This is a genomic window from Ornithinibacillus caprae (genome assembly GCF_009728145.1).
In the GTDB taxonomy this organism is placed as follows: domain Bacteria; phylum Bacillota; class Bacilli; order Bacillales; family Amphibacillaceae; genus Ornithinibacillus; species Ornithinibacillus caprae.
Window position 1 is genome coordinate 1 of the sequence record NZ_WOCA01000017.1, and the last position, 87,204, is coordinate 87,204.

The 87,204-nt window shown below is 35.5% G+C and carries 92 protein-coding genes; 59 read left to right on the forward strand and 33 right to left on the reverse strand.

Annotated features, from left to right (window positions below; all coding sequences use genetic code 11):
- The coding region (locus GMD78_RS17025; RefSeq protein WP_155670492.1) for an IS3 family transposase at window positions 1-250 on the forward strand (250 nt) is incomplete at its 5' end.
- Between the two features lie 86 nt (window positions 251-336).
- Here the strand turns inward: GMD78_RS17025 and GMD78_RS17030 are convergent.
- On the reverse strand, window positions 337-1,356 hold the full coding sequence (locus GMD78_RS17030) for a potassium channel family protein (RefSeq protein ID WP_155670494.1): 1,020 nt from the start codon (window positions 1,354-1,356) through the stop codon (window positions 337-339).
- A 145-nt stretch (window positions 1,357-1,501) separates the two neighbouring features.
- Window positions 1,502-2,410, reverse strand: coding sequence for a zinc dependent phospholipase C family protein (locus tag GMD78_RS17035; protein WP_155670496.1), 909 nt, complete (start codon window positions 2,408-2,410; stop codon window positions 1,502-1,504).
- A gap of 269 nt (window positions 2,411-2,679) precedes the next feature.
- Between GMD78_RS17035 and fumC the strand changes: the two genes are divergently transcribed.
- Complete coding sequence (gene fumC / locus GMD78_RS17040) at window positions 2,680-4,065, forward strand: class II fumarate hydratase (protein ID WP_155670499.1); 1,386 nt, start codon at window positions 2,680-2,682, stop codon at window positions 4,063-4,065.
- Window positions 4,066-4,223: 158 nt separating this feature from the next.
- Window positions 4,224-4,427 (forward strand): alpha/beta-type small acid-soluble spore protein, encoded by a 204-nt coding sequence (locus tag GMD78_RS17045; RefSeq protein ID WP_155670501.1) that lies wholly within the window; start codon window positions 4,224-4,226, stop codon window positions 4,425-4,427.
- A gap of 267 nt (window positions 4,428-4,694) precedes the next feature.
- On the opposite strand, the gene GMD78_RS17050 is transcribed toward GMD78_RS17045, so the two are convergent.
- Entirely contained in the window at window positions 4,695-5,792 is a 1,098-nt protein-coding gene (locus tag GMD78_RS17050) for an ABC transporter ATP-binding protein (protein WP_155670503.1), read from the reverse strand.
- A gap of 193 nt (window positions 5,793-5,985) precedes the next feature.
- Window positions 5,986-6,870, reverse strand: coding sequence for a PucR family transcriptional regulator (locus GMD78_RS17055; protein ID WP_155670505.1), 885 nt, complete (start codon window positions 6,868-6,870; stop codon window positions 5,986-5,988).
- 218 nt (window positions 6,871-7,088) lie between these two features.
- Between GMD78_RS17055 and GMD78_RS17060 the strand changes: the two genes are divergently transcribed.
- The gene (locus tag GMD78_RS17060; RefSeq protein WP_155670507.1) at window positions 7,089-7,448 is read left to right on the forward strand and encodes a YlbF/YmcA family competence regulator; all 360 of its coding nucleotides are present in this window, start codon (window positions 7,089-7,091) and stop codon (window positions 7,446-7,448) included.
- Window positions 7,449-7,589: 141 nt separating this feature from the next.
- Window positions 7,590-8,360, forward strand: coding sequence for an enoyl-CoA hydratase (locus GMD78_RS17065; protein WP_155670509.1), 771 nt, complete (start codon window positions 7,590-7,592; stop codon window positions 8,358-8,360).
- Window positions 8,361-8,407: 47 nt separating this feature from the next.
- Here GMD78_RS17065 and GMD78_RS17070 read toward each other — a convergent pair whose 3' ends face one another.
- Window positions 8,408-8,593, reverse strand: coding sequence for a YhzD family protein (locus GMD78_RS17070; RefSeq protein ID WP_155670511.1), 186 nt, complete (start codon window positions 8,591-8,593; stop codon window positions 8,408-8,410).
- Between the two features lie 166 nt (window positions 8,594-8,759).
- On the opposite strand from GMD78_RS17070, the gene GMD78_RS17075 reads away from it, so the two are divergent.
- The 9 genes from GMD78_RS17075 (at window position 8,760) to GMD78_RS17115 (ending at window position 17,695) form a co-directional block, all read left to right on the forward strand.
- Window positions 8,760-8,969, forward strand: coding sequence for a helix-turn-helix transcriptional regulator (locus GMD78_RS17075; RefSeq protein WP_155670513.1), 210 nt, complete (start codon window positions 8,760-8,762; stop codon window positions 8,967-8,969).
- Complete coding sequence (locus GMD78_RS17080; protein WP_196493853.1) at window positions 8,959-9,276, forward strand: DUF2178 domain-containing protein; 318 nt, start codon at window positions 8,959-8,961, stop codon at window positions 9,274-9,276. The genes GMD78_RS17075 and GMD78_RS17080 overlap by 11 nt, the downstream gene beginning before the upstream one ends.
- A 14-nt stretch (window positions 9,277-9,290) precedes the next feature.
- Complete coding sequence (locus tag GMD78_RS17085) at window positions 9,291-10,190, forward strand: ABC transporter ATP-binding protein (RefSeq protein WP_155670518.1); 900 nt, start codon at window positions 9,291-9,293, stop codon at window positions 10,188-10,190.
- Window positions 10,183-11,433: an ABC transporter permease gene (locus tag GMD78_RS17090; protein WP_155670520.1), complete on the forward strand. Its 1,251-nt coding sequence runs from the start codon at window positions 10,183-10,185 to the stop codon at window positions 11,431-11,433. The genes GMD78_RS17085 and GMD78_RS17090 overlap by 8 nt, the downstream gene beginning before the upstream one ends.
- Before the next feature lie 115 nt (window positions 11,434-11,548).
- Window positions 11,549-12,775 (forward strand): metallophosphoesterase family protein, encoded by a 1,227-nt coding sequence (locus GMD78_RS17095; RefSeq protein WP_343042415.1) that lies wholly within the window; start codon window positions 11,549-11,551, stop codon window positions 12,773-12,775.
- 10 nt (window positions 12,776-12,785) lie between these two features.
- Window positions 12,786-15,758, forward strand: a complete 2,973-nt coding sequence (locus tag GMD78_RS17100; RefSeq protein WP_196493854.1) for an AAA family ATPase — start codon at window positions 12,786-12,788, stop codon at window positions 15,756-15,758.
- A gap of 65 nt (window positions 15,759-15,823) precedes the next feature.
- On the forward strand, window positions 15,824-16,375 hold the full coding sequence (locus tag GMD78_RS17105) for a GbsR/MarR family transcriptional regulator (RefSeq protein ID WP_155670526.1): 552 nt from the start codon (window positions 15,824-15,826) through the stop codon (window positions 16,373-16,375).
- 96 nt (window positions 16,376-16,471) lie between these two features.
- A complete protein-coding gene (gene yhaM / locus GMD78_RS17110; RefSeq protein ID WP_155670528.1) occupies window positions 16,472-17,422 on the forward strand; it encodes a 3'-5' exoribonuclease YhaM in 951 nt (316 codons plus the stop codon).
- A 69-nt stretch (window positions 17,423-17,491) separates the two neighbouring features.
- Window positions 17,492-17,695 (forward strand): sporulation YhaL family protein, encoded by a 204-nt coding sequence (locus GMD78_RS17115; protein WP_343042416.1) that lies wholly within the window; start codon window positions 17,492-17,494, stop codon window positions 17,693-17,695.
- A gap of 61 nt (window positions 17,696-17,756) precedes the next feature.
- Here GMD78_RS17115 and GMD78_RS17120 read toward each other — a convergent pair whose 3' ends face one another.
- Window positions 17,757-18,629: a peptidylprolyl isomerase gene (locus GMD78_RS17120; protein WP_155670532.1), complete on the reverse strand. Its 873-nt coding sequence runs from the start codon at window positions 18,627-18,629 to the stop codon at window positions 17,757-17,759.
- A gap of 471 nt (window positions 18,630-19,100) precedes the next feature.
- On the reverse strand, window positions 19,101-19,643 hold the full coding sequence (locus GMD78_RS17125; RefSeq protein WP_155670533.1) for a DUF3267 domain-containing protein: 543 nt from the start codon (window positions 19,641-19,643) through the stop codon (window positions 19,101-19,103).
- Between the two features lie 200 nt (window positions 19,644-19,843).
- On the opposite strand from GMD78_RS17125, the gene GMD78_RS17130 reads away from it, so the two are divergent.
- Entirely contained in the window at window positions 19,844-20,185 is a 342-nt protein-coding gene (locus GMD78_RS17130) for a DUF1878 family protein (protein WP_246187688.1), read from the forward strand.
- A gap of 61 nt (window positions 20,186-20,246) precedes the next feature.
- On the opposite strand, the gene GMD78_RS17135 is transcribed toward GMD78_RS17130, so the two are convergent.
- Entirely contained in the window at window positions 20,247-20,732 is a 486-nt protein-coding gene (locus GMD78_RS17135; protein ID WP_155670538.1) for a GbsR/MarR family transcriptional regulator, read from the reverse strand.
- A 302-nt stretch (window positions 20,733-21,034) separates the two neighbouring features.
- On the opposite strand from GMD78_RS17135, the gene GMD78_RS17140 reads away from it, so the two are divergent.
- The 4 genes from GMD78_RS17140 (at window position 21,035) to GMD78_RS17155 (ending at window position 24,348) form a co-directional block, all read left to right on the forward strand.
- Window positions 21,035-22,234 (forward strand): quaternary amine ABC transporter ATP-binding protein, encoded by a 1,200-nt coding sequence (locus GMD78_RS17140; protein WP_343042417.1) that lies wholly within the window; start codon window positions 21,035-21,037, stop codon window positions 22,232-22,234.
- Window positions 22,227-23,093, forward strand: coding sequence for an ABC transporter permease (locus GMD78_RS17145; RefSeq protein WP_155670542.1), 867 nt, complete (start codon window positions 22,227-22,229; stop codon window positions 23,091-23,093). The genes GMD78_RS17140 and GMD78_RS17145 overlap by 8 nt, the downstream gene beginning before the upstream one ends.
- A 73-nt stretch (window positions 23,094-23,166) precedes the next feature.
- Entirely contained in the window at window positions 23,167-24,054 is an 888-nt protein-coding gene (locus GMD78_RS17150; RefSeq protein WP_155670544.1) for a glycine betaine ABC transporter substrate-binding protein, read from the forward strand.
- Between the two features lie 39 nt (window positions 24,055-24,093).
- The gene (locus GMD78_RS17155; protein ID WP_155670546.1) at window positions 24,094-24,348 is read left to right on the forward strand and encodes a hypothetical protein; all 255 of its coding nucleotides are present in this window, start codon (window positions 24,094-24,096) and stop codon (window positions 24,346-24,348) included.
- Window positions 24,349-24,479: 131 nt separating this feature from the next.
- Here the strand turns inward: GMD78_RS17155 and GMD78_RS17160 are convergent, their stop codons facing one another.
- From GMD78_RS17160 to GMD78_RS17170, 3 genes are all read right to left on the reverse strand, one after another.
- Window positions 24,480-24,839, reverse strand: coding sequence for a YtxH domain-containing protein (locus GMD78_RS17160; RefSeq protein WP_155670548.1), 360 nt, complete (start codon window positions 24,837-24,839; stop codon window positions 24,480-24,482).
- Window positions 24,840-24,986: 147 nt separating this feature from the next.
- The gene (locus tag GMD78_RS17165; protein WP_155670550.1) at window positions 24,987-25,505 is read right to left on the reverse strand and encodes a tryptophan transporter; all 519 of its coding nucleotides are present in this window, start codon (window positions 25,503-25,505) and stop codon (window positions 24,987-24,989) included.
- Between the two features lie 146 nt (window positions 25,506-25,651).
- Window positions 25,652-26,080: an HIT family protein gene (locus GMD78_RS17170; protein ID WP_155670552.1), complete on the reverse strand. Its 429-nt coding sequence runs from the start codon at window positions 26,078-26,080 to the stop codon at window positions 25,652-25,654.
- 951 nt (window positions 26,081-27,031) lie between these two features.
- Between GMD78_RS17170 and GMD78_RS17175 the strand changes: the two genes are divergently transcribed.
- On the forward strand, window positions 27,032-27,775 hold the full coding sequence (locus tag GMD78_RS17175; protein WP_343042418.1) for an ABC transporter ATP-binding protein: 744 nt from the start codon (window positions 27,032-27,034) through the stop codon (window positions 27,773-27,775).
- The gene (locus tag GMD78_RS17180) at window positions 27,768-28,982 is read left to right on the forward strand and encodes an ABC transporter permease (RefSeq protein ID WP_155670554.1); all 1,215 of its coding nucleotides are present in this window, start codon (window positions 27,768-27,770) and stop codon (window positions 28,980-28,982) included. The genes GMD78_RS17175 and GMD78_RS17180 overlap by 8 nt, the downstream gene beginning before the upstream one ends.
- 146 nt (window positions 28,983-29,128) lie before the next feature.
- Here GMD78_RS17180 and GMD78_RS17185 read toward each other — a convergent pair whose 3' ends face one another.
- Complete coding sequence (locus GMD78_RS17185; RefSeq protein ID WP_281349723.1) at window positions 29,129-30,298, reverse strand: M20 metallopeptidase family protein; 1,170 nt, start codon at window positions 30,296-30,298, stop codon at window positions 29,129-29,131.
- Between the two features lie 364 nt (window positions 30,299-30,662).
- Here GMD78_RS17185 and GMD78_RS17190 point away from each other — a divergent pair, with 364 nt between their 5' ends.
- From GMD78_RS17190 to GMD78_RS17225, 8 genes are all read left to right on the forward strand, one after another.
- The gene (locus GMD78_RS17190; protein ID WP_155670559.1) at window positions 30,663-31,889 is read left to right on the forward strand and encodes an SGNH/GDSL hydrolase family protein; all 1,227 of its coding nucleotides are present in this window, start codon (window positions 30,663-30,665) and stop codon (window positions 31,887-31,889) included.
- Window positions 31,890-32,427: 538 nt separating this feature from the next.
- Window positions 32,428-33,072, forward strand: coding sequence for a phosphatase PAP2 family protein (locus tag GMD78_RS17195; RefSeq protein ID WP_155670561.1), 645 nt, complete (start codon window positions 32,428-32,430; stop codon window positions 33,070-33,072).
- An 86-nt stretch (window positions 33,073-33,158) separates the two neighbouring features.
- Entirely contained in the window at window positions 33,159-34,394 is a 1,236-nt protein-coding gene (locus GMD78_RS17200) for an MFS transporter (RefSeq protein ID WP_155670563.1), read from the forward strand.
- An 11-nt stretch (window positions 34,395-34,405) separates the two neighbouring features.
- Window positions 34,406-35,152 (forward strand): cell wall-active antibiotics response protein LiaF, encoded by a 747-nt coding sequence (liaF, locus tag GMD78_RS17205; protein WP_155670565.1) that lies wholly within the window; start codon window positions 34,406-34,408, stop codon window positions 35,150-35,152.
- Between the two features lie 13 nt (window positions 35,153-35,165).
- Entirely contained in the window at window positions 35,166-36,203 is a 1,038-nt protein-coding gene (locus GMD78_RS17210) for a sensor histidine kinase (RefSeq protein WP_155670567.1), read from the forward strand.
- A gap of 14 nt (window positions 36,204-36,217) precedes the next feature.
- Window positions 36,218-36,859 (forward strand): response regulator, encoded by a 642-nt coding sequence (locus GMD78_RS17215; protein WP_343042419.1) that lies wholly within the window; start codon window positions 36,218-36,220, stop codon window positions 36,857-36,859.
- Between the two features lie 82 nt (window positions 36,860-36,941).
- Entirely contained in the window at window positions 36,942-37,364 is a 423-nt protein-coding gene (locus GMD78_RS17220) for a disulfide oxidoreductase (RefSeq protein ID WP_155670570.1), read from the forward strand.
- 1 nt (window position 37,365) lies between these two features.
- Entirely contained in the window at window positions 37,366-37,845 is a 480-nt protein-coding gene (locus GMD78_RS17225) for a thioredoxin family protein (protein WP_155670571.1), read from the forward strand.
- A 71-nt stretch (window positions 37,846-37,916) separates the two neighbouring features.
- On the opposite strand, the gene GMD78_RS17230 is transcribed toward GMD78_RS17225, so the two are convergent.
- A complete protein-coding gene (locus GMD78_RS17230; protein WP_155670572.1) occupies window positions 37,917-38,414 on the reverse strand; it encodes an antibiotic biosynthesis monooxygenase family protein in 498 nt (165 codons plus the stop codon).
- Between the two features lie 182 nt (window positions 38,415-38,596).
- Here GMD78_RS17230 and GMD78_RS17235 point away from each other — a divergent pair, with 182 nt between their 5' ends.
- The 4 genes from GMD78_RS17235 (at window position 38,597) to hemY (ending at window position 44,385) form a co-directional block, all read left to right on the forward strand.
- The gene (locus GMD78_RS17235) at window positions 38,597-40,786 is read left to right on the forward strand and encodes a transglycosylase domain-containing protein (protein ID WP_155670574.1); all 2,190 of its coding nucleotides are present in this window, start codon (window positions 38,597-38,599) and stop codon (window positions 40,784-40,786) included.
- 187 nt (window positions 40,787-40,973) lie between these two features.
- The gene (gene hemE, locus GMD78_RS17240) at window positions 40,974-42,008 is read left to right on the forward strand and encodes a uroporphyrinogen decarboxylase (protein WP_155670660.1); all 1,035 of its coding nucleotides are present in this window, start codon (window positions 40,974-40,976) and stop codon (window positions 42,006-42,008) included.
- Between the two features lie 38 nt (window positions 42,009-42,046).
- On the forward strand, window positions 42,047-42,982 hold the full coding sequence (gene hemH, locus GMD78_RS17245) for a ferrochelatase (RefSeq protein ID WP_343042420.1): 936 nt from the start codon (window positions 42,047-42,049) through the stop codon (window positions 42,980-42,982).
- A complete protein-coding gene (gene hemY / locus GMD78_RS17250) occupies window positions 42,982-44,385 on the forward strand; it encodes a protoporphyrinogen oxidase (protein ID WP_155670576.1) in 1,404 nt (467 codons plus the stop codon). The genes hemH and hemY overlap by 1 nt, the downstream gene beginning before the upstream one ends.
- A gap of 53 nt (window positions 44,386-44,438) precedes the next feature.
- Here hemY and GMD78_RS17255 read toward each other — a convergent pair whose 3' ends face one another.
- The 3 genes from GMD78_RS17255 to yhfH all read right to left on the reverse strand — a co-directional run bounded on the left by GMD78_RS17255 (window position 44,439) and on the right by yhfH (window position 47,016).
- Window positions 44,439-44,780 carry a hypothetical protein gene (locus GMD78_RS17255; RefSeq protein ID WP_155670578.1) on the reverse strand — a complete coding sequence of 114 codons (342 nt, stop codon included), beginning with the start codon at window positions 44,778-44,780 and terminating at the stop codon, window positions 44,439-44,441.
- Between the two features lie 86 nt (window positions 44,781-44,866).
- Complete coding sequence (gene pepF / locus GMD78_RS17260; protein ID WP_155670580.1) at window positions 44,867-46,681, reverse strand: oligoendopeptidase F; 1,815 nt, start codon at window positions 46,679-46,681, stop codon at window positions 44,867-44,869.
- A 206-nt stretch (window positions 46,682-46,887) separates the two neighbouring features.
- On the reverse strand, window positions 46,888-47,016 hold the full coding sequence (yhfH, locus tag GMD78_RS17265; RefSeq protein WP_155670582.1) for a protein YhfH: 129 nt from the start codon (window positions 47,014-47,016) through the stop codon (window positions 46,888-46,890).
- Between the two features lie 96 nt (window positions 47,017-47,112).
- Between yhfH and GMD78_RS17270 the strand changes: the two genes are divergently transcribed.
- From GMD78_RS17270 to GMD78_RS17290, 5 genes are all read left to right on the forward strand, one after another.
- Window positions 47,113-47,844, forward strand: coding sequence for an MBL fold metallo-hydrolase (locus GMD78_RS17270; protein ID WP_155670584.1), 732 nt, complete (start codon window positions 47,113-47,115; stop codon window positions 47,842-47,844).
- Between the two features lie 73 nt (window positions 47,845-47,917).
- Window positions 47,918-48,913, forward strand: a complete 996-nt coding sequence (lplA, locus tag GMD78_RS17275; protein ID WP_155670586.1) for a lipoate--protein ligase — start codon at window positions 47,918-47,920, stop codon at window positions 48,911-48,913.
- Between the two features lie 218 nt (window positions 48,914-49,131).
- A complete protein-coding gene (locus GMD78_RS17280; protein WP_155670588.1) occupies window positions 49,132-50,676 on the forward strand; it encodes a fatty acid--CoA ligase family protein in 1,545 nt (514 codons plus the stop codon).
- A gap of 635 nt (window positions 50,677-51,311) precedes the next feature.
- Window positions 51,312-51,452: a hypothetical protein gene (locus GMD78_RS17285; protein ID WP_196493855.1), complete on the forward strand. Its 141-nt coding sequence runs from the start codon at window positions 51,312-51,314 to the stop codon at window positions 51,450-51,452.
- A gap of 112 nt (window positions 51,453-51,564) precedes the next feature.
- Window positions 51,565-52,086 carry a competence protein ComK gene (locus GMD78_RS17290; protein WP_246187689.1) on the forward strand — a complete coding sequence of 174 codons (522 nt, stop codon included), beginning with the start codon at window positions 51,565-51,567 and terminating at the stop codon, window positions 52,084-52,086.
- Here GMD78_RS17290 and GMD78_RS17295 read toward each other — a convergent pair.
- The gene (locus GMD78_RS17295) at window positions 52,034-52,423 is read right to left on the reverse strand and encodes a YhjD family protein (protein WP_155670592.1); all 390 of its coding nucleotides are present in this window, start codon (window positions 52,421-52,423) and stop codon (window positions 52,034-52,036) included. The genes GMD78_RS17290 and GMD78_RS17295 overlap by 53 nt on opposite strands.
- A 249-nt stretch (window positions 52,424-52,672) precedes the next feature.
- Between GMD78_RS17295 and GMD78_RS17300 the strand changes: the two genes are divergently transcribed.
- From GMD78_RS17300 to GMD78_RS17355, 12 genes are all read left to right on the forward strand, one after another.
- Complete coding sequence (locus GMD78_RS17300) at window positions 52,673-53,326, forward strand: TVP38/TMEM64 family protein (RefSeq protein WP_155670594.1); 654 nt, start codon at window positions 52,673-52,675, stop codon at window positions 53,324-53,326.
- A 166-nt stretch (window positions 53,327-53,492) separates the two neighbouring features.
- A complete protein-coding gene (addB, locus tag GMD78_RS17305) occupies window positions 53,493-56,996 on the forward strand; it encodes a helicase-exonuclease AddAB subunit AddB (protein ID WP_155670596.1) in 3,504 nt (1,167 codons plus the stop codon).
- On the forward strand, window positions 56,989-60,723 hold the full coding sequence (addA, locus tag GMD78_RS17310) for a helicase-exonuclease AddAB subunit AddA (RefSeq protein ID WP_155670598.1): 3,735 nt from the start codon (window positions 56,989-56,991) through the stop codon (window positions 60,721-60,723). Before addB ends, addA begins: the two co-directional genes overlap by 8 nt.
- A gap of 899 nt (window positions 60,724-61,622) precedes the next feature.
- Window positions 61,623-62,834, forward strand: coding sequence for a hypothetical protein (locus GMD78_RS17315; RefSeq protein ID WP_155670600.1), 1,212 nt, complete (start codon window positions 61,623-61,625; stop codon window positions 62,832-62,834).
- Between the two features lie 35 nt (window positions 62,835-62,869).
- The gene (locus tag GMD78_RS17320; RefSeq protein WP_196493856.1) at window positions 62,870-64,015 is read left to right on the forward strand and encodes a hypothetical protein; all 1,146 of its coding nucleotides are present in this window, start codon (window positions 62,870-62,872) and stop codon (window positions 64,013-64,015) included.
- Entirely contained in the window at window positions 64,015-64,908 is an 894-nt protein-coding gene (locus tag GMD78_RS17325; protein WP_155670666.1) for an ATP-binding cassette domain-containing protein, read from the forward strand. Before GMD78_RS17320 ends, GMD78_RS17325 begins: the two co-directional genes overlap by 1 nt.
- On the forward strand, window positions 64,880-65,584 hold the full coding sequence (locus GMD78_RS17330) for a hypothetical protein (protein WP_196493857.1): 705 nt from the start codon (window positions 64,880-64,882) through the stop codon (window positions 65,582-65,584). Before GMD78_RS17325 ends, GMD78_RS17330 begins: the two co-directional genes overlap by 29 nt.
- Before the next feature lie 186 nt (window positions 65,585-65,770).
- Complete coding sequence (locus GMD78_RS17335; protein WP_155670606.1) at window positions 65,771-65,944, forward strand: hypothetical protein; 174 nt, start codon at window positions 65,771-65,773, stop codon at window positions 65,942-65,944.
- A 14-nt stretch (window positions 65,945-65,958) separates the two neighbouring features.
- The gene (locus GMD78_RS17340) at window positions 65,959-66,420 is read left to right on the forward strand and encodes a cytochrome c oxidase subunit II (RefSeq protein WP_155670607.1); all 462 of its coding nucleotides are present in this window, start codon (window positions 65,959-65,961) and stop codon (window positions 66,418-66,420) included.
- 14 nt (window positions 66,421-66,434) lie between these two features.
- The gene (locus GMD78_RS17345) at window positions 66,435-68,102 is read left to right on the forward strand and encodes a cbb3-type cytochrome c oxidase subunit I (protein WP_155670609.1); all 1,668 of its coding nucleotides are present in this window, start codon (window positions 66,435-66,437) and stop codon (window positions 68,100-68,102) included.
- Between the two features lie 98 nt (window positions 68,103-68,200).
- Entirely contained in the window at window positions 68,201-68,830 is a 630-nt protein-coding gene (locus tag GMD78_RS17350; protein WP_343042421.1) for an SCO family protein, read from the forward strand.
- 2 nt (window positions 68,831-68,832) lie between these two features.
- On the forward strand, window positions 68,833-69,390 hold the full coding sequence (locus tag GMD78_RS17355; RefSeq protein ID WP_155670611.1) for a hypothetical protein: 558 nt from the start codon (window positions 68,833-68,835) through the stop codon (window positions 69,388-69,390).
- A 133-nt stretch (window positions 69,391-69,523) separates the two neighbouring features.
- Here GMD78_RS17355 and GMD78_RS17360 read toward each other — a convergent pair whose 3' ends face one another.
- The 7 genes from GMD78_RS17360 to GMD78_RS17390 form a co-directional block, all read right to left on the reverse strand.
- Window positions 69,524-69,745 carry a spore germination protein gene (locus GMD78_RS17360; protein ID WP_155670613.1) on the reverse strand — a complete coding sequence of 74 codons (222 nt, stop codon included), beginning with the start codon at window positions 69,743-69,745 and terminating at the stop codon, window positions 69,524-69,526.
- 132 nt (window positions 69,746-69,877) lie between these two features.
- Window positions 69,878-70,099, reverse strand: a complete 222-nt coding sequence (locus tag GMD78_RS17365) for a spore germination protein (RefSeq protein WP_155670615.1) — start codon at window positions 70,097-70,099, stop codon at window positions 69,878-69,880.
- Window positions 70,100-70,177: 78 nt separating this feature from the next.
- Complete coding sequence (locus tag GMD78_RS17370; RefSeq protein ID WP_155670617.1) at window positions 70,178-70,558, reverse strand: spore germination protein GerPE; 381 nt, start codon at window positions 70,556-70,558, stop codon at window positions 70,178-70,180.
- Between the two features lie 12 nt (window positions 70,559-70,570).
- Entirely contained in the window at window positions 70,571-70,753 is a 183-nt protein-coding gene (locus GMD78_RS17375; protein WP_155670619.1) for a spore gernimation protein GerPD, read from the reverse strand.
- Window positions 70,750-71,346: a spore germination protein GerPC gene (gene gerPC / locus GMD78_RS17380; protein ID WP_155670621.1), complete on the reverse strand. Its 597-nt coding sequence runs from the start codon at window positions 71,344-71,346 to the stop codon at window positions 70,750-70,752. Before gerPC ends, GMD78_RS17375 begins: the two co-directional genes overlap by 4 nt.
- A gap of 57 nt (window positions 71,347-71,403) precedes the next feature.
- The gene (locus GMD78_RS17385; RefSeq protein ID WP_155670623.1) at window positions 71,404-71,622 is read right to left on the reverse strand and encodes a spore germination protein GerPB; all 219 of its coding nucleotides are present in this window, start codon (window positions 71,620-71,622) and stop codon (window positions 71,404-71,406) included.
- Window positions 71,623-71,638: 16 nt separating this feature from the next.
- Window positions 71,639-71,851 carry a spore germination protein gene (locus tag GMD78_RS17390; RefSeq protein WP_155670625.1) on the reverse strand — a complete coding sequence of 71 codons (213 nt, stop codon included), beginning with the start codon at window positions 71,849-71,851 and terminating at the stop codon, window positions 71,639-71,641.
- 101 nt (window positions 71,852-71,952) lie between these two features.
- Here GMD78_RS17390 and GMD78_RS21495 point away from each other — a divergent pair, with 101 nt between their 5' ends.
- Window positions 71,953-72,051 (forward strand): DUF2157 domain-containing protein, encoded by a 99-nt coding sequence (locus GMD78_RS21495; protein ID WP_215907226.1) that lies wholly within the window; start codon window positions 71,953-71,955, stop codon window positions 72,049-72,051.
- Between the two features lie 90 nt (window positions 72,052-72,141).
- Here GMD78_RS21495 and GMD78_RS17395 read toward each other — a convergent pair whose 3' ends face one another.
- On the reverse strand, window positions 72,142-73,338 hold the full coding sequence (locus GMD78_RS17395) for an ornithine--oxo-acid transaminase (protein ID WP_155670627.1): 1,197 nt from the start codon (window positions 73,336-73,338) through the stop codon (window positions 72,142-72,144).
- A 174-nt stretch (window positions 73,339-73,512) separates the two neighbouring features.
- Here GMD78_RS17395 and GMD78_RS17400 point away from each other — a divergent pair, with 174 nt between their 5' ends.
- From GMD78_RS17400 to GMD78_RS17415, 4 genes are all read left to right on the forward strand, one after another.
- The gene (locus tag GMD78_RS17400) at window positions 73,513-73,878 is read left to right on the forward strand and encodes a YisL family protein (protein ID WP_155670629.1); all 366 of its coding nucleotides are present in this window, start codon (window positions 73,513-73,515) and stop codon (window positions 73,876-73,878) included.
- Between the two features lie 147 nt (window positions 73,879-74,025).
- Window positions 74,026-75,501, forward strand: coding sequence for an alpha-amylase family glycosyl hydrolase (locus tag GMD78_RS17405; protein WP_155670631.1), 1,476 nt, complete (start codon window positions 74,026-74,028; stop codon window positions 75,499-75,501).
- Window positions 75,502-75,620: 119 nt separating this feature from the next.
- Complete coding sequence (locus GMD78_RS17410) at window positions 75,621-75,986, forward strand: DUF4181 domain-containing protein (protein WP_196493858.1); 366 nt, start codon at window positions 75,621-75,623, stop codon at window positions 75,984-75,986.
- A gap of 16 nt (window positions 75,987-76,002) precedes the next feature.
- A complete protein-coding gene (locus GMD78_RS17415) occupies window positions 76,003-77,238 on the forward strand; it encodes a substrate-binding domain-containing protein (protein WP_155670635.1) in 1,236 nt (411 codons plus the stop codon).
- A gap of 5 nt (window positions 77,239-77,243) precedes the next feature.
- Here GMD78_RS17415 and GMD78_RS17420 read toward each other — a convergent pair whose 3' ends face one another.
- Complete coding sequence (locus tag GMD78_RS17420; protein ID WP_155670636.1) at window positions 77,244-77,471, reverse strand: DUF3953 domain-containing protein; 228 nt, start codon at window positions 77,469-77,471, stop codon at window positions 77,244-77,246.
- Window positions 77,472-77,559: 88 nt separating this feature from the next.
- On the opposite strand from GMD78_RS17420, the gene GMD78_RS17425 reads away from it, so the two are divergent.
- The gene (locus GMD78_RS17425; RefSeq protein ID WP_155670638.1) at window positions 77,560-77,985 is read left to right on the forward strand and encodes a DUF1801 domain-containing protein; all 426 of its coding nucleotides are present in this window, start codon (window positions 77,560-77,562) and stop codon (window positions 77,983-77,985) included.
- A 444-nt stretch (window positions 77,986-78,429) separates the two neighbouring features.
- The gene (locus tag GMD78_RS17430; RefSeq protein ID WP_155670640.1) at window positions 78,430-78,771 is read left to right on the forward strand and encodes a hypothetical protein; all 342 of its coding nucleotides are present in this window, start codon (window positions 78,430-78,432) and stop codon (window positions 78,769-78,771) included.
- A 152-nt stretch (window positions 78,772-78,923) separates the two neighbouring features.
- On the opposite strand, the gene GMD78_RS17435 is transcribed toward GMD78_RS17430, so the two are convergent.
- From GMD78_RS17435 to GMD78_RS17460, 6 genes are all read right to left on the reverse strand, one after another.
- Window positions 78,924-79,790, reverse strand: coding sequence for an SDR family oxidoreductase (locus GMD78_RS17435; RefSeq protein ID WP_155670642.1), 867 nt, complete (start codon window positions 79,788-79,790; stop codon window positions 78,924-78,926).
- A 103-nt stretch (window positions 79,791-79,893) separates the two neighbouring features.
- Window positions 79,894-80,079, reverse strand: coding sequence for a YppF family protein (gene yppF / locus GMD78_RS17440; RefSeq protein ID WP_155670644.1), 186 nt, complete (start codon window positions 80,077-80,079; stop codon window positions 79,894-79,896).
- 130 nt (window positions 80,080-80,209) lie between these two features.
- Entirely contained in the window at window positions 80,210-80,932 is a 723-nt protein-coding gene (locus GMD78_RS17445; protein WP_155670646.1) for a hypothetical protein, read from the reverse strand.
- Window positions 80,898-81,434 carry a hypothetical protein gene (locus GMD78_RS17450; protein ID WP_155670648.1) on the reverse strand — a complete coding sequence of 179 codons (537 nt, stop codon included), beginning with the start codon at window positions 81,432-81,434 and terminating at the stop codon, window positions 80,898-80,900. The genes GMD78_RS17445 and GMD78_RS17450 overlap by 35 nt, the downstream gene beginning before the upstream one ends.
- 470 nt (window positions 81,435-81,904) lie before the next feature.
- The gene (locus GMD78_RS17455) at window positions 81,905-84,148 is read right to left on the reverse strand and encodes a beta-propeller domain-containing protein (RefSeq protein ID WP_155670650.1); all 2,244 of its coding nucleotides are present in this window, start codon (window positions 84,146-84,148) and stop codon (window positions 81,905-81,907) included.
- 120 nt (window positions 84,149-84,268) lie between these two features.
- A complete protein-coding gene (locus tag GMD78_RS17460; protein WP_155670652.1) occupies window positions 84,269-85,126 on the reverse strand; it encodes a DegV family protein in 858 nt (285 codons plus the stop codon).
- Window positions 85,127-85,343: 217 nt separating this feature from the next.
- Here GMD78_RS17460 and GMD78_RS17465 point away from each other — a divergent pair, with 217 nt between their 5' ends.
- Both GMD78_RS17465 and GMD78_RS17470 read left to right on the forward strand, forming a co-directional pair.
- Entirely contained in the window at window positions 85,344-86,186 is an 843-nt protein-coding gene (locus GMD78_RS17465; RefSeq protein ID WP_155670654.1) for a YitT family protein, read from the forward strand.
- 14 nt (window positions 86,187-86,200) lie between these two features.
- Entirely contained in the window at window positions 86,201-86,629 is a 429-nt protein-coding gene (locus GMD78_RS17470) for a hypothetical protein (RefSeq protein WP_155670656.1), read from the forward strand.
- 57 nt (window positions 86,630-86,686) lie between these two features.
- On the opposite strand, the gene GMD78_RS17475 is transcribed toward GMD78_RS17470, so the two are convergent.
- Window positions 86,687-86,950, reverse strand: coding sequence for a NifU N-terminal domain-containing protein (locus tag GMD78_RS17475; protein WP_155670657.1), 264 nt, complete (start codon window positions 86,948-86,950; stop codon window positions 86,687-86,689).
- Window positions 86,951-87,204: the final 254 nt, after the last annotated feature.

Here is an 87,204-nt window from a genome sequence, read left to right on the forward strand (position 1 = left end):
AAGGATGGTTAAGAAATATGATTTAGGCCAATCCATGTCAAGACGAGGAAACTGTTGGGATAACGCCCCACAAGAATCATTTTTTGGGCATTTTAAAGATGAAGCATATATTAAACCTTGTGAAACCTTAGATGAGTTAAAGCGAGAAATTAAGAGTTATATGACTTATTACAACAACTACAGATATCAATGGAATCTAAAAAAGATGACCCCTGTACAATACAGGAATCACCTTTCCAGTGTAGCATAGTCTTTTTTTAAATAGTCCTTTACAAAGGGTACATTTTAAGATAGAAACGTGCTTTTTAATGGTATAAAAATTACAGCATCTAACCACTACCAAGCTTGTTGTATCAAATGGTATGTTTCTTTATTGCAAATGATATATAAACTAGTATCCACAGGGATCTCTTCGTCTAAACGTCTAATGATACTTAGGTCATTATTGGCAGATATTAAGTTTGCTCCTCTATCTCTTAATCCATTAAAAGCATCTCGAAAGGTTTTCCATGTTGGGTCCGGTTTTACCATCCAGAGGTCATCTCCAAATCTTTTACTCAGTAATTGCATAAATAACTGACTAGATCCATGGTGTTGCATTGATTTAGCCATGAGGAAGGAGAACGCATCATTTGAAGGTATAAATTCATCTATTTTTACATGATTAAACATTCTCACGTCATCGTCACGAATCATTTCAACAATCGTATAGATATCTTTATCATGTTCCATTCCATAACTCTCTATCGAAGAAGCAATTAAAAGAGACTTTCCGTCAGCAGAAACTTCATCTTCTTCTTCTGGTGAAAAAATAACAACTGAATTGGAGCGCAGTACATTTGCCTTATCCAAAATTTCATAGCTTGTAGGATCACCTTGTATGAAATAAAAATTATTATGTTCGAAAGGTGTTTTATCTAATTGATCTATTAAAACAACATCTCTATCAGCAGCATTATTTTGTAAAATTTCATCGAGCGTTTTTCTCGCTTTTGTAGACCACCCGATGATGACATAATGATCGTTACCGTTATAACTCAATTTTCCTTCCTCCTTAAGTCTTCTGTACAGTGTAAATGAATCAACAATTTTACCAAGTATGATACCAATTAACCCTATACCTGTTAGATAAAGAAATATCCCAAAAATTTTTCCAACATAGGTAACAGGGGAATAATCACCATATCCCACGGTAGTTACAGTTGTCATTACCCACCACAAACCGATAAAGGGATTTTTAAAATTATCTGGTTCAATAAAATAAATAATAAATGCACATGAAATATAAAATACAAATGCTATCGTAATTAGTTTTAATGTGTTGATCTTTATTGCTTTTTTTATTAACTCAAACATGTAAACTCCTCCGAGCTAATTAGTTATAAATACTCTATATTAAATATTCCCAACTAACAGCTTAAAATATGCTAGGTTCACAACTTTAGCATATTAAAAAAGAAAAAGGAGCTTGGAATATGATCCAAACTCCTTACTACCCATATTAAACAATTGGGTCACAATATTTATTTTCGAGATTTAAATTTAAAGGTTTTCCTGTGTCATAGGAAATATCACCAATTAATTCTCTCAAATGTGTTTCCGTAACGTTTTCATCTTTCCAGTATTTTAAGATGGTGGAGCCGATTTCTATAGCTTCGATTCGCCCTTGTTCATATAAGTCGATAAAACTTTTGGTGCATGGTTGATTTGTTGCTGGGTGATACCATGTTGTTCTATCCTTATTCAAGTAATCCACATTATCTTTAATTGGGCGATGAGAATATGATGAAATGAGAGAAGCTAATAGAGCATTCTTCCACCCAAACGGGTCGGATAATATTCTTAAAGCGAGCTTCATGTCACGATAAGATTTTTCAATATAATAAGTTGTTTCTTCCTCAACCATTGGGTAATGTTTTTTGATCGTTTCATGTAGAAGTTCTATAATATCCTCATGTAATGAAGGTCCCACATTTATTTCTTTATAAACAGGAACTTTCCAGGTTTTTATATTTTTATCTTTTTCCATCATTAAGGTATCGATACAAACCTCAAGCTTTTGGTGTTTATTTCCTTCATAGCCCGCTCGGTAATGGATATATGGATGTGTGTTTCTATCTAATATGTGATGGGTAACGAAACCAAAGACATAGGCCTGTACCTCGGGAATAGAGCTTTTTGCAGATGTTATTAAATCCATTAAAAATGCTCCGCAATGCCTCTGATGAAGCAGCAATCCAATATCTTGGATATGATCTTCCTTGATCCATGGCCAAAAGTTGTAATAAAAAAATGGATCCGGACCTTGAGCCCCTAAGTTCATATAATGTTCATAGGTTGGGAACGGATTTTTTCCGATGGAATCTACTACATCTTCGCAAAAAAGCATATGTGTCCAAATATTAGGCATACGAAAATCCTCCTTATAAGACTAAAAAAAGCATAACGACATATGCTTCAATGAATGTGCCATCCATATAAATTATTGACTATATATAGTATAAATCAAAATAGTACAAAGATGGTGTGAAAAGTAAAGACAATTTTGTGACCATATTGGACTTTTTAACAACAATTAATATTTTTTCTTCTGATAAACAGAAATATATTAACTATTATTAAAAATTTGGTACAATAGGGGAGGGTTTAAAAAAGTAAAGACATTGGGAGGAATACACAATGGATTATCGCATTGAACGAGATACATTAGGAGAAGTAAAAGTTCCCGCTGATAAATCTTGGGGGGCACAAACACAGCGTAGTAAGCAGAACTTTCCAATCGGCGATGAAAAAATGCCTACCGAAATAATAAAAGCGTTTGCAATCTTGAAGAAGAGTGCAGCTAAAGCAAATAGTGATTTAGGGTTAATGGATGCCAAAAAAGCTGAGGCAATTGAATATGCTGCAACTCAAGTAATTAATGGTGAGTTAAATGATCATTTTCCATTAGTTGTTTGGCAAACTGGAAGTGGTACACAATCTAATATGAACGTAAACGAAGTGATCGCTTTTGTAGGTAATGTATGGTTAAAAGAACAAGGTAGTGACCTTACCCTACATCCAAACGATGATGTTAATAAATCACAAAGTTCAAATGATACGTATCCAACAGCTATGCATATTGCTTCTGTATTAAAATTAGAGGATGTTGTATTACCAGCATTACGAACATTAAAAGATACATTAAAAGGAAAAATGGATGCATTCCAGGATATCGTTAAAATTGGTCGCACGCATTTGCAGGATGCAACACCATTAACACTTGGACAAGAAATAAGCGGATGGCATCGTATGCTTGAAAAATCGGAAAATATGATTACACAAAGTGTAGAATATTTAAAAGAACTAGCAATTGGTGGAACTGCTGTTGGAACTGGATTGAATGCTCATCCAGAATTCTCGGAACGTGTTTGTGACGCAATTAATGAATATACTGGTAAGGATTTCGTTTCTGCGCCAAATAAATTCCATGCATTAACAAGTCATGATGAAACGGTATATGCACATGGTGCATTAAAAGCACTAGCGGCTGACTTAATGAAAATTGCTAATGATGTTCGTTGGTTGGCAAGTGGTCCGCGCTGTGGTATTGGTGAAATTACTATTCCAGCTAACGAGCCAGGAAGTTCGATTATGCCTGGAAAGGTTAACCCTACACAAAGTGAAGCAGTTACGATGGTAGCAGCTCAGGTTATGGGAAATGATGCAACAATAGGATTTGCAGCAAGTCAAGGTAATTTTGAACTAAATGTATTTAAACCAGTTATTGCTTATAACTTCTTACAGTCTAGCCAATTACTTGCTGACAGTATGCTTTCATTTGATGAACGCTGTGCACAAGGGATTGAACCAAATCACGAACAAATTGAAAAATATCTGAATGATTCATTAATGCTTGTAACGGCATTGAATCCACACATCGGCTATGAAAATGCAGCAAAGATTGCAAAGAAGGCATTTGCAGATAACTCAACATTAAAAGAAACGGCAGTAGATCTCGGACTTTTAACAGAAGAAGAGTTTGATAAGTATGTTAATCCAAAAGAAATGACACATCCAAAATAAAATATAAGTTTAGCCCGTATTGTCAAACAGTTGATAATACGGGCTTTTTATATGTTCTTAAAAATTGTAGAAAAACATGAACAAATTACCAACTATTATTTGTGATAAGAATTGGGTTTCCTGCTCACAATAGTTAGTACAGAAGGAGGTGATATCACATGGCAAATAACAATAATAACAACCAATTACTTGTACCTGGTGTACAACAAGCTCTTGATCAAATGAAGTATGAAATTGCTACTGAATTTGGTGTTAACTTAGGAGCTGATACTACTTCTCGTGCTAATGGTTCTGTTGGTGGAGAAATCACTAAACGTCTAGTTCAAACAGCTCAACAACAATTAAACGGACAATCTCAATAAATATGGCCTCTGGGGGAAAACCCCTTACAGATAAGGGAAAGTCAATAATGACTTTCCCTTTTATGATGACTTTTTAATAACAAATAAGTAAAGTAATAGACGATCAATACTCCCGGTGCAACTATGAAATATTTGGTTAGAATGAAGTTTATAATTAGTGGTAGTATTTACTAAAGTATAGAAATTAATTCCATTATTTATAAAAAATATGTATAAAAATAAAAGGTGTTCCAGCTAGAACACCTTTTATAAACACATGCTGTTAAACTAGCGAATACGTAATTCAGTTTCTGCATCAAAGAAATGACATTTATTCATATCAAAGGCTAGATCAATGCTGTCTCCACCTTGAACGTCTGAACGAGAATCAACACGAGCAATAAAATCTTGATCATTTATTTTTGAGTAAAGGAATGACTCTGCACCCATTAACTCAGCTACATCGATATGAGCTGTAATTTTTGTTTCTGGTGTTGATTCGATAAATACAGGCTCATCATGGATATCTTCTGGACGGATTCCTAGAATAACATCTTTATTTACATAGCCTTGTTCACGAAGTACTTTCATTTTACCTTCAGGAACTTTAACTTTTACATTTTCCATTTCAAAATGAGTTTCCGTTAACTTACCGTTTAAGAAGTTCATAGAAGGTGATCCGATAAATCCACCTACGAAAACATTCTCAGGACTGTCATATACATCTTTTGGTGCACCAACTTGTTGAATTATACCATCTTTCATAACAACTAAACGTGTTGCCATCGTCATTGCTTCTGTTTGGTCATGGGTAACGTAGATGGTAGTTGTTTGTAAGCGTTGGTGTAACTTTTGGATTTCAGCACGCATTTGTACACGTAATTTTGCATCCAAGTTTGATAAAGGCTCATCCATTAAGAATACCTTTGCATCACGTACAATCGCACGACCTAAAGCAACACGTTGACGTTGACCACCAGAAAGAGCTTTTGGTTTACGATCTAAATATGCTTCTAATCCTAGGATTTTTGCAGCATTTTGAACACGTTTATCAATTTCATCTTTCTTAAATTTACGGAGTTTTAATCCGAAAGCCATGTTATCGTATACATTCATATGCGGGTAAAGTGCATAGTTTTGGAATACCATTGCGATATCACGATCTTTTGGTGCTACATCATTCATCTTTTTATCATCAATGAATAAGCCACCATCAGTGATTTCTTCAAGACCTGCAATCATACGTAATGTAGTTGATTTACCACAACCAGATGGTCCAACGAATACGATAAATTCTTTATCTTGAATATGAAGATTAAAATCATCTACTGCAATAACTTCCTTGTCATACTTTTTCTGGATATGTTCTAAGCGTAACTCTGCCATTTTTTATTCCCCCAATTTGTAAGCGTTTTACTATATTAAGTATAGCCTAGTAGAAAATAGTCCGTAAATAGTAAAGATGCACAAAGAAGTTTGTCCTCTTTGTGCATCTTTACTAGGTGGGTAGAAAGTGCTAGTAGATAACAAAGGTTTTCACTGTGAGTGCTTATCGGAAACCTTCGTTATCTAAGCGTATTTAATTATTAGCTAATAATGCTAAGTAGACGGTTAAAGCCTGATGAAAGTCCCTTACATCGATCCCAGTGGCTTCATAAAACTTGTCTAATCGATATTGAAGACTGTTTCTATGCATGTATAGCTTTTTAGCAGCAACTGATATATTTAAATTACTTTCAAGAAATACTTCAATCGTTTGTAATAACTCCTGATCCGTTGCAAAATCTTTTAATATGGTCTTAGAGATTTCTTTTTTATAAGAGGCTTCTATCTGGTCAATGAGTATATATGGTATAACTTCTACATAAGACAACACATTTTTATCTGTATACGAAAAAGACATTTTCGCACTACGCAATAGATTCTCATAATGTTCTTTTACAAGATGCAAGTCTTCACGAAATGGCCCAACTAGGAAGTTGATTTTGACATATAAATCACTCATCAAAATATCAATTATTTTTTCATAGGAGATATCTTCCTCGGCATGTTTTTTTTGCTCTTCAATAATAATACCTTCTTGTTGATTTTCCCAAAGAATAGTAATGTCCATAGCAAATAATTCATTCAGTGCTTCTTTAAATGATATTGGATCGATTTGATTATTGGAAATGGAAAAATACACAAATCTATAAGTTATATTAGCATCTAGTTGCATGTTAGAATGGTTAGTAATTCTATTTTCCCAGAGTTTTTCTTTTTGAGTCGGAAGTGGAAAGGTATGGGTATATGGCTCTAAAAAAGTAGCAAGTAAACCCTTATCCTTAGATGTCAGTTCACTTTTATGTATGCCGATTAACTCATTTGTATCATGAAGGTACCATTCAAAGTTAGAGTCTAGATTTTGGTCAATATCGGTAAGGATAATTAAAGAAGGAAAAATTTTTTTTAGTTGTGTAATCATATGTGAAAATCCTCTTTTCTTCTAAGCCTTTAATTTAATTATAGCAGTATAAAGGAAAGTGAAAAAACAATATATCGTCCTATTTGATTTTTCGAATCGCTATACATGAACCTATTCGTTTGTTACACTTTATAAAGTGAAAAAATTAAAGTATATGAAAAACAAATACTGAAGGTTTTTCAATAGATGCTTTAGTAATAATTAAAAGGAGGCTAACCATGCCAAATATTTATGATAGTGCATATGATATGGAAAAAGCGATACGTGAGAGTGAGGAATTTCAAGGATTAAAATCAGCTTTTGAAGCTGTAATGAATGATCCTTCTGCAAAGCAAATGTTTGATAACTTCCGTAATACACAGATGGAGCTACAACAAAAACAAATGCAAGGTGAAGAAATTACAGAAGAAGAAGTTGAAAAAGCACGTCAAGTGGTAGAATTAGTTCAACAACATGAAGATATTTCAAAACTAATGGAACAAGAACAGCGTTTAAACATGATGATTAATGAAGTGAGCCAAATCATTACAAAACCGTTAGAAGAACTATATGGTGCACATGAGGAACAAGCTGAATAATTTTTACGTAAAACTGCAGATTTGTATCTGCAGTTTTTTATATGGTAAATTTCTTATCCTGTATAAGTACATTTCTAATATTCATGCAGGAAAATGATGAAAAAAGGGAGAATGTATATTATAGAAAAGGGGGAGATCGTAATGTCGATTGTTAAGTATGAAAGTAAAGACAATATTTCATATATTCATTTAAATCGTCCAGAGCGGTTTAATGCTTTGAATAAGGAAATGTTAGAGGAATTTTTATATGTGTTAGAAACAGTAGAAAAGAATGATGATAAGGTTATCGTACTAGCTGGAAATGGTAATGCTTTTTGTGCTGGTGGAGATATCAACATGATGAAGGATTTTGCTAATAAAGAATTTTTCGATGGGGTTATGGATACAATCAGTGCAGTTGTAACGAAGCTGTACATGATGCCTAAAATCGTTATTTCCGCTGTACAAGGCTCTGCTGCAGGTCTAGGGCTAAGCATAGCATTAACTGCTGATTATGTGGTCGCGCAAAATGAATCTAGATTTGGGATGCTGTTTATTGGAGTAGGTTTAGCCCCCGATGGTGGTGGACATTTTTGGTTAGAGCAACGACTGGGAGCCCATCAAGCAAAACAATTTACTTGGGGAATGCAACAGGTTCAAGGGCAGGAAGCCAAACGTATGGGACTCGTTGATGTATTAACAAATGAAAGTGTAGTAGAGACAGCAACAAAAATCGGACAAAAAATATTAACAACTCCGACTGTAGCTATGCTAAAAACGAAAATGATGTATCATACGAAAAACCAAGCAACACTGGCATATTATTTGAAGGAAGAAAAGAAATCTCAATGGGAATTACGTAATACAAAAGACCACCAGGAAGGGGTACAGGCGTTTTTGGAGAAAAGAAACCCTGTATTTAAAGGAGAATAATTAATTGAAAACGACTTCAGTGATTGAAGTCGTTTTTTGCACCAAAATTATCGATGAAATAAGACTAATTTCGCATCTGGTGAAACACATCGATGTGTATGTTCACTGTATCCTTTTTCAGCTAGCTTTGAAGAACCGACTTCTTTTGCTTCTTGATCATTTTTTGCCTCAAAGGATTCATCTAATAATTTTTCTCCAGATTTATCAAATACCGTTAATACGTACGTACGCATGACGTTGCCTCCTTGACGTTTTTCATATATACAATATTCGATAACCACAAGAATAATCCTTCTTTTACAAACACTTTCCTTTAAATTGTAAAGTAAACTTGACAGGGAAATGAATGTAATGTAAACTTTACGTAAAGTTAACTTTACTAAAAAGTAGGAGATAATCATGAGAACGCTTATTCGTGAAAAACGTAATGAAATGAACATGACGCAGGAGGAGTTATCAAAGGCATTGAAGGTTTCTAGACAGACTATTATTTCACTTGAAAAAGGAAAATATAAACCTTCATTAGTACTAGCGCATAAACTCTCGCAAATATTTAACTGTTCAATTGAGGAATTATTTATTTTTGAGGGGGATGAAAATGTTGAGTGAAGAATTCTTACAAACTCCGTGGGTAATATTGATTATGCTTGGAAATTATGCTTTTTTAATAGCATTATTTTTCCTGCAACGTCATTTAGGAAAGAAAAAACACCGTTATGATGAGCGTTATTACCAAGTAAATAATCAAGCAAAGGGGAGAACTTGGGATATAATGCTTGTTGTCATGCTTATTGCTTGGCCGCTGGTTGTTATGTTTGATGGCATTTCCTTTAGTTTTTTCTTATTGTCCATACTCTATGTGCTGCATTGTCTCATTTATGGTGTAGCTTCTGCTTATTATAATGGAAGAGAATAAGGGAGGGAAATATAATGACATTATTACTGAACAATGTAACCAAACGATTTGGAGAAAATATCGCTGTAAATAATCTATCTTTAGAAATCCCAGAAAGTGAAATGTTTGGTTTTCTTGGAGGAAATGGTGCAGGTAAGACAACTACCTTTCGGATGATTCTCGGTTTGTTGGATCGTACCAATGGTGATATTTCTTGGAATGGTGAAACAATTAATTATGATAAAAGTCATTTAATTGGTTACTTGCCAGAAGAAAGAGGGCTTTATCCAAAATTAAAAGTAAGGGATCAATTGATTTATCTCGGAAAATTACGAGGTATGAGTAAACACGAAGTAGATTCAGAACTAAATAATTGGTTAGAGCGGTTTAAAGTTCCGGAATATATAGACAAAAGAGTTGAAGAATTATCGAAAGGGAATCAGCAAAAAATCCAGTTTATCTCCGCTGTTATTCATAAGCCAAAGCTACTTATTCTGGATGAGCCTTTTTCTGGACTGGACCCAATTAATGTCGAAATGTTAAAGGAAGCTGTATTAGAGTTAAAAAATCAAGGGACGTCTATTGTTTTTTCATCACATCGAATGGAACATGTTGAAGAATTGTGTGAGCATTTATGTATTCTACATAATGGAGATCAAGTAGTTCAAGGTTCTTTGCGTGATATAAAACGTTCCTTTGGGAAGAAGAACTTAATGGTTCATGGGGATTTTTCAGTGGACTTTTTACAGGATATCCCTGGAGTATTGAGATATAAGAAGGTAGCTGATGGCTGTGAACTACAAATTGAGCATGAGGATGTATCACAAAAAGTGTTTGCTTCTTTACAAGGGAAAGGATTTGTACGTAAATTTGATTTAGAAGAACCTTCTTTAAATGATATTTTCATTGAGAAAGTAGGTGCAGCATATGAATAAGTTTTGGATTATTTTATCACATACCTATATGACTAGATTGAAGACTAAATCATTTTATATTAGTACAGCAATCATTCTGTTATTTATTATAGGTATGGCAAACTTTCAGACGATTGTTGATATATTTTCAAGTGATGACAAAGACACAATAGCAGTTATTGATAAATCAGATGTACTTTTCGATTCATTACAGGAAAGTGTTTCAAATTCTAATGAAGATGTTGAGATAGTATCAGTAGATGAGAGCGAAGGAGTTATTAAAGAATCGGTTAGAGAAGGGATTTATAAAGCGCTTGTTGTGTTGGAGTTAAATGAGGATCAAGTACCGGAAGCAACTTACTACTCCAATACCATTACAGAAACAGCTGTTCAAATGGTATTAGAACAGCAATTACAACAATTGAAAATTGCAATGGCTACACAAGCTGCTGGGATTGATCAAGCAACTATTACGGAAATATATGAGCCGATCACTTTTCAACGAATAGCACTTAATGAAAGTGCGAAAACTGATGAAGAGTTAAATCAAGCACGTGGAATCGTGTATATTATGTTATTCTTGCTTTATATAGCTGTACTGATGTATGGAACAATAATTGCTACAGATGTGGCTACAGAAAAATCGTCAAGAGTGATGGAAATTCTAGTCTCCAGTGCATCCCCTGTGACACATATGTTTGCTAAAATTACAGGAATAGCTCTTTTAGGTTTAACACAAATCTCTCTATTTGTAATAGTAGGTTATACACTTATTCAGTCTAAACAAGAGGAGTTAACAGGGGGAATCTTTGAATACTTTGGGATTCAAGATACTTCACCTACTGTTTATATTTACGGGATTATTTTCTTTTTATTGGGGTATCTACTGTATGCAACCTTGGCAGCAATGTTAGGGTCATTAGTAAGTAGAGTAGAGGATGTTCAACAATTAATTACCCCGATGACGTTATTAGTGGTAGCTGCCTTTTTAATTGCGATGTTTGGGTTAAGTATGCCGGAATCAACACTAGTTACCGTTACATCTTTTATACCTTTTTTTGCACCTATGCTAATGTTTTTGCGGATTGGAATGTTAGAAGTACCGTTTTGGGAAGTTGCAATTTCAATTAGTCTACTAATAGGTACAATTATTCTTTTAGCACTTATTGGTTCAAGAGTTTATAAAGGTGGAGTGTTAATGTATGGTCGTTCAAGTTCATTAAAGGATATGAAAAAAGCAATCGAATTAACCAAGAAAGAGTAAAGATAAGGTCGCGAAGTTTAAGCGACCTTTTCTATTGTTAAGATAACGAACGTGCATTCGCTTTCTTGTTTTGTTAAAATAAATTTAAAAAGGAAATAAGCTGGAGGTGAGCTTAGTGTCAACGGAAGTTTCATTTATTCATGCAGCGGATTTACATTTAGATAGTCCTTTTAAGGGATTGGCACATGTTCCAGATCAACTGTTTAAAGAAATACGAGAAAGTACATTTAAGGCTCTTGAAAATTTAGTATCGACTGCAATTGTAAAGCAAGTGGATTTTGTAATACTTGTCGGTGATTTATTTGATAATGAACGCCAAAGCTTGAAAGCACAAGTGAAATTGAAGAAGGCTTTTGAGGAGTTGGGACGACATCACATTAATGTATACTTATCTTATGGAAATCACGACTTTATTAAAGGGAATATTCATCCCATTACATATCCCTCAAATGTATTTGTATTTTCACGTGAAGAAGTAGACCACTTTACTTATATCAAAGGTGGCCAACCTCTAGCAAATATCTATGGTTTTAGCTATGAAAATAGAGCCGTAAAACAAAAAAAGGTTTCTGAGTATAAAATAAAGGATCCAAACGTCCCTTATCATATCGCTATGTTGCACGGAAGTATAGCGAGTAATACGGAGCATGATTTGTATGCACCATTTCAATTAGGAGATTTAATGCAAGAGCATTTTAGCTACTGGGCATTAGGACATATTCATAAGCGAGAAGTACTTAAATTTAAGCCACCTGTCGTCTATCCTGGTAATATACAAGGGCGAAGTCGAAAAGAATCAGCGGAGAAAGGCTGCTATCATGTTAGATTAACAGAAACGAATATGCAAACAGACTTTATTCCTCTACAAGCAATACAGTTTAATTCCATTTCAGTTGATTTGTCTCATTGTAAGGAAATACATGAGGCCGAAGCCTATATACGATCGGAAATAGCAGAAAACGATCAACTAGATGTACCACAGCTTCTTGATTTAACAATACAAGGAAATACAGAAAAACTGAAGCAGTGGAAAAATGAACAGTTACTAGAAGATGTCATAGAAATTATCAACGAAAGCTTTATAGAAACAAAAATTTGGTCTTATGTATACCGGTATCAGATAAGCATATCCGAACAGGATGCTTTTCGATCATATGAAGGAGAGCACTTTATCGGGGAACTTACTAGACAATTAAAAAATGCATCCATAGCAACTTATATAAGCGAATTATATCAGCATAAGGATGCAAGAAAATATATGGAAAAACTTTCGACTGAAGACATAGAAGAAATAAAAAGGGAAGCTTATGACCTATTAATACATGAGCTTCTTGAGAAATGAGGTGAGAAATATGAAACTATTACGCGCGACCATATTTGGGTTTGCTAAATGGGTAGATTTTGACATCGATTTTCGGAATGAAAATCTAACCATTATTTATGGAGAAAATGAATCAGGAAAGTCATCTTTACATAAATTTATTCTATTTATGTTATTTGGTTTACCGCCTAAACAACGGACATTTTATCGACCGAAAACAAGTAGCAAAATGGGAGGAAGACTAACTGTACAAGATCCTGATTATGGAGAATTCATCATTGAACGAATGGATGATACTCGAAATGGTGCAGCGATCTGCTACACTCCAGACGGCTTGGAACATAATGAAAAATGGCTCCAAGAATGCCTAGGGGGAATGAATCAAGAAGCATATCATAATATATTTTCGTTCTCTGCAAATGATTTATCCTCCATACGTAAGATGAAGGAAAATGATATGGGAGAAGTATTATTAGGAATTGGTTTAACAGGTTCTGTACATATTCATTCAATTGAAAAAAAGTTAGATACCAAAATAGCAGAAATGTTTAAACCATATGGTAAGAAACCTGTCATTAATCAGCAAATTCAAGCATTGCAAGGGCATCAAATGACCTTGACAGAAATGCAGCAGGAAGAGGCAACTTATCGACAAAAGCAAATTAAATTAATTGAATTGACAACGGAGATGGACCGGTTAACGAATAACGTACGAACTGAAAGAGAGCATGTACTGTTATTGGAAAAAAAACTACAGGCTTTACCAGCAGTACATGAATACCATAAATATTCTAACCAATTAAAAGAGATACCTAGTTACATTCCTTTTCCAGAAGAAGGGATTAACCGCCTCCAATCCTTGAAAGAAAAAGTAGTACCATTACAAAGTGAGATGTCTGTTCTAAAGGCAAATGAGCAAAGACAGAAGAATCAGCAACTTCAGTTAGAACAGTCCCTTTCATCTAAGAAATCATCAGAAAAATTAGTAATCCTTTTAGATAAACAAGAGAAGTTTAAAGAGCAAAAAAACGAATTATTCAAGATAAACGATTCCATGCAAAAATTAAATCTTCGTATTCAAACTGAGTTAGAGGATATGAACCTAGGTATAACTCGTAAGGATTTAAAAGAAATTCGTTTACCTTTCCACATTGAGAAAACTTGGAATGAACTAAAGAGTAATCAAGAGCAGCTAGAACTAGAACAAAAGCTATTGAACGAGGATATCCATTTAGTTGAGCAAACACAAACATTTATTGAAGAACAATTACATGAACTAGAAGCAGAGCTACTAACAAATGAACAGAAAAATCAACTACACGAAAAGCTTGAGCATTATAGTAAAAGTAAATTAGTTGAGAAGTTGCAGCAAGAAGAAAAGATCAAAGCAGAAAAGTGGAGAAAAAATAAAAAAGTAACGGAAAAGAGATCAACTACTATTTTGTTAGCATCTATTGCTCTAGCTGTCATTTTAGGGATAACAGGAATTTTCACTGACTGGGATATCCTAGTAACTGTAGCAGTGATTAGTTTCATTATAGGTATCGGACAATGGGGCTGGAGTAGGCGCTCCTTACTAAACATGGAAAAATTATTTGAGCAATCAATGTACATACCATCTGAAGGCAATTTGACCGACCGTGAAAAAGAAGATGCTGAACGTCTGTTAGAGCGTGACCATGAGAATAAAAATGAACAAAAACTATTATTAGAACAATTAAAGTCTACAGATATTCAACGTATACAGCTACAAGAAAAGCAATCTGTTAAAAAGGGTAGCAAAGAACAATTACAAAAGAAAATTCAAGAACAGCAGCAAATATACCCCTTTTTACGGAATGTAGACGTTCCGTATTGGACAGAAGTTTTCCATACACTAAAATCTATTCTTCGAATGCAGAGCGAGAAAGAAGAATTAGAAGCGGAATATCAAGTAATTCAACGTAACGTTTCTTTGTTTGAAAAAGAGGTAGAAAAAGCTCTCCAAGAGGAAGGAGTCGATACATCGAATACTACCGAAGAGCAACTAAAGTGGATAGAGGAAGAGTGGAATGATTTCATCAAAGCGAAGGAATCCCTTTCTCAAGTAAAGAAATTAATTAGCGAAAATAATCAACATCAACAAAATGTAAAACAAAAAATAGAAGTATATCAAAATGAAATAGATTTATTGTTTAAGTCTGCAGAGGTAAGTAATGAGGATGAGTTTTACCAACAGGCTAGTGTATTAGAAGAGAGAGAAAAATGGTTGGAATTACGGAGTAAAATTATCCAGCAATATAAGCAACTATTTTCTAATGATCAATGGCAAAAGCTTGTCGAACAAAGACCTCAGCAAAGTAGTGTTGAATTGGAGATTCAACAGGCTAAAGAAATGATTTCTAACATGGAAGCTACTATACAAGAACTTCAGCAACAGATCGCAGATATAAAAATAGATTTAAGCAAAATGGAATCATCAGAGAGCTATTCTAAAATGTTGCATCAATTTCACATGAATAAGGAGCAATTAAATGTTATAGCGAAAGAATGGGCAACGTATAAAACGGCAAAAGAGCTTTTAACCGAGACAAAACGAAATTACAGGAAAAAATACCAATCCAAAGTAATTGAACAAACATCATACTATTTTCAGAAGATTACAGGAGGTGCATATATACATGTATTTGCACCAACGGAGGAAAAATTATTTTTAGTAGAAAGTAAGGACAATATTAGATATACTGTGGAGGAGCTTTCTCAAGGTACAATTGACCAACTATATGTATCCTTAAGATTAGCAATCGGAGAAATTATGACAAAGGAAAACCATCTTCCTTTTATTATTGATGATGCTTTTGTTCATTTCGACGCTATACGGACGGAGAAAGTTCTTCGTATTTTGGATGAAATAGCAGAAAAACAACAAGTATTATTATTTTCCTGTAGAAAGGAAATACTGGAATCAACTACATCAAATGTTATTAAATTAACAAATCAGGTTCCATTAATGGAAAATAAATGATAAACTGTTTTCAGATTATGGTGTAGTTAACATAAAAGGAAATGTGTAAACGGAGGGACTCTTCCATGCCCGAAGAAAATCAAGGCAAAGATTGGGAACAATATGAAGAAACAATAGAAAAATTTATACAGGTAATAGCCAAGAATATGAATCTATATGGGATTACATCTTCTGTAGGTAGATTATATGGTACATTATATTTTGCTGATCAACCGATGACATTAGATGATATGCGGGATGCACTAGAAATGAGCAAAACAAGTATGTCTACTGGTGTTCGAGCGTTGTCTGATATGAAGATGGTTGAACCTACATATAAGAAGGGAATTCGTAAAGATCTGTATCAATCGGAAGAAGATTGGTACAAGTCCTTTACATCATTGTTTGCCAACCGTTGGCGTAAACAAACAGAATCGAATATTGAAGAGGCTAATGAAGCAATTGAAGAGCTAGAGATAATTCAACAAAAGACGGATGATCCTGAGTTAAAAGATAAAATTAACTCTGATATTGAGAGATTGCGCTATGCTAAAGATTACTATGATTGGCTAATGAAGTTTATTCGCGTAGTTGAGTCTGGTGAGATATTCAATTATATACCTAAAAACGAAAATTAGTATTCGATGATCTGAGATTGACAATCTAAATATGGCACTGTGTCACGCGTGCTTATTTTCTGTCAATCTCTTTTTCATAAGGAAGGAGAATGAGACATGAAACGGGGAATCGGGAGTCATCAAATAGGTGACCCATTTGAAGGGTTTGTTTTAATTAAAGAAGCATCGCGTGGGGTTACGAGTACAGGGAAACCATTTCTAACACTTATTTTAAGAGATGCAACAGGTGAAATTGAAGCAAAATTATGGGACGTCACCAAGGAGGATGAAGAGGTATTTGTTGCGGAACAAATTATCCGAATTACTGGGGAGATCAACCAATTTAGGGGTAAGCCTCAAATGAAAATAACCTCGATTCGTCCTTCTCAACCGACAGATGGTGTTCATGTCTCTGACTTTATTGAAAAAGCTCCTGTAGAACGAGAAGTATTGATGGAAAAGCTGACAGAAGCAATTTTTGAGATGAAAAATCCAATATTACAGCGGATTGTTCGTGCGTTTATTAAAAAATATCAAGAGCCACTATTAACCTATCCAGCAGCATCAAAAAATCATCATGAATATGTTTCAGGGTTAGCACATCATATCGTTAGCATGATTGCGTTGGCAAAAGAAATACATAAATTATACCCACAGGTTAATAAGGACCTATTGTATGCCGGTATTATTTTACATGACCTAGGAAAATTAAAAGAATTATCGGGAGTTGTTTCTACCTCCTATACCATGGAAGGTAAGCTATTAGGGCATATCCCTATGATGGTGGAAGAAATCGGCCATATGGCAAAAGAGTTACAAATCGAAGGAGAGGAAGTACTCATTCTACAACACCTCGTACTAAGTCACCATGGTATAAAAGAATGGGGAAGTCCAACACCACCACTTGTTCGCGAAGCTGAATTACTACACTTCATTGACTTAATCGATGCTAAAATGAATATGCTTAACCGAGCATTGGATAAAGTGAAACCAGGAGAATTTACAGAGAGATTATTTGCAATGGATAATCGTTCATTCTATAAGCCAAGTTTTGAGGAAGAAAACTAATCCATTGTAATGATTTTGGCATCTTGTTCATATATATATGATAGATGTGATGGACAAGGAGGTTTTAACGTGATTTTTGGTGTTCCTTGGTGGGTTTTTATGATGGTTCTGTTTATTTTTCTCAGTGGCTATATGGCTTTTCGAGCAATGCGTGCGGAAAGAGAGCTGGAAGAGAAATATATTGAGCAGCAGGGAAAAGTGTACATGGACCGAATAGAAGAAGAGCGACAAAAAAGAATGCAGCAAGAAAGAGATCAGCAAGTTTCACACTAGAATGAAAGAAAAAATAAAAGCTATCCAGTTAGGGGACGTACCCCAATGGATAGCTTTTTTCTTAGCCCTGAGCGTTTGCTTCTTGGGCATCAAATAGGTTTTCAAACTCTTCTATTTTTACATCAATATCAGCATCTTCAATTAGTTGATTTAGTTTTTCTTGGAATGATGATTGATCTACTTTAGAGTAAGCAAGCTGACGACGAAGATCTTCTTCCATATCTTCAAAAGACTCAATGTCTTCAGCATCACGCTTGTCCGTTACTTTAATAACATGGTATCCATATTGAGATTCAACAGGTTCACTAATTTCATCAATTTCAAGGTTATATGCAGCATCTTCGAATTCCGGTACCATTTCTCCAGTTGAGAAATATCCTATGTCGCCACCATTTTCAGCTGAACTGTCAGTAGAATATTCTTGTGCTAATTCAGCAAAATCTGCACCTTCATCAAGCTGTTGCTTAACATCATTTGCAGTTTCTTCATCTTCTACTAAAATATGACTCGCTTGTATTTCAGTTTTCATGCGGTCGTAACGTTGTTGAACTTCTTCATCGGTAACTTCAATGTCTTCAAATGCCATTTTTTCTTGTAAAAGCATTTGGTATGCTTGATCACGAAATGCCTCTTCATCTGGTAATCCTTGTTGATACAAGTACATTTCAAAGTTTTCACCTTGCTGTTCTTTTGTTTGCTCTACATATTCATCAACTTCATCATCAGTTACTTCATATTTGTTTTCTAGTACTTGAAGTACTACCATTTCGTATAGTAGACCTTCACCTGCACGATCTTTTAATTCATTATAAAAATCGTCTTTTGTAATATTTCCTGCTTGAGATTCAACAATTACTTCGGGATCATCAGAATTACAAGCAGATAATGTAAGGACTCCTGCAGTAATCGTTGCTGCAATAGCTAGTTTTTTCATGCATGAACACTCCTAATCTTTTTCCTTAAAATTAATGTACTATAAAGTAATATACCATAGTTTAACACAAAAAAAATAGTCCTATTATAAAATAGGATGGATCGCCCAAACTTTAAATCATTACATTTAAAACTTTTACATAAGAAGATACTAACAGAATTAGCATCATAATATTAATTACTCGAAAAACACCAGCTTGTTTTGTTTGATTCATTTCCAGTTTTGTGCAAAATTTATGAGTAAGAGAATTGAAAATGAATAAAATAACTAATGCATAAATGATAAAAATAATATTCATAACCTGAAAACCTCCCTTATGAATAACCAATATGGATGAGAAGTATCCATAAAATATATGACAAATTTATAAGAACTATGTGAACTTCATATGTCTTACTGTATCAAAATATTAACCTTGTGAACAGTAGTTTTTATAAAGAAATAAAAAAGAACCTGATGATAAACAGGTTCTTAGTTGGAAGCTTTAAGCAATATATGGAAGCCTTCATTTCCATTTTCAACAAAAGCTTCTTTAGGTGCTCTTGCGATATGAAAAATATAGATAAAATCTATGAATGTGATACCTATATGAATAGAAGTAAATATTAGTATAAATACATAGAATTCAGGAATCAAAAAGCTTGCTAGGATTCCAGGTATTGTAACGATTATTGTTGGAGCGAGTGCTACCAATAAAAAATGCATTTTTGATAATTGTATATGCGGATAACGATTTGTAATTCTTTTTGATTTTTTCTTTATGTTTTTGGTACTATTTTTCTTTTTCACCATTAACAAAGGTAATTTATGCACGAACGAATGAAGTGGTAGTAAAAAAATAAGTGCAATTATAAGGTAAAATACTCCTGATTCGTTTACTTGATTTCCACCATGAATAATTGTGGCTGGTACATACATAAAGACAAATGCTAATAGTCCCGTCAAGCACGAGATAAATCGAATCCATTGTTTACCGTATTCTTTGTGAAGGTTTATTGATTTCAAGCAATTCATTTGTATACCCCCTTGATCGTTCGTAGTTGTACAAAATCAGTTATTTATATAATATTAAAAAATCCTTAATGAATGATAGTATGTTTGCGGAAGAAAAGCAATACTTTTTTTGTAAATTTTTTTAGATAGAATTATAATAAAAGAAAGTTTATTCAGACAAATAATCTAGAATGTAATGTGAGATGGGGGAGAGGCATATATTGGCGGCTTATAATAATGATACGGCAACATTTCATTTACAATTGCTAACGAAGACATTAGATATGCAGAAATACCCATTTATTAAATTGATTATTGAGAGAACAATTACGAATGAAGAATATGATGAATTATTTCACTTATTACATACATTGAATTCTAAATATGAGGTTCAAAAAGAGGATGGACTTCTTGATTTTTCTTCGCTTCTCATACATTTTGCAGGAATGTTGAATGAGAAGTTAGATCCAAACGAAACAATTTTTGCATTAAAAGCAGAGGGGTATTTTGTAGAACTTATGAATACATTTATCAAAATAATCGAGGAAGATGGCAGAAAATAAAGCGCTTGTTAACCGTTCCAAGCGCTTTTCCTTATGATTACATGATGGGAATAAATATATTTTATTGTTTAAGCTCTCGAAAGAATGAATCTAATTTTTTATGGAAATCGATAATGTTAGTTAACTGGTGTCGGAGGCGATCTCTTTCATCTTTTGTAATTCCTTTTTTGTTGCTTTGCTCCAAATCAAACTCGATCTCATCTAGAGCATCCTTACGATGGTTAGTTGCATCGATCCATTTATTAATATATGAGGTCATAAATAACTTAAATAATTGCGAGTTTGCTTGATATAAGTCTTTACGTACTCCTTTTTTCCACACTAATGTTACTAAATTCAAATCTGATAAACTCCGAATACTTTTGCTCATCGAAGTTTTACTCTTTCCTAATGCTTCACTCATTTCATCCAATGTAAGTGGTTTTTCAGCTAAGTATAAATATGCAAATAATCGTGCTTCTAACGGTGTTAAATCGAACATTTCTATAGTTTTAGCGAATTCTATTACTATTTTATTTCTTATGTTTTCGGTGTTTTGTTCCAACATGTAATCCTCCTAGAAACATTGCTATATCAAGGTTACAATAAAATCGCTCTTTTGGAAAATGCCATATTGGCATGTATTTGCTAGTAAATTGGAGTAATTTAAAGGAATTAGCTTGAAAACATTGTACAGTTTAAACTGTACGAAAAATATAAACGAAATTAATGGTATACAGTGTTTGTACTGAACATATAAAACAGTATATAGTATAAAAGTAAGTTAACCTTGCTCGGTACTTATGAATGTCTAGTAATCTATTCGGACTAGACTAGAACAAAAGAATCATAATTAAAGAGGTGAAAGATGTGCCTATTATTGAGGCGAAAGGTTTGTCAAAGGTTTTTGGTAAGAATTCGAAACAGGCATTAAAGCTGTTAGATGAAGGCTTATCAAAGGAAGATATATTACAGAAGACTGGAAGTACAGTTGGAGTTAATCGTGCTTCATTTTCAGTAGAAACTGGTGAAATATTTGTTATCATGGGTTTGTCCGGTAGTGGTAAGTCTACTTTAGTACGATTAATTAATAGATTAATTGAACCAACTGAAGGTAGCATCTTTATTGATGGCCAAGATCTAGCAAAAATGGATAAAAAAGAATTACGTCAAGTAAGACGTGAAAAATTAGGTATGGTATTCCAACGTTTTGCGTTGTTTCCAAATCGTACGGTTCTACAAAATGCTGAATATGGTCTAGAAATCCAAGGAGTTCCAAAAGAAGAACGTTCTAAGAAAGCAAAAGAAGCATTAGAAATGGTTGGTCTTGGAGGCTATATTGAACAAAGGCCAGACCAATTATCTGGTGGTATGCAGCAACGTGTCGGGTTAGCTAGAGCGTTAGCGAACGACCCAGAGGTTTTATTGATGGACGAGGCTTTCTCTGCATTGGATCCATTAATTCGTAAGGACATGCAAGATGAATTAATTGATTTGCAATCGAATATGAAAAAGACAATCATTTTTATCACACATGATCTGGACGAAGCACTTCGAATCGGAGATCGGATTGCATTAATGAAAGACGGTTCTATTGTGCAAATTGGAACACCGGAAGAAATCTTAGTAAATCCAGCAAATGATTACGTCGAGAAATTTGTTGAGGATGTGGATCGTTCTAAGATTTTAAATGCAGGGCACATTATGAAACGTCCTGAAACAATTAATATTGATAAACACGGACCACGTGTAGCATTAGAGCGCATGCGTGAAGAAGGGCTATCAAGCATATTGGTTGTTGATAGTAAACGAAATCTAAAAGGGTATGTAACAGCAGATGATGCATCTGAAGCAAGAAAGAAAGATGTGCGCGACATTCATGAAATACTACGTACCGATATTAAGAAGGTTGAAAAAGACACAGCAATGCAAGATATTTTTACCATTATAAATGGTTCACCAATTCCAGTTGCTGTTCTAGAAAACGAAAGACTAGTAGGAATTATTGTTCGAGGAGCAGTAATTGCTGCACTAGCTGGAGATAGTGAGGTGAACATCGACAATGTTTAATTCATTAAAAGAGTGGTTTACAGAAGGTATACCGATAGCTGAAGGGACAAAATGGTTTGTAGATGAATTAACGGATAAGTTATCATTCTTATTTAATCCAATCAAAGAGCATTTTGGTAATTTCATGGAGTGGATGGCAGAGGATGTATTAATGGCTATACCACCTGTAGTGGTTATTATTGTAGTCGCATTATTAGCTTTCCTTCTGTCGGGTAAGAGGTTAGGATTAGCTGCGTTTTCTGTTGTAGGTCTATGGTTAATAAATAATCAGGGATTCTGGGAACAGTTAATGAGCACGGTAACACTTGTACTAATTGCCAGTCTCTTATCGGTTATTATTGGAGTGCCTATAGGTATTTTAATGGCTAAAAGTAAAACTGCTGAGGCAATTATTACACCAGTATTAGACTTTATGCAGACAATGCCTGCATTTGTTTATTTGATCCCAGCAGTTGCATTCTTTGGAATTGGTATGGTTCCTGGGGTGTTTGCATCACTCATCTTCGCAACACCACCAACAGTTCGTTTTACAAACTTAGGTATCCGCCAAGTCTCCAAGGAACTTGTAGAGGCTTCTGAAGCATTTGGTAGTACTGGTACGCAAAAACTATTTAAAGTTGAATTGCCAATGGCAAAAGCAACGATTATGGCAGGAATTAACCAAACTGTAATGCTTGCATTATCTATGGTTGTTATCGCGTCTATGATCGGTGCACCTGGTTTAGGACGTGAGGTATTATCTGCACTACAACGTTCCAATGTTGGAGTAGGATTTGTTGCAGGTATTGGAATTGTAATTCTTGCAATTATTATTGATCGCTTTACACAAAGTATGAATAACAAAGGTGATAAAGCATAATTTACTTGTTGGCAACCTTTTCAGTATGAAAAGTTACCATATATTAAAAATAGAAAAAGGGGAGTTTTATTTTATGTTTAAATCATGGAAACGTCTAGGAATTGCTGCTGGACTTTCATTATCATTGATTGCTGCTGGTTGTGGCTCTGACAATGAAGATGGAAATGGAGATACAACAGAAGGCGAATCAAAAGAAATTGAATTAGTATATGTAGAGTGGGATTCTGAAATCGCATCTACACACGTAGTTGGTAAAGTATTAGAAGACCAAGGTTTCGATGTTAAATTAACACCAATCGATAACTCTGTAATGTGGGAATCCGTAGCTAATGGCGAAGCGGATGGTATGGTAGCTGCTTGGTTACCAGCAACACATGCTAGCCAATATGAAGAATATGCAGATCAAATGGTTGAGCTAGGTACGAACCTTGAAGGAGCTAAAATTGGTTTAGTTGTTCCTGAATACATGGATGTTGATTCGATTGCAGATTTAACAGACGAAGCAGGACAAAAAATTACTGGTATTGAACCAGGTGCTGGTGTTGTAGCTGCAGCTGAGCAATCTTTAGAGGACTATGAAAACCTAGAAGGTTGGGAAGTTGTAACTTCTTCTAGTGGTGCAATGGCTACTGAGCTTGGTACTGCTTATGGTAATGAAGAAGAAATCATTGTAACTGGTTGGACTCCACACTGGAAATTTGCTGAATATGATCTTAAATATTTAGAGGATCCAGAAGGTTCATTTGGTGAGGCTGAAACTATCGACACAATGGTTCGTGAAGGACTTGAAGAAGATATGCCAAACGCATATAAAATTCTTGACCAGTTCTTCTGGACAACAGAAGACATGGAAGCTGTAATGTTAGACATCTATAATGGGACTTCTCCTGAAGATGCAGCAGCAGCATGGGTAGAAGATAACGCTGATACAGTTGCTGAGTGGACAGAAGGCGTAGAATAATTAGGAAGAGACTGATACTTTTGGTATCAGTCTTTTTTTATGTCATATAAGCGTGAGAACATCGTACACGAGCGTGAGAACATCGGACACAAGCATGGGAACATCGGACGCGAGAGCGGGAACATCGGACACGAGAACGGGAACATCGGACACAAGCGTGGGAACATCGGACGCAGGAGCGGGAACATCGGACACAAGCATGGGAACATCGGACACGAGTGCGTGAACATCGGACGCAAGGGTCAGAACATCGGACACAAGCGCGGGAACATCGGACAAGCCCGCTCAAAGTAGGGGGGATTGTCAAGTAAAGTAGCCCAAAGTAGGGATTGTCAAGTCAAGTATGTGCTTTCAGATCCCCTCAAAATATCAACCCCAAAACAAAAAAACTCTCCCACTCAAAGTGAGAAAGTTTCACACATTAATTATTGCTTTTGTACTTTTTCTTCTAATTCTTTCAAGCTTGTTTCAATCTGTTCTAAGTATTCACGAATATTTTCTTGATGTGGTTCCACTGTACTTCTCCATTCTTGAACAGAGCTTTTCATATCATTAGTGAGTTCCTTAATTAAGGCTACTCCTTCTTTTGATGTTGCAGTAATTTGATCTTTAAGTTTAACCCCGTCTTGTCTTAAGTTTGCAACAAGTTCTTTTAATTCAATGCTCTGTTCTCTTACACGGTCTCGCAGTTCTCTTCCGGACGAAGGTGCACTTAATAATGTTGCCGTAGCACCTACGACTCCACCTACCATAACACCAAGTAATAAAGATTTTCCGTTTGCCATACGAATCCGCTCCTTTCCCACTATACCTTATTGTTTTCCATTTTTTTTAAAACTATTATTCCTTTTCATGTATGTAATCTAATTATACAATTATTCTGTTTAAAAAATCCTCTGACAAGCTTTGTGCCAGAGGATTTTATTTGTATATTAGTTTACGGCAATAGGTTGTGATCGTTTCATAATTTGCTGGACAATTGGATAAATAATGATCATGAATACTGTGTTTAACCCTGCTGCTGGAAGAACAACAGCTAAGAACAGAGCTGAAAATACTCCATCCATTAATCCAACAATGAATAATGCAACACTTAGGAAGATTGTTCCACTTATTATTGTGCCGATTGCAGTTAATAGTGGTGCACTGATATTTATGTTAATTTTATCCTTAACAAGTAACAACAGTGCAAAAAATAATAATGCTGTGAGTGGTTTATCAATCATGTTTGATATTTGCCCACCTGGTGCATTTGTTGTTAATGCTGACATTAATCCTGTTGCAAGAGATAAAATAATGACGTATTTCAGTTTAGGAAATAACATAATTCCTAAAAACATCATTGCTAACATCATATCCGGTGTCACCCCATAAATGGGTGGCATAACAAAATGCAATACAGCACCAATCCCCAACAATAGTGATAAAATGACCAAAATTCTCGTATTCATTTGTACCTCTCCTCATCTCAAGCTTCGCTCAGCTCATAAAAATTTTAAGTTCTCCAACTGTACGCTCATCGTCAGCTGCGAAAACTTATATCAATTATAACAGACATTAAAACAAATAAAAAGGGTGTAATTTTCAGAAAATGAAATTAGTTAACATTTGCATTAATGTCTGAAGCTATTTGCTGTAAGTCTTCTGAAGTATATTCCTCGGGACGAGCATCCCAATTTAAAGAGAAACCATCTTCTTGTCCATAACGCGGAATTAAGTGAATATGTAAGTGGAAGACAGATTGATATGCTTGTTTCCCATTATTGTTCAGCAAATTGATTCCAACAGGGTTATATGCGTCCTTAATAGCGTTTGCAATTTTTGGAACACGTGCAAATAATTCTTTTGCAACCTCTGCTGGTGTTTCATAAATATTTTCTGTATGTGTTTTTGGAATTACTAGGGTGTGGCCTTTTGTCACTTGACTAATATCTAGGAATGCATAGACATGATCATCCTCATAGACTTTTGCAGATGGAATTTCACCTTGGATTATTTTACAAAAAATACAATCTTCATGTGGCATATTACAGACAACTCCTTCTGTTATTTTTCTCCATTTTATATACTTTAGCAGTGTAATGTAAAGTCTTTGACATTAGAATATATCTATCCATTTTATTTCTGAAGGCTCTTTTGTAAAAGAGTAAAGCGTCCGTGGGAAAGACTATCACGGACAATTTGAATCCAGTGCGAGAGCATAAAGTCCATGAAAAAAAGCTGTCATGGACAAAAACCGATACGAAGCGACTACAAATCGTCCATGATGGAGATTAACTTCCTTGCCCCATTCGTTAGAAAGCCTCCTGCGAAGCATAGAATACGCAGGTGCAGTTTTTTTATCCGCGAGGAAGCTGAGTGTCGCCCTTGTACTGGGTGAAAGCGAAGTATTCTACTGGAGCGGTATTATAGCACTGAATAAAACAAGTGTATAAGAGCAAACCCACGATAAAGTTAATGCGCAATTTACATCAATTACTCATTAAGACTCTTTGCGTAAAAACAGCTATTTCAAAAAAATAAACAGGTCCCGCCCCTGGGGAGGGACGGGCCTGCTTTAAGAAGAACGAGGATGTCAATAAAACTAATGTGGGGACTTTGTAAGTTAGTTAATCGCAGAGCTTCATAACTTTCTTTTACAAAAAACCTTTTTGTCAGCATCTCATGGCGTTGAGATCTCTTCTAACAAAAGGGTTCTATTTCATTAGATTATCGTTCACAAACACCTCATTTGTTTTTAACACATTTTAATTGTAGTGAAGCCTTTTTATACGCCAACACTAACACCTCATTTGTGTTCAACAAATTGTATTGCCGTGAAACATCCTCGATCTTCACTAGTTATTGTGAACGGAAAACCATTTTATATACACATCATTTTTAAAAAAATGTCGAGATTCGTATGACAGTTTTTTTTGGCTTTATATCATAAAAGTGATAAAATTTAAAACAAGTGAACAATCTAGGAGGAGAACTCGTGGAGCCTTTGTTACGTATAGAGAATTTAGTTGGGGGCTATACCCATAAAAATGTATTACATGGCATTTCATTTGATGTCAACCCAAAAGAAATTGTTGGGTTGATTGGCTTAAACGGTGCCGGAAAAAGTACAACCATCAAGCATATTATTGGATTAATGCAAGCCAAAAAAGGATCCGTATCCATTAATGGTAAAACATTTCAAGAAAATCCAAGTGACTACCGAAATCGATTAGCTTATATACCAGAGATGCCAATCTTATATGATGAGTTAACATTATATGAGCATCTACAGTTAACAGCCATGGCCTATGATATCCCGAAAGACGTTTTTGAAAAGCGCCTGGATATCTTACTAAAAGAATTCCGTATGGAAAAGAAATTAAAATGGTTCCCTGTTCATTTTTCTAAAGGGATGCGACAAAAGGTTATGATCATGTGTGCATTTTTAATTGAGCCATCACTTTATATTGTGGACGAGCCTTTTGTTGGATTAGATCCATTAGGGATTCAATCGTATCTTCAGTTGATGGAAGATATGAAAAATAATGGATCTGGCATTTTGATGTCTACACACATTTTAGCAACTGCAGAACGCTATTGTGATCGTTTTGTCATTTTGCACGAAGGAGAAATTAGAGCATTAGGTACATTAAAAGACTTACGGGAACAATTTAACATGCCAAATGCTACATTAGATGATCTCTATGTGCAATTAACAAAGGAAGATAATCATGTTTGATTCTCATGGTTTTTTCAAAAAAAGATTTTCAGCTCACATGAAGGAAATGAGCAGGTATCTCCGTTATATATTCAATGGACATTTAGCGGTAGCGATGTTGTTTCTTATTTCTGCGCTAGCTTATTACTACCAACAGTGGCTCGCACAGTTACCAGCTGACTTTCCTACTGCTTGGGTAATTGGTATTGCATTTGGTTTGATCGTAAGCTATAGTCCAGTTCGAACATTACTTAAAGAACCTGATTTAGTGTTCTTGATTACCGCAGAACATCGGATGGGTGATTATTTTCGTAATGCTTTGATGTATAGCTTCGTCATTCAATTATATTTAATCTTATTAATAGTAGCTGCTCTTGGCCCATTATATTTTGAAACATACTCCGATCGAGAAGGGAGTACATATTTACTAACACTTGTTGTGGTATTAATTTTTAAACTGTGGAATTTATTTGCAAACTGGTGGATGCTAAAAGTACGAGATGCAAGCATTCGCTACGTGGATCAGATTGCACGCTTGTTATTAAATATTGCGGTTTTTTACTTCCTAATCAGTGGAGAAATATTATTAGCTGGAATAACCACGATCTTGTTTGTTGCCGTATTTTTGTATGATTTAAATCTTTCAAGAAAACAGGCAGGCTTAGCTTGGGAATTATTAGTGGAAAAAGATCAAAATAGAATGCAGACGTTTTATCGAATTGCCAATATGTTTACCGATGTCCCGCATTTGAAAAATCGAATTAAAAACCGTCACTGGCTTGTTTCCTTTATTAGTAAAAGGATTCCATTCGCCAAAAAACATACGTATGATTACTTATATCGAATTACATTTATTCGTGGTGGTGATTATGTTGGGATGTATGTTCGTTTAATTATCATTGGTGGTTTATTTATTTTCTTTGTTCCTAACATATGGATGAAGCTACTTTTTGCTATATTGTTCTTATACATGAGCAGCTTTCAAATGATGACATTATATCAGCACCATCGAACAATAATGTGGCTAGATATTTATCCGGTTGAAACGAAAGTAAGAAAGAAAGCATTGACCACATGGTTATTACAATTAACAATTATTCAAGCTGTAATTTTTGCTTGCATTTTCTTGGTAGCCCAATTGTATATTGGTTTTGTGCTAGCGCTAATAGGTGGCGTGTTATTTAGTTATTTATTTATAAATGGATATGTAAAACAGAAAATTGCATGAAAAAAGGCATTCATAAGGCTGGACTTATGAATGCCTTTTTTAGCAGTATAAGAAAGCTTTCTTAATACAGCAAAAGTGCAACTTGACTTTTGCTATAGAGGCTCGGTAAAAGCCAAGTTCTTAATGATGAATGACTAGACATTTTATTATTTTTCTTGATATGCAAAATATGCATTAATTAATGTTTTTGCAGCTATTGGCAATGCACGTTCATCAATATCAAATTTTGGATGATGATGAGGGTATGGATTTCCTTCTTTATTTGCACCAGTGAAAAAGTAAGCACCCGGTCTTTCCATTGTGTAATAGGCAAAATCTTCCCCGCCCATAACTGGGATTACCTCTTCACGAGTATGGATTTCTATTATATTTTCACTTGCCTTTAGTACAAGTTCTGCTTCATCGGCATGATTTTTAAGTGGGGGGTAACCTTTTTCATAGTTAAAGGTGTATTTGACACCATTAGCAATACAGGTTCCCTCGATGATTTTTTCCATTTCGGAAATCACTAGCTCTTGGATTTCTGTATTTAAAAAACGTACAGTACCACTTAACGTAGCTGTGTCTGCAATAATATTAAATGCATTTCCTGCCTTAAACTCCCCAATTGTAACGACAGCCGTTTCTAACGGATCAATACGTCTACTTACGATTTGCTGTAGTTGAGATACAAGCTGTGAACCAATGACAATAGAGTCCTTTGTTTCATGAGGATAGGCACCGTGTCCACCTTGTCCTTGAATGGTAATGGTGAAACGGTCTGTACCAGCCATGAAAACATCTTTAGAGGTCTGTAGGACACCAAGTGGAGTTGTAGCCCATAAATGAGTACCAAATACGGCATCTATCCCCTCTAATGCACCATCTTCAATCATTGGTTTTGCCCCACCTGGAGCATATTCCTCTGCATGTTGATGTAAAAATACAATCGTTCCCGAAAGCTCGTCTTGATAGGCTTTCATCACTTTAGCAAGAGTAAGTAGGGTCGAGGTATGGCCATCATGGCCACAAGCATGCATAACTCCATCGATTTTTGATTTATATGGTACATCTTTTTCATCTTGGATTGGCAGGCCATCAAAGTCTGCACGGAACGCAATAGTTTTACCTGGCTTTCCGCCTTTTAATGTAGCAACAATCCCATTACCACCAACGTTCTTGCGATATGGGATACCTAATTTTTCATAGAAATCTGCTATGTACTTTGCAGTTTTATATTCTTTAAAGCTAAGTTCCGGATGTTGATGTAAATAACGACGAATATCAACCATTTCTGGATAATGCTCATCAATGGATTGATGAATATGTTCTAACAACATAGCGTCCCCCTTTTTGTTATTTTCTAACTAGTATAACATTAAATTTTATTCAATTGTGGAATAATAATCATTTCAAAATGTTAGTCGGGCCTACAATGCTGCTTTTTCATTTGATTTCGTATATTCAAATAATTGTATGTTAAGATGAATGTAATTATTTTGAGTGGGTTAAAGTTTAAAGTATAAAAGGCAAATGGAGAATGGCTTTTTTTATTCGTGATACTTCAAAATAGGTTAAATTTATTCGTAGAAAGCCTCATTACAATTCGAATATTTTTCATCTTCGAGCGACACTTTATAAATGGACATTTCGAATATCTTCTTATATAAACCTGAAACGAATATGAAGGAGCTAAGGTTAATGAGATTATTACTTTATATAGTATCTAGTATTGTCCTAGTCTTTTTTATCTTTGTAAAAGTGACTGGAAGTGAAGAAACTGCTAATGAAGACTTAGAAACAAACGGAAATTGGGTTGGTGCTTGGTCAACAAGTATGCAAGCCCCATTTAATGAAGGTGTTTCTGATGAAGGATTTGAAAATCAGACGGTAAGGCAAATAATGTATCCTCATGCAGATGGACAAAAGATCCGTATTCGATTATCCAATGTGTTTGGTTCTGAATCGCTAACCATTAATGAGGTGTATGTTGCAGTTGCTGAAAAGGGTGCTGAGAATGTACCTGGTACGGAACAACAAATTACGTTTAGCAGAAATAAAAGTGTGACAATTCCACCGGGAGAAATCATATACAGTGACCCAATTGATTTTGAAGTTAAACGTAGGAAAAATATAGCAATAAGTTTCTTTGTTCAAAATGCTTCTGGTCCAGCCACCTGGCATCCTCGTTCGTTGCAAACAACGTATATTGCAACTGGAAATCACGCTTCTGATTCTAGTGCTTCTGATTTTCAGACAAAGGAGGAGGCATGGTTTTGGGTAGATGGATTAGATGTAATTCCCAATCCTTCCTATAAAGGTGCTATTGCTGTTGTTGGCAGTTCGATTACGAACGGAAATTATTCCAAGCTTAATGCCAATAATCGATGGACCGACTATTTGGCAAAACGGCTACAAGAAGATTTAGGAGTGAAAATGTCTGTATTAAATGCAGGAATATCTGCTAATCAACTGATTAAAAGTGACCCTGAAAAAGGTGAAAATGCTTTAGATAGATTGGAACGAGATGTGTATAGTCGCTCGGGAGTCAAAGGAGTGATTCTTCATCAAGGGTTAAATGATATTCGTCATCATCCGGAATATGGTGCTGATAAAATAATTGAGAGAATTAGGGATATTATTAAGGAAACTCATAATCAAGGGTTAAAAATCTATGTTGGCACATTAACACCGTTTAAAGGTTCGGGAATGTACACAGAAGAAAAGGAAGAAATACGTCAGGAAGTAAACAAATGGATCAGAACAAGTGATGAGTTTGACGGTGTGATAGATTTTGATGAAGCAGTAAGAAATCCGGATTCTCCTAAACGTTTCCTCCCTAGGTATGACTCGGGTGATCATCTGCATCCTAATGATGCAGGATATAAAAAAATGACTGAGGCAGTTGATCTTCGACTATTTGAATAGCCCTAAACAGGAAGAATCTAAGATAAAATTGTATTAATCAATGGAAAATCCGAATTAATTCGGATTTTCTTTTTGGGATAGTTTCGTTATCTTCGCACTGCGGGATCTCACCTATGCCTTTATTGGACCTGCGATACTCTGCCTACCTAAAACCTTTGTCCTACGGGAACAGCACGTGTCCGAAGCCCCAAAGTGAAGGTGCTAACTTGAGAGCAAAAAGTCCGTGATAGAAGCTATCACTGACAAAACCAATACGAAGCGAGAACAAATCGTCCATGAAGGAGGTTAACTTCCTTGCTCCCTTGCGCTAGGAAGCCTTCTTTGAAGGATTACTAGAATACGCAGCTCGATTCCAAGGAACCAAATTACGAATTAAATAATAGCCTCAAAATAATATCCTAAACTTCCTGATCCTGAATCACTCTTCTTTAGAATGTAGCGCATTATTTATTAAAATGGTTTGTTAAATGAAGTATTTAAGGTATTATAGTATTAAAATATTTTCAAAAATTTCATGATTTTACATAGGAGGCACTCTATGAAGAAAAGGCATTATATCCTATTATTTTTATTTATAATGGTAGCAACAACAATAGGGGCTTGGATTTTAAAAATAACTAGAGGGGAATTACCTTATGTAGATCAATGGACAAGAGGACCGGTGGAAGCCTTTCCAGACACGTTTATTTACACGTTTTTTCGAGCGGTTACTAACTTAGGTTCAGAGTCGTTTATGTATCCATTTACGATTATCGTTGGAATAGGTTTATGGATATTATTCAAACATTGGCTACCAGCGTTAATTTTTGCAGGTGGAACGCTAGTAAGTCATCTCTTAAATAAACTAGTAAAAACACTGGTTAATAGAGATAGACCAAGTATTTTAGTAGAGGCTAATGCAGAGGGGTATAGTTTTCCGTCTGGTCATGCAATGATCACGTTAGTATGTTACGGATTATTAGCTTATTTTATTACGACAAGGATGAAAAACAAAAAGTCAATAATTATTGTGCAAGCTGCTTTTGCAGTATTGATTTTTTTAATAGGAATTAGTAGGTATTTTATCAATGTACATTATTTAACGGATATTATGGCTGGTTTTTTCATGGGATTCTTTTGTTTAATTGGATTTATTTTTCTATATGAAACCATACAAAAACGGAAAGATCAGTCTCGAGGCTGAGATAAAAGCATTCTAGGGTTGGTTACCTCTTCGTGAGATTTTAATTATGATAAGTGTAAGATCGAACGGAGGGGAGTTAATCATAGATGGATGCAGTGGTAAAGCAAGACCAATTAAAGGTTCCTGTATTTAAAAATCGCAATTTCATATTGTTACTAGTTAGTGCGTTATTCTCTTCGCCTGGTTATTATGTGTATTTAATCGGAGCGGAGTGGTTGATGTTATCAATAAATGATAATCGTTTTTATTTTGGAATGCTATTTTTTGCGGCTTCGGTACCAAGATTATTATTACTAACAACTGGAGGGCTTATAGCTGATCGCTTTAATAAACGGACCATTTTATTTTGTTCAGATTTTTCTCGTGCGATATTAATTGCAATTTTATTAAGCTTTATATGGATGGATTCTATTACAGCTGTTCATCTAATTATACTAGCTGCGTGCTTTGGAATATCAGATGCGTTTAGTTATCCTGCAATGAATTCTTTAACCCCAGTGCTGCTAGAAGATGAGCAATTACAACGTGGAAATTCCTTCATGCAGATGACTACACAAATTAGTCCAATTCTTGGTCCAGCACTAGGTGGGACATTAATTGCATTATTAGGGTTTAAAGGTGTATTTACAGTGGCACTTGTAATGTTATTATTGGCTTCTGTGGCAGTATTATTTATCCGCCTGAAGGAAGATAAGAAAGATGCGGAGCGACCTTCACCATGGGAAGATTTTAAAGAAGGATGGAATTACGCAAGAAAAAATGAATTAGTAGTATCTATTGTTGTTATGGCCTTCTTTTTAAACTTCTTCTTCTCTGGGCCATTAACCATTGGAATCCCAATTATGGTGAAGGATGTGTTTCATGGAGATGCAGTAAACTTAGCTACTGTTCAAACATCTCTAGGAATTGGGGCTTTGATTGGAGCTATTGTTTTAGCAACAATCAAACTCAAAAAACCAGGATTTATAATGATAGGTGGACTAATCGCATTAGGTGTGATTTATACAATCACAGGTTTTTCGATTCATATCTATTTGACAGCCGTTTTAGTTGCATTAATGACATTTACAACACAATTTGTAAATATTCCATTAATCACGATGCTACAGCAAACGACGGATAAGCACATGCTAGGTCGTATGATGAGTTTTCTAATGACTGTTTCAACAGGTTTTGTACCAGTATCATTTGTTGTCACATCTGTTCTTATCGCAATTGGGATAAGTATACAAACTATTATTATTGTTAGTGGAATAATTATAACCCTTATTGCAATCTACAACATGCGAAACAAAAAAATACTAGGATTTAAATTCGAATAGGGGGTAAAAACATGCGTTATATAATTGCAACAGTCTTAATTGTCTTAGGTGGAATACTTGTATTAGAGAATATTGGTGTTGCATCGTTAAATATGGGAAATGCGTGGTTTTATATTTATCCAACCATCCTTGTCGTATTAGGAATAAAGTGGATGATTGACCGATTTAGACATAAAGGCGGAAGTTGGATTTTTGGTTCCTTTTTCTTGATCTTTGGATCATTATTATTACTTGATCGCTTCGAGGTTATTACCTTCGTCTTTAAAGATGTAGTTAAATTATGGCCGTTATTAATTGTTTACTTTGGGTTTATGTTTATCGGAAAATCCTGGAGACCGAAAGTTATCATTAGTACAGATGATGGATGGAAGACAACTCAAAAAAGCACCCATAACAGCTCCTTTTTTTCAGTAGGGAATCATGAGTATAACCAGCCTAACTGGAAAGTAGAGCCGATGAACCTAAGCAATCTAGCTGGAGATTTCTATTTAGATTTTTCTAAAGCCTATATTCCTGAAAGTGAAATTCCAATTACTATAAGCGCGCTTGCTGGAGATGTTCATCTTTTAATACCAGAAAATATCGATTTTCGAATTAGTGCATCTGTTAAAGCGGGTGAAATTGATGTTGTTGGTCAGACAGTGGATGGGATTAATCGAAGCCTTCAATTTGAAACAGAGAACTATTGGTCTGCAACACGTAAATTAGATTTAAACTTAAAATTAAAAGCGGGGTCAATTCGCGTTGATTATGTATAGGGGGGAAGCCTACATGAAACAACGATTTGCCAGTATTCGATATCGGTATATAATTTCCCATCTAAATGCGTTGTTTTTAACGACAGTCACAATACTATCTATATTGTTAACGATCTATGTATTATTCAGTCCAAATTGGTTAACTTCGGAAAGCATATTTTTATTTATAGCATTATATATATCATTAGCTTTTATTTTTTCATTTTATGTTGGGTTTAAATCGAGTGGAGACTTAAAGGAGCGGTTGGATTATCTCTCCGTTCTAATTACACAATTTGCAAATGGTAATTATAGTTCACGCGTATATTCTAAAGAGGCAGATGAATTAGCTAGAATAGGAAATGAACTTAATGAATTAGGTGAAAAGTTACAAAACCAGGTTAAATCCTTACAACGTATGGCAGATGAAAAAGCGGAGTTAGCTAAAACTGCTCATAAGTCCGCAGTTATCGAAGAAAGACAGCGATTGGCGCGAGACCTACATGATGCAGTTAGTCAACAACTTTTTGCATTAACAATGATGTCGGAGGCGGCAGTGAAGCAGTTAGAAAGTAATCCGAATCTTGCGAAAGAACAAATGAAGGATGTTGCAGCTGCTTCCCTTCAAGCTCAAACTGAAATGAGAGCACTTCTGTTACATTTACGACCAGTGCATTTATCTGGTGACCCATTGCCAAAAGGAATTACCAAATTAATAAATGAGTTAAAACAGAAAAGCCAGATTGATTTTGAAGTAAGGATTGATGAGGATTTAGTTCTATCAGAAACGAAGGAAGAGCATATATTCCGGATTATCCAAGAATCACTTTCCAATATATTACGCCATGCCAGTGCTACAGAAGTTACATTAAATGTTACAAAAAGATCTAATGAGCTATTTATCCATATTCGTGATAATGGTAAAGGATTTGATGTTTCAAATGATAATGAACGTAAAACATCTTATGGATTAAAAACAATGCGAGAACGAAGTGAAGAGTTAGGTGGTACTTTTACCATCCGTTCAAATGTAAACGAGGGAACGTATATTGATATACGAATACCGTGCTGATAGGAGAGATGAGAGTGATACGAGTTATTGTAGTGGATGATCATGATATTGTTCGCAAGGGGATTATAGCTTATTTACAAACAGATGATAACATAGATGTAATCGGGCAAGCTTCCAGTGGCAATGAAGGAGCTGAATTAATCCTTAAAGAAAAACCAGATGTTGTGTTAATGGATTTAATGATGGAAAATGGAACAGGGATTGATGCAACCAAACAAGTAATGAAAGAATATCCGTCTTGTAAAATTATAATTCTAACTAGCTATTACGATGATGAACAAGTTTTCCCAGCAATTGAGGCAGGTGCATTTAGTTATATTTTAAAAACCTCATCCGCAACAGAAATTGTAGCGGCAATTAAGAAAGCAGCTAAAGGAGAAAATGTTATTGAACCGAAAGTGGCAACAAAAATGATGTCTAGCTTTCGAACGGAGCAAAGAAAACCACATCAAGAATTAACGGAACGAGAGTTAGAGGTCCTTTTATGTATTGGAAATGGTATGACAAATCAAGAGATTAGTGACAAACTTTATATTGGAATTAAAACAGTAAAGACACATGTGAGTAATATTTTAGCAAAACTAGATGTCCATGACCGTACTCAAGCTGCAGTATATGTTCATCGAAATCAACTTCTTAAAAATGATGAGGACTAGGATAGCCCTAGACCTCATTTTTTGTCTTTTTGGCTATCGCCCTGTATAATCATACTGTAAATAGTGAAGAGGAGAACCCTATATGAGCAAAATAAATGAAAATATTCTATTAGCTATATGGGCTGTTTCATTTCTAGCAACAGCAGGAAGTTTATTTTATTCAGAAGTAATGGGGTATATTCCCTGTGAGTTATGCTGGTATCAACGAATTTTGATGTATCCATTAATCGTTATTTATGGGGTAGCAGCTTGGAAGAAAGATATAAACCTAGCATTACCAGGGCTAATATTAAGTGGAATTGGTATGTTCGTTTCTACATATCATTACTTTGTACAAAAGTTACCCGCATTACAAGAAGCAGGCGGGGCATGTGGATTAGTACCATGTAACTTTCAATATGTGAACTACTTTGGGTTTATTACGATCCCATTTTTAGCTGGAACAGCCTTTATCATTATTTTTGTATTACATCTAGTATTGTTTAAACAGAATAGGAGGAAGTAATATGCAAAAGAAAATGTTAGCAATCATTGGAACCATTGTTGTATTATTTGCAGCACTATTATTTGTAATTAACTATAAAAATGATCAAGCAATTAGTAATAGCGATAATCCATATGGAACAAAAGACTTAAATCAAGCAACGATCGATCAATTAGATAATCCGGATTATGGCAATCAAATTCTTCCTGATGAATTGGAAGATAAAATTGATAGTGGGGAAGCAGTAACTGTATATTTCTATAGTCCAACATGCGTATATTGCCAAAATACAACTCCATATCTAGTTCCTTTAACAGAGGATTTAGGTATTGATATGAAGAAATTGAATTTATTAGAATTCCCGAGTGAAGGTAATAAATATGGAATTGAATCTACTCCAACGCTTGTTCATTTTGAAGAAGGGGAAATTGTTGCTAGTATTATTGGACAACGTACAGAAGAAGAATTTACAGCATTTTTCAATGAATATGTATTAGACTAACTAACAACGTAAAAGAAGCTAACTAGTGTAAGTAGTGCTAGTTAGCTTCTTTTTATCGATCATATAATTGATTATTCATCATCTTTTTTCATGTAATAGGTAGTTAAAAATGGATTGTCTGCAAAATATGCAGATGGTTTGGTTGGTGATTCTGCATGAGATTGTTTAAAGGTGTCCGAGTTTACCCAGTTATCATAATCAACTTCCGATTCCCATTGTGTGAAAACAACATATGTGTTGCCTGTTAGAGGCCTAAGTAAACGAAAAGCTTGAAAACCGGAGAATTGATCTACTTCATGTTTTCTATTTTTAAACCGATCTTCAAAAACTGGTCTTCCTTCTTCAGTAACAGGGATATTATTCATTGCTACAAAGCCTTCCTCTTTTATATCGCCTTTTTGAACGATAACTTCATAGGTTCTACCAGCAACAAATAGCTTTTTTTCCACTCCTTCATAATATGCCAAGCTTCCAGCACCACTAGACATAATGTGGATATCGATTTGTGGATGTTTTTCGGCTAGCTTAGTTAAAAAATCACCTGTCCCATTCGTCATATATGCTTTCATGAAAACAACTCCTTCTCTAGTTTCATCGTACCCCATTTTTGGGTTAACTAGTCAAGAAAAAATCCAACATATCACAAATTATAATAATTATTAAATGCTAAAAATTATTTATTACTTTATGATTGTCTAAAAATGTCGTATAATAGACTAGTAACCTTAATTAATCATATAGAGGTGAATTGATGAACAAATTTTTTAAGAATAAGTTTGGAATGATACCACCAATCGTAAAAATACCACTGTCTGTTTTTATGATTATTTTACTACTTAGTTTGATCGGCTATGCATTTATTTTATACGGAGGTAAGTTAGTAGTAAATGAAGAAAATCTTATTCTTGATGCTTCAACAACAATTGAAACAAAAGATGGAGAAATTATAGGTACACTGTATGATGAGCATCGTGATCCAATAGAAATTGAAGATATCCCGGATCATGTGCTAGAAGCTTTCATTGCAATTGAAGATAAACGATTTTATCAACACGGTGGTGTGGATTTTCGCTCCGTAGTCCGTGCAGTTTATCGTGATATCGTAGCGATGAATAAAGTGGAAGGTGCCAGTACCGTAACACAACAAGTAGCAAAGAACTTATTTCTATATAATGATAAAACATGGATGCGAAAAACGAAGGAAGTTATGGCATCGATCTATTTAGAACGCAATTTTTCTAAGAGTAGAATACTAGAATTATATGTTAATAGTATTTACTTTGGTCATGGTATGTATGGTATTGAAGCTGCTTCACAACATTATTTCTCCAAACCTGCTAGTGATTTAACGGTATCGGAAGGTGCGTTATTAGCTGGGATGGTTAAAGCACCAAATGGTTATTCCCCGATTGATCATCCAGACAAGGCTCTTGAGCGTAGAAACGTTGTATTAAAAGCAATGGAAAATGCCAATATGCTATCTACTGAAGAACGACTTACCGAGCAGGGGAAAACATTAGGATTAAATATCCAGGAAAAGAAAGCAAGACCTTGGTTAGATAGTTATATTGACTTAGTACTGAAGGAAGCTGTTGAAACCCATCAATTGTCTATCGAAGAATTAAAACGCGGAGGATATCGAATTGTTGTAAATATTGACGAATCAACGCAGCAATTGGCTTATGAACAATTTCAAAATGAACAATATTTCCCAGGAAATACGAAGGATGTCGAAGGTGCTTTTGTCATGATGAAACATAGTACTGGTGAAATTGTGGCTGCTGTTGGTGGAAGGAAGTATACACTAGGCGATTTAAATCGGGTTACAGTCAATAGGCAGCCTGGTTCTACAATCAAACCCATAGCTGTATATGGACCAGCTTTGATGCAAGAAGCGTATCAACCTTATACACTTATTCCTGATGAACTAAATGATTACGATGGTTATACTGCAACAAATATTGATGGGAAATATGAGGGGATTGTCTCTATTTATCAGGCCATTTTACATTCAAAGAATGCATCAGCTGTGTGGCTCCTAGATCAAATTGGGATTTCCTATGCGAAAAATTATCTTGATAAAATGGATATTTCGATACCAGATGATGGTTTAGCCCTGGCTCTCGGTGGTCTAACGGAAGGGATTTCACCACTTCAAATGATGGAAGCTTATAGTACCTTTATTAATGATGGAAAAGTTGTTGGCTCTTCTACAATTAATCGAATTTATGATCGAGAAGACGAGCTGCTTTATCAAATGAAGAAGCAGGAAACGGAAGTCTTTTCTCCACAAGTTGCATGGGATATAACAGAAATATTATCAACTACTGTTCAAGATGGAACCGCAAAGGCTGGTAATTTTAACAAAGCATTAGCTGGTAAAACCGGAACCACTGAGCATCCTCATGCAAATGGGAATAAAGATGTTTGGTTTGTAGGCTATACACCAGAATATGTTAGCGCAACTTGGATGGGGTATGATCGTTCAGATGAAAATCATTATCTGACAGGTGGTAGTAGCTATCCAACAGAATTAACAAAGAAAATTTTATCCGAAATGGATAAAAGAAATACATTGTCTGGAGAGTTTGACAAACCTGATCATGTGAAAGAATTACCAAAACCAATCATTTTACCACAAATAGCTGATTTAAATGCAGAATATACTTTTGGAGGTATTTCCCTTGTGAAAGGAAAGTTGACCTGGAATGGTTCTGATGATGATCGTGTGATCTATCGAATCTATCAGGAAAAGCCAGGTATAGATGAACGGGTTGGTGAAGTGACAGGGGAATCTGAATATGTGATAGATAAACTAAATCTATTTCAATCTAGTCATTTTTATGTTGTTCCTTATGATCCATTAACCAAGATGGAAGGGGAGCGTTCTGACAAAGTAGAATTAGCTTTTAAATGGCAACAACGTATTGGTGGACTTTAAAGGTAATATTAACATCAGTTATGTCTAAAATAGAACATAACTGATGTGCTTTACAAGCTATTCAAAATTCGTCAAATTCATGACAATAGGGCGAGTTTACTATACACTGACGGTGTAAAAAGATATAGTAGAAGAGGATAAAATTGATATAGAACCGTAATGGACAGCTATGGAAAAGGGTGAAATGATGACTAGAAAGATTAATGATACTATTATTAGAGCCTACAAAGGTGAATCTGTGGACTACACACCTGCTTGGTTTATGCGCCAAGCTGGCAGATCGCAAGAGGAGTACCGAAAATTAAAAGAGAAATACTCGTTATTTGAAATAACACATCAGCCTGAACTTTGTGCATATGTAACACGATTGCCTGTTGAACAATATGACGTAGATGCAGCAATCTTGTACAAAGATATCATGTCGCCACTACCTGCTATTGGTGTTGATGTAGATATTAAAGCAGGCATTGGACCAGTAATTAGCAATCCAATAAAAAACATTCAAGATGTTGAGAATCTAGGAACGATTAATCCAAGTGAGGATGTACCATACGTTTTAGAGACTATTCGCATTCTTACGGAGAAGCAACTTTCCGTTCCGCTAATAGGATTCAGTGGTGCACCATTCACATTAGCGAGTTACATGATTGAAGGCGGCCCATCTAAAAACTACAGTAAAGTAAAAGCATTTATGTATCGTGATACAGATGCATGGTTTGCATTAATGGATAAACTAGCTGATATGACGATTACATATGTGAAAGCACAAATTGATGCCGGAGCAAAAGCAATTCAAATTTTTGACTCGTGGGTTGGAGCATTAAATGCAAGTGATTACCGTGTTTACATTAAACCAATTATGACACGAATATTTGCTGAATTACAAAAGGAGAATGTTCCATTAGTCATGTTTGGTGTTGGTGCTAGTCATTTACTTTTAGAGTGGAATGATCTTCCTCTAGATGTAATTGGATTAGATTGGCGTACATCTATTGCAGAAGCACGTGAATTAGGTGTAACGAAAGTACTACAAGGAAATTTAGATCCAGCTATTTTACTTTCTGACTGGGATACCATTGAAACACGTACGAAAGAAATTCTTGATCAATCCATTGCTGATGGTAGACATGTATTCAATTTAGGACATGGTGTTACACCAGATATTAACCCAGAAATATTAAAGAAACTGACAAATTTAATTCATTCATATTCCAAACGGTAGTTCGTTGGAAATAGCATACTATTGAAGAGGTGTTTAAAGTGGAAAGAAAAAAAATAGGACTATTAGTCATGGCATATGGTACGCCTTACAAAGAAGAGGACATTGAACCGTATTACACACACATTCGACACGGAAGAAAACCTTCACCAGAAGCTTTACAGGATTTAAAAGATCGTTATAAAGCAATCGGAGGAATTTCTCCATTAGCAAAAATTACAGAACAACAAGCAAAAGCTATTGAAAAAAAGCTGAATGAATCACAAGAAGAATATGAATTTAACGTGTATATTGGTCTAAAACATATCGCACCATTTATTGAGGATGCAGTTGAACAAATGGCTAAGGATGGTATTGAAGAAGCAGTATCTATTGTTTTAGCACCACATTATTCAACATTTAGTGTAAAATCCTATAATGGTCGTGCACAGGAAGAAGCAGATAAATTTGGTATTTCCATTTCTTCGGTTGAGAGTTGGTATGACGAGCCTGGATTTATTAAATACTGGGCGGATCAGATTAAAGCAGAATATGCAAAAATGTCAGATGAAGAACGTGACAATGCAGTTCTTGTCGTATCTGCACACAGTTTACCGGAAAAAATCTTACAATACGGAGATCCATATGCGGATCAATTAAAAGAGACTGCAAAGCTTATTTCTGAAGAAACTGGTATCACAGAATATGCACTTGGATGGCAAAGTGAAGGAAACACTCCTGATCCATGGCTAGGACCAGATGTGCAAGACTTAACACGTGAGTTATATGAGGAAAAAGGCTACCGTGCGTTTGTATATGCTCCAGTTGGATTTATTGCAGACCACCTAGAGGTTCTTTATGATAATGATTACGAATGTAAAGTAGTTTGTGATGAGCTTGGTGTAAGCTACTACCGTCCAGAAATGCCAAATGTTCATCCGCAATTTATTGAAACATTAGCAGGTGTGGTACTAAATAAAGTAAAGCGTGATGCGTAATGGCTGCACATAAAACCATTGTAATAGTAGGTGGCGGAATAACCGGGTTATCCGCTGCTTACTATTTACAAAAAGAAATCAAAGCGAATAGCTTACCGTATGAAGTAAAGCTTGTTGAAGCTAGTGAACGCCTTGGTGGTAAAATACAAACCTACCAAAAAGATGGATTTACCATTGAACGAGGTCCAGATTCATTTCTTGCAAGAAAAAAACCTGCTGTAAAACTTGCCGAAGAAGTTGGTCTTGGAGAACAATTAATTCGCAATGGTACTGGGCAATCGTATATTTTGGTTAATAACCAATTGCATAAGATGCCAAGTGGAGCGTTTATGGGTATTCCGACACAAGTTCGTCCGTTCTTATTTTCCGGTATTTTTTCGATGAAAGGGAAACTTAGGGCTGGATTTGATTTTATCCTACCAAAAGGAGAGCCTATTAGTGATCAATCACTAGGTGCATTTTTCCGCCGTCGCTTTGGGGATGAGTTAGTTGAAAACCTTATTGAACCACTGTTATCTGGTATCTATGCTGGTGATATTGATGACATGAGTCTTATGTCAACATTCCCGAACTTTTATAAATTAGAGCAAGAGCATCGAAGTCTAGTAAAAGGACTACAAAAATCGATGCCGAAACCGCAAAAATCAACTGGTAAGAAGCCAGGAATGTTTTACTCGCTTCCAGATGGATTAGAATCATTAGTTACGAAGGTTACTGAGAAACTTGATGAAGGAACAGTGACATTAGGTACTACAGTTGACCATGTCGAGAAAAAAGAAAATGGCTACCATTTATTACTGAGTAATGGCGAAGTGTATAAAGCAGACGCAGTTATTATGGCAGCACCACATTATACGCTTCCAAAGATATTTAGTCAGTATGATTTCTTTAGATCATTTAATGATATGCCAGCGACATCTGTTGCAAATGTTGCCTTGGCATTTGATGAATCAGCTATTAAGAAAGATATTGATGGTACAGGTTTCGTTGTATCACGAAATAGTGACTATCGTATAACTGCTTGTACGTGGACCCACAAAAAATGGCCGTCGACAACACCAAAAGGAAAAGCGTTAGTTCGTTGCTACGTAGGTAGACCAAGTGACCAATCAGTTGTAGATTTATCAGACGATGAAATTATAGATATTGTTTTAAAAGATTTAAATAAAACGATGGACATTACAGCAGAGCCAGAATTCAGTGTAGTAACTCGCTGGAAAAATGCCATGCCACAGTATACAGTCGGTCATCAAGAGCGAATCGCCAATATTCGTAAGGAAGCTCGCGAACAATTGCCAGGATTGTTTTTAACTGGTAGTTCATTTGAAGGCATTGGAGTTCCAGACTGTATCGAACAAGGTGAAAAAGCGGTAAGTGATGTATTAGAATTTTTGCAAGACTAGTTGATAAGACTAGTTTCAGTATGAGTGCTGAGACTGGTCTTTTTTTTGGTAGATCAGACAATGTAAGGCTTATTATCTGGATGATTGAAACGAAGGCTTTTACTATAAAAGTCGATGTATGAGCAGGCGGAAACATCGGACACGAGAGCGAGAACATCGGACACGGGAGCGAGAACATCGGACAGAAGAACGGAAACATCGGACACGAGAGTGGGAACATCGGACACGGGAGCGAGAACATCGGACACAAGAGCGGAAACATCGGACACGAGAGTGGGATCATCGGACACAAGAGCGGAAACATCGGACACGAGAGCAGGAACATCGGACACGGGAGCGGGAACATCGGACACGGGAGCGGGAACATCGGACACGGGAGCGGGAACATCGGACACGAGAGCGAGAACATCGGACTACTCCAGATCCTCATTAATCAATAAAAACAGGATCCCAAGCCAAACTAGGATCCTGTCTTATCTATTTATTCGTAACTCTTTTCTAATTCATCAACTAATGAGCCAACGAAGGCAACTGCTTCTTTAATAGCGTCTGGTTTGGACATGTCGACACCAGCTTTTTTGATTAGATCAAGTGGTTTTAATGTGCCACCAGCTTTTAGAACTTCTAACCAGTTATCAGCAGCAGATTTTCCTTCTGATTGAATTTTTTGTGCAACAGCTGTAGAAACGGTTAACCCCGCAGAATATGTGTATGGATATAGACCCATGTAATAATGTGGTTGGCGCATCCAGGTTAGGCCTGCATCTTCATCAAACTTAACTGCGTCACCCCAGAAGTTTTCAAGTGCTTCTTGTTTTTGTTGAGTTAATACACTTGCAGTTAGTGGTGTGCCACCTTCAGCTAAATCGTAAACACGTCGTTGGTATTCACCCTCTAACAGGTGAGTAACAAAGTTATGATAATACGTTCCAAGTAATTGAGTGATTACCCAACGTTTCATACGCTTATCTTCCGTTTTACTTAATAAGTGATTTGCTAATAGCAACTCATTGATGGTAGAAGGTGCTTCTACAAAATAAGTAGATGGACGAGTATTTACTAGAGATTGATATTTTCCGGCTAGATAGAAATGACCAGCGTGTCCGAGTTCATGTGCTAATACAAAAGCACCCCTCATTGTATCTGTCCATGTAATTAAGATATATGGATGAACTCCATAAGGACTAGAACAGAATGCTCCAGTTTGTTTTCCAACGTTGTCAGCTAAATCAACCCAACGGTCGTTTAGGCCCTTTTGCATGATTTCACTATATTCAGGTCCCATTACTTCTAATGCTTCAAGGATCACTGACTTAGCTTCTTCATACGTAGTTTTTGGATTAAATTCAGGATCTAGTGGTGCCTTTAAGTCTTCATAATGTAACGCATCTAATCCTAGCTTTTCTTTCTTCAATTTTGCATAACGACGCATATGTGGTGCTAATTCTTCTTGGATCACATCAAGTTGGTTATGATACATTTCTTTTGTAACTTGTTGAGATGCTAACAACATATCTGTAACAGAATCATAGTTACGAAGACGTGACATGGTAACTTGCTTGGTAACTTCTGTTGCATATGTTGCGGCAAATGTATTTTTATATTGATTTAATGTTTTTGTGAAAGATTTATAAGCATCACGACGAATTCGTGTGTTTGTTTCTAATTCATAACGATCTTCGTATAATGCAGCTGACATTGGTAACTCATTACCATCATCATCTTTAATAGAATCGAAAATCATATCAGCTGACTTGCTACGACCATATATCATATATGGCGCACCATGAACTTCACTAAGCGCAGCTAATGTTTCTTCAATTTCAGGAGATAATGTGTATGGCTTCTCTTCTAATGTATCAGCAAGCATTTTTTTGTAAGTTACAAGTCCTTCTTCTTCCTGTAAAAAGCTTTCCACTTGTTCCTCAGAAAGAGTTAATAATTCAGATTGAACAAAAGATAACTTCGCTCCTATACTTGCCATCGCAGAAGATACTTTAGCTGAATCACGTTGGTTATTTGGATCACTACCATCTGCATTAGAACGTAAACTAGCATATGTAGCTACGCGAATAATACGCTTGCGATAGTTTTCTAATGCTGTAAGACCGTTTAATAGAGTAGTAGAATCATTCACTAATTTCCCTTTATATTGTGTTACTTCGGTTACATCAGCTTGTACAGCTTTCAATTCTTTTTCCCAAGCTTCATCTGACGGAAATAAATCTGTTAAATCCCACGTTTGGCTCTCAGGTACTTCAGAGCGTTGTAAACGGGTCGCTTTAGTAGTTGTCATTGTCAAATCCCCTTCCTAAATAAAAAAAGTGTTTCGGTACTCTAAATATTATAATATAAATTTAACTAGAATGATATGACTTTTCAGTATTTTTCCGAAAAAAATACAGCTATTAATCTAATAGCTGCTCATAGAAAGGAAGTATAGTGTTATAATACAGTTAAAACAGATTGTTAAACTATTATTTTGGTTATACTACAATTGAATTATCTAGCCGGATGATCACATTCGTCACAAACATTGCCATAGCAGTCAGCTTTTTCATCCATCTCCTGACCGCATTGATGGCATTTTTTCTTAGGTAGATTCCTGAAAAATTCAATGACGTTTATCATTTGGCTCCCCCTTTGTGTAGTTAAACCTATTGTATTATAACAGTATGATTGGTGTCAATTGTGTGTTACAACAAAAATAAAAAATGAGGTGAATGTATGAAGCTAACTGTAATTGGGTTTTGGGGTGGATACCCTGCACCAAACGGAGCTACATCCTCGTACTTATTGGAAAAAGATGATTTTAGTTTACTTATTGATGCAGGAAGTGGCTCATTGTCAAAGCTACAAACTAAAAAACATGTGATGGATATTGATGCAGTTATTCTATCGCATTATCATCATGACCATGTAGCAGATATTGGAGTTTTACAATATGCTTGGCTTGTTCAATCTTATTTAAGAGAAACCAAAGAAATTTTACCGATATATGGTCATACAGAAGATATGGCCAAATTTGAAACATTAACACATGAATGCACGGAAGGTGTTGCTTATGATCCATCCGAGACATTAAAAATAGGTCCTTTCTCAATTACATTCCAACCAACAAATCATCCAGTTCCATGTTATGGTATGCGAATAACAGATGGGGAAAGTGTGATTGTATATACAGCAGACACAAGCTATAAAGAAGAATGGGTTTCCTTTAGTAAAGATGCCGATTTGCTCATTACAGATTGCAATTTTTATGCCGATCAAGACGGTTCTAATGCAGGACATATGACAAGTAAAGAGGGGGGTATGATTGCTGCTAAAGCTAATGTAGATGAATTAGTGTTAAGTCACCTGCCCCAATATCGGGATACCCGAGATTTAGTTCATGAAGCAGGGGAACAATTTACGGGTAAGATACGCTTGGCAGAAGAGGGATTAACTTGGGAAAAATGAGAGGTTTCTTTTGATTACTCCCATTCTTTCCATTAAACTAATATATAGAGTCAAGTTCTAGGAGGGACAAGTCATGAAATTTATTGATAATCAAGGGATTACAGATCCAACCATTAACCTTGCAATAGAAGAATATATTCTACAAAACTTTGGTGAGAAGGATACATATCTATTATTTTATATTAACAAACCTTCTATCATCATTGGTAGAAACCAAAATACCATAGAGGAAATAAATACAGATTATGTTGAAGAAAATGGGATTAAAGTAGTTCGTCGTTTGTCAGGTGGTGGAGCTGTTTATCATGATGAGCAAAACTTAAACTTTAGCTTTATTACCAAAGATGATGGCGAGAGTTTCCATAACTTCGAAAAATTTACGAAGCCTGTTGTTGAAGCATTACAAAAATTAGGGGTGCCAGCAGAATTAAGTGGGAGAAATGATTTGGTAGCTGGTGGACGTAAAATTTCTGGTAATGCGATGTTCTCTACTAAAGGGCGTATGTTTAGTCATGGAACATTAATGTTAGATTCTGAAATCGAAAATGTCGTTAAAGCATTAAAAGTGAAAAAAGAGAAAATCGAATCTAAAGGAATTAAATCTATTCGTAGCCGTGTAGCAAACATTTCTGAATTCTTGGATGAGAAAATCTCAATGGAAGATTTTAAAGAGCTTATTTTAAAGCATATCTTTGATGTAGAGGACGTTAAGGATGTTCCACGCTATGAGTTAACAGAAGAGGATTGGAAAAACATTCATAAGATTTCTGAAGAACGCTACCAAAAATGGGAATGGAATTATGGTAAATCACCAGCATTCAATTTTCAGGTTTCTCATAAATTCCCAGCAGGTCTTTTAGATGTTCGTCTAGACGTGAAAAAAGGAGTTATTGAAAACTGTAAAATCTTTGGAGATTTCTTTGGATTAGGAGAAGTGAAAGAGCTTGAGAATAAAATTATCGGTGTTCGCCATGAGAAGAACGCAATTGAAGAAGCACTTGCAGATGTAGATGTTTCTCATTATTTAGGTAGAATTACCAAGGAAGACTTAATCAACTTAATTTATTAATCAAAAGTAGCTCACATCGTTGAGCTATTTTTCGTTTTTATTCTTTTGTGAACGCTTCCACTTGAAAAATGACAATCTGTCTTTTATACTTGGAATAGTGTTAATATTTTCAGGTATTTTAATAATAAGAAAAAATGAAGGGCTTTTGTTTAAAAGCTATTTTTCTTATCCAAAAATGAATGACTATTCATTCATTACTTTGCGAGGGGGTTGTTATAATGAATTTAAGTGAACAATTGTCTACTACAGCAAGAAACCACCCGATGAAAACTGCTTACGTCTTTCAAGACAAGGAGACAAGCTATTATGAACTTGAAGCCTCGGTCCAACAATTTGCAACACAACTAGAAAGCCTAGGCTATCAAAAAGGAGACCATATTGCATTAGTTGTAGGAAATAGCCCTTATTTTATTATTGGATTATATGGGGCAATCCGAGCTGGAGTGGTGGTTATTCCAATTAATCCACTGTATACGCCCAATGAAATGACGTATATTTTACAAAATGGGGATGTAAAAGGAATAATAACGATGGATGTACTGTTGGGAAAATTTGCGTCTATTTCGGATCAACTACCGAATGTCCAGCATTACATATCCTGTGAGAGTGGAGCAGGAATTGATTTGAAAACGCATCCACTATCTTCTAAACTACTATCATTCACTCATTTAGTTAAAACAGGCAGCTCTGTTTTTGAGAATGAGCCAACACTTGAGGAAGAGGATACGGCAATCATTTTATATACATCTGGTACTACAGGAAAGCCAAAAGGTGCGATGCTATCACACAAAAACCTCTTTTCCAATGCGAAGGATGTTGCAGATTATTTGACGATCAGTGGAGAAGATCGTGTAATTGCTGCATTACCAATGTTTCATGTATTTTGTTTAACGGTATCTTTAAATGCTCCATTAATGAATGGTGGTACGATTTTAATTGTACCTAAATTTTCCCCGCAAGAGGTATTCCGTACTGCTAAGGAACATGAAGCGACCGTGTTTGCAGGTGTTCCAACGATGTACAATTACTTGTTGCAGACTGCAGAAGGAAATCAAGAGGATTTTTCTGGTATACGCTTATGTATTTCAGGCGGAGCTGCAATGCCTGTTGCGTTATTGAAGCAATTTGAGAAAACATTTGAAGTTAAGGTTTCGGAAGGATATGGTTTATCAGAGGCTTCTCCTGTAACTTGCTTTAACCCACTAGATCGCCCACGTAAACCAGGCTCCATTGGTACAAGTATTATTAATGTAGAAAATAAAGTTGTTGATGAATTCGGAGAAGAATTACCAGTTGGTGAAGTAGGAGAGTTAGTTGTCCGTGGTCCGAATGTCATGAAAGGGTATTATAAAATGCCAGAGGAAACAGCTGTTGCATTAAAAGATGGTTGGTTATATACAGGAGATATGGCACGAATGGATGACGAAGGATATTTTTATATTGTAGATCGTAAAAAAGATATGATATTAGTTGGCGGCTATAATGTGTATCCTAGAGAAGTAGAAGAAGTACTTTATAGTCATCCTGATGTAGCGGAGGTCGCAGTTGTTGGGAAGCCTGATCCTAATACTGGTGAAGCAGTGGTAAGCTTTGTTGTATTAAAAGATCCTACAATAACAGCAGATGAATTAATAGATTTCTGTAAAGGCCATTTAGCAAAATATAAACTACCTACTAAAATTGAATTTTTAGATGAACTACCTAAAAATACTACAGGAAAAATATTACGAAGACAGCTTAAGGATAAAGTGGAACAAGTGTAGAAAAAGTAAAAGGATAGTGTAAGTTAGAAAAATAATACTAATTAGTAGATCAAATCATATAGCGGTTTGATCTATTTTTATCTCGATTGAATAGTGGGTAGGAGCGATGAGAGCCCGAATGAAGATGTTGCTCGGTCAAACGGTAACTCATAGGAGCGATGAGAGCCCAAACGAAGAGAACACTCCAGCAAACGGTAACTCATAAGAGCGATGAGTGCCCGAATGAAGAGAAAACTCCAGCAAACGGTAACTCATAAGAGCGATGAGTGCCCGAATGAAGAGAAAACTCAAGTGAACGGTAACTCATAAGAGCGATGAGAGCCCAAACGAAGAGAAAACTCCAGCAAACGGTAACTCATAAGAGCAATGAGAGCCCGAATGAAGAGAACACTCCAGCAAACGGTAACTCATAAGAGCGATGAGAGCCCAAACGAAGAGAAAACTCCAGCAAACGGTAACTCATAAGAGCAATGAGAGCCCGAATGAAGAGAAAACTCCAGCAAACGGTAACTCATTAATAGAATGAATACCTAATTGTAGAGGAACACTCATAAACATCAATGATTCATATTCATACAAAATGTATGGATTATCGCTTATTGTTCCATACTAATATAAAAAAGGATTTGGTTATGATGAATAAAAATCAGAAAAATAAACCGGAATTAGCTACGTTTACGTTGCTTAACCCAGATTTTCATCCTATGGAAAGTGATCTTGATTCGACTAATGAAGATATAGATGAAAATACAGCAGAAACCGACACAAAAGGATAAAATGTAATTTTTTTCTAAAAAATTCAAATTTTATATATCATTTTGTGGGGAATTTTGATAGATTAGTATTAAGGCCTCTTTCTTTTCATGTAAACATGAAAGGATGAATAGTATGATGAATGACTTCTATACACTAACTCATGAAATAACCCCACAAACATTAGCAGTAATTGCCCAACAAGATGAGGATGGCAATCTTAGTACCTGTGTCTTGGAAGATGAGACGGAATATACGGTTGATTACTCCCCAAGTAAGCTGATCGATTTTTCTTGTAAATTCTTCGGCTCTAGTCTGAAAGGACGTCAAGATGGCACCCGAGATATATGTGGGATTACGCATAAAGCACCTATTTCAATCGACCCTTCTAGTGGCATGTACTTCTTTCCTACAACATCACCATCCAATCCCAAGTGCTCTTGGATCGCACACACCCATATTGAAAAACTGAATCGAGCCGGGAATCAGTGTACAGAAATAGTTTTTAAAAGTGGAAAAAAAGTTACATTAGATACCTCAATTGGCTCATTGCTTAATCAGGTACAGCGCACTGCTCAATTTAGATACTTATTAGATAATCGGATTAAGTATTTGAAGCAGCATAGGATTGATCAGAAGCTAACCCCTTCAACATAAGTTCATGAAAGATCGCTTCCACTTTTTTACGAATTGCAGGATTGAAGTAATTACGTTTTTCCTCTTTTCCCTGACAGAGAAATAAATAGGAGGAAAAAGAGTCATTTTTATTTAATAAAGTGACTTGAAGTCTTTTGTCTTTCATTTTTTTTCGTAATATTCTGCGTTCGTTTATCGCTTCTGTAGCCATTTTTTCCAACAGTTTAACATAGGGCTCTTTTAGTTTAAAATTCCCTTGTTGAAAATGCTCGATATCTTGTTTAATGACGACCAAAGTCATGGAAAGGAAAAGAAATCGAGAAGCTAATTGTATTTCTTCTTCTGTAAGATAACGCATAAACTCCACCTCTAAAATAAGAACATTTGTTCTATTATACGCTGAAAACAATAAAAATAATACTAAAATTTATTGAAAAATAATGGAAATGAAAAGAAAGTGGCCGATTAATATGTTTTCCGTATAGAACTAGATGAAGTTTTCACTTTATTACTATGCTTTTTCTTAAGTTTAATTTAAAATATAAATATATATAGAAGTGATTAAAAAGAATAGACGTTTTTTACATTGATGAGGGGATTTGCCTACATGTATTTGTTTAACATCCTAACGGAATGGAAGATCGCGCTAGAAAATGATCAAGTAGATGAATTTATTTTGCATTTGTTGAATGATTATGAAGCTTTAGGACCGTTACCAGGTATATTATTACCTTTTATTGAGGCATTCCTTCCATTTTTACCGTTAGTTGTATTTGTAATGGGGAATGCGGCAGCCTATGGTTTATTAGAAGGCTTTTTACTATCTTGGGCTGGCTCGAGTCTTGGAGCTATTTTAGTCTTTTTAATTATTCGTAATCTGGGTGATAGACGGATTTTAAAAGCAGTTCGTAGGAACAAGCAGGTTGCAAAAGTAACAACATGGCTTGAACGACATGGATTTGGACCATTGTTTTTATTAATGTGTTTTCCATTTTCACCATCATCTGTGATTAATGTTGTTTCAGGTTTATCCAAAATTAGTGTTCAACAATTTATTTTAGCGGTACTATTAGGAAAAGCAGTGATGATTTTTTCCATTTCATACATTGGATCGAGCATTCTTTCGTTTGCTCAAAATCCAGTAAGGACTATCATCGTTGGAGTTGGTATCGTATTATTTTGGATTCTAGGTAAATACATCGAGAAAAGATTGCAGCGAAAGGCGTTATTAAGTGAAATCAATAAAGAGAAAGATGAATAGCACCTACATAACATTATAAAAACTTCTGTCTCGTAAAAATATGGATAGAAGTTTTTTCCTTTCATTTTAAATATAGACTGGGGTGAAAATTTGTTATTTGAACTAGCAAATTGTAAAAAAACAACTAACTATCCAATAAGAGTTTAACTACATTAGGGGGATTACAATGGGACTCCGTTTTATATTAGGTAGATCAGGGAGCAATAAAAGTGAACGTTCCTTTGAAGAAATAAGAGAAAAATCAATAACCGACCCACAGGGACCACCAATATTTTATATTGTTCCAGACCAAATGACCTTTGAACAAGAATACGAACTATTTAAAGATGAAGCCTTCCAGGGGAGTATTCGTACCCAGGTATTTAGTTTCTCTCGGCTAGCATGGCGAGTACTTCAGGAAACAGGTGGAGGAACAAGACAGTTTATAAGTTCAGTAGGAATTCAAATGATGCTTCGTAAAATCATAGAAGAAAAGCAAGGAGAATGGCTAGTTTTTCAAAAGGCAATGGAGAAGCAAGGGTTTTTACAACAGGTAGAAAAAATGATAACCGAGTTTAAACGGTATCAAATAACTCCTGATGTCTTACAAATGCAAATTGATCACATTAATCAATTTGTTCACCAGGAACCAGGGGAGCAGGCTTTAGTTAATAAGCTGGAGGATTTACGTTATATTTATGAAAAATTAGTATCAGCACTACAATCACAGTATATTGATAGTGAAGATCAGCTTCAGTTATTAGCAGAGAAAATAAATGAAGCATCCTTTTTAGACGAAGCCGAAATTTACTTTGATGGGTTTCACCGATTTACCCCAAAGGAATTGCTAGTTTTTGAGACACTGATGAAAAAATGTAAAAATATCACAGTAACATTAACGGTAGATCATCCAGAAAGCGAGCAATTATCAGATCTGGATTTATTTTACCAAACGACAGAGACTTATCATGTGCTAAGGAATATTGCGAACGAGAACCATATTGAAATCGAAGCAGATGTGGTTATTGAACCAACAGACGGAAGATTTCTAGACCGCCCTTATTTTGCTCATTTGGAGAAAAACTTTGATGTTCGTCCAGCACCTGTTTATAAAGGAAATGCACCAATACAAATTGCTGAAGCAGTACATCCACGAGCAGAGGTTGAAGGGGTTGCACAAGAAATATTACGGCTAGTACGTGAAGAAAACTATCGCTTTCGAGATATGGCCGTACTTATTCGACAAACCGACATGTACCAGGATTTAATAGCAACGATTTTCGAAGATTACAATATACCTGTGTTTGTCGATGAAAAAAGGACGATGTTGAATCATTCCTTAATAGAACTTGTCCGTTCTACCTTGGACATTGTCGAAGGAAATTGGCGATATGATGCTATTTTCAGAGTCTTAAAAACGGGATTTATTCCGCAGACAGATGAGGAATATCCATTAACAAACGATGCGATTGATGAATTAGAAAACTATGTACTGGAATACGGCATTCGTTCGAGGGAAAAATGGACTGGTGATCAGGAATGGATTTTCCAACGCTTTCGTGGGTTTGACCAGGCTGCACAAACAGATGAAGAAAGAAATATGCAGCTTCGAATTAATCGATACCGTAAACAAGTTGTACAAGCTTTAGAAGTGTTTGATACAACTATCCGCCAAGCGACTTCGGTCCAAGAGTTATGTGAAGTAACTTATATGCTTTTAGAGGACCTAGATGTACCTACACGACTTGAAAAAATGCGCTCGTATTATGATGATCATGGACTCATTGAAAAAGGAAGAGAACAAGAACAAGTATGGAATGCGGTCATTCAATTATTTGATGAAATGGTAGAAATGGCTGGAGAAGAGGAAATGACGCTATCTACGTTCCGGTCAACATTAGATGCGGGCTTTGAATCATTGAAGTTCTCCCATGTTCCACCAAGCATTGATCATGTCATCGTTGGAACGATTGATCGATCACGGATTAGTGGAATCAAATGCTCTTTCCTATTAGGAGTTAATGAAGGGGTATGGCCATTGAAGCCGCCTGCTGATGGTATGATTAATGAGTCAGAGAGAGAACTATTAGCAGAGCATGGTATGAAGCTTGCTGAAACAAGTAAACGACAATTATTGGATGATTGGTTCTATATGTATCTTGCTTTTACCTCCGCTAGGGATTATTTATGGGTAAGCTATCCGCTAAGTGATGAAGACGGGAAGTCGAAAATGCCATCGCAGTTGATTAAACGATTGGAAGACTTATTTCCGGTGTGTAGTAATCATATACTTTTACAGGATCCAGATGAGTTAGTTGATGCAGAACGTTATATTACGACACCAGTGAAAACTAGATCGGCATTAACAGCACAGTTAGCGAGAAGTAGAAAAGGCTACCCCGTGAAGCCGGTATGGTGGCATGTTTTGAATTGGTATATGGAGCATCAAAGTAAAACGAGTACAACCTACACCATTTTGCAGAGCTTGTTTTATGAAAATAAACCGAAAAACATTACCGAAGATACAGTAAAAGAGTTATATCCAAAGCAGCTTAAAGCAAGTGTTTCAAGACTCGAGTCGTATTACCGTTGTTCCTATCAGCATTTTGCGAAATATAGTTTAGGGCTTGATGAACGAAAAACGTATAAGCTAGATGCTCCTGATATTGGGAACCTTTTCCATGAAGCTTTACGAATTATTACCGAGTGGATTCAAGAAGAGGGTAGAGATTTTGCTCTGCTAACAAAAGAAGATACGACTGCTTATGCACAAAAAGCGGTGCAGAATTTAGCACCGATTCTACAGCATCAGATTTTAGGGAGTTCAAATCGCTATCAATATATTCAACGTAAATTACAGGAAGTGATTGCCAGAGCAGCCTTTGTCTTAAGTGAACAGGCAAGACAAAGTGATTTTTCACCAATTGGTTTAGAGCTAGGTTTTGGTTCTAAAAACGACAAGCTTAAGCCAGTTACACTCGAACTACCTAATGGATATGAAATTATGCTCCGCGGACGTATTGACCGTGTTGATAAAGCAATGAATGAAGATCAGCTATTCTTAAGAATCATTGACTATAAGTCAAGTGCAAAAGGATTAAGTCTAGTAGAGGTTTATTACGGTCTTGCACTACAAATGCTAACGTATTTAGATGTAGTTCTATCCCAATCTGAAAGCTGGTTACAGAAAAAAGCAACTCCAGCTGGTGTGTTGTATTTCCATGTTCATAACCCAATGATTTCAGGAAATAAACGACTTTCCGAAGATGAGTTAGAGAAAGAAATCTTTAAAAAGTATAAAATGCAAGGGATGGTCATCGCAGACGAACAGGTTGTAAAACTTATGGATACGAATTTGGAAACAGGGTGGAGTGATGTGTTGCCAGTTGCTGTCAAGAAAACGGGTGAGTTTTATAATAGCTCAAAAGTAGCGAGTAAAGACACATTTTCTAGCTTGCAACAGCATATCCACGAGCTAATGATGCAAGCAGGGATTGATATTACGCAAGGTGGCGTTCATTTAAATCCATTTCAACGAAAACAAAATGTTGCTTGTACACATTGTCCGTTCTTATCTGTTTGTCAGTTCGATACCTCGTTAGAAACAAATAACTTCCGAAAACTACAGGATATGGAAGATGATGAAATACTGAAAAGGCTCCGAAAAGAGGAGGAGAAAATAGATGGTTAACTGGACAAAAGAACAAGAGATGGCAATATATACTGAAGGTAGTGATGTCCTAGTAGCAGCTGCAGCAGGTTCTGGGAAGACTGCTGTTTTAGTTGAACGGATTATCCAAAAGCTACTTAAAAAAGAGAATCCAGTTGATATTGATTCCCTTCTTGTTGTTACATTTACTAATGCGGCAGCTCAAGAAATGCGTAATCGAGTTGGATTGGCTCTCGAAAAAGCGTTGGAAGAGGATCCAACATCTGTTCACTTAAAAAAGCAATTATCCTTACTACAACGTGCATCTATTTCAACCTTACATTCCTTTTGTTTGGATGTTGTGAAGCAATATGCATATCTATTAGATATTGATCCAGGTTTTCGCATAGCGAATGATATGGAAGCAGACCTCATGCAACAAGAAGTGATGGATGATTTATTTGAAGAATGGTACGGAGCACAAGGGGATGCACAAGAACGTTTCTTCGCTGTTGTAGATCGATTTTCTAGTGATCGAAGTGACAATGATGTGGAGGATTTAGTACTTGATCTTTACACCTTTGCGATTCAAAATCCTTGGCCAGAAGAGTGGCTCGACCAATTAGCTGCGGTCTATCAAATCCCTGAAGACTGGCAAGAAGAGGATTTAAGTTGGCTAGATATTATTAAACAAGAGGTTAAAAATACCTTTGCGGCGATCCAGCAAGAAGTAAATCTGGCATTTACACTTACCCAAGACCCAGATGGGCCACAGCAATATATAGAGGCGATTGAATCAGATATGGAGATGCTGAACCAAGCAAATGAATTACTCCACTCATGGGATGATTTACAAGAACATGTGGCTACGAGTAAATTCAAAGCACTATCTCGCAAAAGTACCGAATGTGATGAAGCAAAGAAAAAGAAGGTACAAGCTTTAAGGAACAATTATAAAAAGCGTTGGGAAAAAATGCAAAAAGGGTGGTTTAGTCGTAAGCTATCCAATCACATTGAGGATATGCGTGAAATAGCACCTGTTATTAAATCGTTAACAGAATTGGTTAAAGTGTTTAAGGAGCGTTTTACCAAATTAAAAAAAGAAAAAGCTGTAGTTGATTTCTCTGATTTAGAGCATTACTGTTTACAATTACTAGTGGATGAAACGTCAACTCCTGAAAAACCTAAGCCATCAACGGTAGCAAGAAATCTTCAAAATCAATTTAGTGAATTACTAGTAGATGAGTATCAAGACACGAACTTAGTACAAGAGACGATTCTAACCTTAATTAGTGACCAAATTGGACCAGGAAATATGTTCATGGTTGGTGATGTGAAGCAAAGTATTTATCGTTTCCGTCATGCTGAGCCTACATTATTCATAGAAAAATATAAACGTTTTGCCAATGAAGATCATGTCGCAAAACGAATTGATTTAGCAAGTAACTTTAGAAGTCGCGAACTTGTATTAACTGGTACAAATTATATTTTTAGACAAATCCTAGATGAAGAGCTAGGGGAGATCAACTATGATAAAGATGCAGAGCTGATCTATGGGAATAAGATGTATGATTCTCTCCCATATTCAGAACCAAATCCAGAATTAATCATTATTGATCGTCAAAAGCCGGAAGAAAAAGACGATAAAGAGACTTCTGGAGAAGAGGAAAATTTCCTTGATTTAGAGAAGGCTCAGCTTGAAGCACGAGCATATGCAGAAAAAATTAAGGGATGGATCGGCCAGAAGGACAAGGAACCATTACAAGTAGTAGATAAAGCTACGCAAACTCAGCGTGATGTTCAATATCGTGATATTGTTATTCTACTTCGGTCCATGACCTGGGCTCCAACAATCGTGGATGAACTGAAGAAGCAGGGTATCCCAGTCTATGCAGAGCTATCAACTGGGTACTTTGAGGCGATTGAAGTGAAAATCATGCTAAGCTTTTTGAAAATCATCGACAACCCAAGACAGGATATTCCATTAGCATCGGTACTGAAATCACCAATAGTGGGACTTGATGAAAATGACTTAGCAACCATTCGTTTAGCAGATCGAAAGCATACGTATTATGATGCATTACAAGCATATAAACGGGAAAACCAAGGTGAATTAGCAGACAAAATTTCACGTTTCATCGATCAATTGGAACAGTTCCGACTAGCATCAAGACAAGGAGCACTATCCGAATTGATTTGGCAAATTTATCGTGAAACTGGTTACTATGACTTTGTAGGTGGAATGCCAGGTGGGCGTCAACGACAGGCTAATTTACGGGCATTATATGACCGTGCAAGAAGCTATGAAACTACCTCATTCCGTGGATTATTCCGTTTCTTGCGTTTTATCGAGCGGATGGAAGAACGCGGAGATGACTTAGGAGCAGCAAGAGCACTAAGTGAACAGGAAGATGTTGTACGGATCATGACCATTCATAAGAGTAAAGGGTTGGAGTTTCCAGTCGTTATTGTCGGGGCTATGGAAAAACAATTTAACCAGATGGACCTTAACAAACGATACTTGTTGCATAAAGATTTAGGATTTGCAAGTAAGTTTATTGATCCTGTTAAGCGTTTAACGTATCCGACGATATACTTTGACGCAATGCGACAGGAAAAGAAGCGGGAATTATTAGCGGAAGAAATGCGTGTGCTTTATGTTGCTCTGACTAGAGCAAAAGAAAAGCTCGTAATGATTGGAAACGTGGATTCCTTAGAAAAAAAATTAGATAAATGGCAATCGATGCTGGATCATTCTGAGTGGATATTGCCAGCTCACTTTCGGATTGAATCCAAATCGTATATGGACTGGGTTGGTCCTGCCTTAATTCGTCATCAAGAAACAGACATATTACGAACTGAGGAGTTACAGGATGCAGTATTAGAGGAAATTCGAATTGACCCATCTAGATGGGATGTTTCAATTATCCATGGAAGTGATTTAACGAATTTAGATGAATCTATAGAAGAAACAGATAAGCAGCTTAAGGAGAGGATTACTAATTGGCAACCGATTGATGTGAAGGATGACTCGTTAGATGCTTATGTTGAGGAGAGACTTTCTTATACGTATCCTTATGAAGAAGCAGCAAAATCACGTGTCAAACAAACAGTTACAGAGGTTAAGCGCCAGCGTGAGGTAAAGGATGAATATAGTGCAGAGCAACTAATTACTCCTTTTCAAGCACCAATTGTGAAAAAGCCTGTGTTTATGCAAAAGGAAAAAAAATTGTCTGCTGCTGAGCGAGGAACCGCGATGCATACCGTCATGCAGCATATTCCTTTTACTAATAAAATGAATGAAGCAGAGATTTCGGAGTTCATAGAGAGTTTGGTTGAAAAAGAAATCCTGTTAAGACAAGAAGCAGATAGTATTGATATTACCGCAATTGAGAAATTTTTTGAAACCAAGATTGCAGAATATATGCTAGACCAAGCAACGATTTACCGAGAGGTTCCATTTAGTATTACATTACCAGCTAAGGAAGTATACGCTAACTGGAAAAGTGAAACAAATGAACAAATTTTGCTTCAAGGTGTTCTTGACTGTGTCATTCCAAAAGAGGATGGCTGGATTATTTTAGATTACAAAACCGATGCAATAACAGGTGAAATAACCGAAGAGTTAATTGAAAAGCTAACGAAAAGATATGAAACACAACTGAGCCTTTACCGATATGCCTTAGAACGCATTTGGAAACAACCGGTTAAGGAAACGTACTTGTATTTCTTTACTAAGCAATTACTAGTAAAGGCTTCAATAGATTAATATTATCAAAACTGGACCTTCCCTGAATGGTCCAGTTTTTTTAGTAGGAAAGTATAGACTTTCCTTATATTTCATAAGCGCAACTAAGGCTTTTGCCAAGCCATTATGGCATAAGCCAAGTTTTCTAATACAGCTAATTGTACTAACCCAACAGGTTAATGTAATAGTAGGTGTAGATTAAGATTGGATCAAAACGGTAACTCATCGGTGTGATGAGTGCCCAAATGCCCATCGAAAAATTCAAAACGGTAACTCATTGGTGTGATGAGTGCCCAAATGCTCATCGGAAAACGTAAAACGGTAACTCATTGGTGTGATGAGTGCCCAAATGCTCATCGGAAAACGTAAAACGGTAACTCATCGGTGTTATGAGTGCCCAAACGCCCATCGAAAAATTCAAAACGGTAACTCATTGGTGTGATGAGTGCCCAAACGCTGATCGGAAAACGTAAAACGGTAACTCATCGAAGTGATGAGTGCCCAAATGCTCATCGGAAAACGCAAAACGGTAACTCATCGGTGTGATGAGTGCCCAAACGCTGATCGGAAAACGTAAAACGGTAACTCATCGGTGTGATGAGAGCCCAAATGCTGATCGGAAAACGTAAAACGGTAACTCATCGGTGTGATGAGTGCCCAAATGCTCATCGGAAAACACAAAACGGTAACTCATTGAAGTGATGAGAGCCCAAACGCTGATCGGAAAACACAAAACGGTAACTCATCGTTGTTATGAGTGAGTAACTACAAACTTTGTAAATGAACAGACAGATTAATAGTATCTAAAAAAGGAATTTTCTAAACTTTACTTCTATTTTATTGTCAGATAAAATAAATAGAAAGTAAATATTTTCTAATTGATAAAGGTAGAGATATACATATAAAAGGGGAAGCTAGAAATGAATATATCCTTATTGAAGCATGAATTTGCTGTCATGAGTAAAAGCAAAAAAAATGTACTATTTATCATTTCTCTGACAGTACTACTCTTCTGTTATTGTCTATTAATTCTTCCGAATACAGAAACCCCAGACTCATTTGATCCCAAAACATTGAGTATTGATTTAGAGGAACTAGCAGCTACCCAGGAAGCTAGAGAGGCTAGAGGAGCAACTGGTATTATTTTAATGACTGGTCAACCTCACTATGCGATGAACGACTTTTATTACAATATACATAAAAAAATGATTACAGCGTATGAAGATAACGACTTTAAACGGTTCATAAGCTTACGAACGCATTACTATGAAAGGGATATGAATAACTTCTTTAATGAACAGATCCAAAATATAACGCAATCACCATTTCCAATAAAAGATGTAACGCACCTCTATAACCAAACATTACTAAGATATCAAGGATATTTGAATGCAGACTTTCCCTTGACCTATGCTGTAGTGGAGCAGAAAACAGCTCTACAAACGATACACAATTTCTTACTGGGACCAGCGATATTTTTAATCATGTTTTGTGCAATCTACTTTAGTTGTGATGTATTAGTACGAGATAAATATAATCAAACCGTCCTGCAGGGTATGCCAATTTCATGGTATCGTATGCTCAATGGTAAAACAATTGTTGCTTTCTTCTACACATTAGTTGTTCTTTCCTTATTATTAATTCTTGGTATTTTTATTTTGTCTATCCAATTTGGTATAGGATCCTTAGAAATACCTGTTCCAATTAAAGTAGAAAATTGGGATTTTACACTAGATGAATATGAAGTTACTACGATCGCAAGCTTTTTCTTGAATTCTATTATTTTCATTCCAATTCTTGTATACCTGTTTATTCGTTTAAATATTTTACTTAGCCTGTTTTTTAAGAACCAATGGCTAGTTTTAATGGTTAGTACGATTCTATTATTCTCTGAGTTTATCTATTATACAAGAAGTACAAGAGAGTTATTTGGGATTGAAATTAGTAATCTTCCACAAACGTATTTTCAGTTTGGAAAAGTAGTGACAGGGGAGAAAAATTTTCTTGTTAACTTAGAAACGATTACAGACTCAAAGGGTATTTTAGTATTACTATTAACTATAATTGCTATCGAAATTGTATTATTTGCTGTTTCACGTATCATTAATAAACGTCGATTTTTTAGCAAATAAATCAAAAAATAACTAGTTATAGGTAGGTTACGACTATGTTTTGGAAGTATGTTTTGTTTGAATCAAAATTATTAATACGCAATCGTAAGCTTTGGTTTTTGGGATTAATTATAATCCTGTTTTTCCCAATCTATTTTTTGTATTATAGTCAATCCGATCCAGAGTCTTTAGAGGATCAAAAGAAATATGAAGCAGGAATTATTAGTTCGATATTTAATCAATTTCCTGAGGATCAACGAGATACGTCTGAAGGAAATGAAGTGTATGATTTGATCTCAGAGCAATCTTCATTAGTTAACATGCAGGTGTACTACTTATCACAAGGAAAGAATACGGAAGCGTATATTGAGAGTGGGTTAAGAGTAAATGAACTTCGGTTAGAAGTGCATGAACTTGGGAATAAAGGGATACCAGATCATCTTGTTATGCCTAAGGAAGAAATCTTGAAGGAGGATGCACTGTTAACGTATATTCAAAAACATGATATTCCTTTACAACCAGACACGATCGTTGCCAGTAATTATCTAATCGTTGCTTTAAATACGTTCAGTGGTATCCTGTTTTTTATCTATGTATTAATTAGTGGAAGTGAAATTCTCTTATATGAACAGCGCCATCGAACCGTAGTAAATGGATTTCCATTATCGTTCAATACCAAAATCCATAGTAAGATCATGATTCATTTTCTACATACAATCATCTTTTTACTGATCGGTTTATTAGTTGGAGGTTTGTATGCTGCAAAAGAAGCGGGATTTGGGGATTTTACTTATCCAGTTTTAATCTATCAAAATGGTAGCTATGAAGCGATTTCCACTCTAAGCTATTTACTGCACACATTACTAGCAATAGCAGTTATTACGCTTATGGCTCTGTATCTTTCCATTCTATTAAACATGATATTTAATAATGCTTATGCAAATGTGTTAATCGGTTTAGGAATTTTTTTAATCCCTCATTTATTGGTAAACATTCGGGTCGATTCACAGTTATTTCATCCCCTAACATATATCGATTTTGCAAATGTACTGTCTGGGGATTTATCGGTCAAATTAGAGAATGCACAAATAGATTACTGGCATGCAATATTTTGGCTAGTTATTTTAATCTTACTTATTTTGACTATTATTACGGTCGTAAATCGCTTTATATATTTTAAGAGAAAAGAGGCGAATGAGTGATGTTAGAGTTAAAGAAAATATCCGTTGCATATAAAGATAAAAAAGTATTGGATAACCTCTCGTTTACCGCTCATGAAGGAGAAATAATTGGTGTCGTTGCTCCAAATGGTACGGGGAAAACAACTCTATTTAATGTGATGGCAAATTTCATTAAACCCAAAACTGGTGAAGTTATTTATAAAGAAAGACACACGTATAAATCCGAGAGAGCAGAGCTATTCATTCATAAAAATTTATCTACTTTCCCAGATCAAAGTGATTTGTTTGATGAATTAACAGGAATGGACCATATGAAATTGTACGGGAGTATGTGGAAGAAATCAACAAAGCATATACAAGAAATAGTGGATTATTTACAAATGAATGATTATGTAAAACGTAAAGTACGTACGTATTCGTTGGGGATGCGACAAAGGCTTTGTTTTGCCATGATGGTTGCTACAGATACTTCCATTATGTTGATGGATGAAGTGATGAATGGACTAGACGTATCTAATGTTGCATTAATTTCAAAGCGCTTAATTCAAATGAAAGAAGAAAAAAAATTAATATTTGTTGCCTCTCATTTACTAGAGAATCTGGATTTATACGCAGATCGTGTCATCTTTTTAAAAGACGGGAATATTATTCACGAACAACGTTTTCATGGAGAAACAGAGGACTACATTAAACTTGAAATAGAGCATGATCAATATGAAAAGTTGAAAAATATGCTGCCTGCAAACCATATGTATATTGCGAATCATATTCTTTGTTTACCACTTAAAGGCATGAACATATCAGAGCAAACGAAGTGGATTGAAAATCTACTAGATTTTAATGAAAAGGAACTTACAATAGGGCCACTTGGGACGGTGGAATATTATGAAAAGTATTATCTGGAAAATGAATAAAAAGATCATCCTGTTAATTCCCATTTTATTTATAGCAACTGGGTGTAGTGATGTGTTTCAGCTATCTCCATCTGAAAAAGTAAAAAGTTATGGAGAAAATTATGAAATTATTGGAAATGAAAAAGAAGAGTTACTTCAAGATGTGAGTGAGACAATCTTTGAGCACGGTGATCGTAGCAATTCACAAGCACAAGAACACCATATTCCCGCATTAGATGTGAGGGAGACTTTTTCTGTACCAGAGGGAAGGTATCAAATTACGGGAAATATAACCGGTAATGTGTATATTCATGATGATAAAGGTGTCTTAGTTTACCATAATATAGTTGGTAGCCCTTATGGTGTACCAGCTATTACGCTAGACATTAAAGATACCTATACGATTACGGTTGATGGTTTTGATCAAGTAGCTGTTATCCCCATCGAAACACAAATCCAGACAGAACTAACAGCGGGTATTTGGGAGGTAGGAATGGATATTGAAGCGGGGGATTACATTATAACTGGACCACATGGTGGAATTGGTTATGTACAGATTTTAGATACTAATGATGAAGCAAAAGTATATGAAGTGTTTGGTGGGGATTTTAGTTCATCAAATAGTCACATTCAATTAAAAGAAGGACAAATCATACGTATTATAGGTATTTCAACGGTATACTTTCGGGCAGAGTAAGGCAATCAAAATGGCAATATAATAGGAGCTGGACCAAATTATGGTTCAGCTCTTTTTGTCATTATTTTGTCAAAAATATTCAATTATGTAACTAATATCACACTTGGGTGTGATTAACTTCACTTTAGTGAGAAACGTTCCCAATTACTATAAGGGTAAGAAATATATAAGGAGGTTGATTTTCAGATGCAGGAGCCAAAAAAAGTGATGGTCGAAGAAGAAGTAAGTAAAAATGAATCATTACACGAAGAATCATCAACTAAAGGAGCATTCGCCTCATCAATGATTTTCGTTGGAGGATTTACCTTATTATTGTATATAGCAATCTATTGGTTATTTATGGTTAGAGTTGATATTTAAAGGGGGAAGAAGTGATGCATAAACATGAAAAAATATGGTTGATTTTAAGTACAGCAATGATAGTTGGATTTTTCCTGTTTGCTGGTTACCAAACATTTGCATTACAAATGGGACCACCGAGTCACCAAGAAACGATCGATCCACAAAAAGTAGATGAAACAGAACCATTTGATAATCCTGGAGTTTTTCAAACAGGTGAGAATGAGTACGAAGTGGTTATGACGCTTCAAATCTTTAGTTTTACTCCAAGCGAAATTGAAATCCCTGCTGGTTCAGAAGTTACATTTACCATGACTTCTAAAGATGTAACACACGGATTTCAAATAGCTGGAACAAATGTAAATGCAATGGTAATGCCGGGATATGTTCAAAAGATTACCCAAACATTTAATGAACCTGGAGAATATTTAATCCTATGTAATGAGTACTGTGGTTCAGGTCACCAACTGATGGCTACTACAATCACGGTTAAATAAAGGAGGGACGTCAAATGGCTTTAGCTGAGACAATTAAAACAAAAGCAAATAATGCGTTAGGTGTTAATCCTCAGGACGCAAAAATATCGAAATCATACTTTACTGTAACGTTTCTAGCATTGTTAATTGGTGGTACTCTCGGATTAGTTCAAGGACTTAATCGTGCCGGACTATTTGAATTACCATCATGGTTAAATTATTATCAAGTACTAACAGCACACGGATTATTGCTTATTCTTGTGTTTACCGCATTCTTTACCATAGGATACTTCTATGCTGGTTTATCCCATACGTTAGGTGGGTTAATTCCGAAAGTAAGAAAGATGGTATGGATCGGTTTTTGGATGAAGATTTTCGGATTTGTGTTGGCAGTTATTCCGATTCTTATGAATGAAGCATCTGTCATGTACACATTCTATCCACCAATGGCAGCATCACCACTATTCTATTTTGGATTAGTATTCATTGTGTTAGGTGTTTGGATGGCTGCATTTGGTGCATTTGTCCAAGTTGCAAATTGGAGAAAAAATCATAAAGGTCAACACCTTCCAATTCTTTCATTCTTTGCAACAGGAGTATTCGTACTATTATTCTTCTCAAGTATTCCCGTAGCGATCGAAGTATTCATGATTATTCCATGGGTTCTTGGATGGATGGAAACAATAAACGTTATGTTAAGCCGTACGCTATTCTGGGCATTCGGTCATACGTTAGTTAACATTTGGTATTTAACAGCAATTTCCGTATGGTATGTTATTGTTCCGAAGGTTATCGGAGGTAGACGCTTTAGTGATACATTAACTCGTGTCGTCGTTATTTTACTAGTAATCTTAAACATTCCTGGTGGATTCCATCACCAAATTATTGACCCTGGAATTTCAGAAACTATTAAGTACATGCACGTATTCATGAGTTTAGCAGTAGGATTCCCATCATTGATGACAGCATATGCTATGTTCTCTGTATTTGAACGTACAGGTCGTGCAAAAGGGGCGAAAGGATTATTTGGCTTCTTTAAGAAACTACCATGGGGCGATGTACGCTTCCTAGCACCATTTATTGCAATGGTTGCCTTCATACCTGCAGGTGCAGGTGGTATTGTTCAAACAACAAACCAATTAGACCAAGTAGTGCATAATTCATTATGGATTGTAGGTCACTTCCACTTAACACTTGGAATGACTGTAGCATTAACATTCTTTGGTGTGAGTTACTGGTTAATTCCACGGATTTCAGGACGTATTCTGACAAAGAAAATGAACAAAATGGGTGTTATTACAACTATACTTTGGACAATTGGTATGTCCTTCATGGCTATTGCAATGCACTTGGTTGGACTATTAGGATCACCAAGAAGAACTTCCTATACAACGTATGGTGACAATGCAACAGCTTTAGGTTGGGATCCATATTTAATCTTCTTAGCTATTGGAGGAACATTCTTAATCGTAGCGGTAATCATGCAAGTGTATAGCGCGTTCCACTTAATGTTCCGTGCACCAAAAGGTGAAGAAGAATTCCCAATTGCAGAAGAAGAAGAAGATGCAAGTAAGACACCTTTCTGGACAGAACGTTGGAGCCGTACAATTCTTATCATGCTAATCGTAGTCGCAATGGCTTACGTTATCCCAATAGTAGACTTCATCGGCGACCCAGGATCACCACCATGGAAAACATGGTAGGATCAAAAGCGTAAGCACCCATTATTTTAAAAAAAGAGAGATAGCTCTATTGATTGGGCTATCTCTTTCACTTAATAAACAAAAAGGAAGTGAACTCCGTGATCAAAAACTGGCGCAATATGGTAGCGATTACGATCGTATTAGCATTTGGAGTTGGATTATTCTTTTTTGGTACCGATGGATTTCAAGCATTTACTGCAGAAACAGCAAGAACAAAAAAATTGCTTGAAGAAAAACCACAATTTCCTAATGTGACATTAGAGGATAGTAAGGAACGGGTATACTCATTTTCTGAGTTCGATGGTAAATATGTCTTTATTACATTTATTTATACAGCGTGTACCGATGTTTGTCCGCAGCTAGAGATGAATATGAATGAGGTTTATGAACAGATCCCTAAAGAATTTATTGGGGAGGATATTATATTCTTAAGTATAAGTTTTGACCCGGAACAGGATGACCCCAAAACATTGGAAAAATATCGTGGATTTTTTGGTAGTGATGGAGAAACCTGGAGAATGGCAAGAATTCCAAATCAAGAGGAGCTTGACTCATTATTAAATGAGTTTGGAGTTATTGTTATTCCAGAGGACGATGGGAATTTCACGCATAATTCAGCCTTTTATTTAGTTAATCCAGATGGTTATTTAGAAGAGGTAATGGACTACACGAAAATCGATGAAGCTGCTGAAACTGTTCGAGCAATTCTTGATGGAACGGAGGAATAACCATGACACAGGCAATATTTGGATTGTTGTTCTTTGTATTTTTAATACTTCCTCCTGTTGCAAGTCTTATGGAGTCCATTATGATTATTCATATGCATATGCAAATGCCACTTTTAGTTATTTCGGGCTTCTTGATGGCACCTTTTTTTCAGAAAAAGTTGCCAGCCTTTTTTGAGAAATGGAATCAAATAGGAATACCAGGTATTTTTCTTTTTATTATTATCATGTCATATTGGTCAATCCCTCGCACAATGGATGACGCATTAACAATTCAAGCAGTTGAAATCTTTAAGTTTATTAGTTTGCCATTTTTAGTTGGTGTTCCACTTCGAGATAGCTGGGCAAAAATAAGTACGGTTTGGAAAAATATAACCTTCATTATTTTTCTCATTTTATTTACCGCAATGGGGATTCTCTATATTGCTTCTCCAGATCAATTATGTAATAACTACCTTCGCACAGAACAAGTAACACTTGGTTGGGGATTTATAACTATGGCAGCTGCGATCCTAATTTATTTGGTTCAGCTATTGTTTATCAACCCAGCGGATTATGAATGAACATTTGAAAACTTGATTTAGGTCTAGCCTTTATGGTAAAAGCCTTAGTTGTACTTATCCCAGCATAAGATACTTTTTTATATGTAACGAAAGGGGAGTGACAAAACGACACTCCCTTTTCATAGCTATCAAGTTATGCATTGGCTGTTACATTTTGATCACTTATATCAGGATCAAATGGATTCGTAGAGCTTATACCGGTATTTGTGTTAATGAAATCCCCAGTATTAAGTGATCCTGAACCAGCATTGGTTTTTGAACTGCTTTTAGGTGATAGATAGAATGAATCACCAAAGTTTACAACTCCACCACCAATACTATTTATTTTTAATGGTCCTGCAATAATGGATGGCATAACGATGCACCTACTACCTTTAGTTTACTATTACTTTATGATGAATGATTAGTATTCGTGTAGGTTTTATACTATTTAATCATTCCTCAGAAATTTAAAATAGCACTTACTTTTTAATACTACTTTTAGCTGTTATGCATTGGCTGTTATATTTTGATCGCTTACATCAGGATCAAATGGATTCGTAGAGCTCAAGCCAGTATTTGTGTTAATGAAGTCTCCAGTATTAAGTGATCCTGAACCTGCATTGGTTTTTGAAGTACCCTTAGGCGATAAATAAAATGAATCACCGAAGTTTACGACTCCACCATCGACACTAATAATTTTTAATGGTCCACCAATGATAGATGGCATAGCAACACACCTACTATTATTTTTTAGTTTGTTAATAAGTTATGTTACATTAATTTTTTTGTGTAGGTCTTCAAATATTTAATCTTCCTCTGATCTAATTTTGCGGAAATGTTTTATTCGAGCATCAGCATTGATTTTCTTAATACTGCCGATTTGAACGATTCCAGATTGACTTGCACCGGTAATTCTAACGTTTCCAACACGAATCGTCTCTGCATGGTGAATACTATTCATTGTTACAGTTCTCTTATCCTCAACCCAATTTGGTTCTAGTTGGAAAATCGGGTAATCCTCAAATTGTAAATCTTCCTCGTCGTTAAAAACAGCACCCTCTTGCTGTAAAGCAATTGCCCTAGATGTAGGGTTTGCGTTATTGGTATCTCCGATATTAAATATGGAACCAAATGATAAAGCATGCATACGAACATGATTCACTCTTGCTAATCGTTTTCTTGTCATATTACCCCTTCTTTATGCGAGTGGTGGAGCTAATGGAACTAATACATCTACAGTATAGGACTCAGGAGGGGTATCAAAAAATGATGATAAGGCTGTTTCCTCATTATCTCCAATTAAAAATACAGAAGATGCAGTTACTGCCTCGACACGAATATTACCTACATTCAACCCCCAATTGTGTACTTCCATATTCATGATTCTTCTCCTTTTTCATTATTTCCTTGCATATACATAGATAACGAATGAGAAATTTCTTTCTTCACTTTATCAATAATATAATTCTTCAATTCTTCATTAGATAATTTTGATCGCTGTTTGGTTGCTTCTTCATTATAATAAGCAATTCTCTGTGGTAATTGTTTCTGCATATCATGTATGAGCGTAGATTGGAAATGGACATCGATGGGACAATTGTATTCTTTAGCTAAATTTTGAATGAGACTAGGTCCATCATGATGTAAGTAGTTTGTTAGCTCAGTCATTATCTGTTGATTTAACGGAATTTGTTGATTGCTAGGGTTTACAGCAGGAGGATGGTTTCCTAATCCTAAATCATCAATATTTGCTAAATCATTGGGAGATAAACCGATGTGAAGTGTTCCGTCTAGTCGCTCAATTTTAAGTTGATCAAAGTGATATTCAACTCGTTCAACCATATTCGTACTTTTCTCCTGAACGAGACTTTCTAATTGCTGGATGCGCTCTTGTAATTCTCGTATTTGGTTTTGTTGTTGTTGATTTACTTGCTGAAGTTCATATAAATAATGATTCCAGTCATAGAAGTTCATATTTCCGCCCCTTTTCCCTAGGCATTTACCTATTCATAGATTATGCAACGATTGTATTTATGTTAATGAAATAGGTTGTGTTAATGGGATAATAGGGGGAGTAGCCGTCCCGATAGCCTCGGCTTCTTCAGCAGGTTCTGTATATCCTCCTGTATTGTATAAATCGGACTGAGCTTGAATACTACCAGTACTACCAATTTGTAGTACGGAGGAATTTGTAACTGAACCAACTCTTATCATATTTATATTAATACATTGATGAACAGTGAAGTACATGGTTATCACTCCAAAATTAGGTTACTGGCTGATCAATTTTATCTTTATCATAAACGTACGTGTTTGAGTGGTTTAAGTTAACACGTATTCCGTCTCCCGTATTAAAAGAGCCACCACCAGCATATGTTTTTGCAGAACTATCGGGATTCATGGAATAAACGTCTCCGATATTAAAAATAGAGGATGCGGATATACTGTTGACTTTTACTGCTCCTACAATTGCTGGCATTTGTATCCCTCCTCCTATTAGTTTATGTAGAATCCAGTGATTTGTTGAAGAAATCGTTGCTGGTATGTTAAAACAAAAGAATGAAAGATGTGAACCTAAGAATGAATAAAAGAAGGCTCCAGCATGAAGGAAAGAAGTGGGTAGAAAAAGGAATTATATCTGAACAACAATTAGATCAGATATTAGCTACTGCAAAATAAACTCGCACAGTAAATTCATTAGTAAATTACTGTGCGAGTTGTAAATTAGTTAGTATATAACTGTAAACGAAATTAAATCAGAGATAACTTCTAGGCTTTTAATACTTCTTTAATATGATCTAACGCCCAGTCAAGATCTTCTTTATCAATAATAAGTGGTGGTGCGAAGCGAATTACGTTTTCATGTGTTTCTTTACATAATAAGCCTCTTTCTTTTAATGCTTCACAATAAGGGCGAGCGGCTTCTGTTAATTCAACACCAATGAATAATCCTTTTCCACGAACCTCTTTAATTATTGGATTATCAATTTTATTTAACTCATCCATCATATATTGACCTAGTTCAAGGGAACGGTCAGCTAGTTTTTCTTCAAGTAATACTTCAAGAGAAGCAATGGATACGGCACATGCTAATGGGTTACCACCAAATGTGGAACCGTGGGAACCAGGGTTAAATACGCCTAATATATCTTTGTTTGCAACAACACAAGAAATTGGCATAACGCCTCCACCAAGTGCTTTACCTAAAATAAGCATATCTGGTGTTACATCTTCCCAATCACATGCAAACATTTTTCCAGTACGAGCAAGGCCTGCTTGGATTTCATCAGCAATGTATAGTACATTGTTTTCTTTACATACATCATAAGCTTCTTTCAAGAAACCTTCAGGAGGAATAACAATTCCTGCTTCACCTTGAATAGGTTCGAATAAGAAACCGGCTGTGTTTTCATTGATAGCTGCTTTCAATGCTTCGATATCGCCATATGGAATTAGCTTAATTCCTGGAAGCATTGGACCAAAACCACGTTTATACTCTTCTTCCGATGAAAGGGAAACAGCTGTCATTGTTCTACCATGGAAGTTTCCTTCACAAGCAATAATTTCAGCTTTGTTTTCAGCAACACCTTTCACATCATATGCCCAACGGCGTGCCGCTTTTACAGCTGTTTCAACAGCTTCTGCTCCTGTATTCATAGGTAGAGCCATTTCTTTATTGGTAAGCTTACAAATCTTTTCATACCATGGACCTAATTGGTCATTATGAAAAGCACGGGACGTTAGTGTTACTGCATCAGCCTGTTTCTTCAGTGCTTCAATAATTTTCGGATGGCGGTGCCCTTGGTTTACCGCAGAATATGCACTAAGCATATCCATATACCGATTGCCTTCAGGGTCTTCTACCCAGACACCCTCAGCCTTTTTCACAACAACTGGAAGCGGGTGATAGTTTTTTGCGCCATATTCTTCTGTTTGATCAATTACATGTTGACTTGTATGTACCATATTATCCCTCCATTATTCATTACTTAAAATTTATTATAACAGTTTTAGATAAAATTTATAGAGATAAAACTACTAGATTGAAATGGACAGACTTTAGAAGTGTATTTCTTAATTATCCATGATATGATAAATTACACATGTGATAAAGAATTTTGTGTACTAGGAGGTATAATATTGAATACACATCTTCATGTTACAGCATGGGTATTAGCATTTATTTTATTTGCCGTTGCAATTGTGCTACATAAACTAGGAAATGAAAAAGCAGCTAAAATTGTTCAAATGATACTGCGTCTAGACTATTTGTTAATTTTGTACTCTGGTGGCGATCTGATTGCAAATTACTTTGGTGGCAGTCCAATGTTGGCAGAAGCTATTGTAAAAGGTCTTGCAGGTATTTGGGTCATTGGTGCGATGGAAATGACCATTGCTAAAATTAAAAAAGGCAAGCCTGCAATGAGTGGTTGGATTCAACTTGGAATTGCAGTTTTAATTACATTAATTCTAGGATTTGGACGTCTCCCTGGTGGATTTATGTAAATGGAAATAGTAAACTAGAGCCTTTCCGATAGATTGGAATAGGCTCTATTTTTGTGAAGTATTTTCAACAATATCGGAAAACGGATTGACTATTCATTTAGATGGTTAATAATAAATAAAGAGTCTAGAAATGTTGGAGGCAATGTAATGAAAAAATTATCTATGTTATTCATAGTAATTCTAAGTATATCTATCATTCCTATAGGTTATGTTGAAGCGGAAGTATCAGATATTAATGAAGAGCGAATTTATAATATATTTATCGATCGATTTAATAACGGGAATCACTCCATAACAGAACAAGTTAATATAGATGACCCGTATGCATATCATGGTGGTGATCTGGAAGGAATTACGTTAAAGCTTGATGATATTCAGCAATTAGGTTTTACAACTATTTCTTTATCGCCAATATTTGCAAATGCGCCGAATGGTTATCATGGATATTGGGTAGAGGATTTCTTTGAGGTAGAAGAGCAATTTGGGACGATGGAGGACTTACAAAACCTAGTAGAAGAAGCGCATGCCCGCGACATGAAAGTCATCCTTGAATTTGTTACGAATTATGTTTCTACTAGTCATCGAATGGTAACAGATGAGTGGATCGTGGAGGATGCGGCAGCTAGTGATGAGCGCGAAGCTTGGTTAGATGATGTTGTTATTCTAGATCAAGCAAATTCAGAAGTACAAGAGTATTTATTAGAAGCAGCAGAATTTTGGATGGAGGAAGCAAACATAGACGGATATAAATTACATGCTGCTAACCAAACTTCAGCAGAATTTTTAACAACCTTTACAGCATATATCAAAGAGTTAAACCCCAACTTTTATTTGATTGCTGATTTATTACATGATGAACAAGCAGATCATGTATACACGGAACCAAATATTGATGCGGTCGAAAACCTGGCAATGTATGAAGCGTTAACAGATGTTTTTGCTGAACCTGATCAAGCAGTTTCTACTATTTATGATATATGGGAAACTACTAATGATAAAAAGGGATTATTATTTGTAGATGATCCTTTTATGGAACGATTTACACAAACCTTTTCGGAAAATGGTAGAAATGCATTGACGACTTGGAAATTGGCTTTGACGTATATGTATACAACACCTGGAATTCCAATATTATTTCAAGGATCGGAAATACCGATGTATGGTGACTTTCCTGAAAATCAACGACTTGTTGATTTTAATAGTGGAGAAGCAGACCTTAAGGAATTTTATACTCGAATTTCATCTTTACATGAAGAGTTCTTGCCATTACAATATGGAGACTTTGAATTGGTAGGAACAGACCGTGGTATGAGCGTATTCAGACGATCATATGAAGGAGAAACAATGTATATTGCGATTAATAATGATAGTGAATCGCGAGCTGTTTCTATTACAGATCTTGATGAAGGAATGCAGCTTAGAGGGCTGTTAGGCGATAACATTGTACGTCAGTTAGACAATGGGGAATACAAGATTGGTATTGCTCGAGAAACAGCAGAAGTTTTTATAATTGAAGAAAACACAGGATTAAATTGGGTGTTTATTGCTCCGATTGCTGCAGTACTTGTAATATTTGTAGCAGGTATAATTTACTTAAGCAGAAAGCAGAAGAAACAGAGTTAATCGGCACGGGGGAAACCTCGTGCTATTTTTTTATGGAAAATTGCAAGAATTATCTGATACAGATTTAGTAAATTATGTTAGTATTGATTTATCGAAGTTACTTAGGATGGAGTGCTAAAATGTTCTGGGAAATGGTCATTTATATCATTGTTATTGTGATTATTTGCCAACTATTGGAGAACTATTTACGAAAAAAATATAAGATCAAAAAAGAAGGATTTCTGTATCAATATGTAAATTCCGTTCATAAAGATGGTGAACTAACGATTACATTGCTTTTTCTATTTTCATTTGTATACATTACATATAATGGTTACATTGAAGTACCTGAAAATATTATTTATTATTTTATTATTTTATTTGGGTTCCGTGCATTCATGGCATGGAAGTATGAGAGAGCTTCTAAGAAATATATATTAACAATGATGACACTGGGATTAATGATGATTGGTATAGGTTTACTACCATATTTGGAGTTTTTATAATAAAGGGGAGACTGCAATGGAATTCGGGGGATTAATAGTTGTCGTATTGTTTGGTGTTATTTTAGGTATTGTTTTACGAAAAAATTCAAATGTTGGATTGAAATTAATAGGCTTTATTGCAATTAGTATACCAATTATTTTTGTTGCATTTTATGGAATCATTATCCTCGCAATGATGGGTTATGTTAATTTTTATGTACCTTTTGCGATTGGGATTACTATTGGAATTTTGTTCTTTATTTGCAATGCTTTCTTTCGTTTTTTAAATGCAAGAGCATGGAAGATAAGCCTTATTAGTTTTATAGGTTTATGTATTATTTCCTGGGGAGGATATCAAGGTTATAACGCATATGTTGCATCGGTAACAATGGACAACCAGGAAGTAGATTTAACAGAATATGAACCGTTTAAAGATGGCTCGAAGGTTGTTCATTTAGATGAACCAACGGACTTTAAAATTGAGGGGGAGTTGCCACGCTTAGATGGTGCAACGGCTCTCTACCCATTGTATGCAGCTTTTGTTCAAGCTACTTACCCGGAAAAAACATACGATGTGTATGGTAATAGTGAAGTTATTTCTACTAAAACGCCAAATGCGTATAATAACTTGATCAATGGTGAGGTCGATATTATTTTTGCTGCAGGTCCGTCGGAAAGACAGTTAAAAAGAGCAGAGGAAAATGGAATAGAGCTGGAAATGACTCCTATTGGTCGGGAAGCATTTGTTTTCTTTGTTCATTCAAAAAATCCGGTAGAGGGGCTAACTATGAAAGAAATTAAGGATATTTATTCGGGGAAAATAAGGAACTGGAGTGATGTGGGTGGAAATAATGAGGAAATCCGTGCATTTCAACGTCCAGATGATAGTGGAAGTCAAACAGCATTAGAGAACTTAATGGGGGATACACCTTTAATGGAACCACCAACAGATGATGTAGTAACTGGTATGGGTGGAATAATCTCTGAAACTGCTGACTATCGAAACTATAAAAATGCCATGGGCTATTCCTTCCGTTTTTTCTCTATGGACATGGTTGAAAATAATTCTATTCGCCATTTAGAGGTAGATGGAATTTTTCCAGACAAAGAAACCATTCGTAGTGGGGAGTACCCAATTGCCTCTGAATTTTATGCAATTACTACAGGAAGTGATCATCCAAATGTCGATGCATTTATAGAATGGATTTTGTCGGAAGAAGGACAGCTATTAGTTGAGAAAACTGGTTATGTACCAGTTGGTAAGACAAAGTAAAACTTTTAGCCTCCAAGAATGTTGAATGATACGACAATATTAAAACCAGAGACAAGAAAATAGGTATATGCAACACCTCTACGTTTTTTTGTTAATTCTTCAACACCTGATACAAATAATAATAAACTTAGGGATAATAGATTTAGAGGCAGTAAACTATAATTACCAGAGATTAAAACATAAAGACCTAAGATTACTACAATTATACTCAACGATATCTTTAATAGTTTCATAGTATTTTACTCCTTTAAGTTGCTGATAATATTATCATAACATTTTTTAAATATAATGATTACTAAAATTTGTTAAGGAGGAATAGAAATGGGATATGAATTAAAAACAAAAGAAAATGATAGAAGTGTTATGGAATTTATCGAGAGTGTGGAAAGTCCAAAGAAAAGAGAGGATGCTTACAAGCTACTGGATATTTTTACAGAAACAACGGGCTATCCAGCGAAGATGTGGGGATCTAGTATTATTGGATTTGGGACTTACCATTATAAATACAATTCGGGACATGAAGGAGATGCACCATTAGTTGGCTTTTCACCAAGGAAAGCTAGATTTAGTCTTTATTTTGCAACTGGGGATCCAGATCGTGAAAAACTCTTAAAAGATTTTGGAAAACATAAATCCGGTGCGGCGTGTGTGTATGTAAATAAATTAGCTGATGTCGATGTCGAAGTGCTAAAAGCATTGATCAAGCAATCGGTAAAATTTATGCAGGATACTTATCCGAATCAATAAGGTAAATAAGATAATGAATAACTAATGATTTAAGCTATAAAATCGGTATTTCTTTAATTAAGTGGGAAGACTGGAGAAATGAGCTAATATTAAGAACAACACAGGCTTATGTCTTGTTCTTAGGTTTAATAAATAAGGAGAGATGGGGGAATGGTGGTTTTTATTTTATTATTTCCAATCATTTCAATTATGATTGGTTTATATTTTATTACTTTAGGCCTTTGGGAACTAAGAGAAGGTGTAAATAGAAATCAATATATAAAGTATATGTTTACTGGACTATTTCTGATATTTATCTTGTCTCCTCTATTTTGGATATCGGGTAACGCTTTGCAATACTGATTATGTTGTTGTGCATAACAGTTTATTCCTTTCTTAAACATATTGTAACAAACTATTTCAGCTTAAATAAACTTTCACCATTACGAGCTCGGAGGTTTCAAATTGAATAAAAAGAAATGGCTAAAAATTACTATTTTAGTAGGGATAATTATTAGTAGTAGTATTGTTTTATATTTATCAGAAAGGTCACAACAAGAACAAAAGGATAATTTAAAAAAGGATACCATTTCATACTTAGGAGATCAGGGCTATGATGAGAAAAATGATGTAAAGGAAATAGTTATTGTGGATCTCTCTGAACAGCTTGATAACGAGGAGTTTGAAAAATATCAAGCAGTTGTATTATTAGAAGGTAAACCAGATAATCTGCATGTTTATACTTATAAAAAGAATACAAATGAAGTTATAAAAATTGATTTCGAGAACGAAGAGTTTGTGGAATAGCCATAAAAATTATTACTGAATATGAGTGAACTAAGCACACGAAAATTATAAACATGAATAAATAGCTTTAGAGTGCTTATTAGACTAATGGCCAATAAAAAATAAGCACCGCATATTGCGATGCATTCCAAACGATTTAACTTTGTGCTATATCAACCATTAACAATCGTTCCACCATTCACATGGAGCACTTGACCAGAAACATAGCTTGCATCATCACTAGCTAAGTATACATAGGCTGGAGCTACTTCCTTTGGTTGACCCATTCGATTCATTGGTGTGTTTTGACCAAAGTTATCGACCGTATTTGCATCGAATGTAGATGGAATCAGTGGAGTCCAAATTGGACCAGGGGCAACTGCATTTACACGAATTCCTTTTCCAATGATGGATTCAGATAAAGACCGCGTATAGGTGGTAACAGCACCTTTTGTTGCAGAGTAATCTATTAAGTCTTTATTGCCTTGATATGCAGTAATCGATGTCGTGTTAATGATGGTACTGCCTTTTTTGAAATGTGGTAAGGCAGCTTGAGTCATGTAAAACATTCCAAAAATGTTTGTTCGAAATGTCTTCTCTAATTGATCGGGGGTAATGTCCTCCAAATTCTTTTGCGGATGTTGTTCGGCAGCATTATTCACAAGAACATCTACTTTACCGAACTCTTTCATAACTTTGTCTACGGACTCTATACAAAATGAAGGATTACCAATATCCCCACTAATCAGCATACATTTTCTTCCTTCTTGTTCCACGAACTGTTTTGTCTGTTTTGCATCTGTAGCTTCTTTTAAATGCATAATTACGACATCAGCACCTTCTTTGGCAAAATGAACACTGATAGCCCTGCCAATGCCGCTATCTCCACCTGTAATGATTGCAACTTTATTCTTTAACTTGTTACTTCCTTGATAATCGTCACGAATATATTCAGGTTCTGGATGCATTTTTGCTTCTATGCCAGGCTGCTGATGTTGCTCCTGTGGTGGCGGTGTTTTAGGTTCGTTTCCTTGTCCCATGGTATACCTCCTCTTGCAGTTTAACTAGTACATTAATCATCTTTCCCGAAAGATACCAATTAAATCAAAGCAAAAAGAAAAAGCCCCATAAGGACCTTTTAAATTATACATATTCATGTGCTGATGTTGCCCCTTGTTGATGCAAGAAGTTATAAATGTCACGATAACTTTTAATATCAATCTCCCCGGATATATACTTTTTTTGAAAATAATCCAACAAGTCGTTTAATGTTCTCGGACTTTCTTTTCGTTCAGATTCATAAACCGTAATTAATTCATTGACTAGCATGCGATTCCTCCTTCAATGTTTTAAGAACCTAGTAAAATCCTATTACGAATATATGAAGGAGTATGCTAGTTCATGCTAATCGATTTTTGGCAGATAAGAATACATATAACTACAACTAAAGCTTTTTGTCTTAACAATCTGGTACTATCCAAGTTTTCCTAAGAAAAGAAATCCAAATCAATAAGATCCCAAACAATAGTAAGCTGCTGGCAATTAATAGAAAGTGGTTACTGTAGGGAACAGATACATCGTATATCCAATCCATGAATGCTTGTATAAATAACACCATCTCATTCAATGTGAAACCAATTAAAAAGATCATAAAACCAGAAATACTTAAGACATTTGGTTGGAGGATCTTTAACATAAAGAAGAGTGTCACTATAAAAATGCTGACAAACCCTAACAAGGTTAAATGAAGGTATCCAATAATCACACTTCTCGTATCATATATTAGTGCTGCTAGTTGTGGAATAGTTAAGCCCAGCTCCATTGTGCTTTTAACAAATAATAATAGGAAAGTAATCCATACTCCCCATCGTGTGAATTGGCTGTAATGTAGCTTTATTTTCTCACGAATTTGCATAAATGAAAGTAATATTGACAATACGCCGATCCATTGTCCAATAGCCCCGATAATAGCTAAAACAATACTAAATTCACCTAAATCAACCCATAATACCGAAGTGAAATACCCCGGAACTAGAGCAAGGAAGTATATCCAAAAACCTAAACGTGCTAATGAATCATTAACTTTGATTTTCTTTTTGTGTAGGACGATTAGGAACATACCAATTAATGCTAAATAAAGCCAACCGTTATATTGAAAGTGCAAGTAAAAGTATATTGCCATCAAAAACGGCATGGTCTTTTAGTCCGTTAGCAGAAATGACCCCTAATGCATATGGTCCCAGAGATGAAATAAATAATGCAACAAATGAGCTTTTCAAAAACAATACCCCAGAACTAGAAGTGACCTGCTGTGATTTTAATTGTCTGTACATAAACAAGGCAGTCCAATATTCGGCAATAATATGTAGGGTAGACATAACGATGGAAAACACCCCATACCCTTGATAAATAAATGCGAAAAACATTACCAATGATATAATAGTCAATGTCAGTAAAATAGCAACTGCTTGTTTTGGTTTTGTGATTTGATTCCAAGCGCTATATAAAAATACGATAAACACACCTAAAAATGCCCATCCTAAAATAGCGAGATGTGAATGTCCATGTAAAATATTGGTATAGGGGATGATTGTATTTGGAGCAAAAGAGAAGTAACGCATCCAAACTCCAGTGATTGCGGTTATCGTAAAAAATAAAAATGGTATATGTATATATCGTTGCATGCTTCAAACCTCCCTACACATATATTGCTTGAAATAGGGTTAAAAAACAATTTGGATTGCATAAATGTCATATAAATATACTAGTTTTTGTGACAGTTTTACGAAAAAGTAGCTGGGAAAAACAAAAGCTCTTCATTCTAAAGACAAATGATTCAGGGACAAGAAGTATAGAATGATATTTTTTACGGCTGGAACTTAATTCGTAGATGATATAAAATGCGCAGTAACTTGTAAATGATGGCTAGTACCATATTACCGCTCTGGAAGTGAAAGCGAAGTATTCTGCCGTAGCGGTGTTATAGCAGTCGTTTCAAAGAAGCGGGAGAAAGTAAATCCATGCGAAATTTACTTCGCAGTTTATATTAAATTAGCAACAAAGTTTCCAATATAGTTCAAAAGAAAATCCGAACTAATTATTAGTCCGGATTTTCTTTTGATTAATACACCTTTGTCTTAGCTTTATATAAAAACTAATACCGTTCATCCATTTTAGGGAGTTCTACTGTCTGAAGTGTTGTTTCTGAGTTTATATCATATGCTTTCATCTGATCGTAGGAAAGGGTATAAATGATATCATCAACAGAAACCAGACGTTTAATTTCAGAATTCCATTCTGGATAGTCTTGTATGTCACCTTGATGCGTAATCGTATCTTTTAGTTCAATTCCATCATCAGCTGAGATGTAGTACAAAAGTGCTCCTTCAAATAAGAAAGTTTGCTCCTCATAGGTAATATCATCTTTTTTAACCTCTTTTGTTTCATACAACTGTGCTGGAAAGCCGAACAAGTTTTCAGATGGATGCTTAAACAATGCTCTATGGTTATAGTTCAACTCTGTATATGATCCACCTTGCCCAATTACTTCCGTAAATTTCTCAACAGGATTGGTCATATCACTAACATCAAATACAGATATTTTAATACCGTTCGGTCGAACAATAGGTTCAGATCCATGTTCATTATCCACTAGTAATGTATCCTCCCCAAAGCCAATGACATGATTTTCGTCTAAAGGATGTAGATAATTACTGAAACCAGGAATTTTTAATTCACCTAAAACAGTTGGTTCCGTAGCATCCTCAAGATCGATGACAAACAGTGGATCTACTTGCTTGAATGTAACCATATAAGCTACGTCATCCATAAATCGGACACTATATATGCGTTCACCTTCAGCAAGTCCTTCTACTGAACCAAGTGGATTTAAATTTATATCATACGTATATAAATTATTGGTTGATGGTTCGTCATCATTCCAGGAATCACCTTTTGTTGTTGCTACTCGGAACGTATCATTTCGTTCATCCATGGCAAACTGGTTAATTAATGTACCATTAACAACAGTAGAAGCATTATAGGTAATGGTACCATTATCAATTTTAAATTGATTAATTTCTGTGTTTGCAGCAGGACGTGCAATCATCATATCAACGGACTCGTTAGAACTTAGGTTATCATTTTGTTCATATTTATTTACAGCAATATAAACATGATTTTCTGACATATACATTTGGTTGGAGGCACCTAAATAGGTTTCAACATTAGCTTCCTTATCCAAGTTAGACAAATCGATAGAAGATAATATTAAATACGTTTCATCTTCACTATCCGGAAAGAAATACATATCTTCAAAGTCAACTGGTTGGCCTTCTTCACTAACTGCTGTATCCTTTACAAACGGACGTATCTCATAATCATCCTCTTCAAGTATTTGATAAGGAGGGCGTTCATTTGCAATAAGATATAGTTGGTCATCCATTATTCTTGAAGCATTGTAATCTCCTTCATACGTAACCTCTCTAACTTGATTAGGTTGATTTGGATTGGATATATCATAAACAAATACCGTTGTTTGACTTGAAAACATTGGTGGATAAATTGCAATATCCGCATTTGTACGGTCACCTGGTTCTGCTTCCGTTTCTTTTATCTCCCTTATCGGTTCATGGGTATAGCCAATACTAATTAATAAATCATCATGTACATAGATCTCCATTGGGTTAAACTGATCTTCTTCAATAGTACTCACCACAGTACTGTTTTGACCTGCTGAAGAAGCAATAACAATATCATGTGGACGAGCAAAATATATATAGTCACCGTCCGTTTTGATTAGGTCTCCTTCATCTATTCCAGCAACCTGAACATTTGTTTCAGAAGCGCCTGATTCACCACCTGCAGAATTTTCCATGGCCATATCTGCAGATTCTTCCTCTGTACCATCCATTTCAAATGAAACTATTCTATTTGCATCAGTTTTATCCATTCGTTCTTTTAGTAATGTAATCAGTTGTTTTTGATCCTTTATTTTCGGAAGTTCTTCCACGGCTTTAAAGTCATGACTGAAAGCTTTTGAAAGTTTATCTCCAGCTGCGGTTTGAACCTGGTTAGAAATATGAATGTTGTAATTATGATTTACTGTATAACCATCCTGTGGAGCTAGTAGTGTTAGCACCGTGTAATCATCATTCCATTCTAATGATACGCTAAGATTTTGTCCATCCTCATTTGTTACAGAAACCGTTTCTTCATTAAATGTATCTGGATTCATTTTCTCGGAAAAATATACTGTCCAATCCTTAAAGGTAGGAGCATAGCTTGAAGCAGATGGAATTACGGCAGTTGTTTTATCTGAAAAAACACCAAATAGAAATATACCAATACTAATACCAATAATACTTATAATGCTAATTAACCCAAATTTCTTTTTCACCTTTGACACCTCATTTTCCTAAGGTTAAAGTTGCCCTTTTACAAATAAGACGACGGTTCAAAAGTATTTGTTTCAAAAAAACTGATTCATCTGAAATGGATGAATCAGTTAAAGGAATTATTAAAATGATTTATTAAGGAAGAATAATGCAATGGTACCTGGTCCAGAATGTGCACCGATAGCTGATCCAACCATTTCAATTTCAATTTGGTTAATTCCGAATCTTTCTTTGATCATATCTGCTAACTGCTGGGCACGGTCAAGGTCATCACCATGGCTAATACCAATGGTTTGGTTCTCCCAATTACCGCCACGCTCTTCCATAAGTTCAAGCATACGACCAAATAGTTTTTTAGAGCCTCTAATTTTTTCTAGTGGAATTAGTTTTCCTGATTCTACGTGTAAAATTGGTTTGATTTTTAATAATGTTCCTACGAATGCGGCTGTTTTACTAACACGACCACCGCGATATAGGTATTCTAAATCATCTACCGTGAAGATATGTTCCATATGTGCTGCTCTTCTTGTTGCATCATCAATAATTTCGTCAACAGATTTTCCTGCTTTGGCCATCTTAGCTGCTTCAAGAACAACTAATCCATAACCTATAGATGCACATTTTGTATCAATGACATGGATAGGGGCATCTGGATATTCTTCTTTTACTTCTTGTTCCATCATTTTTGCTGTTTGATATGTACCTGATAACTCAGAAGAGAAAGCCAAATAAATTAATGGCTGATTGGATTCTGCATAAGATGTAAATACTGATTTAAACGTCTGTGGTGAAACTTGAGAAGTTTTTGGAGCTTTTCCATTCCTCATTGCATCATACACTGTTTTAGGATAAATAGTTTGGCCATCTTCATAATCTTTTTCGTCCAAATGAACAGTTAATGATACCATTTCGATGTCAAATTCGTTATAATGGTCTTTTGATAAATCAGATGCTGAATCAGCAAGAATTTTAATATTCATTTTTTCACCTTCATTCTTTATTAATAATTCTATTACGTTTAGTTTATAGCTATAAGGGAAGATAGTCAAAATATATTGTATTAATATTTAAAAACTTTGCTTATCGCTAGACTGGTTTTACTATTGCGAATAGGAAATTTTATACGATCCTTACGCTTAAAAAACGAGATAAAAAGTTGAAGCTATAAAAATAAATAGCTGTGTATAGGAGGTTGCCATGTTTTTAGTAGAAGCAAAACGTATTGCAGTGGTTATAGTTGGTGCTCTATTAGGTGCTATTTCATTAAACTTTTTCCTAATTGGTGCTAATGTGTATGCTAGTGGGTTTACTGGTGCAGCACAGTTGATTTCTAGTGTGTTTAATGATTATTTAGGAATAGGGATAGGAACGGGTATTTTGCTATTTATTCTAAATATCCCAGTAGCCATTTTAGGGTGGTTTAAAGTTGGTAAAGGATTTACTATTTATAGTGTTGTATCCGTTATGTTTACAACATTATTCCTAGAGATCATTCCAATTATTGAGTTAAGTCAAGATATTATTTTGAATGCGGTATTTGGCGGACTTATTTCTGGTGTTGGTGTTGGACTAACGTTGAAGTTTGGTGCATCGACAGGAGGTATGGATATTGTTGCTATGGTACTATCTCGTATGAAGGACAAGCCAATTGGGGTTTATTTTCTTTCATTAAATGCAGTAATTATTGCCTTAGCAGGATTTCTATATGAACCAGAAAATGCATTGTATACGTTAGTAACGTTATATGTAACAACAAGGGTAATTGATGCAATCCATACTCGTCATGAAAAACTAACAGCAATGATCGTAACCCGCAAAGCAGATGAATTACAACGAGCTATTCATAATAAAATGGTACGCGGAATTACGATTCTACCAGCTAAAGGTGCTTACACGAAGCAGGAAAAAAATATGATGTATCTAGTGATTACGCGTTATGAATTATATGATCTAGAGAAAATCATTGGTGAAATTGATCCTGAAGCTTTCACAAATATTGTACAAACAACTGGTATTTTCGGTTTCTTTCGAAAGGACTAAAGGGGGAGCTAATCTTGAACAACAGATGGATCGTTTTATTAATCATTCTCGTAGCCCTTGTTGGTTGCGGTAATCAGAAACAAGAAGATAATAGTGAAAACCAACATGAAGATAATGGGGTAGTGGAGCAATCTTCCGTCCAATTCCAAAATATTGATGTGACAGTTGAAAATAATATTGCAACCATGACTGGACAGGCAATTTCGTCAAATGGAGAGTTTTTTTACGTAGTACTTATAGGTGAGAAAGAAGTCAGTGAAGAAACAAAGGTTTCCATCAAGGATGGAATAGATAGTTGGAGTGATTTTTCAATTGAGCTTGAGTTAACAGAAGAAATGCTTGAAGCAGAAGAAGATGTTCCGGTTTTCCAGTTATATGGGAAACGTGAAAATGGAGATAGGATAAATCCAAATTATATACCTATTGATGTACATATGTACTGAATCATTTAAAAAGACAGCAGTTATTGCTGTCTTTTTATGTACTATGTAGGTGGTAAATTAATAACCGTATTTCTCAAATACTTCGGTTACTTTTGGTGTTAACTCATCCCATTCTGTATCAAACTGCTTGTTCACAGTAATGAAATTCTGATACCCAAAAACCGTATCAACACCGTCAAGTTTCATTAATTCATTCATAATTTCATGTTCACTTGTTTCGCCAGCACGAATAGAAAAGCTATTCGTTCCTTCAAATATTAGTTTATCCGTTGTAAACTTTAAAGCATTAGGATTTGGTGTAGCTTCAGCTCTCACTGCCATATAAAATCCCTCCTATGATTCCATTGTATACATACATATTAGCAGATTTGTCGAAAAGAAAAAAGAAAAGATGTCCTAAAAAAGGACATCTTTTCAGGCTGTCGAAAAACCCTCGACAGCCTGTTTCTATTTAGAATACTTTAACAATTCACCGCGTTAATTTGTTATAATATAAGTAACAATACAAGGCGGTGGTAACTGTGTTTCATACTAGAAATAATACTCAAAATGAAGTGGAATTTGTAAGTATAGAA

What these genes read in the sequence shown, in the direction of transcription:
- GMD78_RS17225 (WP_155670571.1), top strand. Translation starts at nt 37,366, where the DNA reads ATGCAAAAGAAAATGTTAGCAATCATTGGAACCATTGTTGTATTATTT.
- fumC (WP_155670499.1), top strand. Translation starts at nt 2,680, where the DNA reads ATGGATTATCGCATTGAACGAGATACATTAGGAGAAGTAAAAGTTCCC.
- addB (WP_155670596.1), top strand. Translation starts at nt 53,493, where the DNA reads ATGGGACTCCGTTTTATATTAGGTAGATCAGGGAGCAATAAAAGTGAA.
- GMD78_RS17435 (WP_155670642.1), bottom strand. Translation starts at nt 79,790, where the DNA reads ATGGGACAAGGAAACGAACCTAAAACACCGCCACCACAGGAGCAACAT.
- GMD78_RS17320 (WP_196493856.1), top strand. Translation starts at nt 62,870, where the DNA reads ATGTTTTGGAAGTATGTTTTGTTTGAATCAAAATTATTAATACGCAAT.
- GMD78_RS17280 (WP_155670588.1), top strand. Translation starts at nt 49,132, where the DNA reads ATGAATTTAAGTGAACAATTGTCTACTACAGCAAGAAACCACCCGATG.
- GMD78_RS17195 (WP_155670561.1), top strand. Translation starts at nt 32,428, where the DNA reads ATGAAGAAAAGGCATTATATCCTATTATTTTTATTTATAATGGTAGCA.
- GMD78_RS17045 (WP_155670501.1), top strand. Translation starts at nt 4,224, where the DNA reads ATGGCAAATAACAATAATAACAACCAATTACTTGTACCTGGTGTACAA.
- GMD78_RS17390 (WP_155670625.1), bottom strand. Translation starts at nt 71,851, where the DNA reads ATGCCAGCAATTGTAGGAGCAGTAAAAGTCAACAGTATATCCGCATCC.
- GMD78_RS17375 (WP_155670619.1), bottom strand. Translation starts at nt 70,753, where the DNA reads ATGAATATGGAAGTACACAATTGGGGGTTGAATGTAGGTAATATTCGT.
- GMD78_RS17415 (WP_155670635.1), top strand. Translation starts at nt 76,003, where the DNA reads ATGGAATTCGGGGGATTAATAGTTGTCGTATTGTTTGGTGTTATTTTA.
- GMD78_RS17060 (WP_155670507.1), top strand. Translation starts at nt 7,089, where the DNA reads ATGCCAAATATTTATGATAGTGCATATGATATGGAAAAAGCGATACGT.
- GMD78_RS17075 (WP_155670513.1), top strand. Translation starts at nt 8,760, where the DNA reads ATGAGAACGCTTATTCGTGAAAAACGTAATGAAATGAACATGACGCAG.
- addA (WP_155670598.1), top strand. Translation starts at nt 56,989, where the DNA reads ATGGTTAACTGGACAAAAGAACAAGAGATGGCAATATATACTGAAGGT.
- lplA (WP_155670586.1), top strand. Translation starts at nt 47,918, where the DNA reads ATGAAATTTATTGATAATCAAGGGATTACAGATCCAACCATTAACCTT.
- GMD78_RS17355 (WP_155670611.1), top strand. Translation starts at nt 68,833, where the DNA reads ATGACACAGGCAATATTTGGATTGTTGTTCTTTGTATTTTTAATACTT.
- GMD78_RS17105 (WP_155670526.1), top strand. Translation starts at nt 15,824, where the DNA reads ATGCCCGAAGAAAATCAAGGCAAAGATTGGGAACAATATGAAGAAACA.
- GMD78_RS17365 (WP_155670615.1), bottom strand. Translation starts at nt 70,099, where the DNA reads ATGCCATCTATCATTGGTGGACCATTAAAAATTATTAGTGTCGATGGT.
- GMD78_RS17120 (WP_155670532.1), bottom strand. Translation starts at nt 18,629, where the DNA reads ATGAAAAAACTAGCTATTGCAGCAACGATTACTGCAGGAGTCCTTACA.
- GMD78_RS17145 (WP_155670542.1), top strand. Translation starts at nt 22,227, where the DNA reads ATGTTTAATTCATTAAAAGAGTGGTTTACAGAAGGTATACCGATAGCT.
- GMD78_RS17315 (WP_155670600.1), top strand. Translation starts at nt 61,623, where the DNA reads ATGAATATATCCTTATTGAAGCATGAATTTGCTGTCATGAGTAAAAGC.
- yhfH (WP_155670582.1), bottom strand. Translation starts at nt 47,016, where the DNA reads ATGATAAACGTCATTGAATTTTTCAGGAATCTACCTAAGAAAAAATGC.
- GMD78_RS17190 (WP_155670559.1), top strand. Translation starts at nt 30,663, where the DNA reads ATGAGATTATTACTTTATATAGTATCTAGTATTGTCCTAGTCTTTTTT.
- GMD78_RS17070 (WP_155670511.1), bottom strand. Translation starts at nt 8,593, where the DNA reads ATGCGTACGTACGTATTAACGGTATTTGATAAATCTGGAGAAAAATTA.
- GMD78_RS17165 (WP_155670550.1), bottom strand. Translation starts at nt 25,505, where the DNA reads ATGAATACGAGAATTTTGGTCATTTTATCACTATTGTTGGGGATTGGT.
- GMD78_RS17055 (WP_155670505.1), bottom strand. Translation starts at nt 6,870, where the DNA reads ATGATTACACAACTAAAAAAAATTTTTCCTTCTTTAATTATCCTTACC.
- liaF (WP_155670565.1), top strand. Translation starts at nt 34,406, where the DNA reads ATGCGTTATATAATTGCAACAGTCTTAATTGTCTTAGGTGGAATACTT.
- GMD78_RS17100 (WP_196493854.1), top strand. Translation starts at nt 12,786, where the DNA reads ATGAAACTATTACGCGCGACCATATTTGGGTTTGCTAAATGGGTAGAT.
- GMD78_RS17360 (WP_155670613.1), bottom strand. Translation starts at nt 69,745, where the DNA reads ATGCCATCCATTATTGCAGGACCATTAAAAATAAATAGTATTGGTGGT.
- GMD78_RS17420 (WP_155670636.1), bottom strand. Translation starts at nt 77,471, where the DNA reads ATGAAACTATTAAAGATATCGTTGAGTATAATTGTAGTAATCTTAGGT.
- gerPC (WP_155670621.1), bottom strand. Translation starts at nt 71,346, where the DNA reads ATGAACTTCTATGACTGGAATCATTATTTATATGAACTTCAGCAAGTA.
- GMD78_RS17035 (WP_155670496.1), bottom strand. Translation starts at nt 2,410, where the DNA reads ATGCCTAATATTTGGACACATATGCTTTTTTGCGAAGATGTAGTAGAT.
- GMD78_RS17450 (WP_155670648.1), bottom strand. Translation starts at nt 81,434, where the DNA reads ATGCAACGATATATACATATACCATTTTTATTTTTTACGATAACCGCA.
- GMD78_RS17065 (WP_155670509.1), top strand. Translation starts at nt 7,590, where the DNA reads ATGTCGATTGTTAAGTATGAAAGTAAAGACAATATTTCATATATTCAT.
- GMD78_RS17235 (WP_155670574.1), top strand. Translation starts at nt 38,597, where the DNA reads ATGAACAAATTTTTTAAGAATAAGTTTGGAATGATACCACCAATCGTA.
- GMD78_RS17085 (WP_155670518.1), top strand. Translation starts at nt 9,291, where the DNA reads ATGACATTATTACTGAACAATGTAACCAAACGATTTGGAGAAAATATC.
- yppF (WP_155670644.1), bottom strand. Translation starts at nt 80,079, where the DNA reads ATGCTAGTCAATGAATTAATTACGGTTTATGAATCTGAACGAAAAGAA.
- GMD78_RS17385 (WP_155670623.1), bottom strand. Translation starts at nt 71,622, where the DNA reads ATGTACTTCACTGTTCATCAATGTATTAATATAAATATGATAAGAGTT.
- GMD78_RS17460 (WP_155670652.1), bottom strand. Translation starts at nt 85,126, where the DNA reads ATGAATATTAAAATTCTTGCTGATTCAGCATCTGATTTATCAAAAGAC.
- GMD78_RS17200 (WP_155670563.1), top strand. Translation starts at nt 33,159, where the DNA reads ATGGATGCAGTGGTAAAGCAAGACCAATTAAAGGTTCCTGTATTTAAA.
- GMD78_RS17285 (WP_196493855.1), top strand. Translation starts at nt 51,312, where the DNA reads ATGAATAAAAATCAGAAAAATAAACCGGAATTAGCTACGTTTACGTTG.
- GMD78_RS17160 (WP_155670548.1), bottom strand. Translation starts at nt 24,839, where the DNA reads ATGGCAAACGGAAAATCTTTATTACTTGGTGTTATGGTAGGTGGAGTC.
- GMD78_RS17230 (WP_155670572.1), bottom strand. Translation starts at nt 38,414, where the DNA reads ATGAAAGCATATATGACGAATGGGACAGGTGATTTTTTAACTAAGCTA.
- GMD78_RS17080 (WP_196493853.1), top strand. Translation starts at nt 8,959, where the DNA reads ATGTTGAGTGAAGAATTCTTACAAACTCCGTGGGTAATATTGATTATG.
- GMD78_RS17295 (WP_155670592.1), bottom strand. Translation starts at nt 52,423, where the DNA reads ATGCGTTATCTTACAGAAGAAGAAATACAATTAGCTTCTCGATTTCTT.
- GMD78_RS17030 (WP_155670494.1), bottom strand. Translation starts at nt 1,356, where the DNA reads ATGTTTGAGTTAATAAAAAAAGCAATAAAGATCAACACATTAAAACTA.
- GMD78_RS17170 (WP_155670552.1), bottom strand. Translation starts at nt 26,080, where the DNA reads ATGCCACATGAAGATTGTATTTTTTGTAAAATAATCCAAGGTGAAATT.
- GMD78_RS17155 (WP_155670546.1), top strand. Translation starts at nt 24,094, where the DNA reads ATGTCATATAAGCGTGAGAACATCGTACACGAGCGTGAGAACATCGGA.
- GMD78_RS17220 (WP_155670570.1), top strand. Translation starts at nt 36,942, where the DNA reads ATGAGCAAAATAAATGAAAATATTCTATTAGCTATATGGGCTGTTTCA.
- yhaM (WP_155670528.1), top strand. Translation starts at nt 16,472, where the DNA reads ATGAAACGGGGAATCGGGAGTCATCAAATAGGTGACCCATTTGAAGGG.
- GMD78_RS17465 (WP_155670654.1), top strand. Translation starts at nt 85,344, where the DNA reads ATGTTTTTAGTAGAAGCAAAACGTATTGCAGTGGTTATAGTTGGTGCT.
- GMD78_RS17335 (WP_155670606.1), top strand. Translation starts at nt 65,771, where the DNA reads ATGCAGGAGCCAAAAAAAGTGATGGTCGAAGAAGAAGTAAGTAAAAAT.
- GMD78_RS17270 (WP_155670584.1), top strand. Translation starts at nt 47,113, where the DNA reads ATGAAGCTAACTGTAATTGGGTTTTGGGGTGGATACCCTGCACCAAAC.
- GMD78_RS17345 (WP_155670609.1), top strand. Translation starts at nt 66,435, where the DNA reads ATGGCTTTAGCTGAGACAATTAAAACAAAAGCAAATAATGCGTTAGGT.
- GMD78_RS17150 (WP_155670544.1), top strand. Translation starts at nt 23,167, where the DNA reads ATGTTTAAATCATGGAAACGTCTAGGAATTGCTGCTGGACTTTCATTA.
- GMD78_RS17290 (WP_246187689.1), top strand. Translation starts at nt 51,565, where the DNA reads ATGATGAATGACTTCTATACACTAACTCATGAAATAACCCCACAAACA.
- GMD78_RS17330 (WP_196493857.1), top strand. Translation starts at nt 64,880, where the DNA reads ATGAAAAGTATTATCTGGAAAATGAATAAAAAGATCATCCTGTTAATT.
- GMD78_RS17370 (WP_155670617.1), bottom strand. Translation starts at nt 70,558, where the DNA reads ATGACAAGAAAACGATTAGCAAGAGTGAATCATGTTCGTATGCATGCT.
- GMD78_RS17405 (WP_155670631.1), top strand. Translation starts at nt 74,026, where the DNA reads ATGAAAAAATTATCTATGTTATTCATAGTAATTCTAAGTATATCTATC.
- hemY (WP_155670576.1), top strand. Translation starts at nt 42,982, where the DNA reads ATGGCTGCACATAAAACCATTGTAATAGTAGGTGGCGGAATAACCGGG.
- GMD78_RS17300 (WP_155670594.1), top strand. Translation starts at nt 52,673, where the DNA reads ATGTATTTGTTTAACATCCTAACGGAATGGAAGATCGCGCTAGAAAAT.
- GMD78_RS17410 (WP_196493858.1), top strand. Translation starts at nt 75,621, where the DNA reads ATGTTCTGGGAAATGGTCATTTATATCATTGTTATTGTGATTATTTGC.
- GMD78_RS17475 (WP_155670657.1), bottom strand. Translation starts at nt 86,950, where the DNA reads ATGGCAGTGAGAGCTGAAGCTACACCAAATCCTAATGCTTTAAAGTTT.
- GMD78_RS17135 (WP_155670538.1), bottom strand. Translation starts at nt 20,732, where the DNA reads ATGTTGGAACAAAACACCGAAAACATAAGAAATAAAATAGTAATAGAA.
- GMD78_RS17425 (WP_155670638.1), top strand. Translation starts at nt 77,560, where the DNA reads ATGGGATATGAATTAAAAACAAAAGAAAATGATAGAAGTGTTATGGAA.
- GMD78_RS17445 (WP_155670646.1), bottom strand. Translation starts at nt 80,932, where the DNA reads ATGGCAATATACTTTTACTTGCACTTTCAATATAACGGTTGGCTTTAT.
- GMD78_RS17395 (WP_155670627.1), bottom strand. Translation starts at nt 73,338, where the DNA reads ATGGTACATACAAGTCAACATGTAATTGATCAAACAGAAGAATATGGC.
- GMD78_RS17340 (WP_155670607.1), top strand. Translation starts at nt 65,959, where the DNA reads ATGCATAAACATGAAAAAATATGGTTGATTTTAAGTACAGCAATGATA.
- pepF (WP_155670580.1), bottom strand. Translation starts at nt 46,681, where the DNA reads ATGACAACTACTAAAGCGACCCGTTTACAACGCTCTGAAGTACCTGAG.
- GMD78_RS17180 (WP_155670554.1), top strand. Translation starts at nt 27,768, where the DNA reads ATGTTTGATTCTCATGGTTTTTTCAAAAAAAGATTTTCAGCTCACATG.
- GMD78_RS17325 (WP_155670666.1), top strand. Translation starts at nt 64,015, where the DNA reads ATGTTAGAGTTAAAGAAAATATCCGTTGCATATAAAGATAAAAAAGTA.
- GMD78_RS17125 (WP_155670533.1), bottom strand. Translation starts at nt 19,643, where the DNA reads ATGAATTGCTTGAAATCAATAAACCTTCACAAAGAATACGGTAAACAA.
- GMD78_RS17090 (WP_155670520.1), top strand. Translation starts at nt 10,183, where the DNA reads ATGAATAAGTTTTGGATTATTTTATCACATACCTATATGACTAGATTG.
- GMD78_RS17050 (WP_155670503.1), bottom strand. Translation starts at nt 5,792, where the DNA reads ATGGCAGAGTTACGCTTAGAACATATCCAGAAAAAGTATGACAAGGAA.
- GMD78_RS17210 (WP_155670567.1), top strand. Translation starts at nt 35,166, where the DNA reads ATGAAACAACGATTTGCCAGTATTCGATATCGGTATATAATTTCCCAT.
- hemE (WP_155670660.1), top strand. Translation starts at nt 40,974, where the DNA reads ATGACTAGAAAGATTAATGATACTATTATTAGAGCCTACAAAGGTGAA.
- GMD78_RS21495 (WP_215907226.1), top strand. Translation starts at nt 71,953, where the DNA reads ATGAATAAAAGAAGGCTCCAGCATGAAGGAAAGAAGTGGGTAGAAAAA.